The 85699-nt window shown below is 65.5% G+C and carries 83 protein-coding genes and 2 tRNA genes (1 of these 85 only partly in view); 48 read left to right on the top strand and 37 right to left on the bottom strand.

Annotated elements, in window-relative coordinates:
* Positions 1-271: 271 nt before the first annotated feature.
* The 4 genes from FDY95_RS16775 to recQ all read right to left on the bottom strand — a co-directional run bounded on the left by FDY95_RS16775 (position 272) and on the right by recQ (position 5181).
* Positions 272-1141: a hypothetical protein gene (locus FDY95_RS16775; RefSeq protein WP_138079545.1), complete on the bottom strand. Its 870-nt coding sequence runs from the start codon at positions 1139-1141 to the stop codon at positions 272-274.
* 61 nt (positions 1142-1202) lie between these two features.
* Positions 1203-1991: a hypothetical protein gene (locus tag FDY95_RS16770; protein ID WP_138079543.1), complete on the bottom strand. Its 789-nt coding sequence runs from the start codon at positions 1989-1991 to the stop codon at positions 1203-1205.
* Complete coding sequence (locus FDY95_RS16765) at positions 1988-2698, bottom strand: DUF2306 domain-containing protein (protein ID WP_138079541.1); 711 nt, start codon at positions 2696-2698, stop codon at positions 1988-1990. Before FDY95_RS16765 ends, FDY95_RS16770 begins: the two co-directional genes overlap by 4 nt.
* 224 nt (positions 2699-2922) lie before the next feature.
* On the bottom strand, positions 2923-5181 hold the full coding sequence (recQ, locus tag FDY95_RS16760) for a DNA helicase RecQ (RefSeq protein ID WP_138079539.1): 2259 nt from the start codon (positions 5179-5181) through the stop codon (positions 2923-2925).
* Positions 5182-5311: 130 nt separating this feature from the next.
* Here recQ and FDY95_RS16755 point away from each other — a divergent pair, with 130 nt between their 5' ends.
* The 4 genes from FDY95_RS16755 (at position 5312) to FDY95_RS16740 (ending at position 7408) form a co-directional block, all read left to right on the top strand.
* Positions 5312-5494, top strand: a complete 183-nt coding sequence (locus FDY95_RS16755) for a hypothetical protein (RefSeq protein WP_138079537.1) — start codon at positions 5312-5314, stop codon at positions 5492-5494.
* A gap of 32 nt (positions 5495-5526) precedes the next feature.
* The gene (locus FDY95_RS16750; protein ID WP_138079535.1) at positions 5527-6162 is read left to right on the top strand and encodes a class I SAM-dependent methyltransferase; all 636 of its coding nucleotides are present in this window, start codon (positions 5527-5529) and stop codon (positions 6160-6162) included.
* A gap of 97 nt (positions 6163-6259) precedes the next feature.
* The gene (locus FDY95_RS16745; RefSeq protein ID WP_138079533.1) at positions 6260-6907 is read left to right on the top strand and encodes a hypothetical protein; all 648 of its coding nucleotides are present in this window, start codon (positions 6260-6262) and stop codon (positions 6905-6907) included.
* Between the two features lie 66 nt (positions 6908-6973).
* Positions 6974-7408, top strand: a complete 435-nt coding sequence (locus FDY95_RS16740) for a DoxX family protein (protein ID WP_138079531.1) — start codon at positions 6974-6976, stop codon at positions 7406-7408.
* 119 nt (positions 7409-7527) lie between these two features.
* Here the strand turns inward: FDY95_RS16740 and FDY95_RS16735 are convergent, their stop codons facing one another.
* Complete coding sequence (locus FDY95_RS16735; RefSeq protein ID WP_138079529.1) at positions 7528-8709, bottom strand: THUMP domain-containing class I SAM-dependent RNA methyltransferase; 1182 nt, start codon at positions 8707-8709, stop codon at positions 7528-7530.
* A gap of 115 nt (positions 8710-8824) precedes the next feature.
* Between FDY95_RS16735 and FDY95_RS16730 the strand changes: the two genes are divergently transcribed.
* The 3 genes from FDY95_RS16730 (at position 8825) to FDY95_RS16720 (ending at position 12608) form a co-directional block, all read left to right on the top strand.
* Complete coding sequence (locus FDY95_RS16730; RefSeq protein WP_138079527.1) at positions 8825-10231, top strand: sugar MFS transporter; 1407 nt, start codon at positions 8825-8827, stop codon at positions 10229-10231.
* Positions 10232-10329: 98 nt separating this feature from the next.
* Entirely contained in the window at positions 10330-11370 is a 1041-nt protein-coding gene (gene murB, locus FDY95_RS16725) for a UDP-N-acetylmuramate dehydrogenase (protein ID WP_138079525.1), read from the top strand.
* A 203-nt stretch (positions 11371-11573) separates the two neighbouring features.
* Positions 11574-12608 (top strand): fibronectin type III domain-containing protein, encoded by a 1035-nt coding sequence (locus tag FDY95_RS16720; RefSeq protein WP_138079523.1) that lies wholly within the window; start codon positions 11574-11576, stop codon positions 12606-12608.
* A gap of 102 nt (positions 12609-12710) precedes the next feature.
* Here FDY95_RS16720 and FDY95_RS16715 read toward each other — a convergent pair whose 3' ends face one another.
* From FDY95_RS16715 to FDY95_RS16700, 4 genes are all read right to left on the bottom strand, one after another.
* Positions 12711-15128, bottom strand: coding sequence for an endonuclease MutS2 (locus tag FDY95_RS16715; protein WP_138079521.1), 2418 nt, complete (start codon positions 15126-15128; stop codon positions 12711-12713).
* A gap of 182 nt (positions 15129-15310) precedes the next feature.
* Positions 15311-16069 carry a TIGR02757 family protein gene (locus FDY95_RS16710; protein ID WP_138079519.1) on the bottom strand — a complete coding sequence of 253 codons (759 nt, stop codon included), beginning with the start codon at positions 16067-16069 and terminating at the stop codon, positions 15311-15313.
* 83 nt (positions 16070-16152) lie between these two features.
* A complete protein-coding gene (locus tag FDY95_RS16705; protein WP_138079517.1) occupies positions 16153-16758 on the bottom strand; it encodes a hypothetical protein in 606 nt (201 codons plus the stop codon).
* Between the two features lie 3 nt (positions 16759-16761).
* On the bottom strand, positions 16762-17808 hold the full coding sequence (locus FDY95_RS16700) for a LysM peptidoglycan-binding domain-containing protein (RefSeq protein ID WP_138079515.1): 1047 nt from the start codon (positions 17806-17808) through the stop codon (positions 16762-16764).
* A 213-nt stretch (positions 17809-18021) separates the two neighbouring features.
* Here FDY95_RS16700 and kdsB point away from each other — a divergent pair, with 213 nt between their 5' ends.
* Positions 18022-18768 carry a 3-deoxy-manno-octulosonate cytidylyltransferase gene (kdsB, locus tag FDY95_RS16695; RefSeq protein WP_138079513.1) on the top strand — a complete coding sequence of 249 codons (747 nt, stop codon included), beginning with the start codon at positions 18022-18024 and terminating at the stop codon, positions 18766-18768.
* 83 nt (positions 18769-18851) lie between these two features.
* Here kdsB and FDY95_RS16690 read toward each other — a convergent pair whose 3' ends face one another.
* The 3 genes from FDY95_RS16690 to gap all read right to left on the bottom strand — a co-directional run bounded on the left by FDY95_RS16690 (position 18852) and on the right by gap (position 21625).
* Positions 18852-19190: a translation initiation factor gene (locus tag FDY95_RS16690; RefSeq protein WP_138079511.1), complete on the bottom strand. Its 339-nt coding sequence runs from the start codon at positions 19188-19190 to the stop codon at positions 18852-18854.
* A gap of 91 nt (positions 19191-19281) precedes the next feature.
* The gene (locus FDY95_RS16685; protein ID WP_138079509.1) at positions 19282-20181 is read right to left on the bottom strand and encodes a diacylglycerol/lipid kinase family protein; all 900 of its coding nucleotides are present in this window, start codon (positions 20179-20181) and stop codon (positions 19282-19284) included.
* A 439-nt stretch (positions 20182-20620) separates the two neighbouring features.
* The gene (gap, locus tag FDY95_RS16680) at positions 20621-21625 is read right to left on the bottom strand and encodes a type I glyceraldehyde-3-phosphate dehydrogenase (protein ID WP_138079507.1); all 1005 of its coding nucleotides are present in this window, start codon (positions 21623-21625) and stop codon (positions 20621-20623) included.
* A 358-nt stretch (positions 21626-21983) separates the two neighbouring features.
* Here gap and FDY95_RS16675 point away from each other — a divergent pair, with 358 nt between their 5' ends.
* The 19 genes from FDY95_RS16675 (at position 21984) to FDY95_RS16585 (ending at position 39342) form a co-directional block, all read left to right on the top strand.
* On the top strand, positions 21984-22568 hold the full coding sequence (locus FDY95_RS16675; protein ID WP_138079505.1) for a TetR/AcrR family transcriptional regulator: 585 nt from the start codon (positions 21984-21986) through the stop codon (positions 22566-22568).
* 83 nt (positions 22569-22651) lie between these two features.
* Positions 22652-23734 carry a 1,2-phenylacetyl-CoA epoxidase subunit PaaE gene (paaE, locus tag FDY95_RS16670; RefSeq protein WP_138079503.1) on the top strand — a complete coding sequence of 361 codons (1083 nt, stop codon included), beginning with the start codon at positions 22652-22654 and terminating at the stop codon, positions 23732-23734.
* A 223-nt stretch (positions 23735-23957) separates the two neighbouring features.
* Positions 23958-24911: a 1,2-phenylacetyl-CoA epoxidase subunit PaaA gene (paaA, locus tag FDY95_RS16665; RefSeq protein ID WP_138079501.1), complete on the top strand. Its 954-nt coding sequence runs from the start codon at positions 23958-23960 to the stop codon at positions 24909-24911.
* A gap of 197 nt (positions 24912-25108) precedes the next feature.
* Complete coding sequence (gene paaB / locus FDY95_RS16660; protein WP_126692595.1) at positions 25109-25396, top strand: 1,2-phenylacetyl-CoA epoxidase subunit PaaB; 288 nt, start codon at positions 25109-25111, stop codon at positions 25394-25396.
* 11 nt (positions 25397-25407) lie between these two features.
* Positions 25408-26205, top strand: coding sequence for a 1,2-phenylacetyl-CoA epoxidase subunit PaaC (gene paaC / locus FDY95_RS16655; RefSeq protein ID WP_138079499.1), 798 nt, complete (start codon positions 25408-25410; stop codon positions 26203-26205).
* 159 nt (positions 26206-26364) lie between these two features.
* Positions 26365-26871 carry a 1,2-phenylacetyl-CoA epoxidase subunit PaaD gene (gene paaD, locus FDY95_RS16650; RefSeq protein ID WP_138079497.1) on the top strand — a complete coding sequence of 169 codons (507 nt, stop codon included), beginning with the start codon at positions 26365-26367 and terminating at the stop codon, positions 26869-26871.
* A 168-nt stretch (positions 26872-27039) separates the two neighbouring features.
* Positions 27040-28230 (top strand): 3-hydroxyacyl-CoA dehydrogenase NAD-binding domain-containing protein, encoded by a 1191-nt coding sequence (locus FDY95_RS16645; protein ID WP_171025722.1) that lies wholly within the window; start codon positions 27040-27042, stop codon positions 28228-28230.
* On the top strand, positions 28227-28829 hold the full coding sequence (locus FDY95_RS26995; protein WP_138079495.1) for an acyltransferase: 603 nt from the start codon (positions 28227-28229) through the stop codon (positions 28827-28829). Before FDY95_RS16645 ends, FDY95_RS26995 begins: the two co-directional genes overlap by 4 nt.
* A 387-nt stretch (positions 28830-29216) precedes the next feature.
* Positions 29217-29627 (top strand): (R)-mandelonitrile lyase, encoded by a 411-nt coding sequence (locus tag FDY95_RS16635; protein ID WP_138079494.1) that lies wholly within the window; start codon positions 29217-29219, stop codon positions 29625-29627.
* A gap of 77 nt (positions 29628-29704) precedes the next feature.
* Complete coding sequence (locus FDY95_RS16630; RefSeq protein WP_138079492.1) at positions 29705-30433, top strand: carboxymuconolactone decarboxylase family protein; 729 nt, start codon at positions 29705-29707, stop codon at positions 30431-30433.
* Between the two features lie 11 nt (positions 30434-30444).
* On the top strand, positions 30445-30900 hold the full coding sequence (locus FDY95_RS16625; protein WP_138079490.1) for a putative quinol monooxygenase: 456 nt from the start codon (positions 30445-30447) through the stop codon (positions 30898-30900).
* An 86-nt stretch (positions 30901-30986) separates the two neighbouring features.
* Positions 30987-31559, top strand: coding sequence for a sugar O-acetyltransferase (locus FDY95_RS16620; protein ID WP_138079488.1), 573 nt, complete (start codon positions 30987-30989; stop codon positions 31557-31559).
* 36 nt (positions 31560-31595) lie between these two features.
* On the top strand, positions 31596-32090 hold the full coding sequence (locus tag FDY95_RS16615; RefSeq protein ID WP_138079486.1) for a (R)-mandelonitrile lyase: 495 nt from the start codon (positions 31596-31598) through the stop codon (positions 32088-32090).
* Between the two features lie 18 nt (positions 32091-32108).
* Positions 32109-32477, top strand: a complete 369-nt coding sequence (locus FDY95_RS16610; protein WP_138079484.1) for a cyclophilin-like fold protein — start codon at positions 32109-32111, stop codon at positions 32475-32477.
* Positions 32478-32646: 169 nt separating this feature from the next.
* A complete protein-coding gene (locus FDY95_RS16605; RefSeq protein ID WP_171025721.1) occupies positions 32647-33537 on the top strand; it encodes a helix-turn-helix domain-containing protein in 891 nt (296 codons plus the stop codon).
* Positions 33538-33858: 321 nt separating this feature from the next.
* A complete protein-coding gene (locus tag FDY95_RS16600; protein ID WP_138079480.1) occupies positions 33859-34482 on the top strand; it encodes a (2Fe-2S)-binding protein in 624 nt (207 codons plus the stop codon).
* Between the two features lie 119 nt (positions 34483-34601).
* Positions 34602-35585 carry an FAD binding domain-containing protein gene (locus FDY95_RS16595; RefSeq protein ID WP_138079478.1) on the top strand — a complete coding sequence of 328 codons (984 nt, stop codon included), beginning with the start codon at positions 34602-34604 and terminating at the stop codon, positions 35583-35585.
* A gap of 262 nt (positions 35586-35847) precedes the next feature.
* Complete coding sequence (locus FDY95_RS16590; RefSeq protein ID WP_138079476.1) at positions 35848-38193, top strand: xanthine dehydrogenase family protein molybdopterin-binding subunit; 2346 nt, start codon at positions 35848-35850, stop codon at positions 38191-38193.
* Positions 38194-38301: 108 nt separating this feature from the next.
* Positions 38302-39342 carry an NAD(P)-dependent alcohol dehydrogenase gene (locus FDY95_RS16585; RefSeq protein ID WP_138079474.1) on the top strand — a complete coding sequence of 347 codons (1041 nt, stop codon included), beginning with the start codon at positions 38302-38304 and terminating at the stop codon, positions 39340-39342.
* A gap of 163 nt (positions 39343-39505) precedes the next feature.
* Here FDY95_RS16585 and FDY95_RS16580 read toward each other — a convergent pair.
* Together FDY95_RS16580 and FDY95_RS16575 are read right to left on the bottom strand one after the other, a co-directional pair.
* Positions 39506-39577 (bottom strand) — tRNA-Glu (locus FDY95_RS16580).
* Between the two features lie 21 nt (positions 39578-39598).
* Positions 39599-39670: transfer RNA gene (locus tag FDY95_RS16575), tRNA-Glu, on the bottom strand.
* Positions 39671-40199: 529 nt separating this feature from the next.
* On the opposite strand from FDY95_RS16575, the gene FDY95_RS16570 reads away from it, so the two are divergent.
* The 5 genes from FDY95_RS16570 to FDY95_RS16550 all read left to right on the top strand — a co-directional run bounded on the left by FDY95_RS16570 (position 40200) and on the right by FDY95_RS16550 (position 45496).
* The gene (locus tag FDY95_RS16570; RefSeq protein ID WP_138079472.1) at positions 40200-40526 is read left to right on the top strand and encodes a hypothetical protein; all 327 of its coding nucleotides are present in this window, start codon (positions 40200-40202) and stop codon (positions 40524-40526) included.
* A gap of 73 nt (positions 40527-40599) precedes the next feature.
* Entirely contained in the window at positions 40600-42414 is a 1815-nt protein-coding gene (locus FDY95_RS16565; protein WP_138079470.1) for an ABC transporter ATP-binding protein, read from the top strand.
* A 357-nt stretch (positions 42415-42771) separates the two neighbouring features.
* On the top strand, positions 42772-43650 hold the full coding sequence (locus FDY95_RS26610; RefSeq protein WP_212744913.1) for a M48 family metalloprotease: 879 nt from the start codon (positions 42772-42774) through the stop codon (positions 43648-43650).
* Between the two features lie 224 nt (positions 43651-43874).
* Entirely contained in the window at positions 43875-44690 is an 816-nt protein-coding gene (mutM, locus tag FDY95_RS16555; protein ID WP_138079468.1) for a DNA-formamidopyrimidine glycosylase, read from the top strand.
* 299 nt (positions 44691-44989) lie between these two features.
* Positions 44990-45496, top strand: a complete 507-nt coding sequence (locus FDY95_RS16550; protein WP_138079466.1) for a hypothetical protein — start codon at positions 44990-44992, stop codon at positions 45494-45496.
* A gap of 117 nt (positions 45497-45613) precedes the next feature.
* Here FDY95_RS16550 and FDY95_RS16545 read toward each other — a convergent pair whose 3' ends face one another.
* The 7 genes from FDY95_RS16545 to FDY95_RS16515 all read right to left on the bottom strand — a co-directional run bounded on the left by FDY95_RS16545 (position 45614) and on the right by FDY95_RS16515 (position 51285).
* Entirely contained in the window at positions 45614-45892 is a 279-nt protein-coding gene (locus FDY95_RS16545; protein WP_138079464.1) for a hypothetical protein, read from the bottom strand.
* Positions 45893-45991: 99 nt separating this feature from the next.
* The gene (locus tag FDY95_RS16540; protein WP_138079462.1) at positions 45992-46285 is read right to left on the bottom strand and encodes a hypothetical protein; all 294 of its coding nucleotides are present in this window, start codon (positions 46283-46285) and stop codon (positions 45992-45994) included.
* Between the two features lie 3 nt (positions 46286-46288).
* Positions 46289-47686: a radical SAM protein gene (locus FDY95_RS16535; RefSeq protein WP_138079460.1), complete on the bottom strand. Its 1398-nt coding sequence runs from the start codon at positions 47684-47686 to the stop codon at positions 46289-46291.
* Positions 47687-47756: 70 nt separating this feature from the next.
* Entirely contained in the window at positions 47757-48311 is a 555-nt protein-coding gene (locus tag FDY95_RS16530; RefSeq protein WP_171025720.1) for a hypothetical protein, read from the bottom strand.
* Between the two features lie 20 nt (positions 48312-48331).
* Positions 48332-49138, bottom strand: coding sequence for a prolipoprotein diacylglyceryl transferase (locus FDY95_RS16525; RefSeq protein WP_138079456.1), 807 nt, complete (start codon positions 49136-49138; stop codon positions 48332-48334).
* An 84-nt stretch (positions 49139-49222) separates the two neighbouring features.
* Positions 49223-49966, bottom strand: coding sequence for a phenylalanine 4-monooxygenase (phhA, locus tag FDY95_RS16520; protein WP_138079454.1), 744 nt, complete (start codon positions 49964-49966; stop codon positions 49223-49225).
* 263 nt (positions 49967-50229) lie between these two features.
* Positions 50230-51285 carry an SDR family NAD(P)-dependent oxidoreductase gene (locus FDY95_RS16515; RefSeq protein ID WP_138079452.1) on the bottom strand — a complete coding sequence of 352 codons (1056 nt, stop codon included), beginning with the start codon at positions 51283-51285 and terminating at the stop codon, positions 50230-50232.
* 179 nt (positions 51286-51464) lie between these two features.
* Between FDY95_RS16515 and FDY95_RS16510 the strand changes: the two genes are divergently transcribed.
* The 3 genes from FDY95_RS16510 (at position 51465) to FDY95_RS16500 (ending at position 53434) form a co-directional block, all read left to right on the top strand.
* Positions 51465-51941 (top strand): hypothetical protein, encoded by a 477-nt coding sequence (locus FDY95_RS16510; protein ID WP_138079450.1) that lies wholly within the window; start codon positions 51465-51467, stop codon positions 51939-51941.
* Positions 51942-52037: 96 nt separating this feature from the next.
* Entirely contained in the window at positions 52038-52589 is a 552-nt protein-coding gene (locus tag FDY95_RS16505; protein WP_138079448.1) for an energy transducer TonB, read from the top strand.
* Between the two features lie 215 nt (positions 52590-52804).
* Positions 52805-53434 carry an HAD family hydrolase gene (locus FDY95_RS16500; protein ID WP_171025719.1) on the top strand — a complete coding sequence of 210 codons (630 nt, stop codon included), beginning with the start codon at positions 52805-52807 and terminating at the stop codon, positions 53432-53434.
* 21 nt (positions 53435-53455) lie between these two features.
* Here the strand turns inward: FDY95_RS16500 and FDY95_RS16495 are convergent, their stop codons facing one another.
* Positions 53456-53875, bottom strand: coding sequence for a hypothetical protein (locus tag FDY95_RS16495; protein WP_138079444.1), 420 nt, complete (start codon positions 53873-53875; stop codon positions 53456-53458).
* 42 nt (positions 53876-53917) lie between these two features.
* Positions 53918-54697 (bottom strand): sulfite exporter TauE/SafE family protein, encoded by a 780-nt coding sequence (locus FDY95_RS16490; RefSeq protein ID WP_138079442.1) that lies wholly within the window; start codon positions 54695-54697, stop codon positions 53918-53920.
* 146 nt (positions 54698-54843) lie between these two features.
* Between FDY95_RS16490 and FDY95_RS16485 the strand changes: the two genes are divergently transcribed.
* From FDY95_RS16485 to FDY95_RS16470, 4 genes are all read left to right on the top strand, one after another.
* Entirely contained in the window at positions 54844-55104 is a 261-nt protein-coding gene (locus tag FDY95_RS16485) for a hypothetical protein (protein WP_138079440.1), read from the top strand.
* Between the two features lie 300 nt (positions 55105-55404).
* Positions 55405-56454 carry a bile acid:sodium symporter family protein gene (locus FDY95_RS16480; protein ID WP_138079438.1) on the top strand — a complete coding sequence of 350 codons (1050 nt, stop codon included), beginning with the start codon at positions 55405-55407 and terminating at the stop codon, positions 56452-56454.
* A 108-nt stretch (positions 56455-56562) separates the two neighbouring features.
* The gene (locus FDY95_RS16475; protein ID WP_138079436.1) at positions 56563-57945 is read left to right on the top strand and encodes a T9SS type A sorting domain-containing protein; all 1383 of its coding nucleotides are present in this window, start codon (positions 56563-56565) and stop codon (positions 57943-57945) included.
* 192 nt (positions 57946-58137) lie between these two features.
* The gene (locus tag FDY95_RS16470) at positions 58138-58593 is read left to right on the top strand and encodes an ankyrin repeat domain-containing protein (protein WP_138079434.1); all 456 of its coding nucleotides are present in this window, start codon (positions 58138-58140) and stop codon (positions 58591-58593) included.
* 116 nt (positions 58594-58709) lie between these two features.
* On the opposite strand, the gene FDY95_RS16465 is transcribed toward FDY95_RS16470, so the two are convergent.
* The 3 genes from FDY95_RS16465 to FDY95_RS16455 all read right to left on the bottom strand — a co-directional run bounded on the left by FDY95_RS16465 (position 58710) and on the right by FDY95_RS16455 (position 60764).
* On the bottom strand, positions 58710-59399 hold the full coding sequence (locus FDY95_RS16465; protein ID WP_171025718.1) for a GIN domain-containing protein: 690 nt from the start codon (positions 59397-59399) through the stop codon (positions 58710-58712).
* 26 nt (positions 59400-59425) lie between these two features.
* Complete coding sequence (locus tag FDY95_RS16460) at positions 59426-59659, bottom strand: hypothetical protein (RefSeq protein ID WP_138079430.1); 234 nt, start codon at positions 59657-59659, stop codon at positions 59426-59428.
* A 133-nt stretch (positions 59660-59792) separates the two neighbouring features.
* On the bottom strand, positions 59793-60764 hold the full coding sequence (locus FDY95_RS16455) for a DUF4886 domain-containing protein (RefSeq protein ID WP_138079428.1): 972 nt from the start codon (positions 60762-60764) through the stop codon (positions 59793-59795).
* 233 nt (positions 60765-60997) lie between these two features.
* Here FDY95_RS16455 and FDY95_RS16450 point away from each other — a divergent pair, with 233 nt between their 5' ends.
* Positions 60998-61972, top strand: coding sequence for a helix-turn-helix transcriptional regulator (locus FDY95_RS16450; protein WP_138079426.1), 975 nt, complete (start codon positions 60998-61000; stop codon positions 61970-61972).
* Positions 61973-62115: 143 nt separating this feature from the next.
* On the opposite strand, the gene FDY95_RS16445 is transcribed toward FDY95_RS16450, so the two are convergent.
* The 3 genes from FDY95_RS16445 to FDY95_RS16435 form a co-directional block, all read right to left on the bottom strand.
* A complete protein-coding gene (locus tag FDY95_RS16445; RefSeq protein ID WP_138079424.1) occupies positions 62116-63555 on the bottom strand; it encodes a TolC family protein in 1440 nt (479 codons plus the stop codon).
* Entirely contained in the window at positions 63548-66739 is a 3192-nt protein-coding gene (locus FDY95_RS16440) for an efflux RND transporter permease subunit (protein WP_138079422.1), read from the bottom strand. The genes FDY95_RS16445 and FDY95_RS16440 overlap by 8 nt, the downstream gene beginning before the upstream one ends.
* Positions 66740-66922: 183 nt before the next feature.
* Positions 66923-68011 carry an efflux RND transporter periplasmic adaptor subunit gene (locus FDY95_RS16435; protein ID WP_138079420.1) on the bottom strand — a complete coding sequence of 363 codons (1089 nt, stop codon included), beginning with the start codon at positions 68009-68011 and terminating at the stop codon, positions 66923-66925.
* Positions 68012-68698: 687 nt separating this feature from the next.
* Here FDY95_RS16435 and FDY95_RS16430 point away from each other — a divergent pair.
* Positions 68699-69772 carry a sensor histidine kinase gene (locus FDY95_RS16430; protein WP_138079418.1) on the top strand — a complete coding sequence of 358 codons (1074 nt, stop codon included), beginning with the start codon at positions 68699-68701 and terminating at the stop codon, positions 69770-69772.
* A 181-nt stretch (positions 69773-69953) separates the two neighbouring features.
* On the top strand, positions 69954-70637 hold the full coding sequence (locus FDY95_RS16425) for a LytR/AlgR family response regulator transcription factor (RefSeq protein ID WP_138079416.1): 684 nt from the start codon (positions 69954-69956) through the stop codon (positions 70635-70637).
* A gap of 28 nt (positions 70638-70665) precedes the next feature.
* Here the strand turns inward: FDY95_RS16425 and FDY95_RS16420 are convergent, their stop codons facing one another.
* From FDY95_RS16420 to FDY95_RS16410, 3 genes are all read right to left on the bottom strand, one after another.
* Positions 70666-71160, bottom strand: a complete 495-nt coding sequence (locus FDY95_RS16420; RefSeq protein ID WP_138079414.1) for an anthrone oxygenase family protein — start codon at positions 71158-71160, stop codon at positions 70666-70668.
* Between the two features lie 10 nt (positions 71161-71170).
* A complete protein-coding gene (locus FDY95_RS16415) occupies positions 71171-71797 on the bottom strand; it encodes an NAD(P)-dependent oxidoreductase (protein ID WP_138079412.1) in 627 nt (208 codons plus the stop codon).
* Between the two features lie 144 nt (positions 71798-71941).
* Positions 71942-72736 (bottom strand): AraC family transcriptional regulator, encoded by a 795-nt coding sequence (locus tag FDY95_RS16410; RefSeq protein ID WP_138079410.1) that lies wholly within the window; start codon positions 72734-72736, stop codon positions 71942-71944.
* A 122-nt stretch (positions 72737-72858) separates the two neighbouring features.
* On the opposite strand from FDY95_RS16410, the gene FDY95_RS16405 reads away from it, so the two are divergent.
* The 4 genes from FDY95_RS16405 to FDY95_RS16390 all read left to right on the top strand — a co-directional run bounded on the left by FDY95_RS16405 (position 72859) and on the right by FDY95_RS16390 (position 75033).
* Complete coding sequence (locus FDY95_RS16405; protein ID WP_212744912.1) at positions 72859-73386, top strand: PPC domain-containing DNA-binding protein; 528 nt, start codon at positions 72859-72861, stop codon at positions 73384-73386.
* Positions 73387-73425: 39 nt separating this feature from the next.
* Positions 73426-73881: a hypothetical protein gene (locus FDY95_RS16400; RefSeq protein ID WP_138079408.1), complete on the top strand. Its 456-nt coding sequence runs from the start codon at positions 73426-73428 to the stop codon at positions 73879-73881.
* Positions 73882-73940: 59 nt separating this feature from the next.
* Positions 73941-74336 (top strand): AraC family ligand binding domain-containing protein, encoded by a 396-nt coding sequence (locus FDY95_RS16395; RefSeq protein ID WP_138079406.1) that lies wholly within the window; start codon positions 73941-73943, stop codon positions 74334-74336.
* A gap of 370 nt (positions 74337-74706) precedes the next feature.
* On the top strand, positions 74707-75033 hold the full coding sequence (locus tag FDY95_RS16390; RefSeq protein ID WP_138079404.1) for a hypothetical protein: 327 nt from the start codon (positions 74707-74709) through the stop codon (positions 75031-75033).
* Positions 75034-75053: 20 nt separating this feature from the next.
* Here the strand turns inward: FDY95_RS16390 and FDY95_RS16385 are convergent, their stop codons facing one another.
* Genes FDY95_RS16385 through FDY95_RS16375 form a run of 3 tightly spaced genes read right to left on the bottom strand, consistent with a single transcriptional unit; the run spans position 75054 to position 78083 of the window.
* Positions 75054-76625, bottom strand: a complete 1572-nt coding sequence (locus tag FDY95_RS16385) for an ABC transporter permease/substrate-binding protein (protein ID WP_138079402.1) — start codon at positions 76623-76625, stop codon at positions 75054-75056.
* Complete coding sequence (locus FDY95_RS16380; protein WP_138079400.1) at positions 76622-77572, bottom strand: ABC transporter ATP-binding protein; 951 nt, start codon at positions 77570-77572, stop codon at positions 76622-76624. Before FDY95_RS16380 ends, FDY95_RS16385 begins: the two co-directional genes overlap by 4 nt.
* 49 nt (positions 77573-77621) lie before the next feature.
* On the bottom strand, positions 77622-78083 hold the full coding sequence (locus FDY95_RS16375; RefSeq protein WP_138079398.1) for a DUF3592 domain-containing protein: 462 nt from the start codon (positions 78081-78083) through the stop codon (positions 77622-77624).
* 197 nt (positions 78084-78280) lie between these two features.
* On the opposite strand from FDY95_RS16375, the gene FDY95_RS16370 reads away from it, so the two are divergent.
* The gene (locus tag FDY95_RS16370; protein ID WP_246074056.1) at positions 78281-78928 is read left to right on the top strand and encodes a YceI family protein; all 648 of its coding nucleotides are present in this window, start codon (positions 78281-78283) and stop codon (positions 78926-78928) included.
* Between the two features lie 133 nt (positions 78929-79061).
* Positions 79062-80438 carry an OmpA family protein gene (locus tag FDY95_RS16365; RefSeq protein ID WP_138079397.1) on the top strand — a complete coding sequence of 459 codons (1377 nt, stop codon included), beginning with the start codon at positions 79062-79064 and terminating at the stop codon, positions 80436-80438.
* A 30-nt stretch (positions 80439-80468) separates the two neighbouring features.
* Here the strand turns inward: FDY95_RS16365 and FDY95_RS16360 are convergent, their stop codons facing one another.
* Both FDY95_RS16360 and FDY95_RS16355 read right to left on the bottom strand, forming a co-directional pair.
* Positions 80469-82943: a M1 family metallopeptidase gene (locus tag FDY95_RS16360; protein WP_171025717.1), complete on the bottom strand. Its 2475-nt coding sequence runs from the start codon at positions 82941-82943 to the stop codon at positions 80469-80471.
* Between the two features lie 152 nt (positions 82944-83095).
* Positions 83096-85699 carry the 3' portion of an MGH1-like glycoside hydrolase domain-containing protein gene (locus tag FDY95_RS16355; protein WP_138079393.1) on the bottom strand. Its footprint extends 81 nt past the window's final position, so only the last 2604 of its 2685 coding nucleotides appear in the window; its start codon lies off the right edge, out of view; its stop codon occupies positions 83096-83098.

Raw genomic sequence — 85699 nt, 5'->3', positions numbered from 1 at the left:
TGGCCATGCACCACGTCCGCATTCAACTCGTCATTGACGAGCATAATCGACGATGCACCATGTATTAGACCACCGCTCAATTTTTATATATCAAAGTGGTTAAGCTGCTTCGACAAATGGAGCCGGCTAAGCATCTCGTTTTATTTTTCGTCGTGCAACGAAGCACGCAAGACGTTTCGGCTGCGCTCGACATGACGTGCAGCGGAAGGGGCGAAATGTCTCGGCTACCACATTTCTTGGCGGTGCGGAGAATCTTCTGACCACTGGTTTCCTACAGGCTGACCGTCGCGGTTTTGGGCGATTCAGCCCACCATTCGTCGTTTTCCCAGTAGGTATTCCAGCCCAGCTTGGCGTATTTCTCGTTGATTTCGGGGCCCCGCTCGCCCACGTTGAAGTCGGCAAACACATCCTGGGCAATGGCGAACAGGCCGTTGCCGTCGGCCCAGAGCACGGGCTTGGTTTTGCGGGTCTGGTTGCTGGTCCATTGGCCCTCGAAGCGGCTGCCGGCCCGGCGCGCCGCCATCGACTCCTCGGTGAAGCCCCAGGTTGCCAGTTCCGGCTTCTGCTCTGTTCCACGGCCAAAATCCAGCGCGAACTTGCCGCGAAAAACACCGCTGCCATTGCCCTCAGGGCCTTCGCGCAGCTCAAACTGTCCGGTAGCGGCATAAGCGGCCGTCAACTCGCCGTTGGGGGAACCTTCGAGCGGCTTCATCGGCTGCAGCTGCGTTAGCTCGATGGTACCTTCCAGCGGACTGACGCGCTTTTTGTAGCGGTCCTTGCCGCTGATGTGGTACAGCGCCGGGTTTCGGGCGTCGCGCTCCACGCGGGTGAAAACGAATTCGATGCGGTAATGATCCGAACCGAAAAAGCCGTTCATGGCCTGCCCGGCCGAGCGCGCACCCTCCTCGTCTTCGTAGCTGGCGGGCAGCAGCAAAGGGGCCAGATCGAACTGTTGCAACACGGCCAGCTGCTCGGCCGGCAGCGCCGGAGCGGCGGGTTCCGGCGCCGCCAGCCGGGCATCGGCGACGGTGTTGGTAACGGCCGTGACGGGTGCCGTCGCGGCGGGCGTTTCCGTGTCGGTGGCGCGCTGGCAGGCGCCGAGCAGGCCGGCACTTAGCAGCAGGTAAACGTGCGTTTTCATGAGCAAAGGGCTTGGTTGAGGTCAGATTGAGGTCCGTGAACTGCGCGGCGGGTCGGCCGCATCAGAGACTGAGACGGGCGTTGGCGGCGGGCGATTCGGCCCACCATTCGTCGTTGTCCCAGTAGCGGCTCCAGCCCCGCTCGGCGTATTTGGGGTTGATGCTGGGCATCCGGTCACCCATTTCAAAATCGTGGAAAACCTGGCTGGCCAGCGTCCGCCAGTTGTCGGCCCACACCACGCGCTCCACCTCGCCCTCGGTGCTGCGCCACTGGCCCTCAAATTTGTAGCCGCAGAGGCCGACGGAGCTGCCTTCGATACGCGTCAGCGCGAGGCTGCTGCCGTCCGGTGCCACATCGGCGGACACGGTGCCGCGGTAGGTGCCGGTGTTGCGGGCAATGCGCTGCTCCACAAATTCGAAGGTGCCCACGACGGTATAGCGGGACGGCGTATTGGCCTCGGCCGGGGCCTGATACACCTGCTTGAGTACGATGACGCCCTCGAACGGCACGGCAATGTTTTTCAGGCAACGGCTTTTGCCCTCCACGCGGTAGATGTTGGGGTTACTCGCGTCGCGCTGCACCCGCAGCAGGGCAAAATCGATGCGAAAGCCGCTCTGGCCGAAAAAGCCGCTGCGGGCGCTGTTGCCGGACGAGGAGAGCTGCCAGAGCGGGGCGCAGCTGTAGCGCCGCCAGAAGCTCTGGGTGGCGGCCGTCGAGAGCAGGGTGCGGGTTTTGGCCGCGGGCGCAGTGCGGGGGGCCGGCGCGGCCGGAGTAGCGGGGCGGGCGGCCACCAGGGCCGTCAGCAGGGCCAAGCTGCCGAGGCCGGCGAGGCAAGCGGTGCGCGAAATCATACCAGTTGAGGCTTAGCGGTGGTAGCAGAGGGTTGGGGCGCGGCAGCCAGGGCCGTGCGCAGCAGGCGGCGGGTCACGCCGGCCTGAATGAGCACTTCGGCCAGCACGAGGTTGCCGGTCCAGGAAAGCCAGGTGACGGTGAGGTAGGTTTCGATGGGCTTGGTCTGGAACAGGTAGAACAGGCCGAAGCTTTCCAGGCGCAGGCTCATGGCGGCCAGGGTGACAAGGTAGCTGCGCAGCATCCAGTCGGTGTGGGGCTGCCACTGGCGTTGCCGGGCCGTGCGGTAGGCCTGCCAGGTGCTCAGCCACCACACGAGGCACTGCAGCGTGAAGCCAACTTTGGCCACCAGCCCGCCGTTGGCGTACAGGGCCAGAATCAGCCCCGAGGGCGCGGCCAGCAGCAGAACGGAGGCCACGTACACCTTGCCCAGCGTGCGGTGCAGGGCCCGGCGTCCGGCCCAGAGGCGCGGAAAAAATTGCACCAGCCCGGTGGCCATAACCCACAGACTGCTGGTGATATGCACGTAGAAGCCCAGCCGGAACAGCGCGCTGGCGTTGGTTTCGGCCGATTTGGTGGTCAGAAAGTCAATGCCAGGCTCGAAGCTCAGGTAGGGCACCACTTTGGTGAGCATCAGGCCCGTAAACAGCACCACGCCCAAGCCGAACAGGCCCTGAAAGACGCGGGAAAAGGAGGCGGCAGCAGCCATAGACAACGGAAAAGCGAACCTGAGGTAAAGTAGCAATTTGCCACGAGCCGTTTGCATCTGCTGAACGGATTATTGCCGCGCCATTGTATAAAGGCGGTCGAATATTTTGAGCTGCTAGTTTATGGTTGTCATCAACCAGCGGTAACCAGACACCCGCACAACAAATCAGCCGGGCCCGCACCTCACGGCACCAACCCGGCTGACAATTGTACGGCTGACGTTTCTTACTCCACCGGCGGCTGGTTGGGCAGCTCCCCGCGCAGGCGCTTGTCGTAGGTGAGGGCCACGCGCAGCTGGAAGTAGTCGTACTGCTCGCGCAGGTGGTCGAACAGGTCGCGCAGGCGGAAATCGGGGCCCAGCTCCTGCACGGCGGTTTTGATGCGGGCGTAGTCGTCCTGGCTGATAAACTCCTCGGTGCGCAGCTGGTAGCCCCGCTCGTACAAGGCCTCCAGGTGCGACTTGATGGTACTGACGGCCAGGCCGCGCTGCTCGGCCACCTGCTCCACCGAGAGGCCCTGCCGGTGCATTTTCCAGCTGTCGAGGGCGGTGCCGCTGGGCGTGCCGGGGCTGCGCTTCTTAGCCGGCGCGGGCGTGTCGTCCTCGTCGCTGGGTACGTCGGGCACGTCGTCGGGTGAGGGGGCGCCGGCGTGCTGGGTGATGAGGTCGATAAACCGCTCCCCGTAGGTTTCGAACTTCTTCATGCCCACGCCCGACACGGCCAGCATGGCGGTGCGGGTGCGGGGCCGCTCGATGGCCATTTCCTGCAGCGTGGCGTCGGAGAAGACCACATAGGGCGGCACGCCCTGCTCGTCGGCAATCTGCTTGCGCAGCTGGCGCAGGCGGTCGAACAGCTCGTCGGCAATGGAGGGCAGGCGCTGGCCGGTGGCGGCTTTGGCGGCGCGGCCTTTGGGGGCTTTTTCGGCCTTCTGCGGCACCTGAAACTGCTTCAGGGCCTGCTTCCTTTCGCCCTTGAGCACCTGCCAGCCAAGGTCAGTGAGCTTCAAGGCGTAGCCCTGCTCGTAGGCAATGTAGAGAAGGCCGTCGTTGAGCAATTGGTGTAGGTAGCTCTGCCAATCGAGGAAGCTCAGGTCGGCGCCGGCACCGAAGGTTTTGATCTGGTCGTAGCCGCGCGAGATGACGCCCTGGTTGCGGCGGCCCAGCAGCACGTCGCAGATGACGGAGAGCGGGGCGGCTTCGCGGGTGCGGGCCACGGCCGACAGGGCTTTCTGGGCCAGCTCGGTGCCGTCGAAGGTAGAGGGCGGGTTGCGGCAGATGTCGCAGTTGCCGCAGTCTTTTTCCAGCACCTCGCCGAAGTAGGCCAGCAGGATGCGGCGGCGGCACGAAGCGGCTTCGGCAAACTGCTGCATGCGCTCCAGCTTGGTGCTATTGAGCTGGGCCAGGCGCGGGTCGGCGTCCTTGGTAATCATGTCGCGCAGCTGGGCCACGTCGGCGTACGAGTAGAACAGCACGGCTTCGGCGGGGGCCCCGTCGCGGCCGGCACGGCCGATTTCCTGGTAGTAGCCCTCGATGTTCTTGGGCAGGTTGTAGTGCAGCACCCAGCGCACGTTGCTCTTGTCGATGCCCATGCCGAAGGCGACGGTGGCGCAAATCACCTGCAGATCGTCGCGCAGAAACTGCTCCTGCACGTCGGAACGGCTGCGGTCGGTCATGCCCGCGTGGTAGAAACCGGCGCGGATGCCTTTCTCCTTGAGCTTGCCGGCCAGCGTCTCGCACTGCTTGCGCGAGAGGCAGTACACGATGCCGGCCTCGTTTTCGTGGGTTTTCAGGAAGTTGACCACCGAGTTGACGCGGTCCTGGCCCGGGCGCACGCTCAAACTCAGATTGGGCCGGTCGAACGAGGAGAGGAACACCTTCGGCTCGGTCAGGCGCAGCTGCTGCTGGATGTCGCGCTGGGTGAGGCGGTCGGCGGTGGCGGTGAGGGCAATGATGGGCACCTCGGGAAACTGCTCGCGCAGCACCCGCAGCTGGGTGTACTCAGGGCGAAAGTCGTGGCCCCAGGACGAGATGCAGTGCGCTTCGTCGATGGCAAACATGCTGACTTTAAGCCGGTGCAGGAAGCTCAGAAAGCCCTCGGACAGCAGCTTTTCGGGCGAGACGTACAGGAGCTTGAGCATTCCGGCCTGGCAGGCGCGGCCGATGCTGCTCTGCTCGGCCTGGCCGATGCTGCTGTTGATACAAGCGGCGGATATACCGTTGGCTTTCAGGGCCTCCACCTGGTCCTTCATCAACGCAATCAGCGGCGACACGACCACGCACACGCCCTCCTGCACCATGGCCGGCACCTGGAAGCAGACGGATTTGCCGCCGCCGGTGGGCATGAGCACGACGGTATCCTGCCCTGAGAGAATCGACTGGATAATATCCTGCTGCATCGGCCGGAACTGGTCGTAGCCGTAGTACTGCTTCAGGACGCGCCGGGCCGATTCGAGCGTGGGCGTGAGGGGCTGGGTAGCTGCTAACATCGGGGTAAAAATACGGCGGTTTGGCGGGAGTTTGAAGCTAAAGAAACTAGAGAAAAGCTAAAATGGTGCGCCGGCCCTGGTCGACAATTTTCACCTTTGCTCCCGCCGCGCCCGGAGCGCGACGTTGCCGGTGGTAGCCCGGCAGTATCTTACCCGCCGACTGGAGTTCCTGTGCCCTAACAGCTTCGGCTACGAGTTGTGGCAGGCGCAGCACGAAGCCCGCCCGCCGCAGAAGATGCTGCGCAGGCAGTACCTGGCGGCCGTCCGCCGGGAGCTGGTGCGCGCCCGATACACCGCCTACAAGCCAAAGTAAACTCACCACCCCGTCACCGCCGTTTCCCGCCCATGGACCACCACGCCCTCAGCATTGCCGCCTTCGACCAGCTGGCCCAGGCTTACCAGGACAAGTTCATGGACCTGGACCTCTACGACGACAGCTACGACCGGCTGGCGCAGCTGCTCCCGCCCTCAGCCCGGGTGCTGGAGTTGGGCTGCGGCCCCGGCAACGTCACCCGCGCCCTGCTGCGCCGCCGCCCCGACCTGCATATCCTGGCCACCGACCCGGCCCCGAACATGCTCCGGCTGACCCGGCAGAACAACCCCGCCGCCGAGTGCCAGCTGCTCGACGCCCGGGCCATTGGTCAGCTGGCACCCCGGCAGTTCGAGGCCGTGGTGGCCGGCTTCTGCCTGCCCTACCTCGCGCCGGCCGAAGGCGCCCAGCTGCTGCGCGACGCCCACGCCCGCCTCACGCCCGAGGGCCTGCTCTACCTGAGTTTTATCGACGACGAGGCGGCCCGCTCGGGCTTCGAGGCGTCGAGCAACGGGCAGGCTACGGCCTACGTGTACTACCACCCGGCCGCCGAGGTGCGGGCCAACCTGGCCGCGGCGGGCTTTGCGCTGGTGGAGGAATTTCGCAAGCCCTACCCGCGGGCCGACAGGCCGGCGGATACGCACTGCATCCTTCTTGCGCGCAAGCAGTAACGCCGACATCAAGTACTACGCCCCATAACCATAGCACCTAACCACCAAGCAATCAATGATTTTGCAAGTTCATCTACCCATTGCGTTTCTCCTGACAATGCTGGCCGCTTGCTCCGCCGAGCCCCCGCCCCGCCAGGCGGATCGTCTGCAGCGGCCCGCGCCGGCCGCCGAGCCGGCCCCGCGGCGGGTGGATACCCTGCGTCTTAACGGGCAACGTCTGCTGGCTAGCTACGCCGGCCGCACTTTCACCGGCCTGTGCACCGCTGCTGGCGACTCCGTTATCCGCGCCAATGAGGGCGTTTTCGAGCTGGAATTCCTCGATATCAACGCGGACGGCTACACCGACATCCAGGCGGCGCTATTTGCCAGCGACCCGCACGCGTGCCAGAACTGGCTGTTCGACCCGAGGACGCGCACTTACCGGCTGATAGTTGGTGAAAACCTATACCTCGTTCGGCTCCCCGGCACCGCGCTTTACCACAACTACGTCCGCGTCGGTTGCGGGAACGACTGCTGGGAAAGCCACCTGATCCGGCTCGTCGATTGGCGGGAGCAAGTCGTCGGCGTTATCCGTGCGCGCGCCACCGGCCAGCCCGACGACGGCATCTGGATCTACCGCCAGCGGGGCGACGCCCAAACCCTGCTGCAGCAGTTGCCCGCCGAACAGTTGGCTCAGCCCCGCTATCAGGGCAACCAGCACCGGTTTATCGAGGCTTACTGGGCCGCCAACTACCGCCGGTTTTAGCCCGACGGCGTATGCGGCAACATTTTCCCGAGCAGCGCGCTACTACCGGGGCCTGACTTCCTTTGCATGGTTACCGCCGCCCGATTTTCGCTCGTCGCCGCCCGCCTGTTGCCCCACTTCAGCCTGTTGGCCCTGGCTACCCTGTTCGTCACGGCCGGCGTGTTCCACTTCCTGCGGCCCGGGCCCTTCGTGCGCATCGTGCCGCCGGGACTGCCCGCGCCCGAGGCGCTGGTATATCTGAGCGGGGCGGCCGAAATCGGGCTGGGGCTGCTGCTGCTGCCGCGGCGCACGCGGCGGCTGGCGGCCTGGGGACTGGTGGCGCTGCTGGTAGCCGTGTTTCCGGCCAACGTGTACATGGCCCGGCTGCCCGGCGGCGGTATCGGGGCGCCGCAGTGGCTGCTGTGGGCGCGGCTGCCGCTGCAAGGCCTGCTCATCCTGTGGGCGTGGCAGTACACGCGGCGGCCGGCGCCGGCAGCCACTGCAGGTTCGGCGTTGGATTGAAGGCCAACAGAATCGGTTGGCAGCGGCCAACGGACTCGGGGAGAAACCACCGCTACGCCAATGAAACCACCGCGCCAGGGTGTAACTAACTGATTTGTCAAGCCGAAGCCCGTGTCCGGCTATTCCTCCTTCGGGCCTTTGCGGGTGCCGCGGTATAGCTCGTATTTCAGCAGGCGGCACTCGATGGGGCCGTTGTAGAGCGGGATGCGGCGCGAGGTGCGCAGGCCCACGCTTTTGGCCGCTTCCGCGTTGCCGGTGAAGATGTAGGCGTCGTAGCCCTGGAAGTTGGTTTTGAGCGTGTCGCCGATGGTTTTGTAGAGGCCGGCCATTTCCGCTTCGGCGCCGATTCGTTCCCCGTAGGGCGGGTTCATCAGCAGGATGCCGGGCTCCTCGTTTTTGGGCGGCTGGGCGTCGCGCACGTCGCGCACGGCCAGCCGGATGTAGTCTTCCAGGTCGGCGGCGGCCACGTTCTGGCGGGCCCGCTCCAGGGTTTCGGCCGAGAGGTCGGAGCCGGCCAGGTAGGCCTGCGGCTCTTCGAGGCGGGCCTGTTTGGCATCCATGACCACCGAGTCCCAGAGCGCCTGCTCGAAGTCGGGCCAGTGCTGGAAGGCGAAGTCGCCCTGGTGGTAGAGGCCGGGCGCGATGCGCTGGGCAATCATGGCCGCCTCGCAGAGGATGGTGCCCGAGCCGCACATCGGGTCGATGAGGGGCCGGCGGCCGTCCCAGCCGCTGAGCATGATCAGGCCGGCGGCCAGCACCTCGTTCATGGGCGCCTCGTTGGTGAGCTGCCGGTAGCCGCGCCGGTGCAGGGACTCGCCCACCGCGTCGAGCGAGAGGACGGCCTCGTTCTCGAACAAGTGCAGGTGCAGGCGCACGTCGGGCTTCACCGGGTCGACGCTGGGCCGCTGGCCGGTGCGCGCCCGGAACTGGTCGACGATGGCGTCCTTGGTGAGCTGGGCGATGTAGAGGGAGTGCTCCAGGTTGGAGCGGTTGGTGACGGCCGTAATGGCGAAGGTCTGGTCGGCCCGCAGGTACTGGCTCCAGTCGATGCGGCTGACCTCGCGGTAGAGGCTCCGCTCGTCGGGGGCGGCGAAATCGGCGAAGGGCAGCATGATGCGCACGGCGGTGCGGCACCAGAGCACGGCTTCGTAGAGCAGCTGCTTGTTGCCCTTGAACTCCACCACGCGGGTGCCCACCTGCAGGTCGGTGGCGCCCAGCTGGCGTAGCTCTTCGGCCAGCAACTCTTCGAGGCCAAACTGGGTGGTGGCGGTCAGGTACAATTCGGCGGCGCGGGAAGCCATACGCAAATGGGGAAAGGAAAACGGGGCTGCAAAGGTGCGCAAAAGCCCGCAGCAACCCGGCTTAGCGCGGCGGTTTCCTATATTTAAGGCCTCCTTCCCCGCTACCCCCGCCTCGATGGCCGCTCCCACTACTTCCTCCACTCCCACCACCGTCGCCGCCGGCCCCGCCCGCAGCTACGCGCTGCCCATGGCGGCCATGACCTCGCTGTTCTTCCTGTTCGGGGCCGTCACCAACTTCAACGACGTGCTGATGCCCTACCTCAAGGACGTGTGTCAGCTCACCGACCTGCAGTCGTCCCTGGTGCAGTTTGCCTTTTTCGGGGCCTACTTCCTGATGTCGTTGCCGGCGGGCTACGTGCTGCGGCGCCTGGGCTATCAGCGCGGCATCGTGCTGGGGCTGCTGGTGATGGCGGCGGGCGCGCTGCTCTTCGTGCCGGCGGCCAACTCGCGCACCTTCGCCGTGTTCCTGCTCGGCCTGGGCGTGCTCGGGGCGGGCGTAACCTTGCTGCAAGTCGCGGCCAATCCTTACGTATCGGTGCTGGGGCCGGCCAGCCGCGCCGCCAGCCGCGTGAGCATTGTGGGCGTGGCCAACAACCTCGGCGGCACCCTCTCGCCCCTGCTCGGCGGCATGCTGCTATTCGGCGGCTCGGCCGTGCTCAAGGCCCGCCTGGCGGCCCTGCCGGCGGCCGAGCGTCTGGCCGAAGAAGCTACGCTGGTGAAAGCGCCCTACCTGGGCCTGGCCGCCTTCCTGGCCGTGCTGGCCGGGGTGTTCTTCCTGCTGAAGCTGCCCGAAATCGAAGGCATGCAGGCCGACAACGAAGCCGACACCCCGGACCTGACGGCCGGCAGCGGCCGCAAGTCGGCGCTGGACTTCCCCCACCTGCGCCTGGGCGTGGCGGCCATCTTCCTCTACGTGGGTGTGGAAGTGGGCCTGGGCTCCTTCCTGATCCGCTACGGCGAGGCCCAGGGCATCACCCAGCTCAGCGACTTCACCCAGGCGCTGGTGCGCGGGCTGAACGTGGCCACCAACTTCCTGGCCGTGCTCTTCGGGCAGGCCCCGGCCGCTATCGACACCACCGCCGGCTTCACCAAGGCCGTGGGCGCGGTGCTGGTGGCTTCCTACTGGTTTGGCTCCCTGGTGGGCAGGGTGGTGGGCATTCCGCTGCTCACCCGCATCAACGACCGGAAGGCCCTGGCGGCAGTGTGCGCCGCCGGGGTGGTGTTCGTGCTGGCCTCCATTGCGGTGCGCGGCGAGGCGGCCCTGTGGCTGGTGGTGCTCTGCGGGCTGATGAACTCGATTATGTGGCCGGTGATTTTCCCGCTGGCCATCAAAGGCCTCGGGCCATTCACCAAGCAGGGTTCCTCGTACCTGATCATGGCCATCGTGGGCGGGGCCATCGTGCCGCTGCTGATGGGCTGGGCGGCCACCTACGCCGGCGGCCTGCGCGTGGCCTTCCTGCTGCCCGCCCTCTGCTACGCCTACCTGCTCTACTACGCCGTGAGCGGCTACCGCGTGCGCTAAGCCGGTCGTTACCCGCGTTTTGCCGCGCCCGCTGCCTCTGTTGGTAGCGGGCGCGGCTGTTTTCGCCGCTGGCGCGCCGCCCCCGCTATCTTTGCCCCATGTCTAGCGCTTCTCCCGCCCTGCAGCACGACGTGTCGCTGCGCGCCTACAATACCTTCGGCATCGACGCCAAAGCCCGCCTGTTTGCCCCCTTCCGCTCGGCCGAGGAGCTGCGCGCCCTGCTGCAGCTGCCCGAGGTGCAGCAGACCCCGAAGCTGGTGCTCGGCGGCGGCTCCAACCTGCTCTTCACCCAGGACTTCGACGGCGTAGTGCTCAAAAACGAAATCCGCGGGCTGGAAACCCTCGACGAGCAGGCCGACGGCACCGTGCTGGTGCGGGCCGGGGCGGGCGAGTCGTGGCACGGGCTGGTGGAGTACGCGCTTGGCCAGGGCCTGTCGGGCATCGAAAACCTGTCCTTGATACCGGGCACGGTGGGCGCGGCCCCGCTGCAGAACATCGGGGCCTACGGCGTGGAGCTAAAGGACGCCTTTGAGTACCTCGAAGCGGTGGAAATCAGCAGCGGCACGCAGCGGCGCTTCTCGCGCGAGGAGTGTGGCTTCGGGTACCGCGAATCGGTATTCAAGGGCCCACTGCGCAACCAGTACATCGTGACGGGCGTGGTGCTGCGCCTGCACCGCCGGCCCCAGGCCAATACCTCGTACGGGGCCATCCGCACGACGCTGGAGGAAATGGGCGTGACCGAGGAGCCCACCCCGCAGCAGGTCAGCCAGGCCGTCATCAGCATCCGGCGCAGCAAGCTGCCCGACCCGGCCCAGATCGGTAACGCGGGCTCCTTCTTCAAGAACCCGGAGGTGTCGCAGGCCAAGTTCGACGCGCTCAAGGCGCAGTTCCCCGAGCTACCCGGCTACCCGGTGCCCGGCGGCGTGAAGGTGCCCGCGGGCTGGCTGATCGAGCAGTGCGGCTGGAAGGGCCACCGCGCCGGGGAGGGCCGCTACGGCGTGCACGACCGGCAGGCGCTGGTACTGGTGAATCACGGCGGGGCCACCGGCCTCGAAGTGCGCGCCCTGGCCGAGGAAATTATTGCCTCGGTGCGCGAGAAATTCGGCATCGAGCTGCACCCGGAAGTCAACATCATCTAGCCCGGCAGACGTTGGCACGACTTTGGGAAATCGGCCCTGAACGCTGCGGCGCGGGCTTACTACACGAGTAATGGCTTAAAAACAGGACTTAAATATTAAATTTCAGGAATACCCACCCTTCTCATTGCAATAGTCTCAGGAACTAAGCCCAAATTTGTGTAGAGCTTGCCGCCCCTATACCTATTGCCGCCTCCTCGCCTCCAATGAAAAAATTGACTCTTTTAGCGCTGCTGCTTAGCAGCGCCCTGATGACCGCCCGGGCCCAGCAGACCCGGACCACCAAGCGTACCACTACCACCACCACGACCACCAAGGCCCCGGCTACGCCCGCTGCCCCGGCGGCACCGGCTGGCCCGCCCACGCTGGCTTCGGTGCGCACGACCGAGCCTGGCGCTACCGTCACGGTGCGCGGCGTGGTCGTCAACGGCCCGGAGCTGGGCAACATCCGCTATATCCAGGACAAGGAAGGCGGGCTGGGTTTGTTCTCCAACACCTTGGAAGACCTGAAAAACCTGATGCCCGGTGACAGCGTGGAAGCCCACGGCGTGCTGAAAAACTACAACAGCCTGCTGGAAATGGACCCGGTGCAGTCGGTGAAGAAGCTCGCCTCGGGCCGGAAGTTCGGGGCCGTGACGGTGCCCGCCGCCGAGCTGACCAAGGTGCTGAGCGAAGCCTACGAAGGCCGCCTGGTGAAAATTACCGAAGTGGAGCGTCTGAGCACCACCGGCGGCCAGCCCGCCCCGGCCCTGGTGGGCAACGTGAACTACCTCATCAACGGGCAGGCCGGTGCCATCGTGCGCATCTCGGCCCCGTCCACCGGCCCCAACGGCCTGGTGGGCTTCACCCCGCCCGAAGGCAAGTTTGACCTGGTGGGCGTGGTGGGCCAGCACTCCCCTACCGGTACGCCCACCGGCTACCAGCTGCTGCCCCGCCTGAGCACCGACTTCGTGGTGGCCGGCGGCCTGCCCGTCATCAAGGGTGAGCCGGTACCGGTGGCCGTAACCAAGAACAGCATCACGGTTGATTTCAGCACGATAAACCCCGGCACCACCAAGATTGAGTACGGTGCCAGCCCCGCCCTGGGCGGCGTGGTGGAGGACAAGACGCCCGTCACCCAGCACCAGATGACGCTGACCGACCTGCAGGCCGGCACCACCTACTACATCCGTGTGTCGTCGGGCAACAGCATGGGCATCAGCACCCAGCCGGCCGTACCGATGATTACCCGCAAGAAGTAAACCGGCACCCTGCCGAAAACAGCAACGGGCCGGCTCTTCGCAAGGAAGAGCCGGCCCGTTGGCGTTTTCGGCAGGGTGCCGCAGTTCGCGTATCGTTGCTGCTTACTTGAGCACGGCCACCGTCACGCCGTCGCCGCCGCGGTCGGCGTGCTCGTCAGCCACGCTGGCCACGGCCCGCTGGGAGTGCAGGTAGTCGCGCACTACCTGGCGCAGCACGCCGTTGCCGCGGCCGTGAATGAACTTCAGCTCCGGCACGCCGAGCATGATGGCGTCGTCGACGTAGTTCATCACGCGCTGCAGGGCATCTTCGGCCCGCTCCCCGCGCAGGTCGAGGGTGGTGCTGAAGCCGGCCATGCGCCCGGTCACGTCCATGTTGCTGCCGCTGCGGGCTTCGGAGGCCGGGGCCTTGCGGGCGGCTTCCTTTTCCCGCTCCCGGATTTCGGAGCGCGTCACCTTTTCCAGCTGGGCCACCTTCACGATGGTTTTCAGCCCGCCGAAGAGCACCTCGGCCGTGTTGCCCTTCAGGCCCACCAGCTCGCCGTAGCCTTCCTGCCCGATCAGGGCCACCTTGTCGCCGGGCTTAAGGGCTTTGGGGTCGGCCACTTCGCGGGTGCCGCGGGGCTTGGGCAGCTCCGTCTTCAGCTCCTTCTGCACGAAAGAGTCGAGCTTCTGGCGGGCGGCTTTGGTTTGTTCCTTCTCGGCCCCGGCCGTGCGGATTTCCTGGATGGTGGCCTCGATCTGGGCGTTGGTGTCCTTGAGCAGCAGCTTGGCTTTCTGCTTGGCCTCGCGGATAACGTCCTGCCGGGTTTCTTCGACGTGGTTTTTCAGCTCCTGGTACTCCTGGGCCAGCTTTTTCATGCGCCGCTCGTTTTTCTCGGCTTCGGCGCTGCGCTTTTCCAGCTGGGCCTTTTCGGCTTCCAGCTCTTCCAGCAGCCGGTCGTAGCGCACTTTTTCCTTGCCCACGAGCTGCGAAGCCCGCTCCACGATGGTCTTGGGCAGACCGATCTTGCGGGCAATTTCCAGGGCGAAGGACGAGCCCGGCTTGCCCGTTTCCAGCCGGTAGAGCGGCTGCAGGTGCTTCGGGTCGTAGCGCATGGCCCCGTTGACGAGGCCCGGCGTGCGCTCGGCCAGGTTCTTCAGGTTGGTGTAGTGCGTGGTGATGACGCCGAAGGCCCGCACCCGGTTCAGCTCGCTCAGCACTGCTTCGGCAATGGCGCCCCCGAGCACCGGCTCGGTACCGGTACCGAATTCGTCGATGAGCACCAGGCTGCGCTTGTTGGCCAGGAGCAGAAACTGCTTCATGTGCGTCAGGTGCGAGGAATACGTGCTCAGGTCGTTTTCCAGGCTCTGCTCATCGCCGATGTCGAGGAAGATGTCGTCGAACACGCCGGCTTCGGAACCCTCGCGCACGGAAATGAGTAGGCCGCACTGCAGCATGTACTGCACCAGTCCCACCGTCTTCATGGCCACCGACTTACCGCCGGCGTTCGGCCCGGAAATAACCAGGATGCGCTGCTCGGGCGTCAGCTCCAGGTCCAGCGGCACCACCTCGCGGCCCTGCTCCTTGAAGTTGAGGTACAGCAAAGGGTGGCGGGCCTGCTCCCAGCGGATGAGCGGGCGCGGGTGCAGACGCGGCAGCACGGCTTCGAGCTGCTGGGCCAGGCGGGCCTTAGCGCGGACGAAGTCCAGCAAACCCAGGAACTGGTAGGCGCGGCGCAAATCCGGAATGTGGGGGCGCAGCTGGTCGGTCAGGCTGATCAGGATGCGCACCAACTCGCGGTGCCAGGCATTTTCGAGGTCCTTGATGTCGTTATTGAGCTCGAACACCGCTTCCGGCTCGATGTACACCGTCTGCCCCGTGGCCGATTCGTCGTGGATCAGGCCCTTGATGCGGCGCTTGTGCTCGGCCACGATGGGCAGCACCAGGCGCCCGCCGCGAATGGTGGGCTCGGCGCCCTCGGGCGTCCAGCCCTCGGAGCGGGCCTTGCGCAGCACGTCGGCAATGGAGCGGCGCAGGATGCCCTGGCGGTTGATCAGCTCCTGGCGCAACTGCCGCAGCAGGGGCGTCGCGTCGTCGCGCACGTGGCCCTCGTCGTCCACTACCTTGTCGAGGGCCAGGAGCAGGTTGCGGTCGGCCTGCACGCCGATGCCGAGCAGGCGCAGCGTGGGGTACAGCCCTTCGGGGGCCTGGGTGAAAAAGGTCAGCGCCTCGCGGATGGTGCGCAAGGACATTTTGATCTGGAAGAACGCGGCCACTTCCAGGAAGGCGCCGGGCAGCTGCGCCCGCAGCAGGTGCGGGTGCACGTCGTGGTAGTACTGGCTGGGAAAGTCGGCGCCGGCGTTGAGCAGCTGGCGGAATTCGTCGGTCTGGAGCAGCAGCTTTTTCAGTTCGTCGGCGCGGGGCTGAAACTGCATTTTCTGCACGTAGTGGCGGCCCAGCTGGCTCAGGCACAGCTCACTCAGCCGCTCACGCACCTGCTGGAAGCCGATTTTCTGCTCGAAGGTTTGCGGGTAAATCAAAAGGGTATCGGGGGTACGGGGTAGTCGGGAGGAGGAACAAGGGCCGGCCGCGGACGGCAGCGGCAGCCTTCTCTAACAGCCACGGGGGCAGAAAGATTCAGGCAAAGCTATACGATACCGGTTTCTTCGCGGGTGGCGGCGGATTATTAAATCAAGTTACGGGGCAGCTGGCTCCGCCGCCCTTAGAACTTCTCGTCGATGCCCAGCCCGAACAGCGCGAAGTCGTACTTCACCGGGTCGGTGGGGTCAAATTCGCGCAGGCGGGCGGTCAGCTCCGTGGCGGCCTGCCAGTCGGTTTGCTTGCGCGTGAGCAGGCCCAGGCGCCGGGCCACGCGCTCCACGTGCACGTCGAGCGGGCAGACGAGGTCGGCGGGCGAGAGGCGCGTCCAGAGGCCGAAGTCGACGCCGTATTCGTCGCGGCGCACCATCCAGCGCAGGTACATGTTCACGCGCTTGCAGGCCGAGTTGCGGGCCGGCGTGGCCACGTGCTTGCGGGTGCGCGCGGGCGCGTCGGGCAGGCTGAAGAACAGGTGATGGAAGTTTTCCAGCCGCTCGCGCTGCGTTGCGCCGTGCAGAAAGGCGTCTTCCAGCGTCTCGTGCTGCCGGTAGTACCAGCGCAGCCAGTGCACGAAGTAGAGCAGGTCGGTGTCGCAGAAGGTGCGGTGGCAGAACTTTTCCAGCCGGCGCAGGTCGTCGTCCTGGTGGCCGAGGATGAACTGGTGCGGGGCGTGGTCCATGCGCGCGAGCAGCTCGTCCATCTTCTTGAGAATGATGCTGCGCTTGCCCCAGGCCAGCAGGGCCGCAAACAGTCCGCTGATTTCGATGTCGGCCCGCTGCGAGTAGCGGTGCGGCAGGCTGATGGGGTCGGGCGCAATGAAGGCCGGCTGATCGTAGCGCCGGTACCGGTCGTCGAGCAGGGCCTGGATTTCGGAGTGAGTCAAGAGCAGAAGGGCAACCCGCGGCCGCAGCCGCAGCAGGTAGATGAAAACGCGGCCGGTGCGCCGCGGGTAGCTCAACAATGATGTTACGCCAGCAATTCCGCCGCCGCAAAAACCTGCTCCGGCCGCCGCTTGCGGAAAGTTGCCGTACCGACTTTCACCGTACGCGGTGCCCAGTCGGCCAAAGCCGGCTGGTAGCGCAGGCGGCCGGCACGATTCAGCTCCAGCGGCACGATTACCTCATCCCCCCCGCGCTGCACCCAGCATTGCCCGGTGTGCTCATCGAGCAGCAGCAAGCGAAACGGTCCGCCGAACCGCCCCGCCCCGGTAAGCGGTGCCAGGAGCGAGAGAAACGCACCGCCCACCGTCACCCCTGCCAGCAGAACGGCGGCCGCGACGGCTAAGCCGCCAGCCACCGCATCCAGCCAAGGCCATTTATCGGTGCCTATTGCCACCGCAAAGACCAAAACGAAGCCTGCGGCAGCTCCCGTACGCCAACGCTGCGTCCGTTTAGAAGGGCGAAACTGGCTCAACACCACGTAGCGGCCGCAGTCGGAACGCACGGCGGAATCGGCTAAAAACTCCCCACGCAACTGCTGGCCGCGGAAGCATGCCGGCGCCACGGCCGGTCCGCTCATGCCGATTTCGTGGGCGGGCCCAAACGCCACGGCCGGATCAGCGGGCGGACGCACGGCTTACTCCGGCAAATAGGAGGTTTCGACGCGGAAGCGCTGGTCGGGCGTGTTCAGCTTGGCCACGGCCTTGCGGGAAAGGCGGATGAGCACGGCGCTGTTGTCGCCGGTATCGGGCAGCTTGCCGATGACGCGCACGTACACCACCTGCCCGTTCATGATGTTGCGCACCATCATGATGGTGCCCACCGGGGCGGTTTTGTGCAGGGCCAGGTACTTCTCGGAGTTGCCGCCCTCGATGATGGCCGCTACCCCGCTTTCCGTCACCTTGCGCACGATTTCGCTGGCGCGGGTAGGCTCTTTCTCCTCGTCGGCAGCGGCCGTGGGCGCCGGAGCGGCCGGGCTGCTGACCGCTGGCGACGACGCTGCTGCCGCCGTCTCGCGGGCTTTATCGGCTTCGCGGGCGCGCTCAGCTTCCCGCTCGCGGGCCCGTTCCTTTTCGGCCTCGTCGTCGCGCTCGGGGCGGCTGGTGGGCGGGGCGGGCTTAGAGGCCGGGGCGGCGGCTACTGGCTCCGAGGCGGCGCCACCGGCGGCGGGCACGATGATGAGCGTCTGGCCGGCTTTCACGGCGCCATCGGCGGGCAGCTGCTTGCTGTTGTACTTCTGCAGGGCGCTGGCGCTGACGCCGAACTTGCGGGCCACGGCAAACAGCGTCTGGCCGGGCTGCACTTTATAGACGTGGTTGCCGGCCGCATCAGTCGGCAGGCTGCGGGCGGAGGCGCTGCTGGCCGGCGTAGCGGCGGGCTTGGCCGCAGCGGTGCCCGAGGTGGCGGGCAGCACGGCCCGTACCCGCGGAATCAGCACTTCCTGACCCGTGACGAGGGCGCCCTTGATGCCGGGGTTGGCTTCCATGATCTGCTCCACCGATACCTTATAGCGGCGGGCCAGGCCGTAGAGCGTTTCACCAGGCGCTACGCGGTGCCGGACGAAGGTTTTATTCTGCTGCACCAACACGCCCAGGGAGTCGGGCGCCGGCGCGGGGTGCGCCGGGGCAGTCAGGGGAAACAGGAAAAGGCAAAAGGCGGAGAGAGTCGGTGAAATTCGGGGCATACGGAGGGAAGCGTACGGCAAAGAGCGCGCGGGGGGCCAGGGTTAAAGAAGTGGTTCAGTCCCCTCAAACCCCGCGCTGCTTCGGCGAAAGATACGGAAAGTTGCCTGCGGCGCAGGATTTTGGCTAGCATCGTGCCAATTTTGCCGGCCTCAGTCCTACCTCCCGCCCCGCCGCGGCGCCCCTGCCGCCTAGCCCCTCATTTCGCGCTTTTTATGCACAGTATCGGCATCATCCCCGCCCGCTACGCCTCCACCCGCCTGCCCGGCAAGCCGCTGGTCGACCTCGCCGGCAAGTCCATGATTCAGCGCGTGGTGGAGCAGGCCCGCCGCGCCGCCCTCGACCGCGTGGTGGTGGCCACCGACGACGAGCGGATTCTGGCCCACGTTCTGGGTTTCGGCGGCGAGGCCGTGCTCACCCGCCCCGACCACCCCAGCGGCACCGACCGGGTGTGGGAAGCCTACCAGCAAATCGGGCAGGAAGCGGACTGCGTGGTCAACATCCAGGGCGACGAGCCGTTCATTCAGCCTGCCCAGATCAACGCCCTCATCGACCTGTTTGCCGACCCCGACACGCAGATTGCGACGCTGGTCAAGCAGGTTATCAGCCAGGAGGAGCTGTTCAGCCCCCACCTGCCGAAAGTGGTGCTCGGCGCCCAGCAGGAGGCGCTGTACTTCAGCCGCCACCCCATCCCCTACCTGCGCCAGTACCCGAGCATGAGCTGGCTGGAGCACCACCGCTTCCTGCGCCACATCGGCCTCTACGCCTACCGCCCCGCGGTGCTCCGGCAGCTCACCCAGCTGGCTCCCGACGCGCTGGAGCTGGCCGAGTCCTTGGAGCAGCTGCGCTGGCTGGCCCACGGCTTCCGCATCCGCACCGCCGAAACCGACCTGGCCACCCACGGCATCGACACGCCCGACGACGTGGTGCGCGCCCTGCGGCAGCTGCGCGGTGAATTCTGAATTATGAATTTGAGGATGGCTGTAAAGCAGTTATCTGCCTGCCATCCGCCAGTCCTTAATTCATCATTCAGAATTAAAAAAGACTACCCGCCGATTTTCTTGGCCTTGTAGCCCAGCTTGAGCAGCTCGGCCAGCACTTTCTCGCGGAAGTCGCCCTGGATGAGGATTTCGCCGTCCTTGGCGTTGCCGCCCACGCCACACTTGGTTTTCAGGGTCTTGCCCAGGGTCTGCAGGTCCTCGTCGCAGCCCACGAAGCCGGTAATCAGCGTTACCTGCTTGCCGCCGCGCTGCTTCTTATCGAGCTGTACGCGCAGCTGCTGCTGCTGGGGCGGCAGGGTGGCGGCGGTGGGCTCCTCGTTGTTCTGGTACTCGAAATCGGGGTTGGTCGAGTACACCACCCCGGTGCGGTTCTGCTTGCTCATCTTTTAAATGGCTGAATTGTTAAATGGCTAAATGGCTGGTCGTTCCGGAGTCAGAACGGCCAGCCATTCGGCCATTCGACCATTTGACAATTTACTTAAACTCCGTACCGACCACCACCGGCAGGCCCAGGGGCTCCAGTTCCACGCTGAAGCTGGCTGCTTCGCCGGCAAAGTCGCCGTCGAGGTGGAAGCCCAGGGGCCTGGGCGCCGTGACGCGGATGGTGCGGGCGGTGTGGTAGACTACGGCCCCGGAACTGGGCAGGGTGCCGGCGGCCAGGCCGTAGGCCACGCGCACGGCCCGGCTCAGCGGCATCTGGTCGATCAGGCAAAGGTCCAGCAGCCCGTCACGGATGTCGGCCAGGGGGGCAATGTAAGCGTTGTTGCCGTACTGGGCCGCGTTGGCAAAGGCCAGCATGTAGCAGTCCGACGTCAGCTGCTGCTCGCCCAGCTCGATGGTGACGGGCGTGGGGCGGTAGCGGCCGTACTCGCGCAAAGCTACCCGCACGTAGGTGGCCAGGCCGCGGGTGCCGGCTTCGGCAAAGCAGCGGCTCACGTGGGCGTCGAAGCCCAAACCGGCGGTGCAGAAAAACGGCCGTCCGTTCAGCCGGCCCACGTCGATAGGCAGCACCCGGGGGCGGCGCAGCAGGCTGACGGCCGCGGCCGCGTCCATTGGGATGCCCAGGTGCCGGGCCAGGCCGTTGCCGGAGCCCCGGGGCAGCACGGCCATAGCCGCGCCGGTGCCCAGCAGCCCGCGGCCCACCTCGTTCACCGTCCCGTCGCCGCCCACCGCCACCACGATGCCAAAACCCTCCGCCGCGGCCGCGTGGGCCAGCTCCTCGGCGTGGCCGGCGTACTCCGTGGGGCGGATTTCGTAGGTCAGCGCGTACTGCTTGCCTAGCTGCCGATGCAGCAGCCCGGCCAGGTCAAAGCGCCGGTTGGTACCCGAAATCGGGTTGAAGATGAAGCACAGGCGCGACAGGTTGGCGGGCATAGGGCGGCAAAGATAGAGGGCTGATGGGAACGGATGCGGACGGTTCGGACGGCAGTCATTGCGAGGCGCAGCCGAAGCAATCCTTCCTCTCGCGGCACGACGGCTCGACCCGCACCGTCCAAAACGGCACCGCCTGAAACGGGCATTACCGGTTTCGGGCGGTGCTCATTTCAGCGGCGGCGCACTGGCAATCATTGCGAACAAGGCGAAGCAGTCGGTCCTGGCAAGCATCCGACTGCCAAATGAACACCGCCCGAAATAAGCCGCTTTGGATTCGGTTTATAGGGATTGTATCGGCGGTGCTGCTAGCGGAAAGGTTGCTTCGCTTCGCTCGCAATGACTGCTGGTGCTACCGTCGTATGATACCTATTCAACTGCATTCAGCAAAAAAGCCAGCCCCGCCGAAACGGAGCTGGCTTTCAAATCAGCTAGGCGAAGCTTACTTCACCATGTTGCCGAGCTTTTCGATCAGGTCGGCGGTGCGGGTGCTGTAGCCGGTTTCGTTGTCGTACCAGCCCACCACTTTTACCAGCGTGCCGTTGGCCGAGGTCAGCTCCGAGTCGAAGATGCACGAGTGCGGGTTGCCCACGATGTCGATGCTCACCAGCGGATCGGTCGAGTACTCCAGGATGCCTTTCAGCGGACCTTCGGCGGCCTTTTTCACGGCCTCGTTGATCTGCTCCTTGGTTACTTCCTGCTTCAGGATAACCGTCAGGTCGGTGGTCGAGCCGTCCGGAATGGGCACGCGCATGGCCACGCCGTCGAGCTTGCCCTTCAGATGGGGCAGCACCAGGCCCACGGCCTTGGCGGCACCCGTCGAGGTCGGGATGATGCTGTAGGCGGCGGCGCGGGCGCGGCGCAGGTCCTTGTGGGGCGCGTCCTGCAGGTTCTGGTCGGAGGTGTAGGCGTGCACCGTGGTGATGTAGCCCTTCTCGATGCCGAACGCATCATCCAGCACCTTGGCCATCGGGGCCAGGCAGTTGGTGGTGCAGGAGGCGTTCGAGAGGATGGTTTCGTCGCCGGTCAGGATGTCTTCGTTGACGCCCAGTACCACCGTGGGAATGTTGCCGGTAGCCGGAGCCGAAATAACGACCTTCTTGGCACCAGCCGTCAGGTGCTGACCAGCACCCGCCTCGTCGACGAATCGGCCGGTAGATTCCAGCACCACGTCCACGCCCATGTCCTTCCAGGGCAGCAGCTTCGGGTCGCGCTCGGCCAGGGCCGCAATGCGCTGGCCGTTGACGGTCAGGCTGGTTTCGTCGTAGGTCACGGTGCCATCGAAGCGGCCGTGCACCGAGTCAAACTTCAGCAGGTGGGCCAGCGTCTTGTTGTCGGTCAGGTCGTTAATAGCGACTACCTCCACGTTCGGGCGGCTCAGCAGCGACTTGAACGTCAGGCGGCCAATGCGGCCGAAGCCGTTGATGGCAACTTTGATTTTAGCCATAAGGGGAAAGGAAACGGTTTGGGCCCCAAGCTCCGGGCCGATGGAGAGAATGCGCGGGCGAAGGTACACGGCTTGGGGAGAAATGCCAACCTAACTCTCCTGCACTGCCCCGGCCGGGCCGGGGCAGGCCGGAATTAGTCGGCAGCGGGGCCTACTGGCCCGGTTGTTTCCGGCGCGCCGCCGCGGTTTCGCCCTTGTATACAACAAGGAGTTCCGGCCCCGCGGAGCCGGATTCTGCTGCTTAAACCGCCGCTGGCCCGGCTTGTTTGCCGAAATTTTCGACTGCCCAGCTCTTACGAACAGTTGTTAGAAAAAGCAGTAACTTGCCTGCCCCGACTCGCCCTTCCCTCCCACCAGCATGCTCACGACCAAGAAAACCATCCGCCGCCAGTTTATTCTGGACGAAGCGGCCAAGCTCTTCAAGGAGAAGGGCTACGGCGGCACCTCCATGCGCGATTTGGCCGGCAACGTGGGGCTGGAGGCGGCCAGCATGTACAACTACATCAAGTCGAAGGACGAAATCCTGGAGCTGATCTGCCAGCGCATTGCCGGTATCTACATCTCCCAGCTGGCCGAAATCGAGCAGACCCCGCAGGCCACGTACGCGGCCAAGGTGGAGGCGCTGATCCGGCTGCACATCCGGCTGATGGTGGAGGAAGGCCCGGCCGTATCGGTGGCCAACCACGACTGGAAATACCTGCCCGAGCCCCAGCTGACCGCCTTCAAGCAGGCCCGCAAGAGCTACGAGCAGGGCTTTGCCCGGCTGATCGAGCAGGGCGTGGCGGCCGGTGAGTTTCAGGCCCTGCACCCCTCAGTGGCCCTGTTCACCATCCTCTCGGCGGTGCGCTGGGTGGAATTGTGGTACCGCCCCGGCCGGGAGCTGTCGGCCGAGGAGCTGGAAAATGACATCGTCGCCATGCTGCTGAGCGGGCTGGCTAAATGAGTTGCCAGTTTCGGGTTGTCCGTTGTCAGCTCTTACTGACTTCTGCCTGACAACTCGCAACTGACAACGGACAACTAAAACACATGAGCCGTTTTCATAAAGTCAAGATCAAGAGCATCGTGCGCGAGACGCCGGACTGCGTATCGGTGGCCCTGGACGTGCCGGCCGATTTGCAGGACACGTTTCGCTTCACCCAGGGGCAGTACCTCACGTTTCGGCGCGAGCTGAACGGCGAGGAGCTGCGCCGCTCCTACTCCATCTGCAGCAGCCCGCTCGACAAGGAGTGGCGCGTGGCCATCAAGCAGGTGCCGGAGGGGCGGTTTTCCTCGCATGCCGTGCAGCAGCTGCGCGTGGGCGAGGAGTTGGAGGTAATGCCGCCAATGGGCCATTTCTACACCGACCTGCACCCCGCGCACCAGAAGCTGTACGTGGCCTTCGCGGCCGGCTCGGGCATCACGCCGGTCATGTCCATTCTGAAAACCATCCTGCTCACCGAGCCGGGCAGCCAGGTGTACTTGATTTACGGCAACCGGGGGCGCAACTCCATCATCTTCAAGGAGCAGATTGAGGCCCTGAAGAACAAGTTCGTGGACCGGCTGAGCGTGTACCACATCCTGAGCCGGGAGCACGGCGACGCGGATTTGTTTTTCGGCCGCATCGACAAGGCTAAGGCCCAGCAGTTTCTGCAGAAAATCATTCCGCCCCAGGAAATCGACGAGGCCTTCCTCTGCGGTCCGGAGGAAATGATTCTGGGCGTGAAAGAAGCCCTGACCGAAGCCGGCGTGGCGCCCGAAAAGGTGCACTTCGAAATGTTCACCGCCGGCGAAGAAGGGCAGAAACGGAAAGCGGAGCGGCAGCAGCAGCGTCCTGTCGGCGAAGACGACAAGCACAGCCGCGTGACGGTGCAGTTGGAAGGCACGAAGTACCCGCTGGAAATGTCTTACTACGGCGACACGGTGCTCGACGCGCTGCTGGAGCGCGGCATCGACGCCCCTTATTCGTGCAAAAACGGCATGTGCAGCACCTGCCGCTGCCGCGTGACGGAGGGCACGGTGGAAATGGACGTGAACTACTCCCTCTCCGACACCGAAGTGGCCAAAGGCTACGTACTTAGCTGCCAGGCCCGCCCGACCTCGGAAACGGTCAGCGTGGATTTCGACCAGTAGTACGACGTCACTGAACGAGCCGACACGGAACGTCATGTCGAGCTTGTCGAGACATCTCGCGTGCTGATGCACGATAGTAACCTCCTCGTTCAACGAGAGAATTACTATCAAGCTAGATTCCTCGGCTTCGCTCGGAATGACGTTCTTGAGTCACCGCTCCAAGCCCAGCAGAAATATTTCCCACTTTTGCTAACGCCCGTTAGTAAATCTTTGTTAGCCTCCTATGGAAACGGCTGAACTCACCCAGGAAGAACAATTTCAGGCCCGCATCGACGCTGACGTGCGCATCGAGCCCAAGGACTGGATGCCCGAGGCGTACCGCAAGACGCTGATCCGGCAGATTTCCCAGCACGCGCACTCCGAGCTGGTGGGCATGCTGCCGGAAGGCAACTGGATTACGCGGGCCCCCTCGCTCAAGCGCAAGTCCATTTTGCTGGCCAAGGTGCAGGACGAAGCCGGCCACGGCCTCTACCTCTACTCCGCCGCCGAAACCCTGGGCGCCTCCCGCGACCAGATGCTGGCCGACCTGCACTCGGGCAAGGCCAAGTACAGCAGCATCTTCAACTACCCCACCCTGAGCTGGGCCGACATGGGCACCATCGGCTGGCTGGTGGACGGGGCGGCCATTCTGAACCAGGTGCCGCTGTGCCGCACCTCGTACGGTCCCTACGCCCGGGCCATGGTGCGCGTGTGCAAGGAAGAAAGCTTCCACCAGCGCCAGGGTTTCGAAATCATGCAAACCCTGTGCGAAGGCGCGCCGGCCCAGAAGCAGATGGCCCAGGAGGCGCTGAACCGCTGGTGGTGGCCCACGCTGATGATGTTCGGTCCCAAGGACGCCGACTCGCCCAACACCGAGCAGTCGATGAAGTGGCGCATCAAGCGCTTTACCAACGACGAGCTGCGCCAGAAATTCGTGGACATGATGGTGCCCCAGGCCGAGTTCCTGGGCCTTACCGTGCCCGACGACAAGCTGCAGTGGAACGAAACCAAGCAGGGCTACGACTTCGGCGACGTGGACTGGGCCGAGTTCTGGGACGTGGTGAAGGGCAACGGCCCCTGCTCCCGCGAACGGCTGCAGGCCCGCGTGCAGGCCCACGAAGACGGCGCCTGGGTGCGCGAAGCCGCCCTGGCCCACGCCGAAAAGCGCCGACAACGCGCTGAAACGGCCGCGGCTTAGGCGCCTCTTTTCGCCTCACCCCCTAGCCCCCTCTCCTAAAAGGAGAGGGGGAACTAGCTTCTAGTTTTTAGCTTCTTCTCTCCCAACCTCTTAACACCTCTTCCCGCTGGCTGGGACAAGTTCTAGCAACTAAGAAGCTAGAGCTAGTCCCCCCTCTCCTTTTCGGAGAGGGGGCCAGGGGGTGAGGCGACTACAACATGTCCCAGAAAGAATGGCCGCTGTGGGAAGTTTTCATCCGCAGCAAGCAGGGCCTCGACCATAAGCACGTGGGCTCCTTGCACGCCGCCGACGCCGAAATGGCCATCCAGAACGCCCGCGACGTGTACACCCGCCGCCTCGAAGGCGTGAGCATCTGGGTGGTGGAATCCAAGCACGTGCACGCCTCCAACCCCGACGACGCGGCCGCCTTCTACGAGCCGGCCAACGACAAAATCTACCGGCACCCCACGTTCTACACGGTGCCGGACTCCATCAAGCACATGTAATTCGGCTGACCATGCAGGAAACCCACACCATCGTCGTGCCCGACGTGTCGGCCGAAGTGCGCCAGCAGCTGCTTGCCTTCGTGCTGCAGCTGGCCGATACCAGCCTCATCCTGGCCCACCGCCTCTCGGAGTGGTGCGGGCACGGCCCCATTCTGGAGCAGGACTTGGCCATGGCCAATATCTCGCTCGACCTGCTGGGCGAGGCGCGCAGCTACTACCAGTACGCGGCCGAGCTGGAAGGCCGGGGCCGCACCGAGGATGATTTGGCTTACCTGCGCAGTGCGGTGGAGTACCGTAACCCGCTGCTGGTGGAGCAGCCCAACGGCGACTTCGCCCACACCATCGTGCGGCAGTTCCTCTACGACGCCTTCCACTACCACCTGCTGCTGCAACTGCAGGCCGGCCCCGATCAGCAGCTGGCCGCCATTGCCGAGAAATCGGTAAAGGAAGCCGCCTACCACGTGAAATGGAGCGCCGAGTGGATTATCCGCCTCGGCGACGGCACCGATGAAAGCCGCCGCCGCGTGGAAGCCGCCATTACTGCCCTCTGGCGCTACAGCGGCGAGCTGACCACGCCCAGCGCCACCGAGCAGGCGTTGCAGCAGGCCGGCTTCGTGCCCGATTACGCGGCCATTCAGCAGCAGATCGACGAGCACGTGACGCGGGTATTCGCGGAAGCCACGCTGCCGGTGCCCCAGGGCGTATTCATGCAGAAAGGCGGCAAAACCGGCCGCCACTCTGAGCACCTGGGCTACCTACTGGCCGAGCTGCAGTACCTGCAGCGTACCTACCCGGGCCTAACCTGGTAGGACGAGCAACACGAACGTCATGTCGAGCGAAGTCGAGACATCTCGCTCGATAGTAATTCTCTCATTGAGTTTGCTACCTGATATCAGCACGCGAGATGTCTTGACTTCGCTCGACATGACGGGCGATAAAGCCCACTAAATGCCCTGGCCGCGCTCAGCATGACCGTAACTACCAACCTTTCTCTCACCGAGGACCGCATCTGGCAGCTGCTGGAGGAGGTTTCCGACCCCGAGGTGCCGGTGCTCAGCATCCTGGACCTGGGCATCGTGCGCGGGGTGCGGCTGGAGGGCGACGAGGTGCACGTGACCATCACGCCGACCTACTCCGGCTGCCCGGCCATGAACACCATTGCCACCGATATCCGGCTGCGGCTGCTGGCCGAGGGCATCACCAGGCTGCACATCCACAACCAGCTCAGCCCGGCCTGGACGACGGCCTGGATGTCGGAGGCCGGCAAGCAGAAGCTGGAAGCTTACGGCATTGCCCCGCCCCAAGACGCTACGGGCCACGTGCTCAACCTGTTCGGGCAGGAGCCGGTGCTGCGCTGCCCGCACTGCCAGTCCACCAACACCCGGCTCGTCAGCCAGTTCGGCTCCACCGCCTGCAAGGCGCATTACCAGTGCAACGACTGCCTGGAGCCCTTCGATTACTTCAAGTGCCACTGATTGGCCGTTAGCCCGTCATGTCGAGCTTGTCGAGACATCTCGCGTGCTGACGGCGGATAGTAAACGCCGTTCAACGAGCAGAATACCATCGAGCGAGATGCCTCGGCAAGCTCGGCATGACGTTCTGAGAGTCTGACTCCTGACCCTTCCCTCCTACCTTATTCCCGCATGGAAAAGATTACCATCGGTATCATCGGCAGCGGCGCCATGGGCGCGGGCATTGCGCAGGTGGTAGCCCAGGCCGGCCACCCCGTGTTCCTGTTTGACCTGAACGCCGCCGCCCTGCAGCGCGCTACCGTCGGCATCGGCACCAACCTGCGCAAGCTGGCCGAAAAGGGCAAGCTCGATGCGGCCGAAGTCGAGGCCGCCATTGCCCGCGTGCGCACCTGCTCCGAGTTGCAGTGCTTTGCCGCCTGCGGGCTGGTCATCGAGGCCATTGTGGAGGAGCTGGGCGTGAAACAGGCCGTGTTCCGCGACGTGGAAGCGGTGGTAACGGCCAGCTGCGTGCTGGCCACGAATACCTCGTCGCTGTCCATTGCCAGCATTGCCGCGGCCTGCCAGCGACCCGAGCGGTTTATCGGCATCCACTTCTTCAACCCCGCCCCGCTGATGCAGCTGGTGGAAGTTATTCCGGCGGTGCAGACCCGCGCCGGGCTGGCCGACGAAATCAAGGCGCTGGTGCAGAGCTGGGGCAAGCTGCCGGTCGTGTGCAAGGACACGCCGGGCTTTATTGTCAACCGCATTGCCCGGCCCTACTACGGCGAGGCTATCCGGCTGCTAGAAGAAGGCGTGGCCGACGCGGCCACCATCGACTGGGCGCTGACCGAGCTGGGCGGCTTCCGCATGGGCCCGTTTGCCCTGATGGACTTCATCGGCCACGACGTGAACTACCGCGTCACCGAATCGGTCTTCACCGCCTTCTTCTTCGACCCGCGCTTCAAGCCCTCGTTCACCCAGAAGCGCCTGTTCGAGGCCGGCTACTACGGCCGCAAATCGGGCCGGGGCTTCTACGACTACCGCGAGGGCGCCGCCATGCCCGAACCCACCCGCGACCCGGCCCTGGGTCACCAGATTCTGCAGCGCGTGCTGGCCATGCTCATCAACGAAGCCGTGGACGCACTGGCCCTGAACGTAGCCTCCCGCGAAGACCTGGAGCTGGCCATGACCAAGGGCGTGAACTACCCCAAGGGCCTGCTGCGCTGGGCCGACGAGCTGGGCCTGCCCGCCGTGCTCCAAACCCTCGACGCGCTCTACGACGAGTACCACGAGGACCGCTACCGCGCCAGCCCGCTGCTGCGCCGCCTCGTCAAATCCGGCCAGTCGTTCTTCCCCGCTACGGTAGCCAGCCACTCCGCATGATTTACTCCTTCAACGGCATCGTGCCGGTGGTCCACGAAACGGCCTTCGTGCATCCGCAGGCCACGGTGACGGGCAACGTCATCATCGGCCGGCAGGTGTACATCGGCCCCGGCGCGGCCATTCGCGGCGACTGGGGGCAGATTATCATCGAGGACGGCTGCAACGTGCAGGAAAACTGCACCGTGCACATGTTTCCCGGCACTACCGTGCATTTGCACGAAATGGCCCATATCGGGCATGGGGCCATCATTCACGGCGCCACCGTGGGCCGCAACGTGCTGGTGGGCATGAACGCCGTCGTCATGGACCGCGTGGTCATCGGCGACGAAAGCATCATCGGGGCGCTGAGCTTCATCCGGGCCGACGAGGTGATTCCGCCGCGCAGCTTGGTGGTGGGCAATCCGCACAAAATCATCCGGCAGGTGAGCGACGACATGCTGGCCTGGAAAACCGAGGGCACGCAGATTTACATGCAACTCCCGGCCGACCTGCACGCCACCCTGCAGCCCTGCGAGCCGCTGCGCGAAGTGCCCGCCGACCGCGCCGTGCAGGCCGGCGGCTACGCCACCTGGGCCGAGCGCAAGGCCCAGTCGGAATAAGCACAGCCGGCCCGAACGGCCGTGCTTTCATCAGCCGATGCAACAACCAAAGGCCGCTCAGCAAGCTGAGCGGCCTTTTTCGTAATCGTTAGGCAGCTATATCCGCCCTTGCCGTAGTCAGCGCTTCTCCGTGAAGAAGCCTCTGGCCAAGCCGTTATCAATCCATTGGCCGCGTCACGTCGTCGCATCCGGCCTGATTATTTGAAATTCTTACTGGTTGCTTTGATTGTCGTTACCCAGCCCGGGGCAAGGCAGGGGACCTTTGTGATGTGCTTTTCGAGGCGGCGGCAGGCGTTGCAAATCACCTTAACTGGCGCCGCGGGTGCTGCCTAAGCATCTGGCCATCAGCTAGCCGCCGATTCGCCCTCCTATCCGTATCTGCCCCTTATGAGCAACCCAACCAACACTCCTCAGTCGCCGGCCGGCACCAAGCGCGGCCCGGCGGAATACTTCACCGGCACCGCCTGGGTCACCATGCTCGTCGGGGCCAACCCGACGGACTGCACCGTGGGCGACGTCACCTTCGAGCCGGGGGCGCGCAACAACTGGCACTCCCACCCGGCCGGGCAGATCCTGGTGGTGACGGCCGGCCGGGGCTACTACCAGGAGCAGGGCCAGCCCGCCCGATTGCTGCGGGCCGGCGACGCGGTGAGCATTGCCCCCGGCGTGGTGCACTGGCACGGCGCCACCGCCGACAGCCTTTTTACCCACCTGGCCATCAATCCTGGCGTCGGCCGGGGCGTGGCCGACTGGCAGCAGCCCGTCACGGACGAAGAATACCGCGCCGCGCATCCGTAAGCGCCGGCTGAACGCGCCGCCTGGCTGGCGCCCCGTCGGCTGGGGTCGGCGGCTTTTTTGCTCACAAACCCTGGCTTATGAAGCGTACCCTTTTGCTGGCAGGCGCTTTCACCGCCGCCCTGCTGCTATTCTTTGTCATGACCACCACCGCCCAATCCACCGCCCCGCTCACCAAACGGCAGCAGGCCCTGGTTAGCATCGCCGCTTACACCGCCAAGGGCGACCTGCCCCACCTGCACGACGCGCTGGCCCAGGGCCTCGACGCGGGCCTGAGCGTGAACGAGGCCAAGGAAGTGCTGGTGCAGCTCTACGCCTACTGCGGCTTTCCGCGCAGCCTGAACGGCATCAACACCCTGATGAAGGTGCTGGACGAGCGAAAAGCCCGCGGCATTCAGGACCCGGTGGGCCGAGAAGCCTCCCCTATCCGCAGCACCGAGCCCAGGTACGAGCGCGGCCGGAAGACCCTGGAGCAGCTGACCGGCCGGCCGGAGCCCAATCCGAAAACCGGCGCCAACGCCTTCAGCCCGGAACTCGACCGGTTTCTGAAGGAGCACCTGTTTGCCGACATCTTCGAGCGCGACGTGCTGACGTATCCGGAGCGGGAGCTGGCCACCATTGCCGCCCTGGTGAGTCTGGGCGGCGTGGAGCCCCAGCTGCAGTCCCACCTCGGCATCGGCCTGCACGTGGGGCTGACCGCCGCGCAGCTGCAGCAGCTCATCACGCTCAGCGAGGCGGCCGTGGGCAAACCCCAGGCCGATGCAGCCCGCGCCGTACTGACGAAAGTGCTGAACCCCACAAAAAAATAACCCAAGAGCCTATGACACCTTCTCTTCTTAGACGGGTACGGGCTGCATCCGATCAGTCTCCGGCCCTCCCAGCGCGAAGCTTCCGGCGTAGCGCCCTATTACTCGCGGGCACCATTGCGCTGTTGCTGGCGAGCCGACCGGCCGCGGCCCAGGAGCCAGGCAAGCTCGTGCGACTGGCCAGACTAGAAATCTATCCGGAGCAGCTGCCGCGCTACCGGGCGGCGCTTCGGGAGGAAATAGAAACGTCGCTACGGCTGGAACCAGGTGTGCTAACGCTCTACGCCGTGGCGGAAAAAAATGCGCCCACGCGCATTACCATCTTGGAAATCTACGCCAGCCAAGCCGCGTACGAAGCACACCTGAAGACGTCGCATTTTCTGAAATACAAGACTGGCACGCAACACATGGTAAAGTCGCTCGAACTCACCGAAACCGAACCGCTGCTGCCCAACGTGCCGGTGAAATAGCGTCACCTAAGCCTTGTTCCCGGAAGATTTTGAGGCTTCCACCAAGTCGGAGGCGGCTTATTTAACTATTTGCGCTTACGGAACCTATGAAGCCCCAAGCCCGAAGCATTTTTGAGCGGGATTTGGCCGGCGAGGTCATTTCTCTCGACGACCCGGACTACCCGCAGATTTACGCCGTCATCCGCCAGGCCATCCGGCTCAGCTCGGAGCTGAACGCCATGCCGGTGGACGACAACGCGCAGGTCAACCGCGTGTTCAGCCAGCTCATCAACCGGCCCGTCGACGACACCTTCTTCCTGATTCCTCCCTTCTACACCGACTTCGGCCACAACATCCGGATCGGCCGCAACGTGTTCGTGAACCATGCCTGTACCTTCATGGACCGGGGCGGCATCACGCTGGAAGACGACGTGCTGATCGGGCCGAAGGTGAACCTCATCACCACCAACCACCCGACCGCGCCGGGGCAGCGGCGCAGCACGTATTCCAGGCCTATCGTCATCCGGCGGGGCGCCTGGCTGGGGGCCAACGCGACGGTGATGCCCGGCGTGACCATCGGCGAAAACGCCATTGTGGGCGCCGGCGCGGTGGTGACCAAGGACGTGCCGGCCAACAGCGTTGTGGCGGGCGTACCGGCGCGGGTGGTCAAGCACCTGTAAGCGGCCTTTGCCAAGTCACTCCCTTAACCCCCTTCCATGAAACGCATTGCCCTGACTTCTGTCCTGGCCGTAAGCATCGGCCTGGTCAATTTCGCCCAGACCACTCCGCCGGCGCCGGCCGCCAAATCGGCGGCGGCCCCGGGCGCCATTTTTCCCAAGGGCGAACGGGCGCCGGCCCAGAATTTTACCGGCGTGGTGCACGTGTACCCGCTGGTGAAGGACGAGCCGGCCTTCAACTGCACGAGCAGCAGCGTGAGCTTTTCGCCCGGCGCCCGCTCGAACTGGCACACCCACCCGGCCGGCCAGATTCTGATGGTAACCAATGGCGTGGGCTACTACCAGGAAAAGGGCCAGCCGGTGCGGCTGCTGCGCAAGGGCGAGGTGGTGAAGGCCCTGCCCGGCGTGGAGCACTGGCACGGCGCCTCGCCCCGGCAGGCCATGACGCATATTGCCCTCAACGTCAACACCGAAAAGGGCATCGTGACCTGGGGCCGGCCGGTGACGGACCAGGAGTACAACAGCTACCAGTGACTGCCCGACCCCAACCCGATGGAAACGCTGAATCCGCCAAAGCTGCGCATTAGCATGGGTGCGCAGGTGCTGACCGCCACGCTGTACGACAACGCCGCGGCCCGCGACTTTGCGGCGTTGCTGCCGCTCACCCTTAGCCTGCAGGACTACGCCGGCACCGAAAAAATCAGTGACTTGCCCGCGCGGCTATCTACCCAGGGCGCCCCCACCGGGCACACGCCCGCCGCTGGCGACCTGGCTTATTACGCGCCCTGGGGCAACCTGGCCCTGTTCTACCGCCCCTTCCGCCACTCCGCTGGCCTGGTAGTACTGGGCAAGCTGGAGGGCGACGTGGAGGTGTTTCGCGCGGCTGGCCCGGTGATGGTGAAGCTGGAATTGCTGCCCTAACGCGGCGGCCCGGGAGGGCCCGGCATCTGTTCCCGCTGCCCGCCTGGTAAAAGCCGTTGTTCCTCTTCTCCTTTCGTTTGCGCTTATGTCGGCAACAAAACCCCAGCTGCCCGCGTCTGTTACAGGTTTACAGCAACGCCGCCTGTTGGCCAAAGCGCTGAGCAACCCCATGACCACTTCCCGCGCCTTCCCGCCGCCTGCACCGGTTTTCGCCACCGCGGACATCGAAGTGCTGACCATGCACGAAGCCCGCTGTGGCATGAGCAACTTCGACCGCCGCGACATGTTCAAGGTGGTGCTGGTGGTGGAAGGCGCCAACGAGCTGCACTATACCACCCGCAGCTACGCCGTCGACCGGCCCGCGCTGGTGTTTACCAACCGCCTGATTCCCTACGCCTGGGAAGTGGTGGAGGGCTCCACCGACCAGCAGGGCCACCTGTGCTGCTTTTCCGAGTCGTTTCTGCACTCGGCCATGCGCGGCGTGAGCTTGAAAGACACCGTGCTCTACAAGGTGGAAGGCAACCCGGTGTACTTCCTCGACGCGGAGCAGCTGCGCTACTTCACCGACGCCTTCACCCGCATGCGCCGGGACTTGCAGTCGGACTACGCCCACCGGGACGACCTGCTGCGCAACCAGCTCTCCATCATCATCCACGAAGCCGCCCGCCTGCAGCCCGCCACGGCCCAGCACGCGCCCGTCAACGCGGCGGAGCGCATCACCTCGCTGTTTCTGAACCTGCTGGAAGTGCAGTTCCCTGTCACGGCCCAGCTGCGGGAGCCGGTGCTCAAGTCCGCCAGCGACTACGCCGACCGCATGGCCATCCACGTCAACCACCTGAATGCCATGGTGAAGGAGGTGACGGGCCGGTCGACCACCAGCCACATCAACGAGCGGCTGGTGATGGAAGCCAAGCTGCTGCTGGCCCATACCGACTGGAGCGTGGGTGAAATTGCCTACAGCCTGGGCTTTGAATACCCGACCTATTTCAATAACTTCTTCAAGAAGCACACCGGCACCACCCCGCTCACCTTCCGCCGGGCGCACGTAGCCCTGGCCTGACCCAGCACCCGCGTTTCCCCAAACAGCCCTGGCGGAATGCGCAGCCTGCACGGGCGTTGCTTGCTGTCGGCCAGCCCGTGCGTCTGGCCGTCGTTGGGCCCTTCCGGCCTACCCTTTGAAAAGTGTAGTTATCCGTTTGAAAGTTGTAAGCCACGCGAATAATTGGCCGATACTTTTACGGATAAGCATCGTATTCACTACGATTTTGCTCAACGCCATTTATCCTTCGGCTGAAACGGCTCCTTACCATCGGAGCCTTTCCAGTCGCTCCGTCGGGACCCGCGCTTCCGCGCCGGCTTTTCCTCACCCAACCTCAACACCATGCAGTCTGATCTATTCCCTGATTCCGACGCGCCGCAGCCGGACGACAGCTCCCGCCGCTCCTTTATGAAGCAGGCCGGGGGCATTCTGGGTCTGGCCCTGGCCCCGCCGCTGGTGGCGCAGGCCGAGCGCCTGACGGCCTACTCCAAAACCATCGAGGGCGCTACCGAGGTGACGCTGCGCGTGAACGGGCAGGCCCGCACCCTGCGCATCGAGCCGCGGGTGACCCTGCTCGACGCCCTGCGCGAGTACCTGGACCTGACGGGCACCAAGAAGGGCTGTGACCACGGCCAGTGCGGCGCCTGCACCGTCCACGTCGACGGCAGGCGCATCAACAGCTGCCTGACGCTGGCCGTGATGCAGCAGGGCAAAGAAATAACCACCATTGAGGGCCTGGCCCAGGGCGAGCAGCTACATCCCATGCAGGAAGCCTTCATCAAGCACGACGGCTTTCAGTGCGGCTACTGCACGCCCGGCCAGATTATGTCGGGCGTGGCCTGCGTGAAAGAAGGCCACGCGGGCACCGACGCACAGGCCCGCGAGTGGATGAGCGGCAACCTCTGCCGCTGCGGGGCCTACGCCAACATCCTGGCCGCCGTGCGCGAGGTGGCCCAGCGGGGCTGAGGTGAAATGGTGAGATGGTGAATTAGTGAGTGTCGTTCTGCCTGCGCAAGCTGCGCGGTACCGGCTTCCTGAACACCAAACTCACCAGTTCACCATCTCACCATTTCACCAATCGAAGGATGAACAACTTCAGCTACACCCAGGCCACCACGGCCAAAGAAGCCACGCGCCAGCGCAAAGACGAGCCCACGGCGGCTTACATTGCCGGCGGCACCACGCTGCTGGATTTGATGAAGGCCAACCTGGAGGAGCACGCCCAGCTCATCGACATCAACCTGCTGCCCTTCAAGGGCGTGGAGCAAACCAAGGACGGGCTGCGCATCGGGGCCATGGAGCGCATGAACGACGTGGGCGAGCATGCCCTGGTGCGGGAGCTGTTTCCGGCCGTGTCGGAGTCCTTGCTGCTGGCGGCCTCCCCCCAGCTGCGCAACATGGCCAGCATCGGCGGCAACATCCTGCAGCGCACCCGCTGCGGCTACTTCCGCGACGCGGCCTTTCCCTGCAACAAGCGCGTGCCCGGCTCGGGCTGCCCCGCCTTGCAGGGCGACAACCACAACCTGGCCATCCTGGGCACTTCTGAGGCCTGCATTGCCACCGCCTACCCCGGCGACCTGGCCGTGGCCCTGACCGCCTTCGACGCGGTGCTGACCCTGGAAAACCCCAAGGGCAAGCAGCGCCGCGTGCCCGTAACGGAGTTTTACCTGCTGCCCGGCACCACGCCCCAGCGCGAAACCGTGCTGGAGCCTGGGGAGCTGATTGTGGCCGTGACCCTGCCGCTGACCGCCCACGCCCGCCGCTCCACCTACCTGAAAGTGCGCGAACGGGCCAGCTACGCCTACGCCCTGGCCTCGGCCGCCGTGGGCCTCGACGTGCAATCGGGCACCATCCGCGCGGCCCGCGTGGCCCTGGGCGGCGTGGGCACCCGCCCCTGGCGCAGCCCCGAAGCCGAAAAGGTGCTGACCGGTGCCCCCGCCACCGAAGCCACTTTCCGCGCCGCCGCCGCCGCCGCCCTGCAGGGCGCCCAGCCCCGGGAACATAACCGCTACAAAGTAGAGCTGGCCCAGAACACCCTGGTGCGCGCCCTGCAGCAAGTCGCCGGCTAAGCCAGCCGCTTCGATTGACGGAAGTAAGAATGTCATGGCCCCACGAACCGAAGGTCGACGTAGTCAAGCATCTCTACCGCTTTGTCCAGCTCCCCCTCTCCTTTTCGGAGAGGGGGCCAGGGGGTGAGGCGCACACGAGGCGCAACCTCAGCACGCGAGATGTCTCGACTTCGCTCGACATGACGACCTAGTTGCATGACGACTTAACAGCATTATATCCCAAGGCAAGCTGCCCAAGCCCCAACTACCAAGCACCAACCCCATGAACACCGAAACCGAACCGGCTTTCTTCGAAACCAACGCCGCGCCGGGCGTCGTCGGCCAGCCGCTCAGCCGCGTCGACGGTCGGGCCAAAGTGACGGGCCAGGCTAAGTACTCGGCCGAATACAACCACCTGCCCGGTCTGGCGCACGCCGTCTTCAAAACCAGCGACGTGGCCAAGGGCCGCATCACCGGTTTCGACGCCAGCGCGGCCCAACGGGTACCCGGCGTGCTGGCCATCCTTACCCACCAGAACCTGCCCCAGCCTGCCGTGTCGCCCAACACGCCCGAGGGCAAAAAAACCATTGGCATGGGCGTGCAAATGGGCTTTCTACCGCTGACCTCCGACCAGATTCACTACGCCGCCCAGCCCGTGGCCATGGTGGTGGCCGACACCTTGGAGCACGCCCAGCATGCCGCCGCCCTGCTGCGCGTGCAGGTAGCGCCCGAGGCCCCTACCGCCTCGTACCAGGACGCCAAAGCGCAGCGGTTTGACCCGAGCAAGGGCAAAGGCGCGGGTGAAGGCCGCGGCAACGCGGCGGCGGCCTTTGCCAGCGCGCCCATCCAGCTGTCGGGCACCTACACCCACGCCCTGAACCACCACAACCCGATGGAGCCGGGCGCCACCACGGCCCACTGGGAAGCCCCGGACCGGCTGCTGGTGTACGACACGGCCCAGGGCATGGCCTGGATGCAGAAGTCCTTGAGCAAAATGCTGGGCCTGCCCGCCGACCAGGTGCGCGTCATCACGAAGTACCTCGGCGGCGGCTTCGGCTGCAAGGGCAGCACCTGGCCCCACACCATCTTGACGGTGCTGGCCGCCAAGGCCGTGGGCCGGCCGGTGAAGCTGGCCCTGACGCGCCCGCAGATGTTTACGGGCATGGGCCACCGCGAAGACCAGGAACAAACCCTGCGCCTGGGCGCCACCAAGGACGGCAAGCTACTGGCCCTGCTGCACGAGAAAACCTCCACTACTTCGCCCTGGGACGACTACGCCGAAACCAACGCCAAAATCATCGGCATGCTTTACCAGTGCCCGGCCTTCGAGGCCAAGCTGCAGCTGGCGCGGGCCAACGTGATGACCAGCACCTACATGCGCGCGCCCGGCGAGGCACCCGGTTCCTTCGCCCTGGAAAGCGCCATGGACGATTTGGCCTACCGCGTCGGCGTGGACCCCATCCAGATTCGCCTGCTCAACCACGCCGACAAGGACCCGAGCACCGGCAAGCCCTGGAGCAGTAAGAGCCTGAAGCAGTGCTACCAGCGCGGGGCCGAGCTGTTTGGCTGGAGCCAACGCAACGCCCAAAACGGCCAGACCCGCGACGGGAAACTGCTGGTGGGCTGGGGCATGGCCACGGCCAGCTACCCGGTGCACAGCGGGCAGGGCAACGCCCGCGTGCGCCTCTACGCCGACGGCCACGCCGTGGCCCAGGCCGCCGCCACCGACCTGGGCACCGGCACCTACACCGTGATGACGCAGGTGGCCGCCGATGCCCTGGGCCTCACCCCCGACAAAGTCCGCTTCGAGCTGGGCGACACGGTGCTGCCGACCACCATCATTTCGGGCGGCTCGATGGCCGCCGGCACCGTGTCGTCGTCGGTATACCTGGCGGCGCAGGATGCCTGGCAGAAGCTCATCAAGGTGGCCGTGATGGACGCCAAGTCGCCGCTGTTCCGGGCCAAGCCGGCCGATGTGGAAGTGGTGCAGGGCCGCCTGCAGCTCAAGGCGACACCCGGCAAGGGCGAAGATTTCGCCGCCCTGATGAAGCGCGCGGGCCTCGACGACGTGGAAGGCATGGCCACCGGCCGCTACGGCGCGGGCTACGAGTCGGCCCAGGCCGCGCTCAACGCCAAATCCGACGACGCGGGCAAGGACGACGCCGGCCAGCACAGCATGCACTCCTTCGGGGCACACTTCTGCGAGGTGAAGGTCGACCCGGAGCTGGGCACCGTGCGCGTCACCAAGTGGGTCAGCGTCATTGCCGGCGGCCGCATCCTGAACCCCAAAACCGCCCGCTCGCAGATTATGGGCGGGGCCATCATGGGCATCGGGGCGGCGCTGATGGAGCAGACGGTGCGCGACCAGAACCTGGCCCGCTACACCAATGCCTCGCTGGCCGACTACCACATTCCCGTCAACGCCGACGTGCCGGACATGACCGTGGAGTTCATCGACGAGCACGACCCCTACATCAACGCCATGGGCGTAAAGGGCATCGGCGAAGTGTCCATCGTGGGCACGGCCGCCGCCGTCGGCAACGCCATTTTCCACGCCACCGGCCGGCGCCTGCGCAGCCTGCCCATCACCCCCGACAAGGTGCTCGACGCGCTGCGGCAGCCGGCTTAGCTGCCCTTTTTTGAAAAGTGTACGCATCCCGTTGAAAGCTGTAGCGCCGCCCCGCGGGGCCGCAGCTAGCTTTGGGGCACGTAATTGTTGCATTCCGTTTTCTTCCTTATGACCCAGACCAAAGGCTACGCCGCCCAAAGCCCAACCTCCGACCTCACACCCTGGACCTTTGAGCGCCGCGAAGTGGGCCCGCACGACGTGCAAATCGACATTCTCTTCTGTGGCGTGTGCCACAGCGACCTGCACCAGATCCGCAACGAGTGGTTTCCCGGCATCTTCCCCATGGTGCCCGGCCACGAAATCGTGGGCCGCATCAGCCGCGTCGGCGACCATGTCAAGAAATTCCAGGTCGGCCAGCTGGCCGGCGTGGGCTGCATGGTCGACTCCTGCCAGGTATGCGAAAACTGCCGCGCCGGCGAGGAGCAGTACTGCGTGGAAGGCAACACGCAGACCTACAACAACCTCGGCCGCGACGGGCAGCCCACCTACGGCGGCTACTCCACTACCATCGTGGTGCGCGAGGAGTTCGTGGTGAGCGTGCCCGAGAACCTGGACCTGGCCGCCGTGGCGCCGCTGCTCTGCGCCGGCATCACCACCTACTCGCCCCTGAAGTACTGGGGTGTGGGCCAGGGCCACAAGCTGGCCGTGGTGGGCCTGGGAGGCCTGGGCCACATGGGCGTGAAGTGGGGCGTGGCCTTCGGCGCCGACGTGACCGTGCTCAGCACCTCCCCCTCGAAGGAAGCCGATGCCAAGGCCCTGGGCGCGCACCACTTCGTCGTCACCAAGGACGAGGAGCAGCTCAAGGCCGTGCAGGGCTCGTTCGACTACATCCTCGACACCGTAGCCGCCGACCACGACCTGCCCATGTACCTCTCGCTGCTCAAAACCAACGGCACCCACATCCTGGTAGGCGCCCCGCCCAAGCCGCTGGAAGTGCCCGCCTTTGCGCTGATTCCGGGCCGCAAGAGCGTGTCGGGCTCCACTATCGGCGGCATTCAGGAAACCCAGGAAATGCTGGATTTCGCCGCCGAGCACAACATCGTGTCCGACATTGAGCTGATCAACATTCAGGACATCACCCAGGCCTACGAGCGGATGGTAAAGGGCGACGTGCGCTACCGCTTCGTCATCGACACCGCCAGCCTATAGGGCCGTACAGCACCAAGCCGGCTCCTGCTTTGCAACGCGCGTTTGACGGGTTGCTAAAGCGGGAGCCGGCTTGTTGTTACGGGTCGACAATGACGCCTCGGGGTTTGGATTTGCCCACAAAAAAACCGCCCTGCAGTAGTTGCAGGGCGGTTTTCATTGGAAGTAGTCCGTAGGGGAATCGAACCCCTGTTGGCAGAATGAAAATCTGCAGTCCTAACCCCTAGACGAACGGACCAGGTTCAAACGGCAATCGGAGTAGTCCGTAGGGGAATCGAACCCCTGTTGGCAGAATGAAAATCTGCAGTCCTAACCCCTAGACGAACGGACCAGATAACTAGCCGCTGCCGTTTGATGGTGCAAAGATAGACAGGTCATCTTTCTCCGCAATACCATCACGCAAAAAAAGTGCATTTGCAGTGAAATTGACCTGATTTTCAGGCCGAAATTTTTCCAACTAGCTCAACGGCCCGCTCCGCAAGCGTGCCCGACGCCGCTGACGCGGGGCAGCTTAGCCCCGTTCGGGCTCGGAATCGGGCACAAAAAGGCGGGCTGCCAGTTACGTCGGGGCCCGCACCGGAGGCCACGTCCGTTGCCGCTGGTGACCGGCAGCCCACAAGCGCAAATACCGGCAACGCCTGAAGCACCCGGAAAAACGCGGCTCCGGATTTGGTGCGATAAATACGGATTTTGCAGCTAGCCGCGGCACAACTGCCAATCCGGCAAGGAATGCTCCTTACAGCCAACCGATTTCATAATCAATAGCTTATCTTTTCGGCCCCTTCGTGCGTATCAACCGGGCCAGCTTCTTTTTGCGGCCGGCGTTGCCCCCCGTTCACCCGCTCCGCCCCTTCCCACCCATGGACGTTTACCACGAAATCCTGCCCGACCGCTACGTCCTGCTGCTGGCCGATAGCGCCTCGCCCGCGGCCAGCTCGGCCGCCGATACCCTCGCCCGTTGCCTGCTGCAGGCCGGGCGCAGCGGCAAAACCAGCGTCTGGATCGACTGCAGCCGCTTGCACCACCTGCCCGCCGCGGCCCGCGACCTGCTGCTGCGCTACCAGAAGCTGCTGGGCCGCCGCTCGGTGCGGCTGGTGCTCGGCCCTACCTCCCTCGCCGTGCGTCAGGCCTTTGCCGACGTAGCGCCCGAGGCCCGGCCCGAAATGGCCGAAGAGGAGCCCGCGTAGGCACGGCGGCAGCGGAAAAACTTCTGCCGACGCGGGCGGTTGTTGGGGGACCTTTCTCCCCTACCTTCCTCCCATGAAACTGCTGTTCGGTTACCTGCGCCAGTATTGGGGCCTGCTCGCGCTGGCCCTGCTGCTGGCGGCCATCAACCAGGTTTTTTCCCTGCTCGACCCCTACATCTTCCGGCAAATCATCGACCGGCACGTAACGCCCGCGCTCAGCACCACGCTCCGGCCCAGCTTTGCGCAGTTTCTGGCCGGCGGCGCCGGCCTGTTGATTCTGCAGGCCATGGGCGTGGCCATGGTGTCGCGCATCGCCAAGAACTTCCAGGATTACTTCGTCAACGTCATCACGCAGCGGCTGGGCGCGCAGATGTACTCCGACGGGCTCAGCCACTCGCTGGACCTGCCCTACCAGGTGTTTGAGGACCAGCGCAGCGGCGAAACCCTGGGCAAGCTGCAGAAGGTGCGCACCGACGTGGAGAAGCTCATCCAGAACTTCGTCAACGTGCTCTTCACTTCGGTGGTGGGTATCATCTTCGTGATGTGGTACTCGCTGAAAGTGTACTGGCCGATTGCCCCCGCTTACTTTCTGACCATCCCGATTCTGGGCATCGTCAGCTCCCTGCTGAGCAAGAAAATCAAGGTGGTGCAGAAGACCATCGTGGCCGAAACCACTGCCCTGGCCGGCTCGACCACGGAGAGCCTGCGCAACATCGAGCTGGTGAAAAGCCTGGGGCTGGCCCAGCAGGAAACCGCGCGCCTGAATGCTACCACGGCCCGCATTCTGCAGCTGGAGCTGAAAAAGGTGCGCTACATCCGCTCGTTGTCGTTCGTGCAGGGCACCTTCGTAAACACGCTGCGCAGCGCCATTCTGCTGCTACTGCTGTTTCTGGTGGTGCAGCACCGGATTTCGATGGGCGACTTTTTCTCCTTGTTCATCTACTCCTTCGCCATTTTCGGGCCGCTGCAGGAGCTGGGCAACATCATCAACATCTACCGCGAAACCGAGGCTTCGCTGGCCAATTTCCAGCAGATTCTTGATACGCCCCGCGACGTGAAGCCCACCGCACCCGCCGCCATCGGCGAGCTGCGCACCCTGGAATTCGACAACGTGCATTTCCGCCACCTCACGGCCAATACCCCGGCGCTGGATGGCATTTCCTTCCGCACCGAGCTGGGCCAGACGGTGGCCTTCGTGGGGCCTTCGGGCTCGGGCAAAACCACGCTGGTGAAGCTGCTGGTGGGCCTTTACCCGCCCGCGCAGGGCCAGATCCTCTACAACGACGTGCCCGGCCAGCAGCTCGACCTCGACGCCCTGCGCGAGCAGATTGGCTTCGTGACCCAGGACCCGCAGCTTTTCGCCGGCAGCATCCGCGACAACCTGCTCTTCGTGGCCCCGCAGGCCACCGACGAGGAGTGCCTGCGCGCCCTGCACGAAGCCGCCGCCGACTCCCTGCTGCGCCGGGCGCCGCTGGGGCTCGATACGGTCATCGGCGAGGGCGGCGTGAAGGTGTCGGGGGGCGAAAAGCAGCGCCTAAGCATCGCCCGGGCCCTGCTGCGGCGCCCCACCCTGCTGGTGTTCGACGAAGCCACCTCGGCCCTGGACTCGCTCACGGAGGAGGAAATCAGCCGGACGGTGCGCGAGCTGTCGGCCACGCGGCGCCACCTCACAATCCTCATTGCCCACCGCCTGAGCACCATTCTGCACGCCGACTGCATCTACGTGCTGGAGCGGGGCCGCATCGTGGAAGCCGGCCGGCACGAGGAGCTGCTGGAGCGCAAAGGTCTGTACTACGCCATGTGGCGGCAGCAGATCGGGGAGCGGCAACGGCCGGCTGCGCTGGCAGCGCCCGACGGCGTGGCGCGCCCGGTGACGCTTCCGGCTTAACCCAATCAGTTCTTCTTCAACGCCAACAACCGAGCGCCCTGCTGACTTCAGCAGGGCGCTCGGCGTTGCTGGGGCACCGGTTGGCATCCCGGGCGGCTTTGGATGCCCGCCGTGGGCAGCGGGGGGCTACGCGTTGAGCTATCGGCTTTGTACTTGAGCAGGAATACCGTTGCCTCGAAGCAGCCGGACCCTTAATAAAGTCAGGTCCAATGCCGCTGCGGCCGGTAAATAGTGCTGTCGAGAATAAACGAAAAGCGGGGCAACGCACGTTATACTAATGCCAGATGACAGGACGGCTCCCGGCCGACTTTGGCAGCATTCTTGCAAAACTCCACGCTGAAACAAAAGGATTTTTTCATGAACCGCACCCGCACTTTCCGCCAGCTGCTGACCAGCGCGCTCCTCTTCGTAGGGCTGCTGACGAGCGGCGTGGCCCAAGCCGCCCAACCGGCGCCGCAGCGTGACGTGCTGCGTGAAATCACCGACGTCGTCGGCCTGAAGCCCCGCTTCGAGCTGCGCGCCACCACCCAGGTCGAAAACGCCGCCGCCGTGGTATCCGGCGGCAAGCGCTACCTCTTATACAACCCCAACTTCGTGGCGGCCGTGAACCGCGCCAGCCGCACCGACTGGGCCGGCGTGAGCATTCTGGCCCACGAAATGGGTCACCACCTGAACGGCCACACCCTGCAGGGCGGCGGCTCGAACCCCGCCGACGAGCTGGAGGCCGACGAGTTTTCGGGCTTCGTGCTCCGCAAGATGGGCGCCAGCCTGGCCGAAGCCCAGACGGCCCTGGCCGTGGTGTCGCAGGAATACGACTCGCCGACTCACCCGGGCCGCAGCACGCGCCTGGCGGCCATCAACCGCGGCTGGCAGCAGGCCAGCGGGCAGATTGCGGCCAGCGCCCGCACCTCGATGCCCTCGGCCCAGCCCATAGCCATTACGCCGCGCCCGGTGCAGGCCCAGCCGGTGGCCCAGCAGCAGATCAGCTTCGTGGGCAAGCTTACCTTCCGCGACAACCCCGCCCAGCCGCTGTACGTGACCAAGGGCCTGAACATCGTGCGCGTGGATCAGGACGACCGCACCGCCGCTGTGGTGGGCCGCCTCACGCGCTCCAACAGCGCCGATTTTCCCTTTGTGCTCATCGACGGGCAACAGCGCCGGCTTTACGTCAGCGCGCAGGGCGGCATCTTCAATCCCCAGGGCCAACAAATCGGCCGCCTGACCGATCCGTCGTAACGAGTAGTAAGTGGTCGGACTACGTAACCGCCCGTTGCCTTTGCTGGCAGCGGGCGGTTTTCGTTTGGCGCTTACCGGGCTCGGCATGACGCCCGTTTAGCGGCGTACCAGCGACCAAATAATGTTTGCCAGCGGATGGGATTTAAGCTGGAGCATTGATGTTATCGTAGACACGGGACGGGCTGTTTTTCGGCCAGTCACGCAGAACACTCTCTATTAATAACATGCCCGAACTACCCGAAGTCGAAACCTACCGCCGTTTCCTGGATGAACTGCTGCTGCACCAGACCATTGGGCAGCTCTTCGTGTTCGACGCTCACGTGCTGGCCGAGCCGGAGGCCGCGCTGCGCCAGGCCGTGGTGGGCGCCAGCGTCACGGGCACCCGGCGGCTGGGCAAAAACTTGTTTCTCGAACTCTCCACCGGCCGGGTGCTGGCCCTGCACTTCGGCATGACCGGCGACGTGGGTGCTTACCGCGACGAGCACGACCGGCCGCGCTTTACCCGCGTGGCCTTCGAGCTGGCCGACGGCCTGCGCGTAGCCTTCATCGACCCGCGCAAGTTTGGCCGCATCCGCCTGGCCGACAGCGTGGCCGATTTCCAGCGACAGAAGAAGCTGGGCCCCGACGCGCTGGATCTGACGCTGGCGGAGTTGCAGACGGCCCTGCGCGGGCGCAAGACGCTCCTTAAGCCCCTGCTGCTCGACCAGCGCCTGGCCGCCGGCCTCGGCAACTGGATTGTCGACGAGGTACTGTTTCAGGCCCGGCTGCACCCCGAGCGGGTGGCCGGCTCGCTCACGCCCGCGGAAGTGGTTCAGCTGCACGCGGCCATTGGACTGGTGCTAACCACGGCCATCGAGGCAGAGGCCAACTACCACCTGTTTCCGACCTCGTTTCTGATTCACGCCCGGGAGTGGGACGCGTACCCGGTGCCGGGGTCGGAGGCTTATAAGTATTGTCCGACGGACCAGCAGACAATTGTAAAAAAGTACGTCGGTGGACGGGCTACTTACTACTGCCCGGAGTGCCAGAAACTACATTAGGCGCTGCCGCTCCAAATCACCCCTAACCAAAAGCCGCTCTGCAAGTTCTGCAAGCGGCTTTTGCATTTTATCTACATTCAAAAGTACAAATATAAATTGCATTGAATTTTTCAGATATAATGTTTGAATTATTGACTTTTTCCGCGAAAACCCGAACTATCTATACTAGCTTAGCATTGTGACGACAACGCAGGGCCAGCCACCTTGGCCTCAGACGTGAAGTTGGAATGTGTACTGAAAGCAAAACGCCGACCGAGCGAGGAGCTCGATCTTCTTCACCAAACCATTTACCCGTTTTCATGAAGAAACTGACCGTTTACCTGAGCCTGGCGCTGACCCTTGCTGGTTTGGCATCGTGTGAAAAAGAAATTGATGAAGTAGCCCAGCCCGCGGCCCAAGCGGCGGCTGATGCGAAGACCCAACAAACGCCGTTGCAGCTGCTTTCGGGCGGCCAGTGGCACCTGACCGACCTGAAGACCACCAGCAAAGCCGCCGGCTCGACCGACGCGGTTACGGTGAGCATCTTCGGGCAGCTCAAGCCCACCATGCGCGACAACCTGACCCAGTTCACGGCCGATGGCCGCTACATTCAGGACGAAGGCGCCACCAAGCTCAACCCGGCCATGGCCCAGCAGAAAGCGGGCAGCTACAAGCTGAGCGAAGACAACAAGACCCTCACGGTGACGCTGCCCAACCTGGAGCGCGTGTACTCGGTGGAGGAACTCACCGCCACCACGCTGCGCCTGAAGCTCACCGAGGGCACGGACGACAAGGCCGTGAGCTTCGAAAGCACTTTCTCGCATTAAGCGAATTGTTGATTTCCCAAGTCCCGCTGGCTCCACCCAGCGGGGGCGCCCGGCCACTGTGTGGTCGGGCGTTTTTTTATGTTCTGCCCTACGGGCTCGGGCAGAGCTGTCGTGGCGCTATTGGATGAGGGCCGCGGCCAGGCCGCAGGAGCCGGGCCCGATGATGAGCACCAGCAGCGCGCTCAGCCAGTAACCGGCCGCCGTGCCCTGGGACTTACCGAAGCTGTGCACAAGGCCCAGCACCGCATTGACCAGCGCCTGCAACACGATCAGGACACCGAAAAAGACGAAGACGCTGCCGTCGTTCAGTTTGGCCAGCATTCCGAACGCCACGGCGCCGGCCAGCACAATCAGCAGGTTGGTGCGTACGACGCGGCGGTTGTAATCGGAGAGCATGGCCTTGGTTCTTACGCTATTGATTAGGCGGAGTTGGCCGAGGCCGTACCTCCGCGGCGGAAGGCGCCAGGGTACGCGCCGGCCGCAGGCACCCGTGCTTTAGTGCATATTGCCCAGCTTCAGGTGGGTGGCGCAGTCGCCGAAGCCGATGACGAACATCAGCAGGCCGCTGAGCACGAAGCTCAGGCCCAGGCGCGCGCGGCCCGTGGTAATCAGCACCAGAAACGCCAGCCCGTCGAGGAAAGCCAGGCCGAAGAGGATGAAAAAGATGCCCGCGTCGTCGTCGAGCCACTGCCGGCCCAGGTGCAGCACGAGCACCAGGGCCAGGTGAGCAAGCAGCACCCGGCCGAGGTGGCCGGGCGGCTGGGGCGGCGTGGGCGGCGGCGTGTACATGGGCTAGAGCACGGGAATGTCGCGCAGCACTTCCAGGCGCTCCTGTTTGGGCTGGTCGCGGTAGAAGATGTTCATCGTCTCGAAGGGAATGATTTTGTTGTCCTTCGAGACAATGTGCACGCAGGACTTCTTCACGGCGCGCACGTCGAAGTTCCAGGCGTCCATGAACTGCAGGATGATGACGCGGAACAGGTTTTCGTAGCGCAAGGTGGGCGCCTGCACCAGCGGCAGGCAGCACAGGAGCTGGTTGAGCTCGGGCGTGACGGTGTCCACCGTGTTGGCGGTGCTGAACATGCGCATCAAATGGCCCTGCAGGCGCGGGTCGCGCTCAAACACGATGGTGTTGCGCGAGTTCTGCAACAGCTCGGCGGGCTTGATGTAGCGCGTGAGCGGGTACACTTCGCCGTCGAGCTTGAGGGCGTAGGCCATGGCCAGCGCGTCGGGGTTGCAGGGCACGGGCAGCAGGTCGTCGGCCGAAAACACCGGGCTCTGCTCCAGAATGGCCGTACGCACGTCGGTGAGCGAGATGCGGCCGTCGTCGTCGAAATGGTCGAGGCGGCCGGCGGCCTGGGTGGGCTGGAACGTGACGCCGCGCACGCACCGCTGCTGCAGGGCGAAGTCGATGATCTGGCCGACCTCGTCGTCATTCAGCCCCTTTTGCAGGGTGGCTACCAGCGTGGTGCTCAGGTTGTGCTTGTTGAGGTGGGCCAGCGCGTCGAGGCGTACCTGGCGCAGGTCGCGGCCCCGCATCTGGAGCAGGGCTTCTTCCTTGAAGGAGTCGAACTGCAGGTACACCTCGAAGGCGGGCATGTAGGTGGCCAGGCGGGCCACGAACTCCTCGTCCTTGGCCAGCCGCACGCCGTTGGTATTCACCATCAGGTGCTTGATGGGCTTGCGCTTGCACATGTCGAGGATTTCCCAGAACTGCGGGTGCAGCGTGGGCTCCCCGCCCGAAATCTGCACCACGTCCGGCTCGCCCTCGTTGGCGACGAGCGTGTCAATCATCTGCTCGACTTCCTCCAGGGTGCGGTGCCGACCGTGGGTGGGGCTGCTTTCGGCGTAGCAGGTGGGGCAGGTCAGGTTGCAGCGGTCCGTTATTTCGATGACCGTGAGGCAGGAGTGCTGCTCGTGGTCGGTGCAGAGGCCGCAGTCGTAGGGGCAGCCATAGTGGGTGGCGGTATTGAAGCGGCGCGGCACCTCGCTCTGCTTCACGTAGTTGCGAATCTGCTTGTAGTATTCGATGTCGGAGGCAATGCGCACCTTCTGCCGGCCGTGCTCGGGGCAGCGCTTGAGCATGTACACCGCCTCGTCCTGAAAGACGATTTTGGCCTCCACGCGGCGCAGGCAGTGCGGGCAGAGACTTAGGGTGAAGTCGTAGTAGGTATAGGGGCGTTCGGGCATGGGGCGGCGGGTATCGTGAGAGGCTGGCCGCAACCTAGCAACTTTCCGCGGGCCGCCCTAGCCTGCCACGCTAGTTGCTCTTCGCCGGCAGCACGATTTCCCGGCTCAGGTTGGGCACCAAGCGCCGCACCGTTTCCCAGTCCTTGCCGGCCGTATCGAGGAAGGCCCAGGTCTTGCCGCCATCGGCCGACACGGCCAGCAGGGTCGACTGGGTGGTTTTGGTGGCGGCGGCCAGCTGGAATTCGGTGGTTTGCGGCAGGGTGCACTGCAGCTGCCGGTCGACGGCGACGATGCGCGTGGGCGCGCCGTGCGTGACGTTGCTGACTTTGCCGCCCTGGGCACTCATTTCCTCCATGCCCTTGCGCAGCTGCCGGGCCAGCACATCGGGCCCGCCGGCCAGCCGCACCACGTCGGGGTGCATGAAGTCGGCGAAGGTTTCGAAGTCTTCCTTCAGAAAGGCCTGCTCCATAGCCGTGACCTGGGTTTCGAGGTTGGCGCGGCGTACTTCGTCGCTGAGCGGCTTGGCTTGGGCGAAACCAAAGACCGGCAGCAGTACGGCCAGCCACAGAAACACGAGAGAAGGCCACCGACGGACTGAGAGCGGCGCAACAGGGAAAGCAGGCATAGGCATCTGGATGGAATATTTTAGTCAGAAAACGAAGAAACGGCAGCCTGAACCGGGACGGCCGACGGCGGGCCGTCAGCCCGAGGCCGGCGGGCGTCGCGGGCCCACAGCCAGGCGTAGTACAGCAGCCCGGCCACGCAGGCCCACTGAATGCTGGTCAGTAGCAGGCCCGGCAGCGGCGGCGTGGGCTTGATAAACTCCACCAGCAGCCGGAACAGCAGGTAAGAACTGAGCATGAGGCGGAAGCGCCAGCCGTCGGGCAGCGGGCGGCGGCGCTCCAGCAGCCACAAGGCGGCGCCCAGCAGCAGCCAGAATAGGATTTCGTAGAGGTTGGTGGGGTGGCGCGGCACCCCGTCGCCGAGGTTCATCGCCCAGGGCAAGGCGGAAGGCGTGCCGTAGGTGCCGTCTTCGAGGCCGGAGAGGAAGCAGCCGGTGCGCCCCAGCACCATGCCCAGCACGATGGGGTACACCATCAGGTCGCCCGAGGACGCGGTGACGCCGAGGCGCTTCTTGGTCCATTCCACCCCGATCAGCCCGCCGAGCAGGCCGCCGACGATGGTTTTGTTGGTGAAATAGTACAGCCAGCCGCCGGGCGGGTGCAGCAGCGCCTGCGGGTGCTCCAGCAGCCCCAGCACGCGCGAGCCAAGCAGGGCCCCGGCGGCGGCCCCGATGAATATCCACAGCCGGTGGTCGGTGCTGATGCGGTCGGGGGTGCGGGCGCGCAGGTAGCTGTAGTAGCGGTAGCCCAGCGAGTAGGCCAGCACCTCGAAGAGCAGGTGGGCCGGCAGGGCTACGGGGCCGAGGTGAAGCTGAACGGGAAACGTCACGGCGGGCAAGATAGGCAGCCGGCCGTAACTCGCCCGAGCAACCCGCGCTCCGCCCGGCAACCAAGCGGAGCGCTTGCAGCTTCGTCAGACCTCCACTCCTATCGAAACCGCGCGCAGCTGGCGCTGCACCTCGGGCAGGGTATCGAACAGTTGGTCGAGCGAATCGAGCACGAAGTAGTCGGTCTGGAACACGTCCTTGCGGAAGGCCGTGTCGAGCACGTTTTCAACCGCAAACGAGTGCCGCCGGGGCTCGGGGCCGAGGCTGTAGCGCGTTTCACCGGCCGAGGAGAGGATGCCCGCCCCGTAGATGCGCGCCGCGCCGCTGCCCGCGTCGCGAATCAGGCCGAACTCCACCGTAAACCAGTAGAGCCGGGACAGCAGCTCCACGGCGGCCGGGTCGGCGGCGTGGCGCAGGCCGATGTGGCCGAGCTGGTGCAGAAAGCGCGCAAACGCCGGGTTGGTGAGCAAGGGCACGTGGCCGAACACGTCGTGGAACATGTCGGGCTCTTCCAGGTAGTCCAGCTCGGCGAGCTTGCGCAGCCAGGTGGTAGCCGGAAACTGCCGGGCCGCCAGCAGCCCGAAAAACACCGCGTCGTCGACGATGCCGGGCACGGCCACCAGCTCCCAGCCGGTGAGGCGGCGCAGCACCTGGTTGGTCTGGCGGAAATCCGGAATCTGGTCGGCGGTGAAGCCGATGCGGGCCAGGCCCTCCATAAACTCGGGAGCGGCGCGGCCGGGCAGGGCTTGCAACTGGCGTTCGAAGAGCAGCTGCCACACGTGGCGGTCCTCGGCGGTGTACTGATCGTAGTGTTGTTGGAGCAGGGTCATGGCTCGGATGATTTGGAAGGGGTGAAAAACAAAAAGCCCCTCTCCGGCTATCGGAGAGGGGCGGGTATGAAGCGGTTCCTGGCGGCGACGTTACGTCGTCTGCTCGGGTGCCGTCGCGCATACACGACCACTGCCGAAGCCGGTGGGCTGGCAGGAGCGGTAATAATAGCGCGACGAAAAGCGGGTGAGCATGGCACAAAGATGCAAGGAAATTCTGGAACCCGGGAGTTGATGCGGTGCGGCTGCCGCCGCCAATTCCCCTGTTAGGCCGGGTACGGCGGGTGGTTGTTCAACTGGTTGTTGTCGCGCTCGGCCTGGCGGGTAAGGCCCGTCAGCCACGAGTCCGTCACCTCCGACTCGCTTTCGAAGCCGCGGCGGCGCACGTCGCCGGCGGGCCCGGTGGCGTCGGGCAGGGTGCGGTTCACCCAGCTCATCAGGTTGGCCACCGAGCCGGGCGCCACGCCGTGCAGCAGCGAAATCAGCTTGGCGGGCACACCCAGAATCAGCTCGGCGTCGCCGCGGCGGGCGGCGTTCCAGATCTGCCGGGCGGCGTACTCGGCGCTGACGGTGAGGGCTGGCAAGGAGTCGGAGAGCATAAACCAGGCGAATTCCAGCAGGTGCTGGCCCTTCACCACCGCGTGCCGGGCCGAGCCGGTGCGCATCAGCCCCGGGCATACCGTGGTGACGTACACGCCGTAGCGCAGCAGCTCGGCCCGAAAACCCTCGGAGAGGCCCACCAAGGCGAATTTGCTGGCGCAGTAGGGCGCCAGGTGCGGCACCGATACCTTCCCGCCCACCGAGGCAATGTTGATGATGCGGCCCTCGCGGCGCTTTTTCATCTCGGGCAGCACCGCGTACATGGCGTGCAGGGCGGCCCAGAAATGGATGTCCATGGTTTCCTGATAGTCGCGCACGTCCATGTGCTCTAGCGGGCCGCCGGTGATGATGCCCGCGTTGTTGATGAGCACGTCGATGGGGCCGAGCTGCTGGCGCACTTCGCTGACGAGGGTGCGCACGGCGGTTTCGTCGGCCAGGTCGCGCACGAAGGTGAGCACCTGCGCGGCACCGCTGTCGACCACTTCCTGGCGGGCGCGCTCCAGCTCGTCGGCGTCGCGGGCGCAGATGGCGACTTTGGCGCCCTCAGCGGCGGCCTGCCGGGCCAGCACCAGCCCGAGGCCGCGCGAGCCGCCGGTGATGAGCACGACGCGGCCGCGCAGGTCGTAGGAGCCGCGGCGGTTGGCCCAGAGCGCGGCGGCGGCCACGGCGGCGCCGATGCCGGCGGCCTTCAGCCAGGTGGAACGGGAGGATGCTTGCTTCATGCTGCTTTCTATGAGGCCCGCGCCCGAAAGGTTGCGCCCCGGCCGTGAAATGCCGCCGAATCGGGGAATATTCCGGGCGTCGGCGGCGTTAGGGCATCACCGAGCGGGTTGGCACGCTATTTTCGTGTCCCCGACTCGCCCGTGCCGCCCGAGCGGCGCTACCGCTGATGCCGAATCCCATGCGTACTTCCCCCCGTTTCCTGCTACTCGCCGCCCTGCTGCTGGCCGCCCCCGCCGCCTGGGCCCAGACGACGACCGTCAAGACCAAGACGAAGACCACCGCCCCGGCGGCCCCGGCGCCGGCCGCGCAAATCGACGATGCCAAGATCGAAGCGCAGGCCAAGACCCTGACCCAGAACCTGAAGCAGGCCCTGGGCCTGACGCCCCTACAGGAAGAGAAAGTGCTGCAGATCAACCAGCGCAGCATCCGGCAGGTGGAAGTGGCCCGCATGCAGTACCGCCAGGATCTGCGCAAGCTCAACTCGGTTATCGACGACATCGGCGGCTCGCGGCTGACCCTGCTGAAGGACGTGCTGACGCCCGCGCAGTTCAACAAGTACCAGCAGGCTCGCGAAAAGAAAATGGGCGTGCCCAACGTGCAGGGCAACCAGGGCAACGCCGTGCCCGGCCTGCCGCCCGGCCGCGGCGAGGAATAAGCCCCGGGCAGTTGCGTCCGATAGGAATTTTCGTATATTGAAGAAGAACTGAGTATTCACTCACCTTCTTCCGTTCCACCAAAAATCCTCGGGCGTATGCGACTGGCACTATTGGGCATGTTATTGCTGAGTTCCGTCGCGGGACGGGCTCAGAACATCGGCAAGCACTACACCTTCGAGGCCATTGACCGGCAGATCGAGGGGAAGGTGCAGATCAGCTACGCCCTGGACCGGCAGGGCCGCGTCATGCCCGACTCGACGCGGGTACTGCAGGGCCTGGGCTACGGCCTCGACGCGCTGGCGGTGCAGGCCGTCAACGACCCGACCACCCTGCTGATACCGCCCACCGCCCTGGCGCTGGCCCGGCGCAGCGAACAGTCGGCCCGCTTTACCGCGCCGGTGGTGTTTGCGCTGAAAGACCTCACCCCGCGCGACTGGTCGGATTATTACGTGCTGAAGGGCGACAAGGCTATGGCCGAAGCCAACCCCGCCCGCGCCATCAGCTACTACGACCTAGCCCTGGGCCGCTACAAGAAGAACGGGCAGGCCTGCGCCGGTATGGCCAAGGCCTACACCAGCCAGGGCAAGCCCGAGGAAGCCGCCCGGTACACCGAGCTGGCCAACAAGTACAGCATGGCCGTGCGCTGACCGGCCCTCAAACTGAATTCGTAAGCGGCGGGCTGTCCTTTTTGGGGCAGCCCGCTGCTTTTTTTTGGGCCGGGGCAATGCTTGGTCAGCAGGTCGTGCGGGCACAGCCCCGCCGGCCCAAAACCGGCCGTCCGGCAACAAAGCGCGTATTCAGGAAGTTGCCCCTTGGAACGGCCGGCGCCACCCGGCTCATGTTGCACCTAGTTTCCACCCTTATGCAGCTAGAAATCGACAGCCTCATTTTCGACCTCGACGGTACGCTCTGGGATGCCTCGGCCACCGTTACGCAGGGCTTCCGCCAGGCCCAAAAGCGCGTCAGCTACGTGCACAGCGACATCACGGAGGAGGCCGTGCAGGCCGTCACGGGCCAGCCCTACCCGGTGGTGTACGAGCGGCTGTTTCCGTACCTGACGGCCGAGCAGCGCGAGGAATTCCGCCACATCTGCGCCCGCGAGGAATTGCTCAGCGCCCGGCAGCAGGGCGGCGAGCCGTACCCGCAGCTGCAAGCCACGCTGGAGTATCTGGCCGCGAAGTACCGGCTGTTCATCGTCAGCAACTGCCAACAGGGCTACATCGAGGCCTTTCTGGCCCATACCCAGACGGGGCGCTACTTCGAGGGCCACACCTGCTTCGGGGCCCGGCAGCAGCCCAAGGCCGACAACGTGCGGGCCGTCATCCGCCACTTCGGCCTCGGCAGCCCCGCCTACGTGGGCGACACCGAGGGCGACTACCTCGCCGCCCGCGCCAACGATATTCCGTTCGTCTTCGCGGCCTATGGCTTCGGCGAAGTGCCCGCGTTTGAGGCCCGCATCGAGCAGCTCAGCGACTTGCAGCGGCTGCTGTAGCCCCGCCGCGGGCTGCCCGCATCACGCAAACCACGACAGCCCGTAGCTAAACCATAGCCGCTGCCCGTCGACGAGCTGCAGCAGGGTTTTCAGCGCCTCCGACACGAACACGTCGTTTTCGGGCCCCATGCGGCGGATGAGCGGCCCGGGCGCGGTCGACTGCCAGATTTCCTCGCCGGTAGCTTCGTGCCGGATGGCCGCTTCGAGGTAGTGCCGCCACACCAGCCCACGCACCTCGTCGGTAACGACCACCGGCGTGAGCTGTAGCTGAGCACCGGTACTGCGCAAGGCGCCTTCATATTTGCGGTGGACGAGCACGTAGTCGTAGTTGGTCAGCAGGTCGGCCGGCGCCCCCGCCTCGACTACCCGAAACGCGTAGCGCCCGGTGCGCCAGAGGCGCAGCCCGGAGTTGTTGCGGGCGGAAACGTGCCAGAGGGCCATGCGGATCGGGGTGCAGCGAGGTAAGAAAGGCTGGAACGGGAGCTACGGCAGGGGCTTGAACGTTTCCCAGCCCAGCTTCAGGATGATGGCGCAGACCACCACCAGGAACAGCACCCGCACGAAGCCCACGCCCTGCCGGAGGGCCAGGCGGGCGCCCAGGGCCGAGCCGAGCATGTTGCAGGCGGCCATGGGCAGGGCCACGTGCCAGAGAATGTGGCCGGTGTAGGCGAAATAGGCCAGGCTGGTAAGGTTGGTGGCCAGGTTCACGACTTTCGACGAGGCCGAAGCGCTGAGGAAGTCGTAGCCGAACAGGCCCACAAAGGCAAAGAGCAGAAACGAGCCGGTGCCGGGCCCGAAAAAGCCGTCGTAGAAGCCAATGACCAGGCCCACGGCCACGCCGTAGAGCGGCTCCTTTTGCTCGGACAGGCGCGGGGCGTGAATGGCGCCGAAGTCCTTGCGCCAGAAGGTGTAGATGGCAATGACCACCAGCAGCCCGAGCACCAAGGGCCGCAGCAGCTCGGCGGGCAGCAGGCTCACCGCCCGCGCGCCCAGAAACGAAAACACGCCCGCCGTGACGGCCGCCGCCCCCACCGCCCGCCAGCGCACCGGCACCTGCCCCGCGTAGCGCCGCAGCGCCACCGCCGTGCCCGCCGCCGACGATACCTTGCCGGTGCCGAGCACCGTGGGCACCGGCACACCCGGGAGCAGCAGCAGCATGGCCGGCAGCTGAATCAGCCCGCCGCCGCCCACTATCGAATCCACAAACCCGGCCAGGAAGGCAAAAGCGCACAGCAGCGCCAGCGTCGCGTCAAGAAACTCCATAAGAGGCGGCGAAGATAGGTTCAGGGCGGTGATTAGGTGATTAGGTGATTAGGTGATTAGGTGATTAGGTGATTAGGTGATTAGGACGTACTGACTGTGGTGACGCTGGTTTCTTTCGCTGCGGTTTTCTCTGCTTTCTTTGCCCGATGCCTCGTCCTGCTCCTTCTACCGGTTTTCTCTATTGGCTGGCGGCGCTGGCTTCGGCCGTGGCGCTGGGCCTGGGGGTGGTCAACGGTGCTACCTGGTCGCGCCTGGTCATCTTCGCCGCCCTGGTGGTCATTTTCTGGGTGCTGGGCCGCTTTCCGGCCACGCCGGGGCGGCCGCGCTGGGCCACGCTGCTGGCCGGCGCCCTGATGCTGCTAACGCTGGGGCTGCTGGTGCTGCGCCTGACGGGGCAGATGGTGTAGTCACCAGAATGCCGCTGTTGTCGCTCTGATCTTGTGCTGTTGCGCTGCCTGATGTGCTTGATTCTGCTGCTGCGCGTCGGGCATTTGATGCCCGTGGCAACCGCTTTCGATGCTCGTTCCTGACCAGCGGACAGCTGCAGCGCGTGATTGAATGCCGCTGAAATGGCCGCTGGCCCAAACAAAAGCGGGGCGCTGCTGGTCATTCCTACTGTTTCGGTGCTCCAGGCACCGGCCGGACCGCCCCTTGCCGGGGCGGCCCGTATGTGCTTACCGGCCCGCTTCTCGGCCATTTCGCTTTCTATGCCCCAATCCTCCGCCCCTGCGGCTTCCCCCAACCGCCTCGTGGCCCTCCTCGGCCGCGTCGGCATCGACTGGTTTCTCCTCGGCCTGATCCTGGCTGTCACCCTCGCCTACCTGCGCCCCGGCATCGGCAGCGAAGCCAGCCCGGTGCCCTGGGACCGGCTGCTGACCTTCGGCGTGGCGCTGGTGTTTTTCTTTTACGGCCTGCGCCTGAGCCCCGAAAGCCTGCGCACCGGTATGCGCAACTGGCGCCTGCACCTGCTGGTGCAGGCCAGCACGTTTCTGCTGTTTCCGCTCATTGGGCTGGCCATCCGCCCGCTGTTCGGCACCGATGCGCAGAGCGTGACGCTGTGGAGCAGCATTTTCTACCTCTGCACGGTGCCCAGCACGGTGTCCACCTCGGTGGTGATGGTTTCGGTGGCGGGCGGCAACCTGCCGGCGGCCATCTTCAACGCCAGCATTTCCAGCCTCATCGGCCTGATTATGACGCCGCTCTGGGTGAGTCTGATTCTGAACACCGGCGCGGCCGGCGGCGGCCACCTGGGGCCCCTGGTGCTCGATCTGGTGCTGCAGGTGGTGGCGCCGGTGGGCCTGGGTTTGCTGCTGCACCGCCGCTTCGGGGCCTGGGCCGAGGCCCGCAAGGGCCAGCTGCGCAAATTCGACCAGTGCATTATCCTGGTGCTGGTCTACACCTCGTTCTGCGAGTCCTTCGCCCGCAACGTGTTCCGCGACTACAGCTGGGCCGACCTGCTGGGCCTGGCCGCCGGCATGGTGGCGCTGTTCCTGGCCGTGCTGGGGCTGATTACGCTGGTCAGCCGCCTGCTCGGCTTCGCCGCCGAAGATCAGGTTACGGCCGTGTTCTGCGGTTCCAAAAAGTCCCTGGTCCACGGCTCGGTGCTGGCCAAGATTCTCTTCGCCGGCACCGTGGCCTCGGGCGCGCTGCTGCTGCCGCTGATGCTCTACCACGCCCTGCAGATCATCCTGGCCAGCATCATTGCCCAGCGCGTGGGCCAGCGCATGGCGGCCCGGCCGGTGCCCGCGGCGGCCTGAGTCGCCCACGGGGCGCCGGGTTGCACCCCTGCGGGCCACATGTATATGCGGTAGCGGCGCTTGCGGGGGTGCGGTAGCTTTGGGGCACTGCTTCTCCCCTGCCTCGCTATGTCCAAACTTACCTTCTTCCGCCCAACCAGCCGCTGGCTGCTGGTGCTGCTCTGGCCGCTGCTGCACCTGACCCCGGCGGCCCAGGCCCAGCGCTTCTGGCTGACCACCCGCGACTTTCCCGAAGGCCCCAAAACTGGCCTCGCCAGCGTCGGCGACTCGGTGCTGTGCACGGCCGTGGGCAAGGGCATTTTGCGCACCGGCAACCAGGGCCGCTCCTGGACGCTGGCCCTGCGCGCCCGCGGCGTCAACGCCTTCTACACCACCCGCGCCGGCCTGCTGCTGGCCGGTGGCCGTGGCCGCATCTACCGCAGCCTCGACGCCGGCCTGAGCTGGGACTCGGTGACCGTGCCTTCGCCCTACCCGGTGGCCAGTTTCGTCGAAACGCCTGCGGGTGGGCTGTTCGCCGGCGTGGGCGTGCTCGATGTGGTCGATGGGTTTCTGGGCAGTGGCGTGTTTTTTTCGGCCGATAACGGGCGCAGCTGGACGGCCCGCAACAACGGACTGGGCGCCGGGCGCTTCGTCAACCAGCTGGCCGCCGACCGCAGCGGCCGCGTTTTCCTCAGCGTGGCCGACGATGATGCGGCCAACCAGCCTGGCCTGTACTGCTCCACCGACAACGGCCTGAGCTGGCAGCACCAAGCCATTCGCATCGGGCACGGCTTCGGATACCTGACAGCCTACCAAGTGACGGCGCTGGCGGTGCGCCCGCGGCAGGACTCGTTGATGCTGAGCTTCACCGGCTCGGGCGGCAACTTCGGCGTGGCGCTGAACCTGACCAAAAGTCTGACCGACGTAGCTGACGGGGCCGCGTTCTGGACCATTCAGCCCGCCCTGTTCAGCTCTTGGTGGTGGGACGGCACCGTGCTCAACCGCGTCCACTTCGCCCGCAACGGCGACTGGTACAGCTCCTGCGTGGGCAGCATCAACACCGGCGCCACCCTCGTTTCGCAGGACCAGGGCCGCAGCTGGCGGCGCGTGCAATACGGTCTGGGCCTCGATGTGAACGGCCGCCGCGGGCCGCAGTTGTTCGCCGAAGCCTCCGACGGCAAGCTGCTGATGGTGCAGCACCTAGATGAGCGCGTGTACTGGACCGACGCCAGCCTCGTCACCGCCACCCGCCCACGCGCGGTCAGCGGGCCGCTGACGCTCTACCCCAACCCGGCCACGACTACCGTGCGCCTCGACCTGCCGGCTGGCCCCGCGCCGCGTACGCTCCGCCTGCTCGACCTCAGTGGCCGGCTGGTTTGCTCGTTCCCGCTGCCCAGTCGTCCTGAACCGAGCCTCACGCTCGACCTGAGCGGCCTGCCCGCCGGTGTGTACGTGGTGGCGGCCACGCTGGCCAACGGGCAGCTACTACAGCAGCGCTTGGTGAAGCAGTAGGCGGCGCCCCGCCGTTAGCATCACGCTGACCGGGCTACTTGGTACGAGTACGCTCCGCCCGGCCACCGGCGGCCCAAAAACTCTTGTAACTGACTTAGCGGCACTTACCTGGAGCGGCGAAGACTGCACTTGTACACGTTGGTGGCGTTTGGTATTTTTACGGTCTTTCCCCTCCGCCATTTCTGGTTTTCCATGAAGAATTACCTGCTCCTGCTGGCCCTCACGCTGGGCCTGCTCGGCACCGCTGCGGCCCAGACGCCCACCAAGGATTTGTTTAAGGCCGTGATGAAAAACGACGCGGCTAGCGCCGAAACCCTGTTGGCCGGGGGCGCCGACGCCAACGCGCCCATCGAGGTGATGCCCGGCTTCCGTACTACCTTCCTCATCACCGCCGCCACCAACGGCAATTTGAACATTGTCAAGTCGCTGGTGCAGCACAAGGCCCAGGTAAACGCAAAGGACGCGGGCAACGAAACGGCCCTGATTGCCGCCGCGACGCTCGGCAACAAGGCCATCGTGGAGTACCTGCTGCAAAACGGCGCCGACGTGAAGGCCGCCGACGGTCAGGGCGCCACGCTGCTGGCCGCCGCCAAGGCCGGCGGCAACAAGGACGTCATCACGCTGATTGAGCAGAAGCTGAAAGGCTAAGCCGCCGACTTGCGGACTACTGCCAAAAACGGCCGGGCTGACTGCCCGGCCGTTTTGCGTTGGTGCCCCTATGGCTTGCTGACTTACTGCCGCGCCCAGCCGGGCGCGACGGCCGGCTACTCGACGTGGCGGATGTCGCCGGCGCCGTACTGGCGCACGTCGGCGAGACGGGCGGGGCCACGGTAATGAATGTATCCGGCGCCCAGGTGGGTGAGGCTGATGGTTTGCTCGGCGTAGAGGTCGATGTTGCCGGCCGAGGCATTGCGCAGGCGCAGGTGCTGGGCGCGCAGCTCGCGGCAGTCGAGGTTGCCCTCGGCGGCGGTCTGAATCTGCACCTCCTCGGCGGTGCCGGCCAGCGTCACGTCGCCTTGGCAGGCCAAGTTGACGGTGAGCTTGGGCACGTCGACGCTCAGGCGGGTGGTACCGCTGGACATCACCTTCAGCGCCAGCGGCACCGCGCCGACGAGGGTGTTGCGGGTGCTCACCTCGCCGCCGCGGGCGGCGCAGTGCAGCTGATCGAGCTGGCGCAGGTACACCGTCACGCGCAGGTCGGTGAAGGCCGGGGCGCGCAGCTTGTTTTCGCTGGTGACGTAGAGCGTGCGGCCGGAATTGGCCACCTGCAGGTGCTCCAGCAGGTTGTCGTCGCACTCCACCACTACTTTTTCTTCCGAGCCGTGCACCAGTTCCACGAGGCCGTGGGCGCTCAGGTGCAGGCGGGTAAACGAGGAGACGGGGTATTCGCGGCTGACGAGCACGCCGCTGCCCTGAACTTGCATCATCTGACGAAGCTGTTTGAAGGAAACCATACAGAAGCGAGTCGGAAGCGGGGTGGTTAATCGGGCAACGGTTCGCATAGATAACCGCTTTCCCGCAGCGTTGCCACTACCCGGGCCACGTCGAGCGGCCGGCCGGGCGTGTGCACGCGCAGCACCCGGTCGCAGTCGTCCAGATCGAAGCTCACGCGCGCCCCGTCGGGCAGGCCCCGCAGCAGCCGTTCGCGCAGCGCGGCCGCGGCTACGGGACAGGTGAGCGAGGTGCGAAAGATTTCCAGGTCTGGCAGCAGCATAGCACTCCGGCGCGGCCCATCATCCAGGCCCGCCCCGACGATGCAAAGGTGGCGCGGCGCCGAAGCCGGCACGTTACAGCTTCAGGAGCGGGAGTTATAGAATTCGGAATTTCAGCCTGGGGCGGCAAATAGGCTATTTCGCTTTTCGCCCGGCTTTCACTTGCTCGTAAGCCACGCGCTGCAGCTGGGCAGTCAGCTCGGGACTAAGGCCGATGTCGGCCGCGGCTTGCTCCCGGGGGCCCAGGCGGCGCGGGTCGCGGCCGGTAATCTGGGCGAAGAGTACGCAGGCGCTCAGGTAAGCACCCGCGCTGCCGGGGTGGTAGTGGTCCTCGCCCCAGAGGTCGACTTTGCCGGCTTCGGGCGCGTAAGGGTTGCGCTGGGCCACGCCCTGCCGCACGGCGCGCAGCCAGGCGTCGCCGGCGGGGGCCACGGCCTGGAGGCGGCGGTTTTGGCGGGCCAGGGCATAGGCGGCGCGGTGCAGGTCCTGGGCCATCGAATCGAGGGGCAGGCCGTGGTAGGGCGCGTTGGCGGGGTACACCTGATCGGCGCGGGCCCAGGTTTCATACAGGTACACCCGGGCCTTGGGGTTGCGGGCGTGCACCAGTTGCTCCAGGCGGGTGGCGTACTTGCCGAACAGCGCGGGCTGGCCGTGGCGGCTGGCGGGCAGCGGGCGGGTACTGTACTCCTGCAGCACCACCGCGTCCCAGCCGGCAGGCCGGTCGATGACGCTGCGGGCGCTGTCGTAGTGAAACTGCAGCGTCTGCCCGCTGACGGCTTCCAGGTGCACCTCGTAGCGCAGGCCGGCTTCGGCGGTGAGTCGCTGGAAGATGCCCGCCACCCCGCCCCAGGGCCCAGGCTCGTGGGCGTAGCGCGGGCGGCGCGGGTTGCCGGCGGGCAGGTTGTGGTTTTCGTCAGTGATGCCGGCCGCGTTGTACTGCAGCACCGGCTGGTACTTGCCGTGGGTGAAGCTGTTGCCCACGAACAGGATGACCACCGGCCGCGGCGGGGCGGCGGGCGCGGCGGCCTGCCCCGGCCAGCTGAGCAGCAGCCCCAGGCCGCAAACCAGTCGGCGCAGCGGCCGTCCCCGACCCCAAAACTCAAGCATAGGTACGCGCATAAACGGCCCGCAAGTAAGCCAAAGACGACTGCTTTCCCGCCCCGGCGGTCCAGGGGGCGCTGGGGCGGGCCGCTCCGGTGCCGACGCGGACCGCGCCAAAATTCCGACAATTGTAAGTCGGGCTCCGGCAGGTGTAATGTCCCCAGCGGCTCGGCGGCGCAGCTTTGTATCGGCGCCCGGCCCGCTCCCGGCCACTGCCGGCGGCGCCTATCTTTACCGCCATGCCCCTCGAAGTCCGCGACAGCCGCGACAACCACCTAATCCACCGCAACGAGCACGTGGCGCCGGACTTCGACGTGCCCGAGCTGGTGGAGCAAACCGGCGAGCGGGAATTTCCCGGCGGCCGCGGCACGCTCCGGCACTGGTATTTCGACGGCATCCGGCTGGGCCACGCCCGCTGGCAGTTCCAGGAGCCCTGCACCCAGCAGTGGCGCTCCGAGCTGGACGTGGTGCACCTGCAGTTCAACCTGCGCGGCCGCCTCAGCATCGAGCACCGGCAGCTGGGCCGGGTGCTCACGCTGGGCGCGTATCAGCACAACCTGATGTATTCGCCCGGCTTCGAGGGGACCCACCGCTACGACGACCGGGAGGCCGAAACCTTCATGGTGCAGTTCACGCGGCCGGTGTTTCTGCGCCTGGCCGCCCAGGCCGACGAGGGCCTGCGCCGCTTCGGGGAGCAGATGCTGGCGGGCCGCCCGCTGCTGCTCGGCGAGCGAAGCCTGGCTTTGAGCCTGCCGCTGCACCAGGCCATCCGGGAAGTGCTGAGCTGCCGCCTGCCGGCCCCGCTGAAGAAGCTCTACCTGCACGCCAAGGCGCTGGAAATCCTGGTGCTGCAGGCCGAGGCCTTTGCCCAACAGCGCCCCCAGCGCCACGTGCGCACCGAGTACGACCAGGAGCGCCTGCTCTTCGCCCGCGACTACCTTATCCAGCACCTACACCTGCCGCCCAGCCTGCCCGAGCTGGCCCGCATTGCCGGCCTCAATGAGTTCAAGCTCAAAAACGGCTTCAAGGAGCTGTTCGGCCAGCCCGTCTTCGCCTACCTGGCTGAGTACCGTCTGCTCGAAGCCCGGGCCCAGCTCATTGAGGGCGGCAAGACGGCCAGCGAGCTGGCGTTCGAGCTGGGGTACTCGTCCTTGCAGCACTTGAGCGCGGCGTTCAAGAAGCGCTTCGGCGTGAGCCCGCGGGAGCTGCGCTGAAGTTGGAACGCCTGCAAACGTTGAACAAATGAGATGAAACGGCGCGCCGAGCGGAGTCGAACCGAACCACCACTCGCCCAAACGCCACCGCGCCCCGGACGCTTGAGCATCCGGGGCGCGGTGGTAGTAGGTAGTCGGGGCGCTTATTTCCAGCCGCCACCCAGGGCCCGGTACACGTTTACCGAGGCGTTGAGCTGCTGCATCTTGGTTTCGATCAGGTCGAACTTCGATTCCAGGGCGTCGCGCTGGGTGAAGAGCACTTCGGTGTAATCGGCGCGGGCCGAGTTAAAGAGGCTGGTGGAGATGTTGATGGACTGGTTCAACGCCTGCACCTCGCGGGCTTTGGCCTCGTAGCTGTTTTGCAGGTTGCTGATATTGGCCATCTGGTTGGCCACCTCGATGTAGGCGTTCAGGATGGTCCGCTCGTAGTCGTACACGGCCTGGGTCTGGCGGGCGTTGGCCGAGTAGTACAGCGCCTTGATGCCGTTGCGGTTGATGAGCGGCGCGGCCAGGTCGCCGGCCAAGGACAGCAGCATGGACTCCGGCGCGTTGACCAGCAAGCCCGGGCGGAAGGCCTGGAAGCCGGCCGCAGCCGAAATATCGAGGCGCGGGTAGAAGTTGGCGCGGGCCACGGTCACGTCGAGCTTGGCGGCGGCCAGGTTCTGCTCGGCCTGCCGGATGTCGGGGCGGTTTTGCAGCAGCTGGGCGGGCACGCCGGTTTGCACCACTCTGGGCACCAGGTCGTTGAACGTGGCGTCGTTGCGCACCACCGGCTGCGGGTAGCGGCCCACCAGGAAGTTGATCCGATTTTCCGTCTCCACGATGCGCTGCTGGATCAGGTACTGTCGGCTGCTGGTGTTTTGCACCTGCGCCTCGAAGCGCTGCACGGCCAGCTCCGTCACCCGGGCGGCTTCCTTCTGCAGGCGCACGGCGTTCAGCGCATTGCGCTGAATGGCAATGTTCTGCTGCAGAATGGCCAGCTGGTTGTCGAGGGCCAGCAACTCGTAGTACGAGGTAGCAATTTCGGCCACCAGGTTGGTGACGGTGAAGTTCCGGCCCTCCACCGAGGCCAGGTAGCGGTAATTGGCGGCCTTTTTAGCGTTGCGCAGCTTGTGCCAGATGTCGACTTCCCAACTGGCAAAGGCGCCCACCTGGAAGTTGGTCAGCGGGTCGGGCGTGCGCTGCCGGGGCCGGATGTCGATGTTTTCCTCCGTGGCGCCCTGAATGGTGTAGCGCCCCACGCGGTCGGCGGCGGCCTGGGCTCCGAGGCCCACGGTGGGCAGGTACTCGCCCTTGCGGGCGCGCACCTCCTGCCGGGCAATTTCGATTTCCTGCTGGGTGATGTTCAGCTCCTGGTTGCGCTGCAGGGCCGTGTCGATGAGGGCCACCAGGTTGGGGTCGGTGAAAAACTCCCGCCACCGCAGCTTGCCCACGTTGCTGGTCGAGTCCGCCGTAGTGCCGGCGTAGCTGCCGGCAATGGTGCGGTTTTCGGTTTTCTGCACCAGGGTGGGCGTCTTGCACGCGCCCACCGCCAGGGCGAGGGCCGCGGCGCTCAGGCCCTGGCAGATGCGTTTCTTAAGCATGAGTCTCAACTCCTTCTTCAACTAAAACGTGGGGCTCGAACTCGGACAGCGGGTGCTCGTTTTCGTCGCTGATCAGCTTGCGGCCGTCGGCCAGGGTGCCAAAGATGTAGTACAGGCCCGGCACGATGATGACGCCGAAAATCGTCCCGAACAGCATCCCGCCCAGGGCCGAGGTGCCGATGGTGCGGTTGCCGATGGCGCCGGCGCCGGTGGCAATAACCAGCGGAATCAGGCCGGCAATGAAGGCAAACGAGGTCATCAGAATCGGCCGGAAGCGCACCTTGGCGCCTTCGATGGCCGCCTCACGCACCGTCATGCCCTCCTCGCGCTTCTGCACCGCGAATTCTACGATAAGCACCGCGTTCTTGCCCAGCAGGCCCACCAGCATCACCAGGCCCACCTGGGCGTAGATGTTGTTGGCCAGCCCAAAGCCCTTGATGAGCAGGAAGGAGCCGAAGATGCCCGCCGGCAGGGAGAAAATAACGGCCAGCGGCAGCAGGAAGCTTTCGTACTGCGCGGCCAGCACCAGGTACACGAAAGCCAGTACCACCAGGAAGATGTAGATGGCCTCGTTGCCGCGCGACACCTCGTCTTTCGAGAGGCCGCCCCAGTCGATGTCGTAGCCGCGGGGCAGGGTTTTGGCGGCCACTTCCTGCACCGCCTTGATGGCCTCACCCGAGCTGTAACCCGGGGCCGCGTCGCCGCGGATGGAGGCGGTGGGGTACATGTTGTAGCGGTTGATTTCGTTGGCGCCCTGGCCCTTCACGATTTTCATGAAGGCCGAAAACGGCACCATCTCGCCCTTGTCGTTTTTCACCCACATGTCCAGGATGTCCTTGGGCAGGCGGCGGTACTCGGGCGAAGCCTGCACGAACACCTTGAAGAAACGCTGGTACTTGATGAAGCCCAGCTCGTAGGTCGAGCCCACCATGATGCTGAGCGTGTTCATGGCGTTGCCAATGCTCACGCCCTTCTGCATGGCCAGCTGGTTGTCGATCTGCAGCTCGTACTGCGGGTAGTTGGCCGAGAAGAAGGTAAACAGCCCGGCCAGCTCCTTGCGCTTTTTCAGCTCCGTCATGAACTCGTTGTTCACCTTTTCCAGCGCCTTGTAGTCGCCGGTGGCGGTTTTGTCGAGCAGCTGCAGCTGGAAGCCGCCCGCCGCGCCGTAGCCCGGTACTGCCGGCGGCTCGAAGAATTCGATGGTCGCGCCCGGAATTTCCTTGGCCTTTTCCTCCAGTCCTTCCACCACGTCGTGGATCGACTGCTTCCGTTCGTGCCAGGGCTTCAGGTCGATGAGCAGGGTACCGGCGTTGGAGCCGCGGCCCTCGGTCAGCACCTCGTAGCCGGCCAGGGAGGATATGCTTTCCACCCCGGGCACCTCCTTGGCCAGCTTGGAAAGCTGCTGCGAGAGGGCGTTGGTGCGCTCCAGCGTCGAGCCGGGCGGCGTCTGGATGATGGCGTAGAGCATGCCCTGGTCTTCGGCCGGAATAAAGCCTGAGGGCAGCGTGGACGAGATGCCGAAGATGCCGAAGCCGAAGAGCAGCAGAATCAGGAAGGTGATGAGGCGGCGGTCGACCAGCTTCTCCAGGAAGTTCACGTAGCGGCCGGTCAGGCGCTCGAAGCCGCGGTTAAACCAGTCGATGAAGCGGTTGATGGGCGTCTTCTTGCGCGGCTGCCCGTGGTTGTTCTTCAGAATCATGGCGCAGAGCACCGGCGTCAAGGTCAGGGCCACGATGCCCGAAATGACGATGCTGGAGGCCATGGTGATGGAGAACTGCCGGTAGAAAATGCCCACCGGGCCGCTCATGAAGGCGACGGGCACGAACACGGCCGTCATCAGCACGGTAATGGCAATGATGGCGCCGCTGATTTCGCCCACCACCTCGCGCACCGCCCCGTAGGGTGAGAGGTGCTTTTCCTCCATCTTGGCGTGCACCGCTTCCACCACCACGATGGCGTCGTCGACCACGATACCGATGGCCAGCACCAGGGCGAACAGGGTAATCATGTTGATGGTCATCCCGAAGGCCTGCATGGCAATGAAGGCCCCCACCAGGGACACCGGCACTGCAATGATGGGAATCAGCGTGCTGCGCCAGTCGCCCAGGAACAGGAACACCACCAGGGCCACCAGGATAAAGGCGTCGCGCAGGGTGTGAATCACGTTTTCCGTGGAGGCGTCGAGGAAGTTCGACACGTCGTAGCTGATTTTGTAGTCCATGCCGGGGGGCATGGTCTTCTTCAGCTCCTCCAGCTTGCTCTTCACCCGCTTAATCACGTCGGAGGCGTTCGAGCCGTAGGTTTGCTTGAGCACGATGGCGGCCGAGGGGTAGCCGTCGAGGTTGGAGTAGATGTCGTAGAACTCCGAGCCCAGCTCCACGTTGGCCACGTCCTTGAGGCGCAGCGTCTCGCCGTTGGAGTTGGCCTTGATAATGACGTTCTTATACTCCTCCACGTCGTTGAAGCGGCCCTTGTAGGTCAGCACGTACTCCAGCGCCGAGGCCTCCTTGCCGTCGGAGCGGCCGATACGGCCCGGCGAGCCGATGACGCTCTGGTCGTTGAGGGCCTCCATCACGTCGTCCACCGACAGGTTATAGGCCCGCATGCGGTCGGGCTTCAGCCAAACGCGCATGGCGTACTGCCGGCTCCCCAGGATGCTGGCCCGCCCGATGCCGTCGATGCGCTGGATTTCGGGCAGCATGTTCACCCCGGCAAAGTTGAAGAGGTACCGCATGTCGGTATTCTTGTCTTTGCTGTAGAGGTTCACGTACATCAGCATGTTGGGCACCACGCGGTTTACCACCACGCCCTCGCGCTGCACCAGCACCGGCAGGCGGTTCAGGATCTGCGCGATGCGCGTGTTCACGTTCACCACCGCCTGCTCCGGGTCGGTGCCCAGGTTGAACACGATCTGGATGTTGGCCTCGCCGGCCGATACGGCGTCGGAGGTCATGTACTTCATGCCGGGCACGCCGTTGATGGCCTGCTCCAGCGGGATGAGCACCGACTCGGTCAGCACCTTGGCGCTGGCGCCCGGGTAGGCCGTGCTCACCATCACCATGGGCGGCGAAATCTCCGGAAACTGGGAGTTCGGGAGGGTATTGATAGCCAGGACGCCCATGAACATGATGACCACCGAAATAACGATGGCAAACACGGGCCGGCGAAGGAATCTACTGAACATGTTTATGCGCTGTTCGTGATTGTTGACACGTCATGCAGAGCCGAAGGCGAGGAACCGAAGGTCAGCGTAGCTAATCTCGCTGGATAGTAATCTGCTCGTTGACAGAGCGGTTACTACCTGCCATCAGCACGCGAGATGTCTCGGCTGCGCTCGACATGACGTTCTTTATCGATTCTTGCTCGCCTACTCTGAGTAGGTTTTCAGGTGGGGAATGACGGCCTTCGGGTCCTGGTACTTGAACTCGATTTCGTCGCCGTCCTTCACTTTGCGGATGCCCTCCAGCATGATTTTGTCGCCGGGCTTCAGGCCGCCGCTGATGACGAAGAGGTCGGGCATTTCGGCGCCCACGGTCACTTCCGTCTGGTGCACCTTGTTCTTCGCGTCGACCACGTACACGAACTTCTTCTCCAGCACCTCGAAGGTGGCTTTCTGCGGGATGATCAGGGCGTGCTTCAGCGGCACGGTCATCAGCACCGAGCCGGTTTCGCCGTTGCGCAACAGGGCCTTGGGGTTGGGGAAGGTGGCGCGGAAGGCGATGTTGCCGGTTTCGTTGTTGAAGTCGGCCTCGATGGTCTGCACCACGCCGGGGTACTCAAACACCTCGTTGTTGGCCATGCGCAGCCGCACGTTCAGGGCACCAGCGGCCTGCACGTGGGTTTTGTAGGCGAGGTACTCGGCTTCGGGCACGTTGTAGTACACCCACATCTTGCTGTTGTCCGACAGGGTGGTGAGCAAGTCGCCCTCGTCCACCAGGCTGCCCAGCCGGGCCTGGAAGTGGTCCATGATGCCGCTGAACGGCGCCCGAATGGTGGTAAAGCCCAGGTGGGTCTTGGCCAGCGCCACTTCGGCCTTGGCCTTTTCCAGCTTGGCCTGCGACAGCGCCAGCTCGTTGGACGACACGATGTTGCCGGTGGCCAGCTTCTTGGTGTTCTGGTACTCGATGTCCACGAACTTGGCCTCGGCCTCGGCCTTTTTCAGCTCGGCCTCATAGAGCAGCGGCATGATCTGAAACATCAGCTGCCCCTGCTGCACGTGCTGGCCCTCGTCGACGAAGATTTTCTGCAGGTAGCCCTTCTCCAAGGCCCGCATCTCGATGTGCTGGATGGAGTGAATCTGCGCCACGTACTCTTTGGTGATGGTCGTGTCGCGCTGCAAAGGACTGGTGACCAGGAATTTTACCTTTTCTTCCTTGACCTCTTCGTGCTTCGAGCAGCTTGTGGTGCAATACAGGACACTCCAGCTCATGAGCATGAGCGTGAACATTCGTTTCATAAAACCGTGGGTGCAATGACGGGCCTGGTCGGGGCCTAGCAGATGTGATGGAGGAGAAGGTACTGAGCGGGGCCGGCCGGGCTGGGTGGGGCGTGGGCCGCCGGCGGTAATCGGTGCGGTAGCTTGTCCTGGATGGGCCAAACCACGAAATCCAGGGAGTGGACAGCGTTTTTTGCCTCGGGTTGGTGCATGTTGGAAAATGAGCTTTTGCGCGGGCAGCCCCAGCCTTGAATGCCGGCACGGGCGCCGGGCTTCCTTCAACGCCAGCGGGCAGATGTACTGAACCTGCCCCACTGCCCGGCAATTGCCGAGTGATTAGTGTCGCAAAGCAACCACCACTTTGATTAAGACGATATGAAGGAATAGCCCCCAACCGTACTGCACCGCCAGCAGCAAACGGGCCGACGCAAAGTAGATTAATATTTGACTATCAGCACTATAGTTAAACTATCGACACCCAGGTGGCGGCGCGGGTTGGTGAGTTTTTCATGTACGCAGACGCCCGGCCCGGAAGTTTATGAAGCGGGTGCCACGGCGGCCCCCAAGCGCGCTGGCGCCGACGGGGCGCGGGTTCGTCCCATTTCTGCGGGCATTCATCCCAGCGGTTTTCGGCCCGGGGCGGGGCGTCGTACTCTTGCTGCCGAACAAGCACCGCCCCCGGTGCCGAAGTTGCTTGCCTTTCACGATATGCTCCTCCCCTCCGCCCTCGTCCGCCCCTTCCACGTCCTGGCCCCCGACGACGACCCGCAGCCCGCAGCCCCGCGCACCGTGGCCCGCGACCTGCTGCTGGGCTTTGCCCTGTGGGTTATGCTGCTGCTGTTCCTGGTGGCCGTCAATTCCCCCGTAGAGCCGCGGCTCTACGGGGGCACGCTGCTGGCCACGGGCTTCCTGTTTCACGCCGTGGCCTGCCGCTGGCTGATTCCGTCGGCGCTGGCGGGGCGGCGGCCGTTTGGCAACTACTGGCTGAAGGCGTTTCTGGTGCTGGTGGCCTCGGTGGTGCCGGTGGGCCTGGTGCTGCTCATCATCACCAGCGACCCGGAAGTGATGGTGGGCCTCAACGTATTCCTGGTGTTCTTTCACCTGCTGGCCACGGCCCCGCTGTCCTGGGGAATTTACCACCGGCGGCTGCGACGCCACCAGGCCGTGGCCGGGCTGCAGCAGGAGCTGGGCCACTCCACGGCCTCCCTGGATTTGCTCCGCTCCCAGATTAATCCGCACTTCCTCTTCAACGCCCTGAACACGCTCTATGGCACGGCCCTGCAGGAAAACGGTGAGCGGACGGCCCACGGCATTCAGCTGCTGGGCGACATGATGCGCTTCATGCTCCACGAAAACCACCAGCCCTACATCCCGCTGGCCCGCGAAATCGAGTACCTCGGCAACTACATCGAGCTGCAGACCCTGCGCACCGCCACCTCGCCCGACATCCGCATCACGACCAGCCTGAGCGAGGCGCCCCCGGCGGCCCGGATTGCGCCCATGCTGCTCATTCCCTTCGTGGAAAACGCCTTCAAGCACGGCATCAGCCTGCAGCATCCCTCGTGGATCAAGGTGACGCTGCACGTGGAGCACGGCACGCTGTACTTCGACGTGTACAACAGCGTGCACGCCCGCCCCGCCCCCGGCCTGGCCGACGAGCCCGGCGGCATCGGCCTCAGCAACGTGCGCCAGCGCCTGCAGCTGCTCTACCCCGAGCGCCACGAACTCATCATCCGCCGCAGCCTCGACGAGTATTTCGTGCACCTGACGCTGCAACTGTAGGTGGCGGATCCTACGGTTCTGCCGGCAGTAGAGACGCATCCTTGCGTCTCGTCAAAGAACGACACCAGCTGGCTGATCGACCCAAGCCGCCGCCAACCCCGGCCACGATTGAGACGCAACGAGGCGTCTCTACATACCGGCCGGATTGTCGCTGCTTGCACTGCTTGTTACCTTTCCTGCCATGAAAGCCATTGCCATCGACGACGAGCCCATTGCCCTGGACGTGGTGCGCGCCCTGGCCGCCAAGGTGCCCTTCGTGGAGCTGGCCGCCGGCTTCACCGATGCCTTTCAGGGCCTGGCCTACCTGCAGCGCGAGCCGGTGGACTTGCTGTTTCTGGACATCAACATGCCCGACATTTCGGGCCTGGAGCTGGTGCGCACCCTGCCCACGCGCCCGCTCATCGTCTTCACCACCGCCTACGCCGAGCACGCCGTGACGGGCTTCGAGCTCGACGCCGTTGACTACCTGCTGAAGCCCTTCGCGCTGGCCCGCTTCGTGCAGGCCTGCAACCGGGCCCAGGAGCGCCTGCAGCTGCGCCAGTCCCCGGCCGCCGCGCCCCCGCGCGACTACCTGTTTCTGAAAACCGGCTACGAGCAGGTGAAGGTGCGCTACGCCGAAATCCTCTACGTGGAAGCGGCCGGCAACTACGTCACTTTCGCCCTCACGAGCGGGCGCCGCCTGCTCGCCCGCCTCACCATGCAGGAAGTGCTGGCCCTGCTGCCGCCCGGGCAGTTCGCGCGCGTGCACCGCTCCTTCGTGGTAGCCACCGGCCACGTCGACCGGATCGAGCGGCACCAGGTGAGCGTGCAGGGCCACGCGGTGCCGGTGGGCGCGGCCTACCAGGACCAGCTGCGGTTGAGCTGAGGGCGCTGGCTGCCGCGCGGGCCCGGTTTCAGGGCTGCTCTTCAGCCCGCAGGCAAGCGGCTACGGCCAGCGCGAATGCCACGACGCTGGCCAGCGTGCGGATTCGGTGCCAGCGGTTCCAGGGTTCGGCAAACCGGATGCGGGCGGCCCGGAGCTGCGCGGGCGACGAGGCCTGCAGCGGCACGGCGGCCAGGGCCTCGTTGAGCGGAATATTCGCCGCCACGGTAACGCCCAGGCTGCCTGCCAGGTATACGGCCGCCGCCACGACCAGCAGCCGAAACCGCCGCGAACGGGGCCGCCGGCCGTGCTGCGCCGCCGCCACGGGCAGCAGCAGCGGCGCCCCGAAAAAGCTCAGGGCAAACACGGGGTTTTGAATGACTTCGTTGATGGCTTGCATGGCCCCCACGTAGGCGGCATCGGGCAAGCGCCGAAAAGCCGGGTTGACTGCCACTTCAAAGCCGTAGAAGACGCCCGCCACCAGGCCGGTGCAGAGGGTGGCCGAAGCCAGGATCAGGTTTTTCATGGCCGGGACTTCAGTACGAAAGGCTGGCGGCCTGGCGCAGGTAGGTGGCATCGGTGAGCTGGCCGAGCATGAAATCGGCCACGTCGGCGCGGGCAATGCGCATGGGCAGCTGGGCCGTGGGGGCGAAGCCGTGGTGGTAACGGCCGGTGCGCGGGCCGTCGGTGAGGGTGCCGGGGCGGGCAATGGTCCAGTCCACCGCGCTTTGCCGGATCAGCGCCTCCTGCCGCTCCGAGTCGGCGAAGGCGTAGCGCAGCAGCAAGGGCACCAGCAGGTATCGGTAGAGCCAGGGCAGCGCCGGCCGACTGTCGCCCATGCCCAAGGTAGTCAGGCAGATGAAGCGCCGCACGCCGGCCTGCTCCATGGCCTGCAGGATGTGGCGCGTGCCCTCGGACCGCACGGCGTCTTTGCGGCCGGCGGGCGCGCCGAGCGTGGACAAAATGGCGTCGTGGCCAGGCACGGCCTGCCGCACGGCGCGGGCGTCCTGCACATCGCCCTGGACGAGACGCAGCCCCGGATGCTGCAGGGCGAGCCGGGCCGGGTCGCGCACAAAGGCTGTGACGTGGTGGCCCTGCTCCAGGGCCTGCGCGACAAGCTGGCGGCCCGTGCCACCGGTAGCGCCGAAAACGAGTAGGTTCATGGTACTTGCAGTTAGGTTCGCTGCGAAGTACTCGCCGCCGGGGGCGGCAAACTAGAACGAATCCGACACCACCGGCCACCCGCGGCGGTACGGTTGGCGGTGGCCCACTCCCCCACCGCGCCCAATGCCGCCGGCCGCGGCCGATCAGGAAGTCAGCTGCGGAAAGCTTTCCAGTACTTCGCGCGCCTGCCGCTGGTAGCGGCGCGGGGCGGCCCCGGCAAATTCGCGGAACGCCCGGATGTGGTGCGACTGGTCGGCGTAGTTGGCGTCGAAGGCCAGGTCAGACAGCCGGTCGTAGTCGGCGCGGCGCAGCTGGCCCAGCGTGGCCTGGAAGCGGCAGATGCGGGCAAACAACTGCGGCGAGATGCCCACGTGCTGCCGGAAGCGGCGTTGCAGGCTGCGCTCCGGCAGCTGCAGGCACCGCAGCAGCTCGGGCAGGGCCATGCAGCCGCCCGACTGCCGAAGCAACTCCACCGCCTGGTCGACGGCCGCATCGGCCGGCTGTCCGTAGGCGGCGCGCTGCCGAAGCAGCCACCCGGCCAGGGCGGCTACCTGCGCGGCCGGGGCAGCCTCGGGCAATGCCGGAGGGCCGCCGGGCCACTGTTGCAGGTCGAGGCAGGAATCGGTGAGCCCGGCGGCCGACACGCCCAGCAGCGCCGGCAGGGCGCTGGGCTGAAAGTAGGCGCCCACCGTGCCAATGGGCCCGGCCGCGCTGATTTGCTGAGCGAAGCTGGTTTGGCCGTACACAAACTGCCGGGGCCAGACCTTGCCCGCCGCGTCCTGAAAGCCGGCGCTGCCGGGCTGCTGCACGAACAGGCCCGGCGAACCATCGGCCACAATGCGGAAGGTGCTGGGCCCCGCAGCGGCGCTGGTCAGCGTCCAGAAGTAGCGGACGTAGGGCTGCAGGGCGGCGGGCGGATCGAACTGCTGCAGGTGCATGGCAAGGGGGCTGGACAGACCGGGCAGCTGCCCGGCTCGGCGAAACGTAATGTTACGTAGCCGTGGGCAAAGTGCGGCCCTTGTTACCCCGCGCGGTCCTGGCCGTAAACCCAATTTTTGCCATGCCCCACCTGCCGCTGCTCGCCGCCGTTGCCGGCCTGCTCTCTTTTGCTGCCCACGCCCAAACCGCTCGTCCCATGCCCGCCCAACCCACCGCCCAATCGGCCCCCACGAAATACACCCGCACGCCCACCGGCTTTCTGATGGTGCTGCGCCAGGGCGACAACGTGCTGCAGGAGCTGGAGCAGCTGGCCGTGCGCGAAAACATTCCCAGCGCCAGCCTCACCGGTCTGGGCTTCGGCCACCCCACCTTCGGCTTCTGGAACGCCCAGACCAAAACCTACGCGCCCAAGGCCTTTCGCGACCTGGAGCTGGCCAGCCTCACCGGCAGCATTGCCTGGAAAGACGGCAAGCCCGCCCTGCACCTGCACGGCGTGGGCGCCGATAAGGAGTTCAAGCCCGTGGGCGGCCACCTGCTGGCCCTGGAAGTGGGCACCGGCTCGGTGGAGCTGACCATCGTGGTGCATGACCAAAAGCTCAGCCGCGCCGAAGACCCGCGCAACGGCGCCACCGTGCTCGGGGTGGAATAAGCCAGGCACAGTCTGCCGCTTTAGCGCTTTCTTTAGCGTATGATGCTACCCCTATTGCGCGCGTTTATTTATCCGATTGTTGCTTTCCTGGTCGCTGGCCCGGCCTCGCCGCACCCTCAACCCGTTGCCGATGGCAATAAGATTCACTTACTGTCCCTGGATCAGCCGCCCTGCGTCAGTCCCGGCTCGCTGGTGACGGCCAAACTGGCTTACCGCCTCGGGCCCCGCGAGCAATCGGCCTACGGCTATGCGGTGTCGATCAAATTCGCCAGCACCGACCCGGGCGGCACGTTTTCGCTGGGCCTCGACGGGGAGCAGGCCGTCACCCAGCGCCGCGACACGCTTACGCTGAGTTATTCCCTGACGCAGATTCTGGGCAATTCCCACCTCAAGCGCCCGATAACCTGCTACTTCTACCTGCACCGCAATACCAGCGCCAGCAGCAGCGAGGTCATTACCCGCACGCCGGCCGTGGTGTTTCGGGAGTGCCAGTAGGGGCCAGTGTAAAGTAAAATCGGCCGGGGCGCGTCAGCCGCAGCAAGCCACCTGTTGCCATGCCCGCTCCTCTGCCGCCCGCCGTCCGCACCCACTCCCCGCAGACGTTTCTGCAGCAGTTTCTGCCTGTGCCGGCCGTGCTCAGTTCGTTGTTGACGCCCGCCGCCGAGCGGTTTTTCATCGTGCCCGTGGAGCGCATGTACCCGCATTTCACCGGGCCCGTTCCACCGGTGCGGGCCACTGCTCACACCCTGATCCTGCTCACTTCCGGCACGGCGCGCATCCGCATTGGGTCGGCGGCCTGCGTCGCGGAGCCGGGCGAGGTGCTGCTGGTACGGGCCGGGCAGCTGCACTCCTTCGGGCCCGGCGACGAGAATACCGGCCTGCTCTGTCACTTCCACGACGCGTTTTTGCAGGCCGGTCCGGTGGGCAGCGGGGCGGCGGCATTCGGATAGCAGCTTGCCACAATGGGACAACGGGCTACCCGTGCCGGCCCAGATTTGCTTCGCCCGGTTTGTCTACGGGCCATACGAGCTTACTTTTGCCGACTGGCATTGCCCAATCAGGCGGGGCCGTTACGCTCTGAACCTATTTCTGCGGCTGCCTCCCTGGCAGCTATTCAGCCTGCTGTCCGGACTTCCCCTGCTGATTCAATTACTGGCGTGGCGGTGGCCCTGACGCGTCAGGTTGCCTTTTTTGTAGCCGGCTGGCTGGCTGGCTGGCTGGTGGCCATGCTGCTATTCGGGCTGTTCTTCGGCTGGCACTGGGCTCTGAGCACTGGGCACCCGGCTGGCCGAGCGGCTGCCCGCCACCGCCCCCATGCATGTGGGCTGGTTCAAAGCCGCCCTGCTGTTGCCCGTAACCTACATAGCCGGCCTGCTGGTGCTGCTGGCCCTGCTGTTCCGCACCCAATCCTCCACTGCTTTCCCGCCGACTGCCTTGCTGTTCATTGTGCCACTGCACCTGCTGAGCATGGCTGGCATCTTTTACGTGCTGCGCTTTGTGGCCAAAGCCCTGAAAGCCGTGGAATACCAGCGCCCGGTGGAAGTAGGCGACTACCTGGGGGAGTTTTTCCTGCTGTGGTTTTTCCCGGCGGGCATCTGGGTTATTCAGCCCCGCATCAACCGCCTGTTGGCCGACACCCGCGCCTAGCCCGGCCGTGGCCGGAAGTTTCAGCGCCCCAGGTACGCGCCTAGCTCCGACAACGAGCTGATGCCCAATTGCCGGGCCTGCTGGCGGCGCATCAGCAGGGCGTAGGTGTTGTTGAAGCCCAGCGGCGGCAGCCACTGCAGCCCGTAGCGCCGCCCAAACTCGCGCTGCACGTACTCGAACACCGCCGCCGGCCGGCCGCCCAGGGAGTCGAGCACGGCGGGCGGGGGCTGCAGCAGCACCTGCAAGCCGGTGCCGGTGTACTCAGGGTACATATCGATGGCGCCGGAGCGCAGGGCCTCGAAGCAGATGGTGGTGCCGCCCAGGCCGGTTTTGGTTTGGACCTGCAGGTCGGTGTTGCCGCGGATGAGGGCCGCGTACATTTCCGCCAGGATGTACTGCTCGCCGAAGATTTTGGAGCCCAGCCGCACCGTGGCCGCGCCCGCCACGACGGGGCGCGGGGCGCGCCACAGGCCCCGGGCGCGCAGCCAGGCTTCGGCCACGGCGCGGGGCTCCTGGTGCAGGTAGTCGACGCGGTAGTTCAGCTCGGTCATGGCCGAATCGGTGAGCTGGCCGCTGAGCAGGTTCAGCACTGGCCCCAGCTCAGGGTGGGCCCGCAGCAGGGCCGGGCGCAGCACCGGAGCGGCGTAGTAGGGCGGAAACACGCGCCGGTCGTCGCGCAGCACCCGCAGGCCGTAGGCCCGGATGCGCCCGTCGGTGCTGTAGCCGTCGATGACGTCGACGTCGGCGGCGCGGGCGGCTTCGTAGACCAGCGCCGGGGCCAGCACCACGCTGGGCAGGCGGCGCAGGCCGTAGGCGCGCTGCAGGCCGGGCAACCCGTCGGCGCGGCCCACAAACTCGGGGCTGAAGCCGGCCCGCAAGCGGCCTACGGCGCCCGGCAGCAGGTACAGGGCGCCCAGCAGCGGCAGCAGCACCAGCAGCCCGGCGCCCACCCGCGGCAGGCGGCGCAAACTCAGGCGCTGCACGGCGGCCAGGGCGCCATCGAAGGCCAGGGCCAGCGCGGCGGCGGGCAGGGCCCCGGCCAGAATCATCACCGGGTTGTTCAGGGCAATGCCGCCGAAGATGAACTCGCCTAACCCACCCGCCGCCACGTAGGCCGCCAGCGTGGCCACCCCCACCCCGATGACGGCGGCCGTGCGGATGCCGGCCATGAGCACCGGCAGGGCCAGCGGCAGCTCCACCCGGCGCAGCACCTGCCCGTCGGTCAGGCCCAGGCCGCGGGCGGCTTCCACCACGGCCGGGCTCACCCCCCGGATGCCGGTGACGGTGTTGCGGATGATGGGCAGCAGCGAGTAAAGCAGCAGGGCCACGATGGCCGGCGCGGCCCCGATGCCCAGCCAGGGAATCAGGAAGCCGAGCAGAGCAATGCTGGGCACCGTTTGCAGCGCCCCGGCCACGCCCAGCACCAGCGGCGCCCAGCGCGGCCGGCGCGTGAGCCAGAGGCCCAGCGGCACGCCCAGGGCCACGGCCAGCAGCACGGCCGCCGCCGTCAGGCCGATGTGCTGCAGGGTTTGCTCGGCCAGCTTGCCGGCCTGCAGCTGCCAGAAATCCAGCAGTTCGCTCAGTAGATTCATGCGGAGGCGGCTTGCAGGGCGTGGTGAAAGGCGTGCATCAATGGGCCGACAGCGGCGGCCACCGGGTCGGCGGCGGTGAGCTGCTCCAGCGCCGTTTGCACCGGGGTATCGAGGTGGAACCGGGCCAGCGCGGGCAGCGGTGGGGCGGTGGGCAGAAACGGCTGCACGTCGGCCAGGGTGAGGGTGCGCAGTTGCAGCGCCAGCCGCTCGGCGGCGAAAAAGCGGCGCACGAAGTCGTTGGCGGGTTTCAGCAGCAGCTCGCGCGGGGTGCCCAGCTGCTGCACCCGGCCGGCGTCGAGCAGCAGGATGCGGTCGGCCAGCTCGAAGGCTTCGGCCACGTCGTGGGTGACGAGCACCACGGTTTTGCCGCGCAGCTCGGGCAGCTCGCGGAAGTCGCGGCGGATGCCGGCGCGCACCACCGGGTCGAGGGCGCCGAAGGGTTCGTCGAGGAGCACGATGGGCGGATCGGCGGCCAGGGCCCGGGCCAGCCCCACGCGCTGCTGCTGCCCGCCCGACAGCTCGTGCGGCAGACGGCCCGCGTACTCATCCGGCGGCAGGTGCAGGCGCGTGAGCAGCTCGTGGGTGCGGGCCTCGATGGCGGCCGGGGCGTGGCCGAGCAGGCGGGGCACCACGGCCACGTTGTCGGCCACCGAGTAGTGCGGCAGCAGGCCCACCTGCTGAATCACGTAGCCCAGACCGCGGCGCAGCTCCTCGGGCCGCTGCCGCCGCACGTCCTGCCCGTTGATTTCCACGGTACCGGCGTCGGGCTCTACCAGGCGGTTGAGCATTTTGAGCACGGTGGTTTTGCCGCAGCCCGAGGGCCCGAGCAGCACCAGCGTTTCGCCGGCCGTCAGTTCAAAAGAAACGTCGTCGACCACGCGCTGCGGGCCGTAGCGCTTGGTGAGGCCGCGGGCGCGGATGACGGGCAGAGCTGGGGTGTCGGGCATGATGCGGGGCAAGGTACGACCAGCGGCGTACGTCGGGCGCTGGCGCAACTCAGGCCCCGGGCAGTAGCGCGCTGAGCAGGAACAGCAGCACACTCAGCCCCAGCAGCCCGGCCCCGACCAGGCAGAACACCACGACCCGAAAGGTGCGGCGCGCCGCCTCGACGGTGGGCATGACCACCTGCCGGGGATTAGCCGGATTGTAGCGCACCGCTACCCGCTGCCCGCGACGGAAATGCAGCTGGTCCCAGAATCTTCCCACCGCCGCCACCCCCACGATGGTGTGCCCGGCCGCCGTGCGAAAGCGCACCAACACCCGCGTGCCGAGAGTGTCGGCCTGGTTGGGCTCATGTTCTGCGAAGTCCACCACTTCGCCCTGGGCCGGAACTGCCGCGGCGCCACTGTCAGCCCGACGCAATAACAAGGGCAAGCCCCCGAACAGGCCCAGCAGACAGGCCGCGCCGAACAGGATAAATACGTGGGGACTAAAGGAAAGAAGCCAGGAAAACAGCATCGGGGCAGCGGAATGCGGGAATTGCCTGTAACGCCGGCAGCCGGCGGGAGTTACGCCCCCGTAAATTCTTGCCCCCGACAGGCAACCCGTTGAGCCCTCCGCTCCGAGTGCGGCGGAGAAACCGCGGGAGGTTGGCCCCCCGGGTTTATCTTCGCCGACAACTCCGGCGTTTCCATTCTCACCTCCTTCTACCCCGCATGAAAAACCTGGTACTCCCCCTGCTCACCGCCGCTGCGCTGCTCATGCTGCCCTCGTTCACTACCCCGCTGGCCCCCGCCGGCTCCGCCGTCGTCACCCGCAAAGCCGGGCCCGAAACCTACGCCGTGCAGCCCCAGCTGAGCACCCTGGGCTGGGTGGCCAAGAAAGTGGGCGGCCAGCACAACGGCGCGGTGCCGCTGAAAGAAGGCGCGGTGCAGGTAAAGGGCAGCCAGATCGTGGGCGGCACGTTCACCTTCGACGTGGCCAACCTGACCGTGGAAGACAACCCCAGCCCGCGCCTGACCGCGCACCTGAAGTCCGACGACTTCTTCAGCACCGAGAAAAACCCCACGGCCACCTTCGTCATCACCAGCCTGAAGAACACCAAGCCCGACGCGGCCGGCAACAACGCCGAAGTGACCGGCAACCTCACCATCAAGGGCATCACCCAGCCCATCAGCTTCCCGGCCAAGGTGGGCGTGAAGGACGGCGTGGCCGCCGCCTCGGGCACGGCCACCGTCGACCGCACCAAGTTCGACATCAAGTTCCGCTCGAAGTCCTTGCTCGACACCGCCGCCGACAAGGTCATCGACGACAACTTCACGCTGAACTTCAACGTGGTGGCCAAGAAAGCCGCCCGCAGCTAAGCAGTAGTCCCCCTGTTTCGGTCTTGTAGCGCCCGCCTGGCCGAGTGGCCGGACGGGCGCTTTCGCGTTTGGCCGGGCCGCACGCGAAAACGCCCGCGAGCAGCGTTGAACGCTTGGTTTTCCCGTGCTGCGTATGCTTTATCGTTATTTCCTTGTTATTGGGCTGCTCGTTGGGCTGATGGGGGAGCGTGCCGCGGGCCAGAGCCGCCTGCGTATCGACGCGGCGGCCCCGGTGGATTCTCTGGTCGACAACGCGCTGGTGGGGCGGGGCGTGCGCGTGGGCAACGTGCGCCTGAGCGGCCTGCGCACCAGCTTGGGCAGTTTCGCCATCGATACCAACATTATCGGCATGCGGCGCGGTCTGCTGCTTTCCACCGGCGACGTGCGCAAGATAGCGCACGAAAACAGCTCACCCGGCACCAGCGGCGTAGCCGCTGACTTCGGCCAAAAATTTCGACCGGACAAGGATCTGGCCCGCATCTGCCGCTGCCGCCCCGCCGACCAAGTCATCCTCGAATTTGACTTCGTCCCGGCGCACAACGCGGTATCGTTTCGCTACTGCTTTGCCTCGGAGGAATACCGGGAGTTCGTGGGTTCGGGCTTCGACGACGCGTTTGCCTTCGTGCTCAGCGGCCCGCGGGTAGCACGACGTAACCTGGCCGTGCTGCCCGGCGGCAGGGTGCGCGTAGCCATCAACACCGTCAACCACCGGCGCCGCGCCGAGCTGTACCTCAACAACGACTACTTCCTCAACTACGGCCTGCTCAAAAAGTCGAAAAAGGGGCCGCACGCCTCTTGGCCGCGCCGGGTCTGGAACTGGTTGTTCAACCGCCACAACCACGACCCGCGCGGCTTCTACGCGCTGGAAAAGGAGAAAAAAAAGCTTAATCAGGCCCTGGTCAGCTCCTTTGAGTACGATGGTTTCACGCGGGTGCTTACGGCGCAGGCCTACGTGCAGCCCTGGCAGCTCTACCACCTCAAGCTGGTGGTGGCCGATGTGGGCGACGCCGCTTTCGATTCCGGTGTATTCCTGGAGCAGGGTTCCTTCAGCAGCGCCCGCGACACCACCGAGCCCGGCTTCGTGGCCTACCGCGATATGAGCCGGCGCATGAACTGGGACAGCATTTTCGGCCGCCTGCGCCCCGCTCCCACTGTCCTGACCGCGCCCGCGCCCGATCCGAGCACCGTCATCATCGGCTTCGCAGTAGACGCCGACGGCTTAGCTCCGGCCGAGCGAGTCCGCCTCGACGCCTTCGCCCACTACGCCTTGGCCCACCCCGGCCAACTACAGATTCAGGGCTTCACCGATAACACCGGCTCGTCGCGCCACAACCAGCAGCTCTCGGAGCGGCGGGCACTGCGGGTCATGTTTTACCTCAGCCGCCAGGGAGTACCCCGCAGCCGCATGCAGTACCTGGGCCTGAGCGCCGAAAATCCCGTGGCCAGCAACGAGGACGACGAAGGCCGCGCCGCCAACCGCCGGGTGGAAGTCAGCCTGGTAGACGACTGACCCGGCGCATTGGCTTGGCTTCTTAGCGCCCTACTTGGCCTGCTCGATGGCCCGCACCGCTTCGCCGATGGCCTGCTGGGCCGGGGCGGCAATGGGGCTGGCGGCTGTCTGAGTGCGCAGGTTCTGCAGCATGGTCAGGACTTGGGGGCCGATAAAGGGCTTGTACTCGATGCCCATCTGCTGAAACGGGGCCAGCCCCGTTCGGAACGAGGCCGCATCGGTGACGCGGGCGAGCAGCTGGGCCAGGCTGGGCAGCATATTCAGGCGGGCCAGGGGCGCGGCGGCCTGCACCTGCGCCAGCACGAAGGGCAGCCGGGCCACGTCGCCGGCCTGGGCGTACACGGCCACCAGGGCCGCGCTCAAGGGCGCGCGGTGGTCGGCCTGCAGCGCCGTGGCCCGGCGCACGGCCTGGGGCAGATCCACGGCCGCCAGGGCCTGGAGCGCGGCGCCCTGCACGGAGTAGGAACGGTTATCGAGGGCTTTGGTAAAGAGGCGGGCGTCGCGCTTTTCGCCGAGCTTGCCGAGTACCTTCAGCGCTTCGGCCTGCACCTGCGGGCTGGGGTCGTGGGCCGCGAGGCGGCGCACCATGGGCAGCACGGCGGCGCGCAGGGCGGGCTGCTTCACCAGGTCGATATTTTCCAGCACTGTCCAGCGCAGGGCGTAATATTTGTCGCTGAGGGCGGCCAGCAGGGTCTGGCGGGCCGCCGCGTCTTCGGGGTGGGCGGCGCAGGCCAGAATGGCTTCGAGGCGGTCGAGGTAGCGCGGGGCGTGCTGGTACTGGTAGACGAAGGCGCTGAGCGGCTTGTTGTCGGTTTTCTGCCAGATGAGCACGTTTTCGGCGTCGACGTTCACCAAATCCGGCCGCTGGGCGGCGGGCAGCTGGAAGGTCTGGGTGGCCTCGCGCAGCCGCAGCCGGTGGCGCTGCGGGGCGCCCGGGCCGGCGTACACGTCCACGTCCAGCGGCAGCTCGTAGGGCGCCCCGCCCTGGGTCTGGCGCAGGGTCACGGGCTGGGTTTTGGTGGCCGCGTCCCAGGGGCCGTAGTTGATGGTGACGACGGGGTGGCCGGGGCGGTAGTACCACTGCTGGAAGAAGCTGGTCAGGTCGCGGCCGGAGGCGTCTTCCAGGGCCAGGCGCAGCTGCTCGGCTTCGCCGGTGCCCAGGGCCTGCCGGGTCAGGTAGAGGTTGAGGCCGCGGAAAAACACTTCCTCCCCCAGCTCGTGGCGCAGCAGCTGCAGAATGCGTCCGCCCTTCTGGTAGGTCACCGCGTCGAATACGTCCTCCTTGTCGGCGTACTGGCGGCGCACCAGCGGCTTGGTGAAGTTGGCGGGGTTGGCCAGGTAGGTGCGCAGGGAGCGGTAGGCCTGGCGGCCGGCGGCGTCGGGGCCCAGCTTGTGCTCGGCCCAGAGCACCTCGCTGAAGTTGGCGAAGGACTCGTTCACCGTCAGCTGGCCCCAACTCTCGCAGGTCACGTAGTCGCCGAACCACTGGTGGAACAGCTCGTGGGCAATTTCGCGCTCCACCAGCGAGTATTCCCAGTCGAGCAGCTCGCGGGCCGTGCCCTGGGCGTGCTCCCCGAACAGCGAGGCGCTGGTATTCTCCATGGCCCCCGACACGTAGTCGCGCACCACCACCTGGGCGTACTTGGTCCAGGGAAATTCCACGCCCAGCTTCTGCGAGAAAAACTCCAGCATCTCGGGCGTGCGGCCGAAAATAGCCTGGGTTTGGGCGGCGTACTGCGGCTCCAGGTAGTAGCTGATTTCCTTGCCGCGCCACTGCTCCCGCTGGATGCGGAAGTCGCCCACGGCCAGCATGAACAGGTAGGGCGCGTGGGGCTGCGTCTGCTGCCACTGGTCGGTGCGGGTGCCGTCGGCATTGGCTTTCTGATTGACCATCAGGCCGTTGCTCAGCGTCACGTAGCGGGCCGGCACCGTTAGGCTAATGTCGGCGGTGGTTTTCTGATTGGGCCTATCGATGGTCGGAAACCACACCGAGGAGGCTTCCGTCTCGCCCTGGGTCCAGATCTGCCGGGGCTTGCCGGCCACCGCGCTGTCGGGGTTGATGAAGTACAGTCCCTTGGCGTCGCGGATGGCGGCGCTGCCCTTGGCGCCCAGCTCGTCGGGCTTGGCCACGTAGTCGAGAAAGACGGTGTACGGCTCGCCGGGCTTATAGGCCCTGTCCAGCCCGATGCGCAGCTGCCGGCCGTTGTAGTGGTACTTCAGCGGCTGCTGGCCCGCGCCCTGCACCAGCGCCACGGCTTTGATGTCCATGCCCTTGGCGTCGAGCAGCAGGGAGTCGGTGGCGTAGGCGTGCGGCTTCAGCGTCACCCACTCCTGCCCGTAGGCATAGCGCCGGGCGTAGTCGAAGCGCAGGGCCAGGCGGGTATGCACCAGGTCGTTGAGACGCGGCGGGCTGTCGTGGGCGGGCAGGGCCGGCGGGGCCGACTGGGCGCGGGCGGCGGCGGGCAGAACGGCGGCAGCCAGTAGGTAGCAGAGGGAAATGCGCAAGGGGAGCGAGTTGACGTGCGGGGCGGCTAACAGCGCCGATTGAACCGCAAGATGCATAGTCCGCTCCGGCCGTTGCTCCACGTGCCGACAGCCGTGCCGTCCCCGGATTGAGTCCTGAAACGGCGCGGCTGTCGGCACGTGCTATCAGGCGCTTACTGCCGCACGCTTTCCTGCTGCGGCTGGGGCCGCTCGATGGCCCCGCCGATGGGCGCCAGCGGCTGCAGCAGGCGCATCACCAAGCCGGTCCAGCCGGTTTGGTGGCTGGCGCCGAGGCCGTGGCCGTCGTCGCCGTGGAAGTACTCGTGGAAGAGCAGGTAGTCCTTGAAGTGCGGGTCGCGCTGCAGCAGCTCGTAGTGACCGAAGGCCGGGCGGCGGCCCCGTTTGTCGCGGCGGAAGATGCTGGTCAGGCGTTCGGCCAAAGCATTGGCCACGCCGTTCAGGTTCAGGCGCTGGCCCGAGCCAGTGGGGTATTCCACCGTCAGCGAGTCGCCGTAGTAGAAGTGGAAGCGCTGCAACGACTCGATGATGAGGTAGTTGATGGGAAACCACACCGGCCCGCGCCAGTTCGAGTTGCCGCCGAACAGGTCGGAGCTGGACTCGCCCGGCTCGTAGCGCACCTCGAAGTCGGCTTCGGGCGTGTTGTACACGTAGGGGTGCTCCTCGTGGTGCTTCGACAGCGCCCGGATGCCGTAGTCAGAGAGGAATTCGGCCTCGTCGAGCATGCGGGTGAGCAGCTTTTCCAGCCGCTGCCGGCGCAGCAGGCTCAGCAGGTGCCGCTCGCCCTTGCCCGGCTCCTGCCAGCGCGACACCAGCGCCGAGAGCTGCGGGCGGTTGTCGAGCAGCCAGCGCAGGCGGCGGGTGAAATCGGGCATGGCCTCCAGCATTTCCTCGTCGAGCACCTCCACCGCGAACAGCGGAATCAGGCCCACGATGCTGCGCACTTTCAGCCGGATGCGCTCATCGTCGGGCAGGTGCAGCACGTCGTAGAAGAAGCCGTCGTCCTCGTCCCAGAGGTTGAACGACCCGTCGCCGGCGCGCGTCATGGCCTCGGCGATGTAGAGGAAGTGCTCGAAGAACTTGGCGGCCACGTCCTGGTACACCGGGTTGGTTTTGGCCAACTCCAGCGCAATACGCATCAGATTCAAGGCGTACATGGCCATCCAGGAGGTGCCGTCGGCCTGCTCGATGTAGCCGCCGGTGGGCAGCGGGGCCGAACGGTCGAACACGCCGATGTTGTCGAGGCCCAGGAAGCCGCCCTCGAAGATGTTGTGGTTGTTGCGGTCCTTGCGGTTTACCCACCAGGTGAAGTTCAGCATCAGCTTGTGGAACACCGACTCCAGAAACACGGTGTCGCCCTGGCCGTCGTGAAGCTTTTTGTCCATCTGGTACACGCGCCAGGTGGCCCAGGCGTGCACGGGCGGGTTCACGTCGGAGAAGTTCCACTCGTAGGCCGGCAGCTGCCCGTTGGGGTGCATGTACCAGTCGCGGGTGAGCAGGCGCAGCTGGTTTTTGGCGAATTCCGAGTCCATCACGGCCAGCGGCACGCAGTGGAAAGCCAAATCCCAGGCCGCGTACCAGGGGTACTCCCACTTGTCGGGCATCGAAATGATGTCGGCGTTGTGCAGGTGGGGCCAGTTGCTGTTGCGGCCCTGGCGGCGGCCGTTAGGTGGCGGGTTAAAGCTGCCCGGGTCGCCCTGCAGCCACTGGGTCACGTCGTAGTAGTAGAACTGCTTGCTCCACATCATGCCAGCCAGGGCCTGGCGGTGAATGTTACGCGCGTCCTGGTCGGGCAGCTGCTCCTGTAGGCAGTCGAAAAACTCGTCGGCCTCGGCGTGGCGCTGGGCAAACAGCTGGTCGAAATCGGCGAAGGGCTGGGCCAGCTCGGCCCGGCTCAGGCGCAGGCGAATTTGCTGGCTGGCGCCAGCGGCCAACTTGAGCGGGTAGTGGGCGGCAGCCTTGGTGCCCCGGCGGGCGGGGTTTACGGCCCGGCGGCGCCCCTGCACCACGTAATCGTTGATGCCGTCCTTGAAGTACTCGTCGGGGCCGGCTTCAAGTTCGTAGAGCACGGTGCCGTTGGTGTCGTTGTCGCAGAACAGCAGCTCCCCGGCCGATTCGCAGTAGAAGTGGTAAGCGCCCAGGTCGCGGTGCTCGGCCTGGATTTCGCCCGGGCCGGCGGCGCGCAGCTCGGGCCGGTAGCCGTCGTAGCCCCAGCTCCAGGTGTTGCGGAACCAGATCTGCGGCAGCACGTCGAGGCGGGCCGTTTTGGGGCCGCGGTTGTGCACCGTCACGGTGATGAGCAGGTCGTCGGGACCGGCCTTGGCGTATTCCAGGAACACGTCGAAGTAGCGCCCCTGGTTGAAGACGCCGGTGTCGAGCAGCTCGTACTCCGGCTCGTGCCGCGAGCGGCGGGCGTTTTCCTGCAGCAGCTGCCGGTACGGAAACGCCCGCTGCGGGTACTTGTAGAGCATCCGCATGTAGGAGTGCGTGGGGGTGCTGTCGAGGTAGTAGTAGCACTCCTTCACGTCCTCGCCGTGGTTGCCCTGCCCGTTGGTGAGGCCAAACAGGCGCTCCTTCAGGAATGGGTCGGCCCCGTTCCAGAGGCCCAGCCCGAAGCACAGCAGCTGCTGGTCGTCGCTGATGCCGCCGAGGCCTTCTTCGCCCCAGCGGTAGGCGTAGCTGCGGGCCATGTTGTGCGACACGAAGTCCCAGGCGTTGCCGTGGGCCGAATAATCCTCGCGCACGGTACCCCACTGACG

It is taken from the genome of Hymenobacter jeollabukensis, from assembly GCF_005771675.1.
Taxonomy (GTDB): Bacteria; Bacteroidota; Bacteroidia; order Cytophagales; family Hymenobacteraceae; genus Solirubrum; species Solirubrum jeollabukense.
This window is presented reverse-complemented; position numbering and strand designations above follow the sequence as displayed.

Coding starts and splice junctions, on each gene's coding strand:
- murB (WP_138079525.1), top strand. CDS start 10,330: ATGTCTAGCGCTTCTCCCGCCCTGCAGCACGACGTGTCGCTGCGCGCC.
- FDY95_RS16735 (WP_138079529.1), bottom strand. CDS start 8,709: ATGGCTTCCCGCGCCGCCGAATTGTACCTGACCGCCACCACCCAGTTT.
- FDY95_RS16415 (WP_138079412.1), bottom strand. CDS start 71,797: ATGAACCTACTCGTTTTCGGCGCTACCGGTGGCACGGGCCGCCAGCTT.
- FDY95_RS16570 (WP_138079472.1), top strand. CDS start 40,200: ATGGACGTTTACCACGAAATCCTGCCCGACCGCTACGTCCTGCTGCTG.
- FDY95_RS16770 (WP_138079543.1), bottom strand. CDS start 1,991: ATGATTTCGCGCACCGCTTGCCTCGCCGGCCTCGGCAGCTTGGCCCTG.
- FDY95_RS16505 (WP_138079448.1), top strand. CDS start 52,038: ATGCGACTGGCACTATTGGGCATGTTATTGCTGAGTTCCGTCGCGGGA.
- FDY95_RS16690 (WP_138079511.1), bottom strand. CDS start 19,190: ATGAGCAAGCAGAACCGCACCGGGGTGGTGTACTCGACCAACCCCGAT.
- paaB (WP_126692595.1), top strand. CDS start 25,109: ATGTCCCAGAAAGAATGGCCGCTGTGGGAAGTTTTCATCCGCAGCAAG.
- phhA (WP_138079454.1), bottom strand. CDS start 49,966: ATGACCCTGCTCCAACAACACTACGATCAGTACACCGCCGAGGACCGC.
- FDY95_RS16450 (WP_138079426.1), top strand. CDS start 60,998: ATGCCCCTCGAAGTCCGCGACAGCCGCGACAACCACCTAATCCACCGC.
- FDY95_RS16470 (WP_138079434.1), top strand. CDS start 58,138: ATGAAGAATTACCTGCTCCTGCTGGCCCTCACGCTGGGCCTGCTCGGC.
- FDY95_RS16625 (WP_138079490.1), top strand. CDS start 30,445: ATGACACCTTCTCTTCTTAGACGGGTACGGGCTGCATCCGATCAGTCT.
- FDY95_RS26610 (WP_212744913.1), top strand. CDS start 42,772: ATGAACCGCACCCGCACTTTCCGCCAGCTGCTGACCAGCGCGCTCCTC.
- FDY95_RS16490 (WP_138079442.1), bottom strand. CDS start 54,697: ATGGAGTTTCTTGACGCGACGCTGGCGCTGCTGTGCGCTTTTGCCTTC.
- FDY95_RS16645 (WP_171025722.1), top strand. CDS start 27,040: ATGGAAAAGATTACCATCGGTATCATCGGCAGCGGCGCCATGGGCGCG.
- FDY95_RS16600 (WP_138079480.1), top strand. CDS start 33,859: ATGCAGTCTGATCTATTCCCTGATTCCGACGCGCCGCAGCCGGACGAC.
- FDY95_RS16605 (WP_171025721.1), top strand. CDS start 32,647: ATGACCACTTCCCGCGCCTTCCCGCCGCCTGCACCGGTTTTCGCCACC.
- FDY95_RS16435 (WP_138079420.1), bottom strand. CDS start 68,011: ATGAAACGAATGTTCACGCTCATGCTCATGAGCTGGAGTGTCCTGTAT.
- FDY95_RS16740 (WP_138079531.1), top strand. CDS start 6,974: ATGGTTACCGCCGCCCGATTTTCGCTCGTCGCCGCCCGCCTGTTGCCC.
- FDY95_RS16535 (WP_138079460.1), bottom strand. CDS start 47,686: ATGCCCGAACGCCCCTATACCTACTACGACTTCACCCTAAGTCTCTGC.
- FDY95_RS16540 (WP_138079462.1), bottom strand. CDS start 46,285: ATGTACACGCCGCCGCCCACGCCGCCCCAGCCGCCCGGCCACCTCGGC.
- FDY95_RS16545 (WP_138079464.1), bottom strand. CDS start 45,892: ATGCTCTCCGATTACAACCGCCGCGTCGTACGCACCAACCTGCTGATT.
- FDY95_RS16405 (WP_212744912.1), top strand. CDS start 72,859: ATGCCCCACCTGCCGCTGCTCGCCGCCGTTGCCGGCCTGCTCTCTTTT.
- FDY95_RS16745 (WP_138079533.1), top strand. CDS start 6,260: ATGCTGGCCGCTTGCTCCGCCGAGCCCCCGCCCCGCCAGGCGGATCGT.
- paaC (WP_138079499.1), top strand. CDS start 25,408: ATGCAGGAAACCCACACCATCGTCGTGCCCGACGTGTCGGCCGAAGTG.
- mutM (WP_138079468.1), top strand. CDS start 43,875: ATGCCCGAACTACCCGAAGTCGAAACCTACCGCCGTTTCCTGGATGAA.
- FDY95_RS16630 (WP_138079492.1), top strand. CDS start 29,705: ATGAAGCGTACCCTTTTGCTGGCAGGCGCTTTCACCGCCGCCCTGCTG.
- FDY95_RS16590 (WP_138079476.1), top strand. CDS start 35,848: ATGAACACCGAAACCGAACCGGCTTTCTTCGAAACCAACGCCGCGCCG.
- FDY95_RS16480 (WP_138079438.1), top strand. CDS start 55,405: ATGCCCCAATCCTCCGCCCCTGCGGCTTCCCCCAACCGCCTCGTGGCC.
- paaA (WP_138079501.1), top strand. CDS start 23,958: ATGGAAACGGCTGAACTCACCCAGGAAGAACAATTTCAGGCCCGCATC.
- FDY95_RS16365 (WP_138079397.1), top strand. CDS start 79,062: ATGCTTTATCGTTATTTCCTTGTTATTGGGCTGCTCGTTGGGCTGATG.
- FDY95_RS16530 (WP_171025720.1), bottom strand. CDS start 48,311: ATGCCTGCTTTCCCTGTTGCGCCGCTCTCAGTCCGTCGGTGGCCTTCT.
- FDY95_RS16440 (WP_138079422.1), bottom strand. CDS start 66,739: ATGTTCAGTAGATTCCTTCGCCGGCCCGTGTTTGCCATCGTTATTTCG.
- FDY95_RS16775 (WP_138079545.1), bottom strand. CDS start 1,141: ATGAAAACGCACGTTTACCTGCTGCTAAGTGCCGGCCTGCTCGGCGCC.
- FDY95_RS16425 (WP_138079416.1), top strand. CDS start 69,954: ATGAAAGCCATTGCCATCGACGACGAGCCCATTGCCCTGGACGTGGTG.
- FDY95_RS16445 (WP_138079424.1), bottom strand. CDS start 63,555: ATGCTTAAGAAACGCATCTGCCAGGGCCTGAGCGCCGCGGCCCTCGCC.
- FDY95_RS16685 (WP_138079509.1), bottom strand. CDS start 20,181: ATGCCCGCCAACCTGTCGCGCCTGTGCTTCATCTTCAACCCGATTTCG.
- FDY95_RS16420 (WP_138079414.1), bottom strand. CDS start 71,160: ATGAAAAACCTGATCCTGGCTTCGGCCACCCTCTGCACCGGCCTGGTG.
- FDY95_RS16585 (WP_138079474.1), top strand. CDS start 38,302: ATGACCCAGACCAAAGGCTACGCCGCCCAAAGCCCAACCTCCGACCTC.
- FDY95_RS16550 (WP_138079466.1), top strand. CDS start 44,990: ATGAAGAAACTGACCGTTTACCTGAGCCTGGCGCTGACCCTTGCTGGT.
- FDY95_RS16700 (WP_138079515.1), bottom strand. CDS start 17,808: ATGCCCCGAATTTCACCGACTCTCTCCGCCTTTTGCCTTTTCCTGTTT.
- FDY95_RS16675 (WP_138079505.1), top strand. CDS start 21,984: ATGCTCACGACCAAGAAAACCATCCGCCGCCAGTTTATTCTGGACGAA.
- FDY95_RS16430 (WP_138079418.1), top strand. CDS start 68,699: ATGCTCCTCCCCTCCGCCCTCGTCCGCCCCTTCCACGTCCTGGCCCCC.
- FDY95_RS16510 (WP_138079450.1), top strand. CDS start 51,465: ATGCGTACTTCCCCCCGTTTCCTGCTACTCGCCGCCCTGCTGCTGGCC.
- FDY95_RS16375 (WP_138079398.1), bottom strand. CDS start 78,083: ATGCTGTTTTCCTGGCTTCTTTCCTTTAGTCCCCACGTATTTATCCTG.
- FDY95_RS16495 (WP_138079444.1), bottom strand. CDS start 53,875: ATGGCCCTCTGGCACGTTTCCGCCCGCAACAACTCCGGGCTGCGCCTC.
- FDY95_RS16595 (WP_138079478.1), top strand. CDS start 34,602: ATGAACAACTTCAGCTACACCCAGGCCACCACGGCCAAAGAAGCCACG.
- recQ (WP_138079539.1), bottom strand. CDS start 5,181: ATGTTAGCAGCTACCCAGCCCCTCACGCCCACGCTCGAATCGGCCCGG.
- paaD (WP_138079497.1), top strand. CDS start 26,365: ATGACCGTAACTACCAACCTTTCTCTCACCGAGGACCGCATCTGGCAG.
- gap (WP_138079507.1), bottom strand. CDS start 21,625: ATGGCTAAAATCAAAGTTGCCATCAACGGCTTCGGCCGCATTGGCCGC.
- FDY95_RS16765 (WP_138079541.1), bottom strand. CDS start 2,698: ATGGCTGCTGCCGCCTCCTTTTCCCGCGTCTTTCAGGGCCTGTTCGGC.
- FDY95_RS16620 (WP_138079488.1), top strand. CDS start 30,987: ATGAAGCCCCAAGCCCGAAGCATTTTTGAGCGGGATTTGGCCGGCGAG.
- FDY95_RS16750 (WP_138079535.1), top strand. CDS start 5,527: ATGGACCACCACGCCCTCAGCATTGCCGCCTTCGACCAGCTGGCCCAG.
- FDY95_RS16730 (WP_138079527.1), top strand. CDS start 8,825: ATGGCCGCTCCCACTACTTCCTCCACTCCCACCACCGTCGCCGCCGGC.
- FDY95_RS16455 (WP_138079428.1), bottom strand. CDS start 60,764: ATGCTTGAGTTTTGGGGTCGGGGACGGCCGCTGCGCCGACTGGTTTGC.
- kdsB (WP_138079513.1), top strand. CDS start 18,022: ATGCACAGTATCGGCATCATCCCCGCCCGCTACGCCTCCACCCGCCTG.
- FDY95_RS16395 (WP_138079406.1), top strand. CDS start 73,941: ATGCCCGCTCCTCTGCCGCCCGCCGTCCGCACCCACTCCCCGCAGACG.
- FDY95_RS16635 (WP_138079494.1), top strand. CDS start 29,217: ATGAGCAACCCAACCAACACTCCTCAGTCGCCGGCCGGCACCAAGCGC.
- FDY95_RS16410 (WP_138079410.1), bottom strand. CDS start 72,736: ATGCACCTGCAGCAGTTCGATCCGCCCGCCGCCCTGCAGCCCTACGTC.
- FDY95_RS16720 (WP_138079523.1), top strand. CDS start 11,574: ATGAAAAAATTGACTCTTTTAGCGCTGCTGCTTAGCAGCGCCCTGATG.
- FDY95_RS16465 (WP_171025718.1), bottom strand. CDS start 59,399: ATGGTTTCCTTCAAACAGCTTCGTCAGATGATGCAAGTTCAGGGCAGC.
- FDY95_RS16485 (WP_138079440.1), top strand. CDS start 54,844: ATGCCTCGTCCTGCTCCTTCTACCGGTTTTCTCTATTGGCTGGCGGCG.
- FDY95_RS16380 (WP_138079400.1), bottom strand. CDS start 77,572: ATGCCCGACACCCCAGCTCTGCCCGTCATCCGCGCCCGCGGCCTCACC.
- FDY95_RS16385 (WP_138079402.1), bottom strand. CDS start 76,625: ATGAATCTACTGAGCGAACTGCTGGATTTCTGGCAGCTGCAGGCCGGC.
- FDY95_RS26995 (WP_138079495.1), top strand. CDS start 28,227: ATGATTTACTCCTTCAACGGCATCGTGCCGGTGGTCCACGAAACGGCC.
- FDY95_RS16610 (WP_138079484.1), top strand. CDS start 32,109: ATGGAAACGCTGAATCCGCCAAAGCTGCGCATTAGCATGGGTGCGCAG.
- FDY95_RS16565 (WP_138079470.1), top strand. CDS start 40,600: ATGAAACTGCTGTTCGGTTACCTGCGCCAGTATTGGGGCCTGCTCGCG.
- paaE (WP_138079503.1), top strand. CDS start 22,652: ATGAGCCGTTTTCATAAAGTCAAGATCAAGAGCATCGTGCGCGAGACG.
- FDY95_RS16500 (WP_171025719.1), top strand. CDS start 52,805: ATGCAGCTAGAAATCGACAGCCTCATTTTCGACCTCGACGGTACGCTC.
- FDY95_RS16515 (WP_138079452.1), bottom strand. CDS start 51,285: ATGAAGCAAGCATCCTCCCGTTCCACCTGGCTGAAGGCCGCCGGCATC.
- FDY95_RS16370 (WP_246074056.1), top strand. CDS start 78,281: ATGAAAAACCTGGTACTCCCCCTGCTCACCGCCGCTGCGCTGCTCATG.
- FDY95_RS16460 (WP_138079430.1), bottom strand. CDS start 59,659: ATGCTGCTGCCAGACCTGGAAATCTTTCGCACCTCGCTCACCTGTCCC.
- FDY95_RS16400 (WP_138079408.1), top strand. CDS start 73,426: ATGATGCTACCCCTATTGCGCGCGTTTATTTATCCGATTGTTGCTTTC.
- FDY95_RS16615 (WP_138079486.1), top strand. CDS start 31,596: ATGAAACGCATTGCCCTGACTTCTGTCCTGGCCGTAAGCATCGGCCTG.
- FDY95_RS16475 (WP_138079436.1), top strand. CDS start 56,563: ATGTCCAAACTTACCTTCTTCCGCCCAACCAGCCGCTGGCTGCTGGTG.